Origin of the sequence: Paenibacillus sp. FSL R5-0766, from assembly GCF_037971845.1 — a bacterium.
Classification (GTDB): domain Bacteria; phylum Bacillota; class Bacilli; order Paenibacillales; family Paenibacillaceae; genus Paenibacillus.
In genome coordinates this window covers 2,191,165-2,306,507 of the sequence record NZ_CP150227.1, presented here as the reverse complement: position 1 = coordinate 2,306,507, position 115,343 = coordinate 2,191,165, and the positions used below count along the sequence as shown (strand labels likewise).

The window sequence follows — 115,343 nt, the reverse complement described above, 5'->3', positions numbered from 1 at the left end:
TATTTTTCAGCGCAGTTGCTTCCACGTCGTTAATAAACCGGCGCAGTTTTGCAGCCACATCACGGGTGATTTCACCGTTTTCATACAGTTGTTGCACTGTATTACGCTGTTCCTGAATGGCCACCATCTGCAACTCCAGCTTCTCCTGATTAAACGGATCTTCCGTTTTACCCTGATTCCAGGTGCGCAATTTGGCAATTACACGCTCATACTTGGCAATGACCGACAGTGCGACAACTCGATTCCCATCGTTCATATGGGCACGAATGGCCTTAATGGCTGCTTCAGAGGTACGTAACTTCACCTGACGGAACAGTTCTGCATTTTCAAGCATGAATGGTTGGTTCGGCTTCTCGGACCGGTTGGTGAACAGATGTCCTAACACACGCCCGATCTCGCTGATCGAAGTCATGAACTGAGTATTTGTGCGATTCGCCAGCATCATTTCCTTGCGATCCAGCCAGCTGTCACATTTGAAGGCCGCATCAGAAGCAATTGCATTTTCGTCCAGCATTACTTCAACTTCTTTACGCTCCGCCCGGGTGGCAATCAGGTTAATAGCCGTTTCTTGTTTCTGAATATCTTTGCGTTTATCGGCGGTAAGCTGACCTGCGGCCTGTCTGATGTACTTGGACAAGTCGGAGACAACCGCGAGTGCTGCAGCTTTGTTCTCATCGTTCATTTCGGATTTGACAGCTCGTATTGCCGCATTCAGCATAATGTCATGTGCTTTTCGTTCTGACTTCTGCGGTGTTTCTTCTGTGGATTTCCCATCGTCTTTGGCCAGAACTGGAAGAAACACACTCGCCGCAATTAGAGAGAAGAGGATAACCCCTGCCGCCAGGAAAATAATCAGATCCCGTTCAGGGAAAGGTGATCCATCCTGAAGCACATAAGGAATGGAAAACGCACCCGCCAATGTTACAGCCCCCCGCACCCCAGAGAGGGAAATGATCGTTATATCCTTGAATCTAGGTCTGCCAATTGAGGATTTGGTACGCAGCATTTCATTCCCTTGCCAGAACAGATAGATCCAGAGAAAACGCAGAACCAGCAGTAGCACCGAGATCAAGCCCACATATCCCAACACCTGCAGATTATTAAACGAAACATTTTCAAAAATGGTACTCAACACATTCGGTACCTGTACACCCAAAATAACAAACACCAGACCATTTAGTATAAATAAAATGACTGACCAAGTGCTCGCAGATACCACCTGCATTTTCAACTGAACCGATTCAGCGCGGTCACGCTCAATGGCGTGGATAATACCGCCTGCCACTACCGCAAGAATACCTGATACCCCAATTTCTTCACTTACCAGATAGATGATAAATGGCGTCAGGATTTGCAGCAACATGTGAATGGTCACATCTTCCATGCCCAATCTACGGATCCATACCCCTAGCCTGATTAACAGAAAAGATAACAATGCCCCGACAAGAAGTCCACCAATCGCAATCAGAATAAAACTGAAGGTTGCCTGCGCCAGGGAAAACACACCTGTAACCGTGGCTGCAATCGCGAATTTGAAGGCCACGAGGCCGGATGCATCATTCATTAATGCTTCACCTTCAAGAAGCCTATGTATGCCTTTGGGCAAATGTACTCGCCCTGCCATGGCGCCAACGGCAACAGCGTCTGTCGGCGACAGTATGGCTGCAAGAGCAAAAGCAGCAGGTAACGGAATCGAAGGAATCAGCCAGTGAATGGCATATCCTGCCACAACCACCGTCACGAACACCAGTCCCAGCGCAAGCAGAAGTATAGGTGCACGCAGATTCCATAATTCATTCCTTGGTGTTCGCTTACCATCGTTGTATAACAAAGGTGCGATGAACAGTACAAAGAACAACTCCGGATTCAGCGGCAGATGAACACCTGCAGGAAGCAAAGCTATAGCTACACCAAGCACAATTTGAATGAGCGGAATGGGAATAAAGGGTACAAACCGGTTTAAAATATTGGATAAACCAATCAGTACCAGTAACACAAGTACGGCAATAAATATTTCCATGATGACAAATCCCTTTCCGCTATAGAAGTGGTGAAACCTTTGTTGTATAGGTTTATTTTAACATAATCCAGACTTTGTTATAAAAATATTGTCATATTCATATACCCATTTAACTGCTCTCAGACTAGTTTATATAATTGAAACTAATCATTTACACGACAACGGAGAGGACAGAAAAAACCTGAAAAAGCGAAGCGTTCGCCTTTATCCCCGGATTTTCCCCTTTGGAAAAGGAAATCAAAAAAATCTGGGGATAACAGCGATTGGAAGGTTATTCTGTCATCGTAGTGTCAGTGTAAATAATCTTTAGTTAACTTATATAGATTGAAGAATTCTGATGGATTCTGTATATAAGATGTTACAATATGCTCAGGACAATACCCGTTTGGAAAGGAACTTGCATCTATGGCATTTGGAATTAAACGACAGGAGCTTGCTGCGTGGAAGGAACAAGTGGCTCGTGGTGAGATTGCGTACCTCACTCATTTCTGGATTGACAACCGATTCCCCGGTATCACCAGTGTCACCAAAGTTGGCTGTGCAAATCTGGAACGTCTCGAGCGTTGGTGCAACGATCATGGGCTGGACCCGCGATACATTCATCGGCGGCAGCCATTTCCCCACTTTGACCTGATGGGCAGCAAACAAAAAGAAGTTTTGATCCAGGAAGGCTTTACGGATCATGTGGCTCGCTTTCATTTGTAAATCAACTCAAAAACGCCAGTCTTCAAGATTCATCCCCCCGCAATTAGGGACGAACTCATGAGGACTGACGTCTTCAAGGATCAAGTCATATCTGGACTATCGGTGGATCTGCTCAAACGACTTCATGTTCTCCAGCAGTTTCAGCTCAATTTTCTTCAGCATGCCAAACATCTGCTGTTGCTCCTCTTCGGAAAGTGCTTGCAACAATTCCCACGTCATTCGGCCGCGATTCGCATTAAGTGTCTTGGCGAGCTGCACGCCTTCATCCGTTAAGGACAGCCACACAATTCTCCGATCTTCTTCACTGCGCACCCGCTGGATCAACCCTTCCGTCTCCAGTTGATTCAGTACAATAGTGGTCGCGCCGGAAGACAAACTGAGTTGTCTGGCCACATCAACCGCCATGCAACGTTTTTCACGTAAAATCATGCCCAATATATGACTTTTTGTCGGATTCAGTTTACAGTTGGTTTCGGTCTTCTGCTGCTGATCCAATACTTTGTTTTTATATCTGAAGAAGGCCTCCAACAATTGATCTACATTTGCCAATTGAGAGTTTCGCTCCGTATCCGGGCTCATAAACGTTCCTCCGCCTTTCATCATAACCTACCTTATATTGTAACATATTTACACTATGATGTTTGTGAAAAATGCGCTTGTATCCGACACCCTATCGTTGACTGCATGACTCTTGTTTTATTTTGGGTTTCACCTATTGCATTATAGCAACGGGTTTGTTTATAATAACCTATATCTTTAAAGTTACTTTTAGTTACTTAATGATTTTAATAAATCTGTTGTTATAAAGTAAATAAAGCGTCACCATTATATTGCAAGGGACTTATGCACATGAATCAGAATACACAATCTCAACTTAAAACAGATGTTTGCATCGTCGGCGCTGGACCTGGCGGTGCTTTGCTTTCTTATTTACTGAACCAAAATGGAATCTCCACGATGCTCATTGAACGGCAGTCCCACCTGCACAAGTCGTTTCGCGGGGAGTTGCTCAATATGGACGGCGAAGCCATTTTAAATAAACACAGCCTCTATTCCCTCATCCAGGAACGCGGAGCACTGCTCTTGGAACAGATTCAGTATTGGGAAAATGGGCAGATTATTCATACGGTATCACCGGGCAATGGAGAATCTCATGTTGGTATTCATGTACCCCAAGATCATCTCCTGGAAGCCATCGTGTCGCATGCTCGGCAGCACAGTTCATATGAACAAGTACTTTTCAATACGATTATGACCGGTTTGTTACGAGACAAGAACGGCCAGGTCGTGGGTATTAACATTCGGAAGAACGGCGTTCCTGCCTCCATTGAGGCATCTGTTATTGTGGGTGCTGATGGCAGATACTCTGCTGTACGCAAACATTCCGGTATGACCCCGGAGATTCGCAAGCACGGGTATGATCTGCTCTGGGCACGCATTCCGGCACCCGTAGGCTGGGAACCCGCTGTTCGAATGGCCAGCATGGATGGTCAACAGCTCGCACTGTTCTCACAGTTCGGCGGTTATGTTCAGATTGGATGGAACATTCCCGAGGGAGCATACTCCAAGCTGCGAGAGCAGCCGATTGCTCCTTTTGTAGATAAACTTGTATCTGCTTTTCCTTGCCTGTCTGATTCTGTAGCTGCCAACATTCAGAGCTGGAGTGATTTTGTTCTGTTATCTGTCGAAAGCAGCTATTGCCCGTCGTGGGCACAGGACAATGTTGTACTCATCGGTGATGCCGCTCATACCATGACACCAACCGGTGCGTTTGGACTTAATGCCGCGCTCGAAGATGCGGATGTGCTCTCCGAATTACTTGTCCAAATGGCTGCAGATCAATTCAGTTCCACTGCACAACTTCAGGAACTTCAGACGATTCGCGGGGCAAAGGTACAGCAACAACTTGCTCGGCAAGTGGAGATGGAATCCTCTTTCCAACAGCGTTATGAATCCTTTCTCTAAACCCAGTTAATACGGATTAAATGCCTATATGCCCAAACAGCCGATCACTTCCTTATAGAGAAGAATCGGCTGTTTGGTTTGTTGGTTTATCTTTTTTATGTAATTCCGTATCCTTCTTCATTTTCGTTTGCGTGGAGCAAACGTGTCTTCTCTGGGTGCTCCTTCTTGTACAGTATCAACGTCCTTCGGATAGGATGAGATGTTATCTTTTTCATATACTGCTTTCTCCAGATTGCTTAAGCGGCGCAATACTTGTTTGCTTTTACGAACGATATATACGATACCAATAATCAGCAGGATCAACATCAGAATGAATATAACCATCTCCGGGTAAAAGACAAATGACATGAATCCACCTCCTTTGAAAACGATTTCTTTATCATTCTAACCCGAATGTGCCAAGATGGGAACCCGATTGGAAGTTTCGCTTGTGGAATAAGGACAAAACCATCTGACACAACGACAGGAACTCACCCTGCTGCAAAAAGTAAAAAAGGTGGCATCCCTGATCAGGATTACCACCTTGAACCTCGAATAAGATTCGAAGTCTGTGATTATTATTTTATCCTTCTCTGCCGTTCATGGCACTAACTCGAAGTTCTGTCAGTGGCAGAGACGTTTGCTCTGGGTGAAGTAGTCTCACTGTTCGGCTCTCACCGGGGAGCAGATCGAAATAATTGTCACTGAATCGGACACGCCCAAGGGGAAGCTCCAGCTTCACCAATCGTGCAATCGCACCACTGGCCGTAACCGTAACAGACTGCTCCTCCTCGTTCACATGTACGCTCAATTGCGACTCTGGCAACGTCACATCCTTAGGATCGCGCAAGAAGTAACGATTACTCGGTGCCGCAAATCCTTCGGATACCAACTCAACCATTACTTCCTCCGCGCGTCTACCCTGTAATACCTCTACTTCAGTTGATTCAGCAATACACCGTGAGGATTGGGATGTTACCTCAACAGCATGTGAGCTGGAGTAGATCTTCTCTCCATTCAATGCATAGACATTGAGTCGAAGCTCCCCCTTCAAGACGTCACGTGTATCGTTCACAACCCACAACGCAAGCGGCTCCCCCGGCTCATGCTCCAGTGACAACAGGACAGGATGAAAGAATATTTTCCCATAATAAAAGGATGCCTTCGGCAGCAGTTCATAATCAATCATGGACCAGCTTGTCCCTGGCCAACTGTCATTCAATTGCCACACAAGCGCACCGCTGTTACGGTGATTAATACGTCGGAAATGTTCAATTCCATAGCGCAATCCTTCTGCTTGAGTCAGCATGGAATAGTTCATGTATTCCTCTATATTTTGCGGAATCCCTGTATAACCCTCCATTAGCAAAATGCCTTTCTGGTGATTGGTATCCTTGTTACGATAGGCCATCTCCGGACTCCCCCAGTAAAACTGCCCTGCAGGCATATTTTTCTCCAGCGTGTAACGGTTGGCCGAGGCATGCATACCAAATTCACTGCTGAACAACGCATGATCGTTTTTGTAATTTTTGAACGTTACACCTTCAATACTGTAGTCCAGCAGCGGCGGCTCTCCATGCTTCCTTGGATAGACCGAACCATGCCATACCTGCCAGTTGTGACGATCCCCCACATCCGGGTCATTCGCATCCTGACCGTTGCTGTCCCCGAACGGCGAAGAAGGCCAGTATGGACGAGACAGATCCAATCGCTCCAGCACTTCAGGGATCAGCTCATGATAGATAAGTTCACCGTAGAACGGGCTGGTAATATCTCCACTCGCCGACTTCATATCATAGAGCCAGTCAATCTCATTATTCCCACACCAGATGGCAAGCGAAGCACGGTTACGCAGGCGCAAGACATTGTTTTCTACCTCTTGCCGCACATTATCCATGAAATCACGATTGAAATCCGGGAACAACGCGTTCGCGAATGCAAAATCCTGCCACACCAGCACCCCTTGCCGATCACACTCATCGTAGAAGACATCCTTCTCATATATACCACCAGCCCAGACACGCAGCATGTTCATATGACCTTCCACCGACAGCTCCACAAGCTCACGATACCGGGAGGTTGGGATGGCACCAATCAGATGATCAGCCGGAATCCAGTTGGCACCCTTGGCGTATACTTTGACTCCGTTCAGAATAAAAGTAAATGCATCCTCACCCTGTTCATTGTGAAGAGCGAGCTCAATTGTTCGTAACCCATAAGGCTCGTTATAACGATCCACCTCAACGCCATCGGCGTATAATGTAACCTCCAGCGTATACAGATACGGCTCACCCAGATCATGAGTCCACCATAACTGAGGTGACGTAACGTTTAATGTGATATCTGCCTTACCACCTTCTACAGGTAATTCAGTGGCACCTGCCACATCGTTTCCGCTGCGATCCAGCAGACGAATATTACAGGTCGCAACCACAGCCTGCTCACGTTTCTGTCTGCTACGGTAAGACAAGACCGACTTCACATCCGCCGTGACATGTAATACAGCAAGCTCTATACTGACTGATTCCGTTCGGGCATACACACTTTCCAGCTTGGCGATTGTTCGTTTTTCCAGCCGTACAGCACCCCAGATCCCCACCGTAACCATACGCGGACCCCAGTCCCAGCCAAAGTTCATCGCTGCTTTGCGCAACCACGGTCGTTCCTTCGTATACGAGGACCAGTCGAAGGTTTCTTTGTCCCGGTGATGCAGGTGAAGCGGATCAAACTTGACAGCAATCGCATTCCAGCCGCTGCGTACCAGAGACGTTACATTAAACGTATGTGACATAAGCATATTGGCCGTTTTCCCAACTTCATGGCCATTGACATATACCGTTGCAAACGTATCCAATCCTTCGAACACCAATTCAAAGTGCTCCTCGGTCTCTGCATCTTTCACCAGATTGAAGGTTGTGCGGTACCACCATTCCTTTTGCTCAATCCAGCGACTTTTGGCATCATTATGTCCGTAATAGGGCGGATCAATGATACTGCGTTCAACCAGTGCAGCGTGTACATCGCCAGGCACTTCAGCCCCAATCCAGAAACGGTCATCCAGTGTAGCAGCTGCCACATCCATTGCCCGCTTCTCTCCAACTTCAAAATGCTGTATCTTCCATTGTCCCGATAAATCCTGACTTGAACTATGGGTCTTCATCAGTATGCCCTCACTCTCCAATATCTCTGAGTAATACCATATCGAAAACGTTTGCAGAAATGCAAGACATGTTTCCCAATCTCCTCATTTCTAACTTCCCGAAGGCTTAAACGACATTGCCTCCTCGCGATATTCACTCGGGGTTTTGCCGGTATGTTTTTTGAACAGTCTGCTAAAATATTTCACGTCCTCGTAGCCGCTGATGGCAGCGACTTCACTAACCTTAGCTGGAGACACCGCGAGCATATCCATCGCTCTTCGTATACGCATATCGGTGACAAAATCTCCGAAGGTCACACCCATTTCTTTTTTAAACAGTTCACTGAGGTGACCCGGATGCAAATGAACATGTCCAGCTACCTGCTGCAGATTAATATCCTGCGCCAATGAAGATTCAATATAACCGATAGCCCTCTGCACATGGGCAGCCTGTCCCTGACCCATTCGGCTATGATAGACATGCATCAGACCATACAGATGATGGAACAGCATATCCCCGAGGTCACCAGCTTCAGCATCCGGTTCCGGCAACCAGGGCTCGAGCCTTGCGGGTTCTTCATGCCCTGTGGCTCGCATTGTGCGAGTTAGCCAGCGATGACCTGCAATGACGGCTGAGTGCAAACAAGCACTGAACGATTCTGGTGTGACCTCCGGTTCCGTAACAAGATTAGCCACAAGTTCCCGCGTCCATGTCGTTAACGTGACTGAATCATTATCCAGCAATATTGTACCAAGTCTGGTCTCCTCTTCGTGCGTAAGTACAGTTTTACCGCCTTGGCGATCCTGAACGTGCTCATAATGCCATACTTTGTAATTCATCAAACCCCGATATCGGAATGCAGCTGAAGCAGTTCTGTAGCTTTCGTGCAGATCTGCATATCCACGCACAGGCAGACCTACGGCTGCGCGCAGGGTGCACTTCAGTAATTGCTCCACCCGACGTAATGCACTCTCCAGCCTGAACGTAGTTTCATGTTCCACAGGCGGCCATGAAACTACACAAATAATTTGCTGTTTCTCTACATGAGCAATGGCACCAGGTAACATATCCTCCAGAGTATTCTGCACCGCAAATCGTAATAGCGCATCCGAGGATCGATCCCAACCCTCCGCTCGAAGAATAATGACTTGTCTGAGAATCTGTTCATCATCAAGGCCAACAACCCCTGCCTCTTTTCCAGCATCAGTTCGCAAGAATGAAGGAAAATGACCCGAAGCGGTGTCACCATCAATGATCCATCCAGCAAATAACCGCTCCCGATTCTCCCGCATAAGTTGGCCCTCTCTGGACTTCTCTGCCCAACGTTCCGTGATTCGCTGTTTGGCCTGTAATACGGTCTTGATAATCTCCTCCGGCTTACTTGTTTTGAGCAGATAATCTGTAACACCTTGGCGAATCGCTTGTTGGGCATAAGAAAAGTCATCGTATCCAGACAAAATAATGACCTCCAGCTCAGGTAACAATCGCAGACCCTCTTCTGCCAGTTCCAGTCCCGATCTGCCTGTCATCCGAATATCCGTCATCAGGATATGTGGACGTTCCTCAGCCAAGCGTGTTAACGCCTCCTCTGCCGAGGCAGCAGGTTGAAGAAGTTCAATTCCGAGGTCATGCCAAGCGATAACGCTGGCAAGCCCTGTACGGATAATCACTTCATCATCAACAATTAATAGTCTCATGGCGAACCCTCCAAGATTGGAATGGAAAACGAAATCCGGGTACCTCCCCCAACCCTGCTGTCTACTTCAAGCTGTGCATCCGCTCCATAATGGAGCAGCAGTCTCTCATTTACATTGCAGAGCCCATAACCGCCTTGGTTTAGCTGTTTTTCCGGCTGTTTTCCCTTCCATTCCCTAATACTTATCCTTAATTGCTCCAGTCTGTCCGGCTCCATGCCAACACCATCATCCAGCACGAGCACATTCATCTGTTCATTATCCGGGTCCTTACGAATCATTATGGTGATGGTGCCTACGCCTGCTTTGGGCTGAATGCCATGAATCATGGCGTTCTCAACGAGCGGTTGCAGCAATAGCTTCAGCATCACTCGCTTCTCAAGCGCTGGATCTACGATATAATGCAACACAAATTGATCAGGGAAACGAATCGACTGCACACGCACATAATGGCGAATATGAGCAATCTCCTGTTCCACAGGGCAATAATCCTGACCATTGTTTAAACTGATGCGTAGAAAGTCACTCAAGCCCTCAACCATATCCGCGATCCGCTTCTCTTCAGACATCAAGGCAATCCAATGAATTGAAGAGAGTGTGTTATACAGAAAGTGCGGGTTAATCTGCGCCTGAAGCACCCGAAGATCCGCTTCTTTTTTGCGAGCTTCACCTCGAATAACCTCTTCCTTCAATAACTGAATATGTGCACCGAGCAGATTGTAACTCTCCCCAAGCCTGCCAATCTCGTCATCACTTTCTGATCGAAACAAAGGAAGCGGGCGTTCCGGATCAATTCGAGACAGATGCCGGGTGAGTACACGAAGCGGCCTCGTCACACGCCGCACCGTAAACCAGACCAATCCAGCACTGATCACAGCAGACATGGCAACGGCGCAGCCAGTTAGAATAAGAATGTACCGATTCTCCGACTTGTACTGGTCATAAGGAACCGTTCCAACCAACGTCCACCCCGTCAGTTCTTCCGGATAATAGAGCAACGTCCGTTTATCGTCACCACTGCCATACGTGGTGGTTCCGCTACCGCCATCCTGAATCAACGTTGTAATCCCTGGTTCGACACCTTCCAGCTTAAGCCCAAGCCGGGATTTGTCCATCGAAGACAGAATCTCTCCAGAACTGCCGATGAGTTCCAGTCTGCCTTGCCCTCTGCCTAATCCCAGAGCGGCCCATCCCTTGGATATGGCCTTCTCATCCAGACTAATGGCTAACCAGCCGATGGGTCGATAATCATGGATACTGCGAATCGGCCGAACCAATGTGATCACATTTTGAATACCCGCGTAATTCTGAACTGGGTATACTCCCGTCCATTGTTTGACTGCTTCACCACTGGGAACAGAGGGATACGAAAGGTTGGATTCATTGGATTCATACCAGGTAGCGGTTGACAATGTGGCATCAAAACGTCCCGGATATATGGCGATGTTGGCGATATATTTCTTGGAAGCCGCCAGATTGGTCATTCTGCCCAGAATATCCACCCGGTCCAGCTCATGATCTTCATTGTGGCTAAGATACTGCTGGATGTCCCGTTCTCCAATCAGGAAAATGGAGAGATTCTCGGCATCCTGCAACATATAACGAAGATTTGCTTCTACCTGTTTCAGCGTATCCATGCCGGACAGCTTTGTTTTTTGCTCTGTGATGCTGGAAGAGATCAGAAAGGCGAACAGGCCCAAGGCCAGCAAAGGCACAATCATTGAAGCCGTCACAACGACGGATAGCTTCCTTTGTAATGAAGATGTGAGCCAGCGTGCCAAACGTTTCTCCTCCTCTGGATGCGCTTTCGCTTACCCTTTGACAGCTCCTGCGGTCATGCCTTTCATAACCTGTTCCTGGAATATAAGATACAGAATAATGGTTGGAATGACCGACAGGGTCATGGCAGCAAGCGTTAATCCGTAATCCGTCTGATATCCATCCGCAAAGTTCGCAATGGCCAGCGGTAACGTTTTCAATCCGGTTTTGTTGATGAACACAAGCGCAAATGAAAAGTCATTCCACGCATGCAGGAAACTCAGGATCGTAACCGTGGACAACGCAGGGACGGACATCGGCAGCATAATTCGGGTAAATAGCCCCCACAGGCCTGTTCCATCAATAAAAGCCGCCTCTTCAATGTCACGTGGAACACTTGTCAGATAAGCCGTAAGCACAAAAATTGCCGTAGGCAGTGCAAAAGCCGTATAAGGTAAGATTAAGGCCCAGTACGTATTCAACAATGACATCTGTTTCATCAGAATGAATAAAGGGACAAGTGTACTATGGATCGGAATGAGCATCCCCACAACAAAGAAGGTCATGATTAACCCTTTCCAGAGAAACTGGAAACGAGCCAGGATGAATGAAGCCAGCGCTGCAATAAACAGCGTCAGAATAAGTGACCCCACCGATACGATTAGTGAATTGCCAAAAGCGGTCCCCAGCCTGGAGCTTTCCCATGCATTGCTGAAATTGGCAACATTCCAGTTTTCCGGCAGTCCAAAGGGCCTGCTATAGAAATCTTCATTTGTTTTGAATGCACTAATCACGAGCCAGTAGAACGGATACAATGTTAAAATACCATAGACCGTCAGCAGCGTCCAAACAATTCCGCTACGTAGGCGGCGAATCGGATGGCCCGAGCTGCTTCGTGGTGATGGCATGGATACAGGTGTCACTTGCATGATAACTCCTCCTCTCTATTGATTCTCTTTTCGTTTGCGACTGGTTAGCCACTGGCTTGTTCCGATCAGCAGCAGCGAGATCAGTACGATGGTTGTTGAGATCGCACTACCAAAACCATATCGGTATGTTGTAAAGGTTGAATTGTACATATACGTTGCAAGCAGTTCCGTCGCATGTGCCGGACCACCCTTGGTCATGATGTAAACCAGATCGAATGATTTCAGACTACCCGAAATACATAGAATGATTGCAACCTGAACCGTACCCCAGATTATGGGCAAAGAGACCGATACCAGCTTCCGGATTCCTGAAGCACCGTCTATTTTGGCAGCATCATGAATCTCGCCTGGAATATTCTGCAACGCCGAGATGAAGATAATTAGATACAACCCAACAAAGCTCCAGAGCAGCGGCGGTACCAAAGAGAAAATGGCAATCTTGTCATCGGAAAGCCATTGCAGCTTCCAACTTTCCAGCCCCAGAGCGTCCAGCAGAAAATTCAATATCCCGATCTGCGGATGATAGATATACTGCCAGATCATACCGATAACGACAGTGGATAACACCATCGGCAGAAATACGGCTGAGCGCAGAAACCGCTGTAATGGATTGCTTTTGTGTAAGATGACCGCCAACATCAGCGCTAACGGAATTTGTCCAAAGACCGATGCCAACACAAAGATAACGTTATTTTTCAGTGCCCGCCAAAATACAGGATCATGCCAGATCTCTACGTAATTATCCATACCAATATATTTGGATGCGCCGATGCCGGACCAGTTGAAGAAACCGTAGTATGCCGACCATACGACCGGTACAAATACAAACAATGCATAAATGATGACTGCCGGGGCCAGCCCCAGCATAATAAAACGCCGACTTCGCAGTGCGTTCATCTGTTCACTTCCTCTCCTTGAATGAATGCCTTTCTCAACTTGCAACTGACTATCTCGTCCAGACTCAAAACCCCTCCCCTGCCGGGAAGGGGTTCTAACGAATGATTACTGACTAACTGCATTGGCTTGAGCCGCCTGAATTTTGGCTGCGATGTCTTCCGCCTTGCCGCCCATTAGTAGCTCTTGCAATGCATTATTAATAACCTCAACCGTTGCCGATCCCAGCTTGGAATCGTATACTGGCGTGATTTTCACTTCCTGCATCAGATCATATAATTCAACGAACAATGGATGTGCCTTGGTTTTGTCCAGATCAATCTTGTAACTCACCAATGTGCTGCTATCCAACGTGGCCTTCTGACCATCAGGTCCTGCCAGCGCGTAGAACAGCTCCATCGCTGCCTCTTTTTGTGCGCCGCTCAGCTTTTTACTTACACCCAACCCGGTTCCTACAACACCGGATGTTGTTCTTGGTTCACCCTGACCTCCGTCCACTGGAGGAAGAATCGTAATATGTGTGTTGTTCAACACCTCTTCAGGTGCATTGTTCACCAGATTAGCCAAGGCCCATCCGCCGTTCATGACCATCGCTGCCTTACCTTGGAAATAAAGCTGCATCATCTGTGTCTCATCGATACTATTGAATCCATCCTGGAATGCCTTGGTGTTGCCAAGCTCCTGCATCTTGTTCAAGGCTTCAATAAATTGCGGATCGGTAAAACTTGCACCATCTTGTGCTGCCGCTTTCAGGAACCAGTCCGTACCGGTAATCCGATCAGCCAGTGTACTGAATATCGTTGATTGAGCTACCCAGTTGGCCTTGTTGCCAAGTGCCATGGGAATGACTTTATTTTGATTAAAAGTAGCAATCGCTTGTTCCAGTTCCGCCCATGTCTCAGGCACTTTTACGTTGTACTGTTTGAAAAGAGCTTCATTGTAATAAATGAAGGAACTTGGCGCCAGATTCATCGGCACGGAGTAGATATTCCCGTCTACGGTGTATCCGTCCAGTGCATTCGGGATAAAGTTATCTTTCCACTCCGGCTTTGCGTCCAGCTCTGCATTAATGGGCTGTAACAGATCCCCTTTGACAAATTCCTTCGTCATGGCATCCGGCCACATCACGAACAGGTCTGGCATCTCGTTGGCAGCTGCCACCGTACGAAGCCGGGTTTTGAGACCATCTGTTGGCAAGCCTTCATCCACAACTTCGATATCTGGATGCGCCGCGCGGAAATCTTCAATAATTTTGCGCATCGCAACCGCCTTTGCGTCCTGTCCGGTCCAGTTGTGCCAGAGTGTGACGGTTACTTTGTCGTTGCCGCTGCCTCCTTCTGAAGTGTCCCCGCCAGCACAGCCAGCCAGAATAATGGAGAACAATGTTATTGCCAGGAAACCCGAAAGCCATTTTTTCAACATCTCTATAATCCCCCTCGGCGATTTGAATACACTTATTGTAAATGGTAACGCTATCATACCGTAAGGTGACGATCCACGGATGCAGGGGTGAAAAATATCGGTTCCCCTGTTTGGAACTTACTTTGCTGACTTATTGTTCATAACATATAAAAAGAGCCCTCACAATGAGAGCTCTTTCTTGTTGCAGCCGTCGGTAGCTTCACCCAGGCTATATATAATGAATAAGTGCTAAATCGTATTAAATATGGATTGCTTATTATTGGATACTGTTCTTCACCAGTTCTGCAAAAGCTTCGGACCCTTGCGTAGTGAGATGTACGCCATCTTTTTCAAAATATTCGTCATGTCCCTCACTTGCACTGTTCCAGTCAATCAACGAGACATTGCTATATTTGGATGCAGCCTCATTTAACGCCCTGTTCACCGTTCGTTCCCACGGACGAGGTACGCGCACAGTAACCAGATATACCCGATCCTCATCCTTCAGATAATCAAGCACAGCATTCAAGTTTTTGGAGTTAAAGGAACCATTCGTCCCGAGCTCCAGCACCACTTTGCTGCCCATTTGATTGTTTTGCTTCAGACCTTCCAATACATCGCCTGCCTGCCACATCTGACGACCGACATGTCCGTCCACATACACTCCCGATATACTTTGCTCCAGATACGGTTTTGCATCCAAAATCACCGAATCTCCAATGACGGTATAATGAACCTTGCCATCCTGGGCGGGAGGAGCCGTTTCTTCATTGTCCTGAGATGAATCAGGTGCATCATCCGTATGATCCGTATCATCGGATTGATTCGCTCCGGCGTCATCCGGTATATCATTCTCGTTCGTCACGGATTCATCAGCCGGCTTATCTTCAGACTGACCGTCTTTGCCAGGATTCACTGAATTGTCTTGTTCGTCAGGTTTTGAATCTGGTGCAGGCTCTCCTGTCGGCTTCTCATTTTTCCCCGGATCATCTTTCGTTCCTGCTTCCGGTTTATGGGTATGAGCATCGTTCTTTTGGCCAGAGCCTGACGTTGCTGTAATAGCTGGCAACACATCCTGTCCCTGTTCCTCCGCTACGGAATTCTCTCCATTCAATGTGTTGGACATCGATACCGAATGGGAGTCGGAGTTCGCTGCATGTGAGACCATCATCTGAGATACCGTATAGGACAACAGCAGAATCGTCATCAACAGACCTGCACGCTTCCACAATACATTACGTATACCGATCGATGACCGCCCTCTTCCCCATAATCGGGACCAAGAATCACGGAATCCATTGTACCGAATCGGATTTTCAATATATTTAAGGGACAATGAGGCCAGTACAACCGTTGCAGCAACCTGTAAAATGATTCGTACAGGATGTGCTCCTCCCGTATCCACCGCGGGATTAGTTAGCATAATAACAGGATAATGCCACAGATATAATCCGTAGGATCGCTCTCCGATCCAGCGTAATGGCTTCGCGCCAATGATACGTGCCAGGAAAGACGATGGGTGAGCCAACACCGCTACCAGCAACGTTGTTGCAATAGCCTGAAGCACCATGCCCCCTTGATACAGAAACGGATCATATTCACTGCTGTTCAGCATCATGTAGATTAACAAAGCAAGCGCAGCAAGTCCCGACACATCGAGCACAAGCCGGTTCATGCCAGACAGAGAGCTCGATAGCTTGCGACTAGGCCACACCACGGCAAGAGCAGCACCAGCAAGCAGTGCAAATGCCCGCGTGTCTGTTCCATAATATACACGGCTCGGGTCCAAATCCGGATTATACATGATGGCCATTGCGCCAGCAGATAATTCAGCTGCGACGACAATGAAAACGACCAGCCATCCCTTTCTTTTGAACACTACGATTGCTGCGATCAGTAGAAGAGGCCATATAAGATAAAATTGCTCTTCCACAGCCAGCGACCAGAAATGTCCAAACGGTGATGGAGGGCCAAAACTTTCGAAATAGGAAACGTTGTGAAAGATATACCACCAATTGCTTATGTATAATACACCCGAAACGATATCACCACGAAGCGCAGCAAGTCGGGATGGGTCTGTACAAGCTAACCAGATCATCACCACAGCTGTCATGGTCAGCATGCCTGGAAGCAAACGCCTTACCCGTCTTACCCAGAAATCACCGAGTGAAATGCGTCCATGTTCCTGCCACTGTGACACGAGAATATCTGTAATTAAATATCCCGAGAGAACAAAGAATATGCCTACACCGAGCAGTCCGCCCGGAATAAAATCCAAATTCAGATGATACGCGATTACCGCAAGTACAGCGATGGCTCGCAAGCCGTCAAGTCCGTTCATATGTCTCTTACGATTTAACGATTGTGACATGCATGCCCCTCCTTGTTACTGTGAGTCAACAACATCGGTGTTGGGGGCATAAAGGAACTCCTGATCGTTCTGGTTGTCATTAACATACGTATTGCACCTTCCATCTTTCATTTACAACATAAGAAAAGCCTCTGTTTGAAGCACGATCCGATGATGCTACATTCTGTGTGAATTCTATAATCTTAAAGAAGACGATTGCCTGTCCATTAAGTTTAATTATTAAAATATTCTTTATATTCATTCGTGAGTTCACGTTTAGCATTATACGCCCGAAATAAGCCTCATACTTTACAGGAATAGTTACAAACGATTAAACCGATGTAACCTTTCCTGCCAGCTCATATAGCTGTAAAATCATACTCTAATTTTGTCGTTAAATATAGTACTTTTCATCGAGTGGCTGAAATTACCTGTCCTGCTTGCGCAAACCAGCATACCCACGCACACATCGATTGAAACAATTGAATTCATAACAAAAGGCCGCCGACTTGCTCAGCAGCCAATATCCATTATAAACCTATGTCAGACCGGATTGAAAGTTTTGCTCATAATTGCTTCTTCTTGCCTAGGACCCTAGAGGTGGAACGGGTGAATCTTTTCTTCTGTCCTCGCATCCATGATCCGGTATGCTGAACGCCCTGTGTACATTGGGATTTGCAACTTCTCCAGATCAACCATTCCATTCTCCAGAAAGTACTTCTGATCCTGATATCGCTGCAACACTTCCCCTGCAATCCATTCATGGTCACCATATGTCGTAATATCCATAACCTTGCATTCATAGGCAAAATAAGCGTCTGTCAAAATCGGTACACTTACCTTGATTCCTTCCTCATACGGAATGCCGAATCTTGTGAATTTATTCGTATCTCTTCCACTGAACGTTCCTGCAGCTTGAATCCACTCCGATCGATGACCTGGCAGGAAATGAACACCGAATACGCCACTCTTCTCAATGAGTGCATAGGAGTATGTTTCCTTACGAAGGGAGATGCCATATACGCCTGGTGATGATCCGATGTATGTATGCCATCCGGACGCCATCACATTCTGAACTCTCTCATGACGTGAAGTCACCACCGCTACCATTCCAGGATAAGAATAAAATATGGGTTCTTCTATCGGCTGACGCATCTAATCCCCTCTCTTCTTCGTTATAAAGACAACTTTAATTATAAAGTAAAGATGCTGGTTGAAAAAGCGCTTTGCAGAGGATTTCGCTATAAGCAACACATTCACTATCATGTTATACTGAGATGGTCAATTTCTAAAAATACGATACTGGGAATGTGATAGGATATGGTCAAATCAGTCAAATATACCTCCTAAATGAAGACATTATTCAAAATTTAGGAGGTTATAACTTATGTTTAATTCAATCGTGTTAGATCAGTGGGATCGAAAGCCATACTTTGACCACTACTTGAATCAGGTCAGATGTACCTACAGCATAACTGCTAATCTGGATATCACGCTATTGATCACCGAACTCAAGCTTAAAGGATTGAAGTTCTATCCCGCTCTTATTCATATGATCTCTACGGTCGTCAATGCACACAGGGAATTTCGAACCTGTTTTGATGCCGAGGGGAAATTGGGCTACTGGGACGAAATGTCTCCGAGTTATACGATTTTTCATGAGGACAACAAAAGTTTCTCAACAATCTGGACAGCATTCCATGAAGATTTCGAGACGTTCCACAATCGACATCTGGAAGATATGAAGAATTACAAAGATCACAAACAATTTGTTGCCAAACCCAATGAACAGCCAAACACATTTCCCGTTTCCAGCATTCCATGGGTGAACTTTACGGGATTTAATCTGAATATTTACAATGAGGGAACCTACTTGTTGCCTATCTTCACGATGGGAAAATATGTTCAACAAAACGATAACGTCTATCTTCCCTTATCCGTTCAGTTACATCACGCCGTGTGTGACGGCTACCATGCTGGCGTTTTATTTAATGAATTGCAATCACTTGCAGATCGATGCCAGGATTGGTGTTAGTTAGCTAAATGACAAAAAGGCATTCCTGACTTCATGATGAAGTCAGGAGTGCCTTTTCTTTTTCACTTTTTCCAAATGCTATTTAATTGCACTTACTGTACCCACAGTTGCTGCATGTTTTGCATCCTTCCACATTCATCAGGGATGCCGAGCCGCATGAAGGGCATAAATCTCTTGATTCGATAAAGGTTTTCTGATCCTCCACTTTTGGATACGTGCTCTCCACTTGATTCTGTTCTTGTAATGCTCCAGTTTCGTTCTCCTGCACATTGCTCTGTACATGACTTTCCAATGCTTTGGCGACTGCATCAGCAATCGATTCAACCCGGTTGGCTCCGAAGCCAATCGCGCCCGAACCACCGATTCCCTTGAGATGTTTGATCAACAGTTCAACCTTGTGCCCATGATCTCCGTATCGAAGGAACAGAGAGCATACTCGACCGAGTGCTTCAGCCATCGCAAACACGTCCGAGCCCGCTTTGCCCACGTTCAGGAAAATCTCACCCGGCGTTCCCTCCAGATCATTGATCGTAATGTAAGCCATACCGAATGGCGTATTGATTTTGTATGTCGCACCGCGCAGTACTTGAGGACGGCTTCTGTATTGTTTATCCAGCACTGTAGAAGAGGAAGGGGCTTGATCGGAAGAATGCGTTCTAACACCATCCTGGCTATTGGAAGTTCCATCACTTGCCTGCACTTCAGCATTATTTGTCAGTTCACTAACTGACACATCAGGAACCGTCTCCAAGTTAGTATTTAATGTCAAATCTACATCTTCGGTCTTGTTCTCTTCCTTCTTCGACGTGGACAACACCTGCACATCCCTGCTGCCGTCGCGATATATCGTTACTCCCTTGCAGCCTAGGTCGAAGGCCAGTTCGTACAGCTCAGCCGTGTCCTCCACTGTAAAATCAGCCGGACAATTGGCCGTCTTCGAGATCGAACTATCCACCCATTGCTGAATGGCAGCCTGCACCCGGATGTGATTCTCAGCCGACAGATCCATTGCTGTCACATAATAATCTGGTAAGGCTTCACCCGGATGTTCATCCAGCCAATCTTGTGCAATCGGTACGAACTGTTCATCATAACCCAGACGGCTTTGACGGAAATACTTGAAGGCGAAATACGGCTCAATACCTGTTGATGTGCCCACCATCGTACCTGTACTTCCCGTTGGCGCTTGTGTGATCAGTGTGACATTTCGAATGCCCTGTTTACGAATGGCCTCTCCCACTTCAGGGTACGTCGCCACCATATTTTTCATGAATCCACTCTTTAAATACGGTTCAGCTTCGAAAGCTGGGAAAGCTCCCTTCTCTGCTGCAATCTCTGCCGATGCCAGATAGGCCTCCTTCGCCATGAATCCATACAGTTTATCCAGAAAAACAAGAGATTCAGGACTGCCGTATCGAATACGCAGCTTAATCATCAGCTCTGCCAGTCCCATCGTGCCAAGCCCAACCCGGCGTTCACGCTGCTGATTCAGTCTATTTTCCTCAAAATGATATGGTGTTGCATCGATGACATTGTCCAAAAATCTAGCCGAGATACGAGTGGTTTCCGCCAGTTCATCCCATGCCACATCATGATTTGTTTCATCGTAGAATTTGGACAGATTAATGGCAGACAGATTACATACACCCCAGCCAGGCAGGCCTTGTTCTGCGCAAGGATTAGTACAGATGATCGGATTGAAGTACCAGCTGTTGGACATCTGGTTATAGTACTCCATGAATACCACACCAGGCTCTGCCGATTTCCAGGCTGATTCAATAATGGTATGCCAGATTTCGCGCGCCTTCAGTGTACGATAGTGCACCACCGAATGACCTGCTGCTTTCCATTGATGCATATCCCCGTTCCACTCGGTGTCGTAGTCCGGATCGTTTGTATCGGGGAAAACCAAATCCCAATCTCCATCCTGCTTGACAGCCTCCATAAATGTGTTGCTCACACATACAGACAGATTGGCATTGGTCACCTGCCCCATCGTTTGTTTCACGGTAATAAAATCAAGCACATCCGGATGCCAGTCATTCATCATGAGCATAAGCGCACCTCGGCGGCTTCCGCCCTGTTCAATCAGTCCAGTCGTATAACTGAACAATCCGCCCCACGATACGGAACCGCTGGATGATCCGTTGACACCTTTCACCACCGCTCGGCGAGGACGCAAAGAGGACAAATTAATGCCAACACCTCCCCCACGTGCCATAATCTCCGTCATCTCGGTCAAAGTCTTCATGATGCCACCCCGACTGTCTTGCGGAGACGGAATGACATAACAATTGAAGAGTGTCAGCTCATCGCTTGCCCCCGCGCCCGCAGCAATGCGTCCTCCGGGTACTAACTTCCAATCTTCCAACACAGAGCGGAACTTGGACTCCCACGTTGCCCGCTGATCGGCTGTGGATTCGACAGAAGCCATCGCTTTGGCGAGGCGGTCCCACATCTCTTCCGGTGTTTTTTCTATGTTGAGTGTCAGTTTCTCCACATTTGTCTCGATCATCTCTCCGCTTCGAGTCCTTACCTGTACAAGCTGACCCTGACGTTCTATGATTTCGCCCACTTCCTTGGTTGGGAACTTGGGATCATCCTTCGTTAATACCAATACCACATCTCCGACCTTGGCATGATTCGAATCGGCGTCCTTCCAGGCGTATCGGTCCAGAAATATTTTTTCGCTGAGTCCTTCTAATGGGTACGATCGTTGGTTCGATTTCATCGCTACGTTCAACCTCCCGAAATAAATCTCCATTTTCACTATAAGAGTAAATTATGATAAAACACCACATATAGTGATATAAAACCAGTATATTACACCATATATTGATTTTCCATAAGACTTTTATCATAGACTTTATTCTATAGACTCCCCTGCTCGGACAAACTTCTTCATACACCCTCATACGCATGAATACGATATCTGTGAATTTTTTTGGGACAGAAAAAACCTGTGCCTTTACTAAATTTCTGGGTTCAATATAAGTTAAACTAATCATTTGCACGTCAACGGAGAGGACAGAAAAAACCTGAAAAAGCGAAGCGTTCGCCTTTATCCCCGGATTTCCCCCTCCAGAAAAGGGAATCAAAGAAATCTGGGGATAACAGCGATTGGAAGGTTGTTCTGTCATCATAGTGTTCGTGCAAATAAACTGTAGTTCAACTTACATAGTTATGAACTGACTCTCATTCGTCCATACTATTACCTACGAATAAAACGTCATCACGTATGGCAGGGGAGGAAACACCATGAACCGGAAAAACCCGCACCACACCAATCAACCTGTAGCCGAGCTGCCCGTTCCGCTGGAATTTGATCGAAGCTGGATTAATCAATTGGAATCACGACTGGATAAAGGAGGTCCTTGGGGGGATTATCGACTCTTCCAACTGGGCATTCAAGCCGAAGAAACCAATCTGATTCCCAATTTTGACGAGATCCAGTGTTTGAAGCATCTACAAGGCCTTACTCCACTTCCTCATCAGATGGACACTGCACGCAGAGTATTATTTGAAATGTCAGGCCGTGCCATTCTCGCCGATGAGGTGGGTCTTGGCAAAACCATTGAAGCCGGTCTCATTCTGAAAGAATATATGGTTCGAGGTCTCGTATCCAAGGTACTCATTCTCGTGCCAGCGTCTCTTGTGCTGCAATGGGTACGGGAGTTGAATTCGAAATTTGGCATCCCTGCTATTGCCCAGAAAAAGGCCTATTCCTGGCAGAATGAAGTGGTTGTTGCTTCCATGGATACAGCCAAACGTGACCCGCATAAAGATATGCTGCTGAATACCGATTACGACATGATTATTATTGACGAGGCTCATAAGCTCAAAAACAAGAAAACAACCAACTATCAATTCATGCTGAAATTGCGCAAAAAGTATTGTCTTCTGCTCACAGCTACACCTGTGCAGAACGATATGAGTGAATTGTTCAATCTGATCAACCTGCTGAAGCCCGGTCAACTGGGTCGTCAGGGTGACTTTGCGGCCAACTTTGTTGTAGACAAGCGGGTTCCGAAAAATCAGGAACAGCTTAAGAACGAGTTATCCAAAGTCATGATTCGTAACCGCCGCGGCGAAGGCCCCGTTCAATTTACCAAACGGAACGTCTCCAACGTGAATCTGCAATTATCGCCCGAAGAACAAGCGCTTTATGATGGTGTGACTTCCTTTGTCAAAGACCAGTACCAGGAAGCTGGCGGCAATCTGAGCAGCATGCTCTCCCTTGTTACATTGCAGCGTGAAGTGTGCAGCAGTCGGGATGCTGTATTCGTGACGCTGGTTAATCTGTCGAAGAAACTTCCGCTGGACTCTCCCCTTCGGGACAAGATTTGGGAACTCGTTGCCCATATTAAAGCGATCAAGGAAAATACCAAAGCCGAGAAAACAATGGAACTGATTCGGAACATGAATGAAAAAGTAATCATCTTCACCGAATACCGGGCCACACAGGAGTATCTGCTAAACTATTTCCGCAACAATGGGCTTACGGCTGTACCCTATCGGGGTGGTATGAATCGTGGCAAAAAAGACTGGATGATGGATCTCTTCCGCGGGCGTGTGCAGGCCATGATTGCAACCGAAGCGGGTGGTGAAGGCATCAATTTGCAATTTTGCCATCATATGATCAACTTTGATCTGCCTTGGAACCCTATGCGGGTAGAGCAGCGGATCGGCCGGGTACACCGGCTTGGGCAGCAAAATGACGTGAACATCTTCAATTTATCTACGACCGGAACCATTGAGGAACATATTCTGAGTCTGCTGCATGAGAAGATCAATATGTTTGAAATGGTGATCGGCGGGCTGGATGTTATTCTGGAACGGCTGGAGAAAAAGGAGTCTATTGAGAAAAGTTTGTACAAAATCATATTGGAATCACAAACTGATGAAGATATTCGCCGTAAAATGGACTCACTTGGACAATCGCTGAACTCCATTCAACGTGAGGTTGCCGATGAAGGCCCTGACGTATCCGGGTTGTTAGATCTTCGCAAGGGAGGTAGCTAACTCATGACCATGTCTCCCCATGAAGTGCAGGCATATGTTCTCACCTATCTGGAAGCACTCGATTGTCAGATTATGGAACGTTCCCCTGCCCATGTTACAGTGAAACTCTCGCCTGAGGCGGACAAAGCGTTGACCAATCGCCCCTATTATTGGGGGTTCGTGGAACGAACCGGAGCACCGGCTGAGACGATGTCCTTTACATTTATATTTGATCCTGACAGTTATCAGCAGGCCATTGAAGCAGCAGAAGCCAAAGCTGCGCAAGCATCACCTCCTGTTGTGCCTAACCCTGCTGAAACGAATGGCATAACCAACGGCAGTCCTCAAGGCGAGCCACCAAAAGAAACTATTCTAGGCCGTTACTTCGGTATTACGCCATCACTGCCACAGCTGGGGCCAGGACGAATATTACGTGAAGAAGTGGTGTACGGCAGTCGCAGACTCCAGCAGATTTTCGGCGCTGCCCGTGAAGGCGGTGCCTTCGTGAACCTGTTCGAACAGGCTGCCAAACGGCAATTGCGGGCTACAGCGCCAGCCGTATATGAGCCTTGGCTTGGTGTCTGTTTCAAGGTGGAATTCGCCTGTGATTTGAAACGGGAGGAATTGCATTTTCTCGGCATCTCCCTTCGCTCGGGCGAAATTATAGAAAAATTCGGCACCAAGCTAAACCGACGTGACCTCAGTCCGAGACTTGCGGAGAACATGCATGTGCAGACAGCCAAAGTTTCGATTTTTGACGCCGGAGCTGCTCTGGAATCTCATTTGACAAACCGCTTGCTGGAACTCGATTATAGCTGGGCCGAGAAAGCCCAAGAGCGGCTTGATCTGGAGCTGGACGTGTTGGACACCTACTATGAAGCGGTACTCCGAGAAGATACGCCTGAGGTAGAATCATCAGGTAAGATAACCTCAGACACGGAGAATGTCCATTCTAACCGCACGCCACCTGTAAAACTGAAAAAAGTTCTAGATATAACTAACGCTAAACCCATTGAAGCAGATGTAGAACTGGCGGCAGAAGTCGCAGTACCGATCGACTCCGAGGCAGATGCCGAAGAAGAGAAAACAAAACAGGCGGTAATAGATCGTGAAGCTATGAAATTGCAGTATGAGACACGCCGTACCGAGATGATCTGGCAATATGAACCCAAAGTGAAAGTGACTGCCATTAGCAGCGGCATGTTTCACTTAAGATAGACGAAGACACTACTTTTCCTGCAAATGCTGGCAAAAGTAGTGTTTATTCATGATCGGCTGCCCGACAGGTTGCGGCAACCTTTGCATAGCCTGTCCCCTAGAATGAAACTAGGACCCGCTCAGGTAACGGATAAATGAAAAGTAGGTGTAAATTTGAAACGATTCTTTCATATGTGTTGGAACAACGCTCGGAAAACAACCTGTATAACCTTGGGCTTGCTCAGTTGTCTTGCCCTATTCTCTTTTTGGTCGATAGCCCATGCAGAGGAACAAGAAACGTCTTCACTAGCTCCTGCATCACCAACAGAGTATAGTCCCAAACATCTTGCCGTTGAGAATGACAAATTAGCTCCCGCTGCAGTACAACGGTTTGCAGAGCAACAAGCTGTTTTACTTGGCTCAGTTGATACCGAAGCGCATTGGAAGAACGCCGACCTGAACTTCTACCCTCTGGGTCCGGGTACACATAGTTGGCTCGTTCAAGCTGAGTTTGAAGGCAAACCGATCGGATATATGATTATTACAGTCACAGAGCAGGGTCAGATGATGCTTAGTGAGTATGGTCATGGAGAACAGTCACCATACAACAATGAACTTCTTGGACAAGCCTTGGATCGACAACATGTGAACCTTGAGGCATTACTTGCTGGCGGAGGAGAGCTTCATCTTGGTTATGCTCTTCCCCTGCTGGCTTATTGGAAAGTGGAACAACCTAACCATCCTGCACTTTATATTGATGCTACGAACGGAGATGTACTACCGTCAGAGTTCCTGAACCTGCTGGAGGCTGATTCCAAACAGACCTCTGTCAGCATAACTGATTTATCCACAACACCATCTTCATCAGTCGACCCACTTCATCTCCGACCCGTCTTCAATCCGACTGACAATCTGTTGTGGATTACCTCCAAGCCTGTTGATGCCGACCGGGCAAAAGATGTGATACAACACGGGGAGAATCAAGAGATTGTTTTCTCAGCGGGTGATCGTAACGTTGTATATGGCGGTCCTCTACCTGTTAGCGGTTATCAGCTGTGGCATACTGATCAGGAAGCAGAGTCTATTCTATATGTAGCGCTAGGTGGAAAATCATCCATTCAACGATTTGTCCCTTTGAGCACATTGCAGCAAGATGGCCATTTTTACATCGTAAATCCTTAATCATCAGCAAATTCTTAAGATACAGTCAGATAACCTGTAAAATAACAAATAAGACGCCTTCCCATTATATTAAGGGATTGCGTCTTTTGGTTTTACATTAGTGAAATAGGTAAGCTATGGTCACCCTTCGCCCGAAGAACTTCGTTTATGAGACTTTGTATCGAATTCTTTTTCCTTTTTCCCCACCCACAGGGATACAGCGAAAGGGATCATACCAAACCACTTCATCGCCCACGGCTCTTTCCTTTTGGTGCGACCTTTCCGCTCATCCTTCGGTGTATCGATATAATGAACAACACGCTGCGTAATGTATTTTACCAACTCATCACTTTTGGCCATAATTCTGCCTCCTTCGCTCCTGCACATTTGCGGAGCTTACGATAGTTCTATTGTGTGCAGGATGTGGACTGGTTAAACATTTTTTATTGAAAGAAGTATGAAAACCCTCAGAATGCACAGTCTAATGCCAAAGGTATCCATCGAGTCACTAATCTGAAATTCGATACCTATTCCATGAAGGAGTGTGTATTCCCATGTATAAGCTGCTGACCGCTTCGGTAGCCTTGCTAATCAGCTTCCATTGCCTTCTCATGCTGCCCCATGTGGCTTATGGAAAAGCAGGCCCGTCCCAGAACAGTCCATCCATGCTACCAGTGACCGATGGAGATGCATATCGCTCAAGTCATCATGCCTTTGCAGCACCGGTTATCCTGCTCGATGTAGGCCATGGCGGTATTGACGGTGGTACGTCAGCCCAAGGTGTGCTGGAAAAAGATATCAACCTGGCCATTAGCCAAAAGGTCTATCTGCTGCTTCGCAGCAAAGGTTATGCCGTTATCATCAATCGACTTGGTGATTATGCACTTAGTGATGAGAACCGCTGGCTGAACAGCCGCTCCCGTCATACCAGAGATCTTGCCCAACGTAAAAGCCTTAGCGAAGAAGTAAGTACAGATATCGTGGTCAGCATTCATGCGAACTGGAGTCCCCGATCAAATGTACACGGCCCGGTGGTACTGCACCAGAAGGAAGGCAGGAGTTATTTGCTGGCCCAATCCATTCAGGATGCCATGAACAAGTTGTACGGAACAGAGCACGGGGTCGTATGGGGCAAGCCCTTTTATATATTGAATTACGTGAAACAACCTGCCGTCATCGTCGAAACCGGATTTTTGAGCAATGCGACAGATCGAGCCAGAATGAATGACCCCGCTGAGCAAAAACGAATCGCCCAGTCCATTGCCAATGGCATTATTTATTATCTGTCGGTAGTGTAGGAGCAGAATGCCATTGCCACACTTCTCGAACCAGATCACCGATTCCTACAAATTGAACCTGATTTTGCAGATGGGAGACGGATTCACGAATTACTGCGGATGTGTTCATCCCCGAATGACCGACATGACCAATGACAACACAGATGTTCTTATCGATCGCACGCTGAGCAGCCAGATCCAGTTGTTTGCGAATGTGTTGCTTGGAGTTTTGATCATCCAGGAAAATGTCATTACCTACAGGTGGCATATTTTTGGATACGGCCAGTTCCCCCACTACGGAGCGAAAGTTCGTACGGCTGTCTACAAAGAAGAGGCCCCACTCCTTGCATACATCGAGCACAATGGACATGATGCGTTTATCCGAAGTAATTTTGGAACCCATATGATTGTTCATGCCAATGGCGTGGGGCACATCATCAATCGCTTTCTCCACGCGTGAGCGGACTTCTTCATCTGTTAGATTGGATGTGATTGCACCCGGGCCCAGCCATTCAGGTCGTCCTTTCTTGGGTTCCATGGGCATGTGCACAATCACATCCATCCCCTTTTCATGTGCAGCTATCGCATCTTTCTTCGTTGTTGGCAAAAAAGGCATGACCGCTACCGTTAGTTTAACTGGCATCGCCAGGATCTCTGCCGTACCCTTCATGTCATTACCAACATCATCGATGATAATCGCTAACCGTTTGTGATTCGATGTGGACTCTGAAGCTGCCGCTGTATGCCCTCCTGCCGATATGCCTGCGTAAAACATAATGAAAAATGCCATGGTACCTGCAATGAATCGATAATTCTTTCTCTTTTCCTTCATCATGATTCCCTCCCCGTAACTTCTGTGATCTCATTGTTTGATAATGAAGGGAGGAATATGTAAGCCAAAGCCTTCCTTTATAATAATATCCCCGCCATTGGAGACCTCTATCTCAAACGAAGATCCCCATCATGCCAGTTTTTCTCCTTTGCATTCAGACAGGAACTGTCATTGAACAGTTAGAGAATAGAGATTAATTAGAAAAAATACTGTAATTTGTCAGGTTTTCAGTTTAGGAATTATTTAGTAGAATCAACAAATGAAAGAGGTTATGTGCTTCATTTCATTCCTATGATTTATGGAAGGAGGTTTTGAAAGGGTTTACATAAAATAAATGCCAGAAAATCCGATTTTTGTTTGTTATCCCTGGTCGCGGTTTCTCTATGTAACCATTTACCATTATCGAGGAGGATGAAAGTAGTGAAATTCAAACTAAAAAAGACGATTAATGTTCTTTTGGCCTGTTTAACAGCCCTGCCTTTGATGTTAACCCCGACACATGTGTCAGCAGCCAGCGATGCCAACATTAATTTGTCCTCGGAAAAACAGCTGATCAAGGGCTTTGGGGGCATTAACCTTCCTGCCTGGATTGGTGATCTGACTCCCGCTCAACGTGAAACTGCTTTTGGTAATGATCAGAATCAGTTAGGCTTCTCAATTCTCAGGATCTACGTCGATCCAGATTCTAATAACTGGTATCGTGAAGTTGCCACAGCCAAACGGGCTATCGAAAAGGGTGCTATTGTATTTGCATCCCCATGGAATCCTCCAAGCAGCATGGTTGAAACGTTCAACCACAATGGGGACACAAATGCCAAACGTCTGAAATACGACAAATATGCCGCCTATGCGCAACATCTGAACGACTTTGTAACCTACATGAAAAATAACGGCGTAGATTTATATTCCATTTCTGTGCAGAATGAACCGGATTATGCTCATGACTGGACCTGGTGGACTCCACAGGAGATCCTTCGATTCATGAAAGAAAATGCCGGGTCCATTCAAGGTACCAAAGTCATGGCGCCTGAATCCTTCCAGTACTTAAAGAACATATCCGACCCAATCCTGAATGATCCGCAGGCACTTGCCAACATGGACATTCTGGGAGCACATACGTATGGAACCCAGATTTCGAATTTTGCCTACCCTCTCTTTAAGCAAAAAGGAGCCGGTAAAGAACTGTGGATGACTGAGGTGTATGTTCCGAACAGTGATAACAACTCAGCAGACCGCTGGCCTGAAGCACTGGACGTTTCCTATCACATGCACAATGCCATGGTAGAAGGTGATTTCCAGGCCTATGTGTGGTGGTACATCCGCAGACAGTATGGTCCGATGAAAGAGGACGGTACCATAAGCAAACGCGGGTATAATATGGCTCATTTCTCTAAATTCGTTCGTCCAGGCTACCTGCGAGTTGATGCAACGAAAAATCCAGATACAAACACATTTGTCTCAGCCTATAAAGGTGATAACAAAGTCGTCGTTGTGGCAATTAACCGCGGAACTTCAGTTACAAGCCAAAAATTCGTTCTGCAGAATGGTAATGCCTCCACTGTGTCCTCATGGATTACGGACAGCAGTCGAAACCTGGCAAGCGGAACCCCGCTTACCGTATCCAATGGAGCCTTCACGGCACAGCTCCCGCCTCAGAGCGTAACAACGTTTGTTGCCAACGTTACTGGCGGAAATAGCGGCGGGAATACAGGCAGTGGCACTACGTATGAAGCCGAGACCGGAACGTCACTTACGGAAGCTGGCATTGAAACAATCTACCCCGGTTATACTGGCTCCGGGTATGTTAACTTCAATGCGATGACTGGTTCGGCCATTCAATGGAACGGCATTAATAACACGACAACAGGTACCAAAAACGTAAAGTTTCGTTATGCGCTGGAAAGCGGCACTCGGAACCTCGACATTTTTGTTAACGGAACCAAAGTCATCAGCAACGAGCCCTTTCCAGCTACGGGAAGCTGGTCCACTTGGGTTGAAAAAACAATTCAGGTCCCCATGAACACGGGGACCAATACATTGAAAGTGGTCACCACTGGATCGGAAGGACCGAATATTGACAGCGTTAATGTTACCGCAGCGCAATAAACGTTCCATATGGCTGATGGAAGACCATTTGCTGTACGTGCAGCTAAGCACTAACCTCTTGGATACTCAAATCTAAAGTTAGTGTTAGATCAAAAAATGCAAAAAAAGACTCCTTAAGCGTTAGCTTAAGGAGTCTTTTTTTAGATGCGGTCGAGAGGACTCGAACCTCCACGGGGGGTTAGCCCACACGGACCTGAACCGTGCGCGTCTGCCAATTCCGCCACGACCGCATATTGTATCTCCGTGATCAATATCGGCGACAAGAGATAATATATCATGTGGAATCTATCATGTCAACACTGAAAATAATAACAATAAAGCCCGAAACAGACGTCCATGTCGATTCGGGCTTTACCTTTAACTACAAATTACAGCTTGGAAGGCCAGTTGCCATACCATGCATAACCGCCTCTTCTTTCTTTATCAATATCACTTAGTTTGTATTTAACGACCCCGTCACGACCAATAAAGATCGGTTTATCCGTTCCCACTTCGTAGAAACGAGCCCAGATTGGCGCAGCTTTGGAATCAGCGATAATTTTACTATCTCCATTAGCTCTTTCATACTTGTAACCTGTAATTTTCACCTTGTTAAACCAAGCCTCCGCTCCTTTAATGGATGCGGTAATTTTAGCGTTAGCAGGTCTGGTTTTCAGAAATTTAACAATCGTTACACTCTCTCCAGCTGTCAGCGATGGCACTTCATAGATTCTTGCGCTCGCCGGTTTAAGGGAACTGGAATCATGTTGTTGTCCCCATGCTGTCAGCTTACCCCCTGAAACGACCTGTGTATTCAGAATCGCCTCCACACCTTTGGCAACTGAGTTTTTACTGCGGTTAGCAAGTGTGCTGTCGATAAACGAGAAATCACCTTTGCGTGCCGCTACTTCATCCAGCATGATCATTACATTAATCATGGCATCATCATTGTAAGTGATGTGCTTGTGATATCCGGAGCTTTGGTAGACTTGTGGCCATCCGCCGTTTGAATACTGCATGTTGATCAAAAAGTTAATTCCTTTGATTGCAGCTGTGGAGTATCGCGGATCATTCGTCTTTTTAAATTCCTTCGCCAATCTTCTAATTTCTGAGTATGTAGCCTTGTTGTCTATCGTGGACTTTGCCCACTCTCCACTTGTCTGTTTATAATCTTTTCTCCAACCTCCATCGGGCAGCTGGTTCTTCAAAATATCAGAAATACTCGCTGTCGTACCCGATGCATCCGCAGCAGATACCGTCCCTACAGGGAGAACTGCCATTCCAACTGCTGAGAACACCATCGTACATGCCAGGACAAAAGTAATTATTTTCTTCGCTTTCAATTGTAACACTCTCCTATGTTCGTTTTTATAAATCTTCCACTTCTACTTTACTTATGATACGCGTCCCTGAACCTCCTTTATTTGTATTTATCGCATAATAAAATCAATTTTAATCCAATATGTGGATTGGATAATCAGATAATATGCAAAAAATCGATTTTTGTCAATATATGCAACTTAATGAATATAATCTCTCTAATTCTACATAACGGGATAGTTCTTTTAACTCATGACAAACCTATTTATTTATCCAAATTCGTCTTAAACGAATCAATAATGACGTTTTTGTCATGAATGATACCCAAACTTGATCCCTTCTTTCATATAAAAACCTTAATTCCGCTAACATTGAGGTATTACGAAGGGTTTTAAATAGGTTTGACAATTACGCATTTATGCAATATAGTTTCAAATAGTTACAAAAACTTAATTATTCATTGCCGAGTTTCATGTTTGAAAACGGGGGAACCAATTTGGGTGAATTATTCTTATACATAGGAAATATAGGGAACCTTCTACCGAACCCTTAGCTAACTCCGTAGGCATCGAAGGGAGAACATTGATTTTGAAAAAACTGATTATCTCCATTTTTGGAGCAGCTGTATTATTTACATCCGGGGCAACAAGCACAGAGGCAAGCAGTATCAACTCCGTAGTGAACAACATGACAGGTATTCCTTACAAATGGGGTGGCACAACTGTAGCCGGCTTCGACTGTTCTGGTTTTATGAGATATCTTTTCAACAAATACAGCATTGAATTGCCACGTACTTCTCAGCAGCAAGCCAAAGCAGGTACTCCGGTATCCAAGAGCAATGTTCGGACAGGTGATCTGGTGTTCTTTAATACAACAGGCAAAGGCATTTCACATACAGGTGTATATATCGGCGGCGGACAATTCGCTCATGCCTCCAGCAGTAAAGGTGTAAGCATCACAAAGTTATCGAATCCATACTTTAATGACCGCTATGTAACAGCACGTCGGGTAACTGGACAGTTTATGTATGATAAAATGTTAGGTAAAATGTAATTCACATACAAAAAGGCATCGGTTATTAACCGGATGCCTTTTTTGCACTTAAAAATGTATGTTGCATTGCTTACTAATGCAGCGCCTTCTGCACTCGCATCGCACCCTGAGACAGGGCATGTCCTCCTCCAACAGCTCCGGCCACCGCAACGGTCTCCATAATCTCCTGATCTGTTGCTCCCTTGGCACGGGCTTCTTCTACATGGTAGAAGGTACATACCTCATTGTTGGCGAATAATCCAATACCGAGTGCAATTAGCTGTTTTGTCTTCGCATCAATCACGCCAGGTTGGAAACATTCTCCGGTAAACTCATGATACGACTTCACCACACCTGGCAGCACATCGCTTAATGCTCCAATCTGATCCTTGTAGGCATGAACTTTATCATTCATCAATGTCATGGCTTGTAGCACACCCTCTCGGCTATAGTTACAGATCTTCCTCACTGTACCTATCTTCTCTCCCGAGTGAGCCATTTATGCCAAGAAATCATGGTAATTCCAAACATTTAACGCGCATGGCTCTGCCATAATTATAAGCTGTTACTCACTAAGTGGACTCTGGCGCGGCTCGCTGAACAGCTGATAGCTGTAACCTCGGTCCAGCTTAACGACACGTCGATTCTGACGACGGATAAGTACCTGCTCGCCATCCCAGGCAACCACAATCCCCTTCACGTCGTTCGATTCCAGCTCGTCCCGTACGACTCTAACTTTCTCACCTGACAGACGCAGGGCGTCCAATTCTGTATCACTAATCATATTCATGGCTCCTATATTTCAAATTTATTTACAAAAAGAGACCTAAATGAAAAGTCATTTAGGTCTCACGTGACTGTATTGGACTGTCATGTCATTCGAAATTATGTCCCGACTGAAAGTTACCGCTGCGCGTGCTCTTTGCTGTCGTTCTTCTCAAACCAAAAATCAAGCACTTTGGCGGACATCACACGTTCTTCAAGGTACTCCACTTGATGCGGTGTAAATTGTTCTTTCCAAGAGAAGGACAACTCTTCGCACAAGCCTACAATCGTCAGTAATTCTGACCAGGCAACATAGCGTTTGTACCAGAAAAATTGAGGATGTTCAATCATATAGGGATAAAGGTCATCGAATTCCGTATGTTTACAATCCAGGGCACGTTCAAAATGAACTTTCGATTCCGCCAGCTTATCATTAAAAAATTGTTCTGTTGCCAGTTGGTTCCCCATGGTGTTGCCTCCTCTCCCTAACATAACCCCATTATAAATGAAATCTGCGGTCATGCAAAGGCATAGTTCAAAAAATAGGCCCTATTCCTTTAAAATGTCACATTTCGTTATCGTCAAATTGTACCGTACCATCGTTCAGGGAACGAATGCGTACCAAGGCTTCCACCGGAATACCCTGTTCACGAATCGTGCGTGCCCCTGCTTGGAAACTTTTCTCGACCACAACGCCGAATCCGACAAGTTCCGCACCGGAACGCTCGATAATTTTGATGACGCCACGAGCGGCATCTCCATTGGCAATAATATCATCAATGAACAAAATGCGGTCATTCTCATGAATGAACTCGCGGGATACCATAATATCAGTTACAATTCCTTTGGTAAAGGACGGTACACGTTCACAGTAAGCATCAGGATCAGCCAGAAGTGTTTTTTTGCGACGGGCGAATACAAGGGGCACCCCAAGTTCATAGGCTGCGGCAAACGCAACCGGAATCCCTGAGGATTCTACCGTGATTACTCGAGTTACTCCACTTTCACGAAAACGGGCAGCAAACTCACGTCCCATCTCCATCGTTAATGCAGGATCAATCTGGTGGTTCAACAGACCATCCAGCTTTAATACATGATCCGAGATAACCACACCTTCTTGTAATATTCGTTGTTTCAATAATTCCATGATTTGACCTCCCAAGCCTATCCTATGAGGTAAAAGTATCATATATCTATCTATAAGTTCAAGCGAAATTGCCTGCGCGCTGTCCTTGGGACGCATTTCAAGCCTAAGCTCATTATCGATTGTCATGACTTTCGTGGGTCAAGCATACCTTGTACCATGGTACCCGCATGTCCAAACTATACAGGGGCCTGAGAGGGGAAACACATGAAACAGGCATTTCGGGTGCTGCAGATCGCATTTACATACATCGGAACGGTTGTTGGAGCCGGCTTCGCTACAGGGCAGGAAATTTTGCAGTTTTTTACCCAGTATGGCAAATGGGCCACCATCACCATAGGCTTATCCACCATGCTCTTTGTCTGGTTAGGTACCAAAATGATGCTGATCGCTCACGATACCGGGTCTCGCTCTTATGAGGATCTGAACAAACATTTATTCGGCCACAAGGCGGGCAAATGGATTACCTGGGTGACCCTTCTCATTCTCATTGGCGTGAACAGTGTCATGCTTGCCGGAGCAGGTTCCGTTTTTGTCGAACATCTGGGTTTGCATTATCAGACAGGTCTGATCGTCACACTTGTAGGGTCATATCTGCTTCTGGGTCGAGGCATTCAGGCCATCCTACAAATGAATAGCATTGTCGTGCCCATGATGCTCCTGTTATCTCTGCTCATGATCACCAGTACCATCCATCATCCAGGTGCTTCCCGATTCATCACACTGACGACAGATTCAAACCCTATTCAAGTGTGGCTGTCTCCACTGTTGTATACTTCATTCAATCTGGTGTTGGCTCAAGCTGTTCTTGTGCCAGTAGGTAACCAGATCCGTAGTCGGAATGTGCTGAAGTGGGGTGGAGTATTGGGTGGAATTGGCGTAGGTTTCATGCTGATGGCAGCTCATTTTGCCATGTCAGCCCAGATGCCCGGCATCATTCAATTCGAAATCCCGATGGGCAGCATTGCCTTTCAACTTGGATGGGCAGTGCAATCTGTATATGTATCCCTTATTTTCATGGAAATATTCAGTACCTTTGTAGCCGATATCTATGGAATGACCTTGCAACTCAGGCAACATATACGTGTTCATCCCCGTTTCATTACATTAACCATTATGCTGTTGTGTTACTCACTCAGTCAGTTTGGATTCAGTTCCCTGCTGTCCATCCTTTACCCTATCTTCGGAAGTATGGCACTGTTTTGGGCTGCCAAATTGGTACTGAACCGCTGGGGCGCCTTTCGTAAACGCAACAATATATAAATCTCACAGTTATGTACTTCATGAATATGAGCATCCGTTTGCTCATAACCCCAAGTCATTGTGGGTATTCTTTCCTTAAACATGACAAAAAGCCGCTGTTTAGCACAGCGGCTCGCACTTTTTGCTCTACATTTTAGGCTTTGCCAGGAAACTGTAGATACATCTTTTTCAACTCATTGACCGATCTGCCGAGCGAGTAATGTGTTTTGGCTTTTTCACACGCTGAACGGGCAAGTTCATAACGATAAGCCGGGTCCAGCATCACCTTTTCAAGCGCTTCAGCCAACGCAGAAGGATCTTCTGCCGGTACAAGCAACCCATTGCTACCGTTTTCGATCTGTTCCGGTATACCACCTACATCTGTACCCACAAGGGCAAGACAACTCAGCGCCGCTTCAGCGAAGACGGAACCAAATGCTTCTGCCCGTGAAGGAAGTACAAAAATATCAAAGAATGGCATGAATTCCTCAGGGTGCAGTGTGTAACCATAGAAAATGGTCTCATTATAGATCCCTAATCGTTGCGCCAATTCTTCCAGATCAGGACGAATCGGTCCATCTCCAATAATATGTAACACATAATCATGACCTCGGCCCTTCAGTTCCGCACAAGCTTTGAAAAGAATATCCAACCCCTTCGCCGGAACAAGCCGACATACCGTGACCAGTTGTGGTATCGCATTATCATGAGGAATCGGCTTAAACCGCTTCTCATCAAATCCATTGGGAATCACACCGATGACATCAGGTTCCTTCACGTAGGGAGCCAGATAACGACGGAACGAATCCGACACCGTCAAGAGACGCTCTGCCTGGTGTTCCAGCTCACCATATATCGCAAGCAGGAATCGATGCTCGGGACCATCCGTTTCAATGCGTCCATTAAGGATTAATTCTCGTTCATAACTGGAGTGAATCGTCTGAATGAGGGGTGTATCCGGGAAAACCGTTTTCATCGCAAGTCCAGCAATTGGGTGGTGGGCATGGATCAGATCATAGGGCTTCTGAATACGCAGTTTGGTCCACCATAGATAATCACGATAAGTTTGAATATATTTTTGGACAACAGGACTATCCTGATATTCCGTCCAGTCAAACGTTTCGAACTGAACTTCCTCTCTGCCCTTGTTGCGAATTCGCTTTGGCAACGAGAACAGATCCATTTCCCACCTCGGGGTTGTAAATCTCTCTTGCATATACGGAATCATAGAGGATACACCTCCGGGCTGCTCCGGAGGAAAGAAAAGCGCCTGCAGCAATTTCACCGTTAGTTTCCCCCTTTCTAACTTACGTACTGCTCTACTATCCATTATGACATAGGGAAGCCGGAACATCTATATTACGATAACTCGTATATACAACATATTCATGAAACGTTCCCCTCAGAAGCAAAAGCTTTAATTCAGCAGTCCATCGCTTGCGGTTGTCGTCAACATATTCATTGGATAACCAGAATTTCAGCTCCGTAGCTCCACGGGCTTCTCATATGTACTGTAACCATCGGTCTCTCCCAAAAAAGTATACCCGTTCCGCGCGTAAAAGGCGTTCAACGTAGCATTGCTCGCTCCGCAATCTAACCGAACAGTATGTTTGCCTTCAAAATGTATGCCGCTGCTGGACCATTGCAAAATGGACCGTCCGAGACCGCTCTGAGCATATTTTCTTCGAATCGCTAGCCGATGCAGATAAATTGCACCATCCTCGGCATGAGCTTTTAAACCCCAAAGATGAATATCCCAAGGGCTTGGCTGAACCAAAAGGATGACCATCCCCGCTACGTCCGCTCCTTTTTTAAATACAAACACATCCCCACGCCGGATTGCCCCTGCCGTATCATGTGAATCTTCACCTTTAAGCAAAGCGTTCCATTGGGAAGAACCTTGGCTCTGTAACCACTCGGCTGTCTCCACCAGCAGCGACATCACATCCTCCGTATCTTCCGGCTTCGCCTGAACCGCTTGAAAACCATCGTTAATATATTCGCTACTGATCCTGAATGAGTGCATCATTGTTCTCCTTCCGCTTCCTGATCTCTGTTAAACTAATGGTACTATACCGGGAAATGAATTTTTCGTCAAAATGAGAATAAAAAAAGGTAAAAGGCGGTTGCCCTTTACCCATCTATTCTGGCTTCATCGATAATCTGATTTCGATACAACATCGTCAGGTGCAAGGTATCAAACTCCATTTCCTTGTCCAACTCCTGCATCAACACTTCGACCAGGCTCTTTCGCTGAATGCTGGTACCAGGAACCTCGTAATCAATGTATCCCGTCAGATCGGAATGAGAAGTATCTATTGTTGCTGTTCCCACAGGCAATCCACCTCGTTCCTGAAGAAAAAGCTCATATACCCGGAACTCCCGATCCTTACGCTTCAGCATGACATAACATGTTTCTTCAGCAGCTTCCAGCTCATCCAGATCCGATTCATCGGTATCCTCAAAATCCTCGGAGAAATCGCGATGTACCCACTCTAACGTCTCGAGTTCGTTGCCCTGATGCCACATGCGGATCGTAATCGTATCGATGATATCTTCATCCAGCTCTCTGACCAGCAACTCTGCCGCAGCTTCCAATTGATTCTCTTCCGGCTCGTCATACCAGTGTATTTCACCTTGTACATCAGCGCCATATTGTTTTAAGGAAGCTTCTGCAAGTTCCTGCCCTTCGACATCATTGAATATATACGTCGATATGCTGCGTCCCGCGCTTACCATTTCCATCTCCAGAACCTGATCCCGATCTTCATATGTAAACGATTCGGCTTGTGAAACAGGAATTACCTTACTTCCACTGCTCTCTATATCGTCATAGCTGCCTTCGTCATGATTCATATCTTCAGACGGCCACACGGTCTCTGACTCAGGCTTATGCAGAACCGAATGTAATGAGCCACAACTAACCAGCACTTCATAATATGCAGCTTCCAACGCGTCTGCAAGAGATCGGACATAGGCATGCACTTTATCCACGATACGTTCCTCTGTACCATCTGGCAGAGACTCCTGCTCGATCTGAAGACTACCAGATAAACGATCTCCTTCTCTGTACACAAGGAAAAGTGAGCCTGCATATTGTCCATTGACCATCACGTCCTGTACTTCTCCACCTGATGTCCGCAGGTCTGCAACCAATTCCACATCGTATTTCATCACGTGTCCTCCTCTATTCCTAACGTTATTCTCTTAGGATGCCCCTAAGGACGGTAGAATATGAGGGAAGCATGCATTTCAAATATAAGATGTAGGTTAGATGGATAACACATATTTTTGGATTGCGTGTGCCACACCCTGCTCGTTATTGGAGAGTGTAACCTCGTCCGCAGCAGCTTTCACCTCGTCGGGTGAGTTATCCATGGCAATGCCTTTACCCGCAAAGGTCAGCATCGTAATATCATTGAAGTAGTTACCAATCGCCATAATCTCCGAAGGCATGATTCCCTTCGATTCGGCAAGCCTTTTCAGCGCAGCGCCTTTGGACGCTTCGGGATGCATCAGATCAATAAAAAAGTCACCACTCCGTGTCATATAATAAGGCAGATTCCAAGTTGACCATTCCTGAAGTACTGCATCCATCTGTTCAATCGGACCAAATGCAGTGAATTTCGCCAGCGGTTCTGTCATGTCAACCCACTTGGGTAACTTCAGTGGCTCTGCCATAAAGTTGTAATACATCTCACGCACCTGCAAACCCAAACCTTCTGGTTGATCCACATACAGACCAAATGCTGTATTGATGTCAAAATGTACTCCATTGGTTCGACAGTAGGATATGATTGGCTCCAGTCCTTGTCCATCTAATGCAAAATGATGAACCACCTCACGGGTATCCACTTGCGCGGTAACGGCGCCATTATGTGTAATCACATATCCATCCAGTCCCATCTGCTCCATAAAAGGAATCGTGTTGGCCGGACCTCTACCCGAACACAGAACGATCTCCGCTCCCTGACGGGAAGCTTGGATCAAGGTCTCCTGAGTCCATTCGGTAAGTTCATGATGATCATTCAGCAGTGTTCCATCTACATCAAGTGCAATTAATTTATAAGTCATTCTGGCTTCATCCTCATCTGTTAGTAGTCGCACCCACCCAAACCCTCCCTTCCGAGGGAGGGCCCCAGAGGGCTCTGCCCTCTGGACTCCCGTCCTGCTCACCGGTGTTAGGTCGGGTCTTGCTATGTCACGGTTGTCGTAGGAACGCTTGTTGCCGGGCACACCGCTGGTCAGCGGCGGTCCCGCCCAAGCTTAACCGGGACCATTACGGGCAGGGCTTCGCTTTCTGCCCGGCTCCCTGCTTCACTTCGTGAAGATCGGGAGCTTTTTCACCTTCGGCGTTAGTATCAGGGCTTCGCTTCCCTCCACAACTCCCTGCTCCGCTTCGCGAAGGACGGGAGCTTTTACTTCCGCAGAAGGCTCAACTCATCTGCGGTTAGTTCACGATAGCTTCCGATAGCAAGATCGGAAGCTAGTTCCAGCTCACCCATGGCCACGCGTTTCAGATAGATCACACGCTTGCCTACCGCCTGAAACATACGTTTCACCTGATGAAACTTCCCTTCATGAATAATAAGCGAGATCGACGAGATCGTGCCTTCTTCCGTTTCTTCCTGACCAAGTATAGTCAGTTCGGCAGGCAACGTCTCGTACCCGTCATCCAATTGAATCCCCGCCTTGAAACGTTGCACATCCGCTTCATCCACGTTTCCCAGAACACGGGCTTCATAGGTTTTGGGCACATGCTTGCGTGGAGATAACAGATCATGGGCAAGTGGACCGTCATTCGTGAGAATGAGCAGTCCCTCCGTATCCTTATCCAGTCGTCCCACAGGAAAAGGATTGAATACCCGATCCTCTTTCCGCAGCAAATCCAGTACTGTCTTATCTCTGTTATCCTCGGTAGCAGACACGACACCCGGAGGTTTATGCAACATCAGATAGATCATCTCCCGATACACAATTCGCTCCCCATCAGCTTCAATGACGTTGACCTCGGGATTCACCTGTACACCACTGTCTTTCACCGCTTTGCCGTCCACATGGATTCTGCCTTGTTTCACCATCTTTTTGAGTTCACTTCGTGTCCCCACACCCATATGGCTTAATATTTTGTCCAGACGCAGCGTTTGTTTGCCTTTTCCACTCATACCGATGTCCACCTCCAGCCTGCCGGATATTCATTCTTCAGTACACCATCCAGCCATTTCCCCCAGCCAGCGGCATAACCATCTACACATACAAGAACGTACCCTTTGGCAAACGTATCCGCCTTGAGCACCACTCGTTCTTCTTCAATATTTAACGTTTCACCCTTGAGGTATCTCACGGCTTCGCCATCAGCGGATGACAGATTTACGCTTCGCCGTGCTTCAGGTGCATTCAGAGCACACGCAAGCGGGTGGGACGGAACAAATCGCCCATTCTTGATCGTGCCCATAAACCAGCCTGGACGAATGACTTTCAGTCCCTCCAGCCGTGCTGCACCAACCGATGATTGATACACCCGATCTCCGTAACATACCATCTCTCCAATTAACTCAATCTCCAATTGTTCTTTCATAAACTGACTGTAGATCGCAACCGGATCAATACTTGCCGAATCAGCTCCGCGTCCATGACCCCGTTCCGATTTACGTCCACCGTGATCTTTACCTTTTTTGCCCTGTTTACCCGAATTCTTGCCGCCCCCAGCCTGTCTGTCATGGGACTCTCGGGATTCTATTCGCAATAAACGTTCCTTTTTACGATCAGCCTTGGTCATAGCAATTGAAGAAGCAGCAATAGAGTGATCCTTGTTCCCCTCTGCTTCAATCCTGGACACATCCACGACCTGTCCATACTCCATTGCTCCTTCTTTAACTACTCCAGGTTGATCTGTTTCTAACTCTTGCCCTGCACGATGCTGCAACACAGCGACATAATGTCCCTCTCCTTCCAAAAGGTGAGGCCACAATCTTGCGGTGCCACGCGTTTGATCCAGTACAGCTTCCGTCTCCTCTGCCTTCTCTGGCATCATCTGACGTACCCATTCCGGACGTCCTGGAGCGAATCCTTTTTCTTCAGGAATGTCCCTGACAACGAAATCATGGTTTACATTCAGGAACTCCGCAATCATTGCTTCGTTTTCCTCCGGCGCAAAGGTACAAGTCGAGTACACGATGGTTCCTCCCGGGGCCAGCAATCGTGCCGCAGTCTCCAAGATATCCCGCTGCATGAGCACACATTTTTCCACCGAATGATGTTCCCACGATTTCACCATGTCTTCATCCTTGCGGAACATGCCTTCACCTGAGCAAGGCGCATCAATTAATACTTTGTCAAAATAATGAGGAAATGCATTTGCGATCCGCTCTGGCGACTCATTCAAAACAACGGCGTTACGCACCCCGTACAATTCCACGTTCTTGGCCAGCGCTTTGGTGCGTTCAGCATGGATATCGTTCGTGACAAGTACACCCTTGCCTTGCAGCTTTGCAGCAATCTGAGTTGTTTTCCCTCCCGGAGCAGCACACAGATCAAGCACGCGATCTCCAGGCTCCACCTGCAATAATTCAACAGGAGCCATTGCACTTGGTTCCTGTATATAATACAGGCCTGCATGATAATAAGGGTGCAGCCCCGGTTTAACACCATGAGGTACATAGAATCCTGTCTCACACCACGGAATAGGTCTTAGATCAAACGGAGCAATCTCATCGAATTGTTCCATCGATATTTTTAGCGTATTCACTCTCAGTCCCGCATGAGGAGACTGTTCATAAGATTTCATAAATTGTTCAAACTCTTCACCCAGCAAACTTTTCATTCGCTCAGCAAATATCAAAGGTAACTTTACACCCATATTCCCACTCATCCTGTCTTGGTAAGATTGCAATATCGTTTTATTTTATCATATCCAAGCTTTGCTTTCCTATCATATCGTATCTATTCCACTACAGCGTGTAATGTAGTATAATGGCAAGTAGATTGATTCCTGAGCAAAAATTCGGGTGTTTATGTATATTATTCCAACCTTTATTTTTGCCCAAACTAAATTTCGATATGATCGATGGGGGATGTCCAATGAAATCCAAGAAGAAAAAGAAAAGTGCTGCGATCCTTATATTCCTGGGTATTTTAATCATTATGATTGCAGCACTGGTTGTCGTAGACCAGCAATCCAAGAAACAGATGGATTCAGTGGAAAATGCTTATGGCATCGCTGCATCCAAGCTTAATCCAGCTACACGGGAGCTACTTAGTGATCCCAATTATCAACAAATTATTGTTCCCACTGATCTCAAAGCCAAAATCGATAACAAAGACAGCTTTTTTGTTTATTTCTTTGCTTCCGACTGCTCGCACTGCCGCGCCACAACACCTCAGTTGATGCCACTGGTTGACAGTGAAGGTATTGAGCTTCCACAGTTCAATCTGCGTGAATTCGAAGCAGGATGGACCGATTACAATATCGAGTTCACACCTACACTCGTCTATTATGAGGCTGGTGTCGAGAAAGACCGTATGGTTGGCGGACTGCAAGAGAATGGCAGTGACCAGGGCTACACGCTGGATGATTACAAACAATTTTTCCAAAAATATAAAGGCAGCGCTACTCCTTCGGCAAGCTAACTGATAGATCCGTTTCCACAAGTATCTACAATCAGGCACTTGTATCACCAGACACTGTTCTGTTGAAGGACAGGCTGTGCCACCTGCAATCATCTGAATATGACGCAACATTCAAAAACACCCCGATCGTTCCCTTTACAGGGATCGTCGGGGTGTTTCGTAACCATGGAACTTCATATATCCATGGGATGCTCATTTGAATGTTAGCGTGATTACGGTTCAACTTTTACTCTGATCCATCGCCTTCATCTTCTCTTCGTATATTCGCCCTCTGGTAGGACTCCGGCGCTGCGGAATATTAGGTTTTAGCTCAAGCGATCTTCTAGATATCTCTTGTTCTAAGACCTCATCAACAATTCGTATGGACAAATCCCTATACGTCACAGACTGAGCGTCAGGCTCAGACAGTTGCTTCACGATTGCCTTTACTTCCTGTACCAAAATCCCAAGCTCAATGCCCAGAGTCGTAGCAGGATAAGGTTCCAGAAGATCAAGTGAGCTCTGTAACATCATCGTTCCTCCACGGAGATTGCCATTCCTGAAGTGGTATAAACCAACTGCAATTTGCAACAACCCTTTATAGAGAGAATCCCGGTTACGTTCAAGCCACAATTCTTCCAGCACCTCATGGCACTCGAAATAATCCTGATCCCGATTGAAGTAGATTAAGTAGTCAATGTACAGTGGCTCATAGATGCTCATCCGGGTTTTCGCCCTTTCTGGCGTTGTTCAGAAGTTTCTTCACGTCATCCAGCAAGTCTTTGAGCCCTTCCATATCATGCCGTTCCCAGTAATCGTTAAATCGCTTCTGTGCTTCAATTGCTTCACTGACAAGATGGTAGAAGTATAATTGATGAATGATATTTAATGTTCTTGACACGATATTGGAATCATCCTCAAATGCCTTCTGCGCCTCCAGAATCTGTAGACGAATTGCAGACATCTCGTTGTCCAGTATAAACGCGGCCTCAGCCGTTTTTTTCAGCCTGGTTCTCATCTCATCAGGTAACCCTTCCCGAAACTTGTAACTCAGCGAATGTTCAATGGTAGCCCAGAAGTTCATGGCAAGCGTCCGGATCTGTATCTCGGCCAAAACTTTCTTTTGTCCCAGAGCCGTCTGAACGGGATACTCAATAATCATATGGAAGCTGCGATAGCCGCTCTCTTTGAAATTCGTAATGTAATCTTTCTCAATGAGTACCGTGAGATCCTTGCGGCCTCGAATATACTCGGCAACCCGACGGATATCATCCACGAACTGGCACATAATGCGGATACCTGCAATATCCTCAATGCCTGTTTCCACGTCATCAAGCGACACATTCAGTCGTCTGGATTTCTCCAGAATACTGGATATTTTTTTGACACGACCGGTAACGAATTCAATCGGGGCATACTCTTCCCGTTTTTTCAGCTCCGCCCGCATTGTCTTAAACTTGACTTTTAATTCCTCTACCGCTTGTTCATAAGGAAGTAAAAATGTACCCCAGTCTCTACCGTCCATGCTTATGCCTCCTGTCTCTATAGCGTCCCCTGTTCTATTCCATTATACATGATGTTTGGTGGGGGGAAGAGTCCCGAACCATTTTACGCTCTTCCATGCTTCTGTATCTTCATTCCGGGGATCCACATTCCTTCTTAACGATGCTCCGCACCAACCGCTTCAGAGATATGACGATAACCGTCCTTGCGCAATAACTCACGCAGTCCGGCATGAATACGCCGATTCACCTCAGGTCCTTCGTAGATCAATGCTGTATATATTTCGACCAGACTTGCTCCGGCTTTAATTTTCTCGTATGCATCTTCACTTGTGAAAATACCACCTGAACCGATGATCGGAAGTTTGCCTTCGGTCTGACGATAGATCTGGCGAATAATCTCCGTAGAACGCTCACGCAGAGGTTTACCGCTCAGACCGCCAGTTTCCTTTGCATGTTGGTGAGAAAGTCCTGTACGACTAATGGTTGTGTTCGTTGCAATAATGCCAGCAACACCGCTGTCTGCAATTGTGCGAACCATATATTCAAGTTCCTGATCATTCACATCCGGTGCGATCTTCACCAGAACGGATTTGGTTGCTCCGCCCGCTCGTGCATGCTGCACGTTCATCTCATTCATAACCGCAGCGAGCAGTTCCTTCAATTCATTCCCATGTTGCAGATTACGCAAATCCGGTGTATTTGGTGAACTAATATTAACCACGAACAGATCAGCATAATCGTATAGTGCCTGAATGCACTTCGAATAGTCCAGGTGAGCTTCCTCATTAGACGTTGCTTTATTCTTGCCGATGTTAACAGCCACTGGAATTCGCCGATCCTGTAGACGCGCCAATTCACCTGCCATGGCTTCCGCACCAAGATTGTTGAAGCCCATTCGGTTCACCAACGCCTCATCTGGAGGCAAACGGAACAGCCGTGGTTGATCGTTACCTGGTTGTGCAAGTGGTGTCACGGTTCCCACTTCCATGAATCCAAATCCTATGGAAGAAAAGCCCGTTACGGCCTGCCCGTTTTTGTCCAGACCCGCAGCCAGACCAACAGGTGTAGGGAAATGACACCCAAACATGTCAACAGCCAGATCAGACGTTTCACGAACGCCGTACATCACACGCAGTCCGGAAGGAACCGGACGGATGCTACCCACGCCACTAAGGCCGCCAATAATCAGATGATGGGCCTGTTCAGGGTCCATTTTGAACAACAAAGGTTTAGCAAGACTTCTGTATAACAAATCACTCACTCCGTTCTGGTCCGGTACGCCAAAAAGCCGTTGTCCGTCTTTTCATATGTAAAAAAACACTCTACTCACAAGTTTATCTGTTTCTTATTAAAAAGGAAAGTAGTTTGCGCATAGACAGCACAAATCGAATAATACAAAATGCTCACAAGAAATCCACCCGCCCACTGGTAATGACGAGTTGAATTCTTTACAATGAGAGCATGGTTACTCTACACCAGTTCTATTCCAAATAAGGAGGAATAACTCATGGCTCCCAAACGTAAACCACCTGCATTACAGCAAAAGAAAGAAGAAGTGAATCGCAAAGCCATTGCATGGACTGCAGCCAGTGTAGGCGGCTTGATCATCATCATTGGTGCTCTTATCATTATTGCCAACATGTAGATGATTCAGGCTGAATCCATCTGATTCTACATATCAAGCAGATCAATTCAGCCAGTGATACGTTTTGTTCGGATTATTCTGCTTTGGAACAAGTGTATGCTGATAACGCTGCTTTGCTTCTGGAACAAGCGTCAGATCTGGCAGTACATCTTCTCCAATGCGTACCGGAGTGCCTTGCGGAGCAAGAGCGAATAACTCTTCTACATCTCCCGTGCGCATTCTCACACATCCAAGGGACTCATCCAGTCCGATACTGTCTGGCTCGTTGGTCCCATGGATGGCATAATTCGTATTCGAGAGCTGCATACCTCTGCTTCCAAACTCACCGTTCGAGCGCCCATTCGGATTGACCACTTTATCCGTGATGACAAATGAACCCTCCGGTGTTCGATCACCGCCAAGTCCCACATCATACATACGAACAATGGTATCCCCACTGATTAATGCAAGTTTATGTTTATCCTTATCAATGACAATCTCCAGCGGTTCCTGCAAAAAAGGCTGACCTCCCAGCGTATCTGCAAAAGCGGCATTTTTGCCTTGAGACGAATTCAAAGATGTTGAACCGTTCTCTTTACCATTTGAATCGCTCTTTCCTTCTTGTGCCTTTCCTTGATGCAGAGCTAACAGCTTCGGAAACATCTCGGTCATCCCTGGCGCAGTCTCTCCCAGAATATTGTTCGGAAATGGCTGGGCCAATTGCGTTACACTCTTGGGCCAAACATCATTTTTTTTGCGATAGGCCACGATTGCACTTGATAAGGATGCTGCGGCTTCCTGCTTGGCGGTCCACGCCAAGGCCATCTTTTTGATTTTCGGTGTAACTTCAGGAGGTTCACAGTTGCATTGCTTGGCATCATAACTCTGTGCAGTTAATTTACCGCTTGTATTGGTTTGTACTATGTATTTCACAGGCATATTTCGTTTCCATAAAGACCAGTCATCCGAGGTTTGCATCCCCAGTACAGCAGAGGTCTCTACTTTTGGACCAGACCCGGACCAGGCAGCTGCGAGCGCAATTTCACCATGGTTGCCTCCACCAAATGCCGCAGCGGTGAACACATTGCTTGGCGCAATGGATGCAGTCCCAGCCTGTTGATCCACTTCTACAGGCGCTGCGATGTCCTCTGTGGATTCCAGTGCTGCTGACAGTGCGTCGGCCGCTTCACGACTGAAACCCGGAGCGTCCGCAGGTGGCAGACCTGCCAGCACAAGCAGCATTAACAATGTAAGCCACATTTTGTGTCTACGTTGTTTTTTCTCTTTTTGCTCAGACATTTCCACCAGTTTATCCTGATAGTCTACCCAGATGTCCGCAGGAGCTTTACTGCGTTCAAATGCCTCATAAACCTCGCCCGCTTGCTGAAAGCAATAGTTGGCTTTGGCCTCCTGTCCTTCGCCCAAATACTCCTTTCCAAGCAAGTACCAGGCCATTTTATTGTCGGGATGTTTCTTAACATATGTTCTTAGATGAGTATTTTGCATCCGATCCTCCACTATTTCGCCTTTTTCCGTATATCATTATATATCGGCATAACCAGGCGTTGAATCCATAGGACTTGAGTACCCGGTGGAACAAAGGGGGTTCGACAATGCTCGTCCTTGATCCATAGTCAGATAATCACAGTTAAATGAATGCAAAAAAAGCACCCTCCTTTGTCGTTAAGACAAAAGAAAGTGCTCTATGTTCATGTGAGAAATACTTAGCCTTCTTTATTGAAAGGCTCGTCCGCTACTTTGATTGAATCTGTAGGGCAGCCATCGCATGCATCCTGCATATCGTCAAACAAGTCGTCTGGAATAGCTTTGACACCATGGTTAGCATCGCCGTCAAAGATAACTTCAGCCAAACCTTCATCATCATAATCGTAGATGTCTGGAGCTGTTGCTCCACAAGCGCCACATGCGATGCATGTGTCTTTTTCAACCCAAGTATATTTACTCATTTACATTCTCTCCTCCTAAAATTCAAAACGTACAGTGTTTTTATCTAGAAACATATTAATACAAAGTAAGGATAATTACAAACATTTTGCAACCACAAGTCTCTATTATCCCTTATTTAATCAAGACTTTGCAAGTTATCTTTTTGCAGGGAAGTACCGCGCACTTTATGATTACGAAGCAGCACGGAAGGATCGTCTCCAAGCATGCCTGCGGTCACAACAGCATTCTCACCAAATTTATTACGTAACTGATCCATAATCCGAATCAGATTGTCCTTCTTGGGCTTCTGCTCATATTCGAACAAGTCCATCTGCACAGCGGATTCTTCTCTTGGAATCAGGTTCTGAAGTGTCACACCCAGCATGCGTACAGGCTTGCCACTACCCCAATGCTTCTCAAATAGTTTACAGGCCTCACGGTAAATGACCGTTGCATCCTCCGTAGGAACTTCCATTAGACGTGATCGGGTGATTGTCTTCATATCCGGTGTCCGGATTGTAATCTGAATACCCTGACTGAACATTTCGTGCTTGCGCAACCTTCTGGCTACCTGGTCACTTATATTGAGGAACACCCGATGAATCTCATTCATATCCGATACATCCGCCGGTAAAGTGGTTGTATGCCCAATGGATTTATTGGCCTCACGTTCCGCGTGAACTGCGGAATGGTTAATGCCATTCGCGGAATTTTTGAGCCATGCTCCATTAACTCCGAATAGTTCGGTCAACATGTTCTCATCCGACTTTGCCAATTGACCAATCGTTTCAATGCCCAGTTTTTTCAGCTTTTCAGCCGTTTTTTTGCCAATGCCAAACATCTCGTTACATGGTCTGTGCCAAAGAATCCGGGGTACGTCCCTCATGCGTAAAATGGAGATACCATTCGGTTTTTTCAGATCCGAAGCCATTTTCGCCAATAATTTGTTGGGTGCAATGCCAATGGAACATGGCAGCCCCAATTCATCCTTGATTCTACGCTGAATGCTCTCCGCAATCTCCATTGGATTCCCGAATTGCCTTGAACCTGTAATATCAAGATAACATTCATCAATGGATGTCGCCTCAAGTTGAGGCGTATAACTATACGCAATCTGCATGAACGCTCTTGAATATTGACGATATAAATGAAAATCAGGACGAATCACAATGAGATCAGGGCACTTTTTCATGGCTTGGTGCACAACCATACCTGTTGAGATGCCTCGATTACGAGCGGCATATGAGCAGGTTACAATTACACCCTTTCGCAGTTCACTGCTGCCTGCAACGGCCGTTGCTTTTCCTCTATATAAATCTGGTTCCTCGGCTTCATGTACAGAGCAGTAGAAAGCATTCATATCGACATGCAGAATCACCCGTCCGGCTGCTGGGTAATATTGATCCACATTTGCTGGAGGATTGCCGTCTGAAGACATCATGAACCCCCGCCCTTTCATGCACAGTAATTAATGAAAACTAAATTACTTTCTTCTATAGTATATCAAACCCGTTATGTTAATTCAGTCACGAACATTTATTTTCTGCGAGATCTGATCAGAGACCGAATAATTAACCATCCTGCACTCACAAAAAATATCAAAGTGATCAGGGCAATAACCGTATTTTCCCATAAAAAAGTCAAAATCACCCCTCCTTTTCTTCCATATATTCCAATTAAAACTCAATAATAGATTATAACATACATCCGGATTATGATTAACATCCTTCTTTTTGCTCTAAAATCCGTTAATTGTTACATGAAACTGCGATTTCTATGTAGCATTTGGCTATAATGGTGCTATAATAATTAATTATACAAATTGACGACTTTAGGACAAATCAGCGCATCGAGTTTAACACAGTGTAGCGTTGCCGAATCGAAGGATTCGTCCACTAACGTACTTAACAGCTTTTCCTAACTTACAATCCAAACTTTTAAAAGAGCGCTTTATCTCAAAGGAGGATCTTCATGTCAAAGGCCATTTCCATCTTCGATACGACTTTACGTGACGGCACACAAGGAGAGGGTGTCAGCTTATCGGCAGACGACAAACTCAAAATTGCCAAGAAGCTTGATGACCTGGGTGTCCATTATATTGAAGGCGGAATTCCCGGCAGCAATACCAAGGACATTGAGTTTTTCAAAAGAGTCAAGGAATTAAACCTGAACGCAAAGGTTGTTGCTTTTGGCAGTACCCGCCGTAAAGGCAGTATTGCAAGTGAAGACGCCAACCTGAAGCGCATGATCGAATCTGGTGCACAGGCTGCTACCTTGGTAGGTAAATCATGGGACTTCCATGTGCATACCGCTTTGCAGACTACATTGGAAGAAAACTTGTCCATGATCTATGATTCCATCGCCTATCTGAAACAGAATGGTATGGAAGTAATCTTTGATGCAGAACATTTCTTTGACGGATTCAAACATAACCCGGAATATGCTCAAGCGGTCTTGACCAAGGCTCACGAAGCTGGAGCGGACTGGCTCGTTATGTGTGATACCAATGGCGGGACGATGCCAAACGAGGTACACGAGATCGTATCCACACTGCATAGAAGCCTGCCTCACGCACATCTCGGCATCCATACACATAACGATTGTGAACTGGCTGTGGCCAACACACTCAGCGCTGTACAAGCCGGAGCCCGTCAGGTGCAAGGAACAATGAACGGTTATGGAGAGCGCTGCGGTAACGCCAATCTCGCATCCATTATCCCGAACCTGCAACTGAAACTCGGCTATGAATGTGTTACTGAGGATTCCATGAGACAACTTACAAACGTGGCTCGTTATGTTAGCGAGATTGCCAATGTGAATATGCCGATTAATCAACCTTATGTCGGCAATGCTGCTTTTGCTCACAAAGGTGGGATTCACGTCTCTGCCATCCTGCGGGATTCACGTACCTATGAACACATCGTGCCCGAACTGGTCGGTAACAAGCAACGTGTGCTGGTCTCGGAACTTGCCGGACAAAGTAACATTGTATCCAAAGCACAGGAATTGGGTCTTGAGTTCGATCCAAGCAGTGCCAATTCACGTCAGATTATTGAGAAGATCAAAGATCTGGAACATCAGGGTTACCAGTTCGAAGGCGCAGATGCTTCGCTTGAATTGTTGATTCGTGAAGCAAACGGCGATATGAAAGAATTGTTCACTTTTGAATCATTCAAAATGCTTGTGGAGAAAACGGCAGGCAAATCCGTTGTTTCTGAAGCTTTTGTCAAAGTGAATATCGCTGGAACAAGCGCTTATACCGCTGCTGAGGGCAATGGTCCGGTTAACGCACTCGATAACGCCCTTCGGAAAGCGCTGGTGCAATACTTCCCTTCACTCGCCAACATGCATCTGTCAGACTACAAAGTGCGTGTACTGGATGAGAAAGATGCCACAGCCGCCAAAGTTCGTGTATTGATCGAATCCAAAAATACGGAGAACACATGGAACACTGTTGGTGTATCCGAGAACGTAATTGAAGCAAGTTGGGAAGCACTTGTGCACAGTTTCCGCTATGCTTTGCTTCAAGAAAAATTGCAGGATGAGCCGGGCACACTCCCTATTCCTGCTCATGGGATAAGCAACCACTAATACCCCATATTTCCCGGAAAATAAAAAGGAAGCCTCTGTACCCATGATTCATGGATACAAAGGCTTCTTTCTTTGCAGAAAATTAATTCGCAATTAACTTTTTAATCTTACGCTCCAACTCTTTCTCGGGCAATATGCCCAGAACAATCTCCTGTATAACTCCTCTGGAGTCAATCAGAACATTCGTTGGAAAAGCCACCCCATTGTATTGAGCATACACAGTCCCCTTCTCATCCAAGGGAATAGGGAAATTCAGTTGGTACTCATCCACAAAAGCTTTGGCATCTTTGAGTTTATCGTATGATGTTACATTAACACCGTAGAGGTCAAGCTTATCCTTGTATTTTGCAGCCATTCTATTCAGCTCTGGAGCTTCCTGCTTACACGGCTCACACCAGGAGGCCCAGAAACTGACGAACGTGGCCTTATCTTTGGCACCGCCCACACTGTACGTCTTCCCATCCATTGCTGTCAGAGAAAAGGCAGGCGCCAGAAGACCCGCACGTGGTCCCGTCTCTGTAGGCATCGGTTCTTCCTGCTTAAAGACGGCTGCAATGCCGTCACCCTTATTCTGCGCCAGTGCAATACCAACCAGCAAGACAACACCAAGGAGTATGTATATGTTTCGTTTCATAACCCGCCACCCTTTTATATAATTAGCATATTGAAACTGAAACCGTAATTTCTGCACATGCTAAGTGTTTATCACGCTCTATGACAGTTCACCAGAACATGATTCCCCAATGTTCTCTTTATTATTGTACCCTTTTCCTTTAAAATTTTACAATCCGCATCACAGAAAATAAAATGAAAAAGGACTCCTGCCATAGCAGGAGCCAAAGAGAGAGGGGTGAATACAAATGGCAGCACTTCACGGGCAGCAAAACGCCTTCTACATCCCTTCTTCCGTAGAACAAGAGATGTCAAAGCACATGTTCCTTTCGCTGCCGCAAGAAGCCTGCGGGGTTATGCTGGGTGAAACCGCAGCGGGCGGTATACGAATCAGTCGGTTTCAGCCCATTCGTAACGTAGCACCTGACCCGCTGCACCATTTTACTCTGGACGATGCCGAATGGATTCGGTGCGTATTCTCCGAGCCTAAGCTCGTTGGCATCTTCCATTCTCATCCGCAGACAAGGCCTGTTCCTTCCCTAGAGGACATGCAAGCTCTTCCGGCCTTCGCCGGTTTGATTCAGATATACCTCATCGGCTCACCTGACCTAACAAGTGGGTCGCGATCTCATATGCATCTGAACGGTTATCTGATTGAATCTTCGAAGGAATCGCAGGATTCGGCACAACACGTTGTGCCTTCATACAATCTGCTTCCCGTTCCGTTATGCGTGACTTAGCTGGGTATACAGATCACCCAAGGTCTCCACATTTTTACGAGTCATATCCTCCAAGTAGCAGGACCATAACTGTGCAGTCATTTTTGAATCTTCCAGTGCATGGTGACGTCCATAGATCGGAATCCCTCTGGATTCCAGCAATTCATCCAGACCATACCCCGGCCTGCTTGGTTCAAGCCAGCGGGCCAACATCATCGTATCGATTAAACGATGCGTCAGCCTTACCTTTGAAGTCCGCCACAGAGCAGCATTCAGAAAGGCTCGATCATGCGCACTTGCGTGTGCAATCAGAACATTTCCACCTACAAAAGACATGAAATCATGCAGCCCTTCCAGCAAAGTCGGTGCGTCCATCGTCATCTCCTGTGTAATACCTGTAAGTTCAGTAATATGTTCCGGAACCGCAGTCTTGGACTGCACCACCGTATAGAACTGCTCCCCTTCCAGTACCACACCACCATGGATACGGACCGCACCAAATGAGATAATCTCATCCCCATGCTGGGGCGAAAAACCCGTCGTTTCCAGATCAAATACAACTGCGTCCAGCTCATTTAGAGGCGTATGCAGAACCTCAGGTCTGCGCTGTTCTCTCATCATGGAGCGGATAAACGCCATGTGTTGCGCCGTAGGGGCTCCCATAATGGAAGCGATGGCGGAAGGAACCCCTCCCTGACGCAGCGAATTCCAGAATCCTGTATTGCCCCTTGCCGGCTCTCTCATGGACGTCTCCTTTCTGCAAAACGCAACTGTCTTTGCAAAGCACGATGCACTCGTCGTACCAACCCGAGCGTATCCCTGAGCTCATAATGAATCTGTTTTTGTTTCATCTGTTTCTCATCCAGGAACCCGCTGCTATGTTGCAAATCCCCCTGGATGACAACCGGCGTACTTCGGCGAAACTTCAAAGCGGCTATGAAGGCCCGCTGACATGCATCCAGTAATGTAAATGGAACAGCTTCAAGTGAAGTCAGTCTCTCCATTCTTTTTAACGTAGATGCCTCCTTGATCCCATGTTGCAAAGCCAAATAACGGGCACTGTTCACCAGCGGAATGTACAAACCATACTTGACATCAAATCCGCCTGCATGTTCACCAAATCGTTCTGTGACCACACGTCCAAGTACATTTAATGTAGCTTTATGTTTAACCGTATTGCGAAGAACTGCATCCGAAAGTTCAGGAACCAGTCTGAACTGTTCATAAAAACTCGTGATCCATTCCTCCGACAGACTTTGCTCACCTGCAACAAAACGCATGTCTGAAGCAATAATCAGATTACGAACGGGCTCCCAATTCAGATCCGAGCTCCAATCTGCTAATTGTTGCTTCCATGACGCCAGTGTTTTTCTCCAGAGCGGCTCAGAGCACATGACTTTGCCTTCGCATTTGGCGTAACCAATTTCTTCCAACATATCCGTCATTCGCTGTCCGAGCTGAGCAAAATATTCCTCTTTACCTTCATGCGGAGTATCGCTAATGATCATGCCATTATCCTGATCACTCCATAACGTTGCCTCTTCCCTGCCGGAACTGCCAAATACGATAAAGGCATAGGGGACGGGAGGTTGGCCGAAGCCTTCCTCAACCATCCCCTGAATGCATAACTCTACTGCTTTCCGTGCAATCCGGTCATGCAGTTCATTTACCGTATGGTACCACTCGATCGGCGACAAGGAAGCGGACAACAATTCCTGGAGCTCGGTCTGTAATATCACACGTGCCTGGCGCAGCTCTTGAGAAGACACCGCACCATCGATTCCCTGATAAGACCAGGAATAGTTTGTATACGAGATGGGTTCCATCATGTCCAGCCTCCTTGAAGCATGATTCAGCATCATTCACTTCAGGAGCTGAACGTACCACCATTGGATTTAGAATCTGCATTTTTCATTTGTTCTGGGTATCCGTAAGTACCGTGCTCACTGATATCCAGACCCATTGTTTCTTCTTCTTCAGTAACACGGATGCCCATGATTGCTTTCATACCGCCCAGAATAATGAAGGACATTACCAGTACGAAGGCAAAAGCACCTGCCAGACCTAAAAGTTGTACACCCAATTGGTGGAATCCACCGCCATAGAACAGACCCGCTTGACCTACACCGGCATTCTCGGCAAGTTCAGGAGTAGCGAACAAACCCGTGGAGATCGCACCCCACATTCCAGCAATACCATGCACGGAGAAAGCGTAGATTGGATCGTCAATTCCTTTACGATCGAAGTACTGTGCTGTGAAGAATGTGATGATACCCGCCAGAGCACCGATAACCAGCGCTGCCCAAGGTTCAACGAATGCACATGCTCCTGTAATCGCAACGAGTGCCGCAAGCACACCGTTTAACATGCTAGGAATATCAGACTTACCAAGTACTGCCCATGAGATCAACAGCGCAGCAACACCACCGGCTGCAGCAGCTACGTTAGTAGTCAATGCAACATAACCGAAGAATCCATCCCCCATGGCAGACAATGTACTACCTGGGTTGAATCCGAACCAACCGATCCAGAGGATAATAACCCCGAGTACGGAATACACTTGGTTGTGACCTGGAATGATGTTAGGTTTGCCGTCTTTGTTATATTTACCAATACGTGGTTTCAACAAGATGGTCGCTACCAATGCTGCAGTCGCACCAGTCAAGTGAACAACTGTCGATCCTGCAAAGTCTTGCATACCCAGCTCAGCCAACCAGCCGCCGCCCCATACCCAGTGAGCAACAACCGGATACATGATAATGGTATACAGTGTACCGAAAACAATATATACGCTCATCTTTGCACGTTCAGCCATACCACCGCAGGCAATGGCCAGAGATACCGCCGCAAAGGCGAGGTGGAATACGAATTTAATGGTCAGCGGAACATCCGAGAAAGCCAGTGATTCAAAGGAAGCCGCCATACTGTCTCCACTTAGGAAGAATCCGGTAGTTCCAAAAAATCCATTACCATTACCAAAGCCTAGACCAAAACCCAGTCCCCAGAAGGCAATAACTGAAATCCCCAATGTCAGGATGGTCTTACCCGCAATGTGTCCTGCATTCTTCATCCGTGTTGAACCCGCTTCGAGTAAAGCAAATCCCCCTTGCATCAAGAACACGAGTACCACAGCCAGAAACGTAAAGGCTGAGTTCAAACCACTTTGAAGTTCAATGTTAGTCGGACCCTCCGCAGCCGCAAATGCGCTGACCGGAAAAGCGAACAAAGTAAGCATTACTAACACGGAAACCAACCATTTCTTTCTCATATACCCCACTCCCTCTTATGTTAAGTTTCTTCACATAACGTGAAACTCTTAATGTCATTATAAGCAGAAGAGAGGAAAGTTGACAAGAGTATTTTCATCAAAACTGAAAATTATTTCTGGGAATAAAGTCATACGTCTTTTTCTTGCACTTAAGTACATAATCACATTCTATGAGCACATAGATATAGAAATGCAGTATGGTGATTGCCAAAGCATAACGTTTGACTGTACGGTTAAAGATCATGTATCATACTCATTAGTAAGAAAAATTGGGCGTAGTCTAGAAATTCACAAGTGGAAACTACAATTCCCTACATTTGAACTTGCAAGCGAGGTGAATATCATTGGGGATATGAAACTTTTTCGGATTGGCGAACTTGCCAAGACCGCTGGTGTTAGTGAACGGACGATTGATTATTACACAAAGCTTGGACTAATCTCTCCCGAAGAACGTACACAAAAAAATTATCGTCTCTATAGTAATGAAACTTTAACGAGGCTTGAACGTATTGTACAGATGAAACAAGAGAAGTATAGTCTCGACGAGATTAAGCAATCTCTTGAGAAGTGGCGTCTGGTTAGTACAGAAGAACAGGTTGCCAGCAAATTGACAACATTGGAGCTTCATGTACAACAACTTGAGCGAGAGGTTAACGAGCTCAAACCGCTACTTGGAGAGATGAAACCTGTACAAGCACGTAAAATGATGGCAGGACTCCTCACCAAAAGTGCCGGTACAATGGAGGCACTAAAAATTTTGCTTGAGAACACCATGATGTAGCTTATTCTTAGAAAGCGGAGGAATGAATATGAGTTTTAATAACGGTATGTTCGTATTGATCATTATCGCCTTTTTGCTCTCTTTATGGGCGCAATTTCGCGTTAAAGGTACGTTTAGACGTTGGTCGGAGGTACCGAACCAGAACGGAATGACTGGTTACGATGCCGCTCGCCAGATGCTTGATGCTAACGGTCTGCATGATGTTCCAATTGAACCCGTACGCGGCACACTCTCTGATCACTACGATCCGATCAATCGGGTTGTACGTTTATCAGAACCAGTATATTACGAAAACTCTATCTCAGCTGTTTCGGTAGCGTGTCACGAAGTTGGCCACGCCATTCAGCATAAAGAAAGTTATCCAATGCTGGCACTGCGTCACCGGATTTTCCCCATTGTGAACTTTGCATCCGGATTAGCTCCATTCTTGTTGATTGCAGGATTCATCTTCAATGCCATGAACCTTGTAGGTATCGGTATCATCTTCTTCTCCGTAACTGTAGCATTCCAACTCATCACTTTACCGGTTGAGTTCAATGCAAGTAATCGCGCTAGAGAGATTATGGTATCCGAAGGGTACATCCGTAATGAAGAAGAAAAAGGGGTTGCAAAGGTTCTGAATGCCGCAGCCTTGACTTACGTTGCTGCCGCGTTGATCTCACTGCTTGAGTTGATTCGTTACATCGGAATCTTCAACAGCCGCGATTAATTGGGTACCTAATAAAACAAAAAACAATACCCCACCGTTAATCGGATGGGGTATTGTTTTGTTGTAAACCGAAATAATCAAGCAAGAATGAACGAAAGGACTGAGCAACCAGCGGCAGTTTATCATGAGCACGATGAATTAACCCGATAGTTCGCGTTACTTTTGGATGGGAGATGGCCACATGTGCCGGTTGTAACGGATTCGTCTGGAATAACGCCATCTCAGGCAGCAGACTGACCCCCATGCCCGCAGCGACCAATCCGCGGATGGTGTCGGTCTCTTCCCCTTCAAAAGCGATCTTGGGTGTAAAACCAGCTTCCAGACAGGCATGCCACACAATAGGACGAAGAGAATAACCTTTGCTGAATAATACGAACTTATCATCCTTGAGCTGTTCAAGTGCAATTGTCTCTTCACCAGCTAACGGGTGATTAGGAGGAAGGATGGCATGTAATTCTTCCGTGAGTACAATATCGCCATCTACTTGATCATGCTTCTCTGGAAAAGGAGAAATGAATGCCAAGTCTACCTCACCCGATAACACATCACGAATCAGTGTAGGGAACATCCCCTGCTTGAATCTGAATTTCACGTTGGGGTAACGCTGACGGAAAGCAGCCACCACGGAAGGAATAAGATGAATCCCCAGGCTATGCGGAAATCCAATTCGAATCTCTCCATGCTCCGGGTCCAGAAACTCATGAACTTCCCCGACTGCCTTGTCCAAATCTTTTAATATACCTTCAATTCGTTTGCAAAAAAGCTGCCCCACTGCAGTCAACTGCAGATTTCGCCCCTTTTGCATAAAAAGATCCACGCCCAGTTCTTCTTCCAGCTGATGAATCTGACGACTCACCGCCGACTGTGCCACATGCAACTCTTCAGCAGCCTGTGTTACATGTTCTTTCTGTGCCACTTTCAAAAAGTAATGCAACTGTCTTAATTCCACTCGCCTGATCGCTCCAATCTGTTATACCCTACTTATCCTTGATTGCATTCCATCTTGAGAACGTTCTGACTACCGCTTTAAGCTGCGGGGTTTCCACAATCTAATCAACAGTCCGTAAATAAAGAATCCACCCAACAATCCCCCAAGGTGTGCCATCCAATTGATGCCCGACATGGCGAAGGAGAATATGATTCCGAACAAAAGCAACGTGTACATCGTTTTGCGCGAAGCCTCGTCCATCATTGTTCGCTGGAACAGTGCTACATACAGGAATGCACCATAGACGGCATAGATCGCTCCTGAAGCCCCTACCGAGATGGTAATACTCCCAACCGAGTTGTACCACGCAACAGCAAGAATATTACCCAATACACCTCCACCCAGGTACAATACACCATACCTTACCGACCCAAGCAACCGCTCCATCGGTGGTGCAAATACGATTAACGCAAAGCTGTTAAACAATAAATGACTGAAGCCCGCATGCAGGAACATGGATGTAATGTAACGCCACCATTCATGTGCGAACAGTTCATGATTCGTAAGTGCCCCGAATTTCAGCAGCACCATATTGTTCGTTGATCCACCGTTCACCGTTAACACAATAAACATGACTACATTGGCAATTAAAAAAAGCGACGTCAAAGGGAAATACTTCAAATAACCTTTCCAGTTCTCATAGCGAATAAATATCATAAATTTCTTCTTTCACTCCACCCTGTTCAGATCGGACTTACATCTCTGATCCATCGTAATGGTACATGCCCGAATTGGACAATGCCTTTCATAAAAGATTATAATGGATTTTGGCACGGATCACCAATTTATAAGGAGGAACATTATTATGACACAAGAACGTACAGGCGCAGCCACATTTAAAGGCAACCCTATTACATTGATCGGACCCGAACTGAAAGTGGGCGATCAAGCACCTGATTTTACACTGAGCAAGAACCTGGTTGAGGATGCTTCCCTGAAAGACTTCGCAGGCAAAATCAAATTAATCAGCGTTGTTCCTTCCCTGGATACTGGCGTATGCGATGCGCAAACTCGTCGTTTCAACGTGGAAGCTGGAGAACTCGGAGACAATGTTGTTGTCTTGACAGTAAGCGTTGACCTTCCGTTCGCTCAGGCTCGTTGGTGTGGAGCAGCTGGTGTTGACCGCGTAGTTACATTGTCAGACTACAAAACACGTTCTTTCGGTGAAGACTACGGCGTTCTGATCAAAGAATTCCAACTCGACATGCGCTCCATTTTTGTTTTGGATGCCGAAGACCGGATTACATATGTGGAGTATTTGCCTGAAATGACAGACTCCCCTAACTTCGAACAAGCGATTGCTGCTGTAAAAGCTTTGCTGTAGAAGTTATCATACGTTCAGAACAAAAGCGAGGAAGGTTAACCTTCACTCGCTTTTTGTTATTTATCATCTATTTCAATCATTTGCTTTATACTTGCTTAGCTTTTTATCCAGTACAGAGAATAAGTTCATAATCGTGCGATAATTGGAACCCAAGTCTCCAAGTGAACCACGTGAAGCTGAATACATATCCACCGCACTGCGAACAGGACTTACTGAGATAATGGAAACTGTAATATCCATCGTCCGTCCAAAGGTAGTCCGCTTCTCCAGAATAACTTCTCCAACAGAAGGCACTTCATGCAGCACTTTATAACCCGGAATCTTTTTGAGTGTCGAAGAGACCTCTTCCCAGGCTCTGTCTTTGGATAAGTTATAATACCGTGTTTTTAATTTGGGATCCTTGGCTCGATCGCTGGTCCCCTCCATGCTGCGGATGATACCGACGAGCGTTCTCTTTAAGGTCAAGACCCTTCCTCCTTTGAATGTAACCGTTCCATTTATGTATCTTAGTGTAACATTGTTCAAGTAGTAACAAAAGGGCAAGCATCATATTTATCGTAAAACCAATCAAAAACATTCATTACAACTTAAAAACACCCTGAAATTCCTTCTGAAGAGGAAAAGTCAGGGTGCTGTACATAAGATTTAGGAACCCGCCTATGCCGTCCGGCTACATTGTCTTATGAACCTGCTTGGCAGGTGGGTGACCGCAAAAATGCTTTTTGAAGTCCCCATGTCGTATAGACAGGGCTTTTCAGCAACATTCTGTGTTGATCTCCCGAAGACATCATCATTGGTTCAAAACAACGAATAACCGAAACGTACATCGCAGGATGTACAATTATTATATCCCTAACTGTGTAAAAAGTAAATGCCGATCCATCATGTTTTATTTTTGCAATGTAATGTTTTTGTCGTCTGATGGCTCAGATGTTTCACCATTCTCTGCTGATTGTTCAGCCAGCGCAGCAGCTTCCTCTTCTTCCTTCTTGAGTTGCATCTTCTCCATCTGCTCCTGCATCTTGTTGAAGGTTGCGTAGAAGTTAAAGAAAGCGAACCAAGCAATGATGCTGATAATGAAGAAAACAAACAAGACCGGATAACGGAAACCGATGTAGAACAGCAATCCACTTCCCAGCAATGTGGAAAATACACGGAATGGTCTGATCAGCGTAAGCAATACCGCGTTTTTGATAATGAGTCCGATGGACATATGATAGTGAACAACCATCGAGAAAAAGTTAAAGAGTGATACAAATAACAAGAGAAGCAGTACTAACATGATGATTCCCACGAGCTGCATATTGCGGAACTGCGTCATGTACACGGTATAATCCAGATACATAATCGCGAACAGCAGTGTGTAAAAAATGCCCCCAATTAAACTTTGCTTGTAGTTTTCCTTGTAACCTACAAAGAAAGTACGGAAGATCGGTACATCCGTATCGCCCATATTCCATTTACGAACAACCGTAAACAGCGCCGAAGTCGCCGGGAACAGTGTAAGCGGTGCCACAATAGCTATAGCCCAGTTCATTTGCAATGATTCATTTGCGAGGTTCTGCTGCATCACGAGCAGTTTCATAATCAAGAAAAACAAGAACGGAGACGAACAAATAGCCCACAACAGATTGGTTGCGGCCAGTCTCGTAATCCACTCTGTAAGCCGGTAGATCCCACCCATAGCTCCTTTAAATTCCAAACATTTCTCCTCCTCTGCAGCCTTGCGAATTACCTGAAGTCTAATATTAATATACCTTATTATAGATAGGAAAAGCCAGTACTTCCCGAAAAGAGATCTTCATTGTCCTTGGCTAGCGCTTCTGGCCGCTTCTGGCAGTGAAATAAAATGATACAGTCACTTTGAAAATAAAAAAATGGAGCAGTTGCCCGCTCCATTTTTTCAGATCATACGTTTATATTACTCGAAAGAAGAATCTTTCGCAGGACGACGTCCTTCGTTGCTGCTTGGGCGCGGTTTGCGGTCACGGTTGTAACCACCTTCTCTGCTTCCACCGCCAGTGCTGCTGCCGCTGTTACGATCACGGTTGTAACCGCCACGTCCGCCACCACTGCTGTTGCGATCGCGGTTGTAACCTCCACCACTGCCGCCGCTACCACTTGTGCGGTTACCGCTGTAACCTGATGGTTTACGTCCGCCAGAGCGAACATCCGGTTTACGACGTTTTGCACGGATTGGATCTTCAGGAGTCAGATCAACTTGAGCATCTTTCTTGTCACCTGTCAGGAGCTTCAGTGCAGCCGACAACAGTTGAACAGAATCATATTGCTCAAGCATTTGAATCGCGATACCTTTGTATTCGTTCAGTTCACCTGATTGTACGATTTCCAGCAAACGTTCTGCTGTCAAACGTTGTTTACCTTCAACCGCTTCTGCCATTGTTGGCAGTGGTTTACGCGGAATACGGTGACGTGTTACACGCTCGATGAAGTGCAAGTGATCAATCTCACGCGGTGTAACGAAGGACCAAGCAGCACCCTCTTTACCCGCACGACCTGTACGACCGATACGGTGAACATAGCTCTCCGGATCTTGCGGAAGGTCAAAGTTAACAACGTGAGTTACGCCAGATACGTCGAGACCACGTGCAGCCACGTCTGTTGCAACGAGTACGTCAATGCTGCCGTCACGGAACTTACGCATTACCGCATCACGTTGATTCTGGGACAAGTCACCATGAAGACCGTCTGCAGAATATCCACGTTTTTGCAAAGCTTCAGCCAATTCGTCAACACGACGTTTTGTACGTCCGAATACGATCGCCAGTTCAGGAGATTCCATATCCAACAAACGGCTCAATGCTTCGAATTTTTGACGCTCAGGTACTTCGATATAGGATTGGTCAATCAATGGTGCACTAACATGTTTCGGAATCACAGAAATGTGTTCAGGATTGTTCAAGAATTGTTGTGCCAATTTTTGAATGTTAGGAGGCATTGTTGCTGAGAACAGCATGGTTTGGCGCTCGTCTGGAACTTGTTTCAGGATGGATTGGATATCCTCCATGAAACCCATGTCGAGCATTTCATCTGCTTCATCCAGTACAACAGTTTGTACATCATCTAGTTTGATTGTTTTGCGGTTGATGTGGTCAAGGAGACGTCCAGGTGTACCAATGATGATCTGTGGTTTTCTTTTCAGTGCACGGATTTGACGCACGATATCTTGTCCGCCGTAGATTGGCAGGGAGCGAAGACCTTTGAAGCGAGTAAGTTTTTCGATCTCTTCAGCAACTTGAATTGCAAGTTCACGTGTAGGTGCCATAATAAGGGCGCGGATTTTCTCGTCACTTTTTGAGATTTTGCTGATCAACGGAATACCGAATGCAGCTGTTTTACCCGTACCTGTTTGAGCTTGACCAATCAAATCTCTGCCTTCGAGTGCCAAAGGAATCGCTTTGGATTGGATCGGTGTTGCTTCTTCAAACCCGAGCTCAGTGATGGCTTGCAGCACCAGTGGTTCAAGATTGAAATCTGTAAAGTTTAAATTTGTCAAAATTATTCATGCTCCTTTTATATGGTGGACATGGTGGACAATCCACTTTGTTGTCTGTATTCTTAAGTAGCGTTAATATTTATAGGGTATCCCAACGGGACGAATTATTTTCACTAACGAATATAATTCCATGAATGGGTCCCCAACATAAGACTAAAACTACATACATGTGTTTGAAACATTTCAAAATTTTATTGCTCCATTTAGGAAAAGTTTCCTACTCAAGAATATCCACAAATTATTATATCACAAAACAATTCAAGATTACCAGCAATCTGGTTTTAAATATAAATGAGGTGATTAAATTGCCCAAAATAATTTGGCACTCTTTAGTGATCATTTTGGGTGCTGCAGCTATTGCCTGCGGCTTTAACTGGTTTTTGGTCCCCCATCAGCTTTTAAGCGGCGGGGTATCCGGTATTTCAATGCTTCTGGGTTATTTTACGACTTTGAATCTTAGTATAATGTATTTTGTTCTTAACATTCCCCTGCTCATTGCAGGTTGGTTTATTCTTGGACGACGCTTCATTACATTAAGTATTCTTTCGGTAGCAGCCACTTCCTGGTTCATTGCGCTTCTGCCTGTTTTTGCTGTGGCTACAGACCCTTTACTTAGTTCTGTATTTGGCGGTGTGCTTATTGGAATGGGCACAGGCGTTTCCTTCCGAGTCGGCGGCTCCACAGGAGGACTCGACATTGTTGGGTCCATTTTCACGCGTAAACGTGACTTTCCGATTGGTACAGTCATGGCCGGCATGAATGGTTCGATCATTATGCTTGCCGGTTACCTGAGTGACAATTGGAATACAGCCTTGGCTTCCATGGTATCCATTTATATTACAGGCAAAGTGCTTGATCTGATCCATATCAGTCACGTCAAAGTAACACTGTACATCATTACTAACGAAACCGAAGCCATGTTAAAAAAATTACTTGTTCGGCCTCGTGGAGTTACCAAAATTAAGACTCAGGGAGCATACACGGATATTGAAAAGGACATGCTCATGACCGTAACCACCCGCTACGAGTTGGTTGAAATTAAACGTATTATCAAGGAGACTGATCCAAACGCTTTTGTTAACATTGTGGAAACGGTTGGTGTTATGGGCTCATTCCGCAGAAGTTGAGACACCTGTACGGTTAACAATTCACAACATTGTGGTATAATAACGGTGTACGGCTCCTAAATATGTTGTATAGCAGGTTCAACCCTTCAATTTCACAGGCCATATGCTTTCCCGAATCGCGCCGAATGACTTACCATTTTGGAATTCGAGTAGGAAAGGGTGATTATTGTGGATATGGAAACGGTAAAACTGTTTGAGATCGTCAACAGATGGTGCCCGGAAATGCTCCCTTTCTTGAAACCGAATGAACTCGACTCACTGATTGTCCTCCGGGATGGGCTGGGCATCCTGGAACAGGGAGACGCAATGGAAATCATTCAGTACAGTATTTGTGAGCATCAAAATGAGATTTACATTCAATAATTTTTTTCAGATTGATCACGCCGCTTCTTGCAGGGGATTTCCTCAGCAGGAAGCGGTTTTCATTTTTCCCATGTGTTTCATTACTTGATTAATATGGTTAAAAGCCCAGAGGCTTTAATGTATAATTCATACATGGAATGCACACATAAGGGAGTGGAAATGAATGAACATGTTTTGGGCTTTACTGGCTATGGCCTTTGGAGGCTTTGGTGTTGCTCCGGCAGTGGCAGATCAGGGAAATCCTCAATTCCAATCGTTAACCAACAGTTTTAACACCGCAATTATCCAATCTCAAAAAGATCAGGTTGTTATTGATGCCGATAATCCACCTGCTAAAACCGACCCACAACCTGATGCCCCCGTGGTCAAAGGTATCTATGTAACGGCATACAGTGCCGGCGGCGCACGCATGAAAGAATTGCTGGAGCTGACAGACAGTACAGAACTGAATGCCATGGTCATTGATATCAAAGACGATCTTGGATACATAACTTATCCCACAGAAAACAAAGCGCTCCAGAAAATGGGTAAATCCCAACCTTTTATTCGGGATATCGATGCCTTGATGAAACGATTGCAAAAACACGAGGTCTACCCGATTGCACGTGTCGTTGTATTCAAAGACACAATTCTTGCGAAAAAGAACCCAGAGCTTTCTTTCCGCAACAAGGATGGATCGGTTTGGGCAAATGGCAAAGGCGACAGCTTCGTGAATCCGTACAGCAAGGAAGTATGGGACTATAATATCGAAATCGCCAAGGAAGCGGCCAAGCTTGGATTCAAAGAGATTCAATTTGACTACGTTCGTTTCCCGGAAGGTTTTGAAACTCGTGCTGATGTACTCAAATACACCAAATCTGACAAGTCCCGGGTCGATGTTGTAGCTGAATTCGTGCAATATGCACGCAAAGAGCTGGCACCGTTAGGTGTGCGTGTCTCGGTTGATATTTTCGGTTATGCAGCTTCCGTACCTGCGGCTGAAGGCATTGGACAGGATTTTGTTAAAATATCCGAAAATGTGGATGTCATCTCACCGATGGTATACCCTAGTCACTATTCAACTGGTTGGTATGGGGTCAAGGACCCTGATAAAGATCCTTACACAACCATTAAGGGCTCCATGGAAGACACGCATAAGAAACTGGACCCTACTAAGGAGCTTAAACCCGTCATACGCCCGTGGATCCAGGATTTCACAGCAAGCTGGCTGGGCAGTGGACATTATATCAAGTATGGCAAGAAACAAGTGGAAGACCAGATTAGAGCGATGAAAGACATGGATGTGCATGAATATCTGCTCTGGAATGCCTCCAACCGTTATACATCAGATGTACAATATAAGTAATCCGCACTCTTTCATACTTCTTATTTCATCCAACCTCGTTCTGCTTGAAGCGGAGCGAGGTTTTTTGGTGTTCATTTTTCTCGGTGCGCCTCTCCTCTGTATCTGTCCCTATCCAAAACGGACAAAATCCACTACAATGTATAGCTGTCCAGACATGACACTTGGATGACATCTCTTTAGAATAGCGAGGCACTGCCAGTGAACATGAACACAACAAGTTTTTCCCAAAAAGTGAAGCAATTCCTGATTATATTTTTGCCCATCTTCACCACTCAAATCGCCCTCTCTGCCATGTCGTTCTTTGACACCAATATGTCAGGCAAGTTTTCTCCGGCCGACCTTGCAGGAGTTGCGATTGGCACAAGTCTGTGGATGCCCGTTCAAACTGGACTAAGCGGGATTCTAATCGGTATTACACCTGTTGTTTCCCATCTGCTGGGTTCCAAACGTAATGATCAGATCGGGTATAACGTCATCCAGGCGCTGTATCTTGGAATTGCGGTCAGTCTCGTCGTAATCGGAGCCGGGGCGTTGTTACTTGGCCCTATACTAAACGGAATGCCTTTGGAACCTCGGGTTGCCCAAGTTGCCTTCTATTTTTTGTGCGCACTTGCTTTTGGCATTATCCCACTCTTCGGATATACGGTGCTGCGCAGCTTCATGGATGCACTTGGTCAGACACGGACTACGATGTTCATTACGTTGGTCTCCCTGCCCGTTAACATCTTACTAAATTATCTGCTGATATTCGGCCGCTGGGGTTTCCCCCAATTGGGCGGTGTTGGTGCCGGTGTGGCTACAGCATGTACATACTGGCTGATCTTTCTTATTAGTCTCTTTTTTGTCCATCGGGTCGAACCATTTGCCCAATACGGCATTTTCCGTCAGTGGACGCGTGTTTCCTTGGCCAAGTGGAAAGAGTTACTCAAAATCGGGGTACCCATCGGATTCGCGACTTTTTTCGAAACGTCCATCTTTGCTGCTGTGACTTTAATGATGAGCCGTTTCGATACCACAACAATTGCTGCCCACCAGGCGGCGCTGAATTTCGCTTCTACGCTCTACATGTTACCTGTGAGCATATGTATGGCTCTTACCATCCTTGTGGGCTTCGAGGCAGGTGCCGGGCGTCTGAGAGACGCCAAACAATACAGCCTGCTTGGAATAGGTGGGGCCATTGGGCTATCACTGCTGACAGCCATCGTGTTGATTGTGTTCGGTGAACAGATTGCAGGCGTGTATTCAAACGATCGAGAGGTCATTGCACTTACGCAGCATTTCCTTATCTACGCCATCTTCTTTCAGATCTCGGATGCAATTGCCACACCGACTCAAGGAGCATTACGTGGCTACAAAGATGTTAATCCGGCTTTGATCATTACGTTTGTAGCATATTGGATCATTGGTCTGCCTGTAGGTTACCTAACAGCTACGTATACTTCACTCGGCGCCTTTGGATACTGGATCGGCCTCATTGCCGGTCTTGCTGCAGGAGCAACAGCGCTTCTCTGGAGACTCTTTCGGGTACAAAAACAAGCGGCACTCCGTAACGCGTAACATCGGAACACTCACTTACTTTGGAAAACAACAAAAAGAGCACAATCCTCGTCAATGCGGGATTGTGCTCTTTGTTTTTGAATCGAATTATTATTGGGACAAACGTTGTGCAAGCTGGTACGTTTCCATATCGAAATCTTTTTTTGTGTTAACCACTTTATCAATATCTGTCAGGGTAAGTTCACCCTTGATAATGCCACAACCTTTGTCTGTCTCGCCTGCAATCAGACTGCGAACAGCGAAGTCGCCCAGACGGCTTGCCAGGTTACGGTCGAAAGGTGTTGGCGTACCCCCACGCTGAATGTGACCCAGAACGGTTACACGTGGCTCATACGTTGGGCAACGTTCCATCAGTTCTTTTGCTACATCTTCACCCTTGCCCACGCCTTCAGCAACGATAATAATACTGTGGCGTTTGCCATGTGCAAAGTTAGCTTTCATACGGTCAGCCACTTCGTCCATGTCAAACGGAACTTCCGGTACAAGAATCGTTTCAGCACCCGAAGCAAGTCCGGCATGCAGAGCGATATCCCCACAGTGACGACCCATAACTTCCACGATGGAAGAACGTTCGTGTGAAGACATCGTATCACGTAATTTGTTTACTGCATCAACTACTATGCTTACAGCTGTATCAAATCCGATGGTATAGTCGGTGAATGAAACATCGTTATCAATCGTTCCTGGCAGACCCATGGTGTTAATGCCCAGCTTGCTCAGTTTGTTTGCTCCGTTGTAAGAACCATCCCCACCGATAACAACCAGACCGTCAATGCCACGTGCACGCAGAATGTCCGCACCTTTTTGCTGACCTTCAGCGGTATAGAACTCCTTGCAACGTGCTGATTGAAGAACCGTTCCCCCACGTTGGATGATATCCCCTACACTCCGCAAATCCATTGGGAAAATGTCATTATTCAAAAGACCCTGGTATCCACGTTGAACTCCATATACTTCGAGACCGTGAAACAGTCCGCTGCGAACAACCGCACGAACAGCCGCGTTCATCCCCTGTGAATCACCACCGCTCGTTAATACTGCGATTTTCTTTACTGCTGTCATGATGTTTCTTCCTCCTCTAGTTTCACTTCAGGCTCCGCAATATCACACCTGACTTACATATTTTTTCGTATCCAGCGACTGAAAATGAAGAAAAATATTCTTGTGATCGGACTATTTTTCAGCAGACGTTTGGATACGACGCGAACTTCCTGTTGTTCGCTGACTTTGGGATCAGACAGGTAAATGGCTATCAGTCCTTCGATGATCATCCGGTGAAAGGAGCTTCCCGGAATCTTCTGTACATCACTGCGTGCCATCTCGACAATAAAAGCAATTCGGTCCAGCATTGTCTCCACATTCTCATAATAGTTGCAGAAGTTGAGATCTCCCCCGATGCGGTCCTCATCCTGATCAATTAAATAATCAAGCATAATGTGCAGTGCGCATACATGTGGGAAATAGGCCGTGTGGATCGAGGCCGCTTGCTCTTCAGTCAACTGATCGTCACTCGCAGCCAGAAACAGCATGAAAACGCCCAGTGTAGAGCCAGTCGCAGCAGCGAATTCGTTCCAACGAAACTGAGGTGTGCGATGACGATGCTCCGACCACCATTCGAGCAGTGCCGTTTCTCTCAGTTCCGGCTTGATATGCTTATATACCTGCAGGTCCGTGTATAGGCCTGCCAGATCCTGAATTTGGGGCTTGGCGGACGTATAGCCTGGTAACTGACGGGTCAGTTCCTGACATGTGGTCACCAGATTCCGCAGATATCCACCATCATCCTGCTCCTCACGGAGGGCATAATAATTGACGGGAATTGCTTCGGGATCTACCGCATCAAGCATGGATTGATGGAGAAGACGAAAGTCATCCGGGTCCATCGAGGTGCTGCGGTCGCACAGATTGTCCAAATAATCACTAATAGTTTGATAAGAAACGATCAGCGGAATGAGAATGTGTCTGTTGGGCAAATCAGCTAAAGCGTAGACGGTTCCGCCTTCACAGTGAAACTGTTTATCCTTCAGACTGGCAAGTGCCTGTGTACGCAATTCCTCATTCGGAATCGCCTCAGCTTGAGCACGCCATCCATTCAGTGCCTTCCGTGTTTCCGGAATGGTGTATTTGTACACCCCTCTCATCAATGCCAGCGGTCCACGCGGATATTGATGACGTTTTCGATTTGATTGGCTCAAAATAAATGTGCCTCCACTTGGTTGAATACGTATTAGAGCGATTTTTAACCATTCCTATTATAATATGATCCCCTTAATTGTACAAATGATCTACCGCATATTCCGCATAAAAAATCGCATCGGCGTTCAAAGCTTTGTGATATACTATCCATATTTCATCCATCAAAGGAGTCGTTGACATGTCGTCAAGTGAATCACTTTCGTGGAGACGGTTATTTTCTTTTTTTGTGCCACTCGGCATTTCCGCCTCTCTCGTCACCATTTCTCACGTCATCATAAACAGCACATTAGCACGTTCCGCTCATCCCGAGACGGTTATTGCCAGCTATGCCATCGCCGGTAGCTTGTTAACCCTCACGGAACGCCCCTCCACCCTGCTGCGGCAAACCTGTTCCGCACTGGTTCGCGATCGCCTTTCCTTTCAGGCCCTCACGTTTGTGACCAAAATATTTCTTGCCTGTGTGCTTCTCATTGGGTTTCTCATCGTATACTCTCCCGTTGGTACCGGGGTGTTCAAATACCTGTTTGGTGTAAGTCCGGATCTGCTGACCAAAGTCATCGACGTATATGAAATTCTCATGTATGTGAGCATCTTTTCAGTGATCCGCAACATCTATCAGGGGATCATCATTACGAATAACCGCACCAAGTGGTTAACCATTGGGATGGTATTCCGTTTAGCTGGAATGTACGGCCTTTCCCTCTATTTCATATACACAGACAGCATTGACAGTGGACGTGTAGGCGCTATCATTTTTGCTGCTGGCATGATGATTGAAGCGCTCGTCAGCTTTCTGGAGGGAAACAGCATCAAGCGCAAAATGCCAGCCAAGCTTGAGGATCATCCCGTCGAGAGCAAGGGAGACGTATTTCGTTTTTATAAGCCGCTGCTGTTATCCAGCTTTGTAGCGCTGTTCATAGGACCGGTTATTAACATCGTACTGGGCAAAACGACCGGGATCGCACTAGCCATTTCATCCTTTGCCATAGCAAGCAGTCTGATGCAGTTGATGCTAAGCTTCTTTACATACATCCATCAGATCGTGCTGAATTTCTACCTTGTGGACGCCAAACTGGTACGAAAATTCGCACTTGTCACCGGATTTATTCCGTTTGCGATGATGGTGTCGATTGCCTATACCCCCTTGGGACCATGGGTACTCGAAAATGTCATGAGCGTTCAGGGCGAACTGTTGAGACAAAGTCTGTGGACGCTGCGTGCGTTTGTCTTATTTCCGCTGATCTTCCCTTTTCTGGATTTCAGCAATGGCCTCATTCTGCTTCGCGGTCAGACAAAAACGATGTTTCGTTCGCAAACGGCGAATGCAATCTGCACGGTAATTGTGCTGCTTATACTGGTTAGTATTTTCCCAGCGTGGAACGGCATGATTGGCGCTGTGGCCCAATCCCTTGGCCTGCTCGCCGAACTTGTCATTGTCTGGCTTGTCATCCGGCGCACGAAGCAAGAACCTACGATGTTCGTGCCTAAAGCCCGTAAATCAACATCCCTGAAAGGGTAATAAAATCATTGAATTGTTATCAGGATTGGAGTCTCTCATCATGAAATTAAGTCACAACGCCCGCCCGGACCAGAACTGGCTGCGGGCTCTCATGTTCACCATCTTTGGTTCCACCGTTCTGGTGGTATCCTACTTCCAGCTTTACTTCAGTCATCTGGGCTTCAGTCGGGCTGAGATTGGATATCTCTACGGAATTGGCCCCCTCATCTCCGTGTTCTCCAATATGTTCTGGAGCATGGCCAGCGACCGCTACCAAACAGTACGCAAAGTGATGATCATTCTGCTTGGTGGTCAATTGATCACAGGGATCATGCTTGCCAACGCAACAACTTTTGGACAGGTATTTGTACTCGTGACCTTGTTTTACTTTTTCTATTATCCGGTCTATCCCCTCTCCGATACGATGGCTATTACAACCGCCAGCAAGTATGGTCGAAATTTCACTTCCATTCGAGTCTTCGGATCGATCGGTTATGCGTTCTTTGCATTAAGTATCGGGTATTTCCTTGGATCTTTCGGTCCAGGATGGACGATATGGCTTTGCGTCGGTCTTGCTGCCACTACATTATTGATCAGTTTTCAATTGAAGGATCAACCTTCGGGGAGCAGTAGCAAAATGGACCTATCGGGGTTATGGGCTATTCTGAAACGCAGAGATGTGCTCACCTTTTTTGGCTGTGTATTTTTGCTTGCCATGGGACATCGGATGAACGAAGCTTTTCTTACCATCACACTGAAAGAACTGGGTGCCAGTGAGGGACTGATCGGTTGGTCTTTGCTGATCTCTTCCGTAAGTGAAATCCCCATATTTCTACTACTCAGCAAGTATGGAAACCGTTATAAAGAACTGCCGCTAATCGCTTTTGCTGCTCTGATGTATACAGTTCGTTTGCTTCTTATGTCCATATCCGATACACCAGCAGCTGTCGTTGCGATTCAGACGATGCACAGTGTTACCTTTGGTATTTTCTACGTTACGGCGGTCCGTTATATTATTCGTCTAGTTCCGGACGGTTACAGAGCTACGGGTATGGCTTTGTTCACCATTGTCTGGTCCAGTGCTTCGGGACTTCTTAGTGGAACGTTGGGCGGACTGTTGCTGGAACATGCAGGCAGACAAACTTTCTATCTTACCGCTATGGCTTTCTCCCTGGCTGCACTGATTGGTTTCGGATTAAAGTTATGGTCCAGCATGACCAATCGTGTATCCTGAACACATAGGGAACATACATCATATTCAACCGTTATTTACACTGAAAATTTTAGAATCAAAAAAAGCACAGCCTCCCTTGGGGGACTGTGCTTAGGTTCTAATATTCAGCTATAAATTTATAATATATAAGAAGTCCGTTAGCCGGATAAATTCTTACAGTTTGTTTACGTTAGCTGCTTGAGGACCACGGTTTCCATCAGTGATTTCGAATTCTACCGCTTGACCTTCTTCCAATGTTTTGAAGCCATCTCCTTGGATTGCGGAGAAATGTACGAATACGTCCTCGCCGCCTTCAACTGAAATAAAGCCATAGCCTTTTTCTGCGTTAAACCATTTAACTGTACCTTTCAAATGAAAAACCTCCTAAAAATATCGCCATCTATGGCGAATACCCTTATTATACTTTATGGCCTTCCATTTTGCAATTTATCTTTCCATAAATGTCGAAAAAATTTGCTTTGAATCGTAGGGTACGGTATCATTTTACCAAAACCGTTAGTTTGGAGACTACCTATGATAAAAAAACATGAAATATACAAAACAGACAAGTGGAATATGATGACCGTAGAAGTTCAAGGCAAATATCTCGTACTGCGAGAAATTTCGGAAGAGTGGGGCGAAGAATGCCATACTTTCCTTAGCCGTCCTGCATTAATGCACTGGGCTGAACGCCGTTTCCCAAAAGCAGATTTTGAGAACCGTGAGGATGAATGGCGTCAATTGATGGCTGCCTTCAAAGGGGTCTAACCCATGCAGCTTGACTCAAGCAATGTCGTCATCTTTATTATCCTCGCCTTCTCCCTTGGTATTGTGCTTATTCTGGGACGCAATTCCATCCCGGATCGACTGAGACGGGGAATGGCGCTTATTGCTACCCTGCTCATTTGTTTCGCCTTTTTCCTGATCGTTTATTTTCTGTATAACATGGGAACCTAATCACGGGGACCCAGATATTCAAATATTTCAACGCGCCTAAGGTCATACTATACGAGATTATTCGTATCGTAAGGAGGAAGGCCGTTGAAATACCAGAAATCGCTATCTGTTATCCTGGTACTTAGTCTGATTCCTTCGTCTCTCTCCGCACAAGCAAGCGAGACGAAGGCAGCTTCGTCCATACATTCATCAGATCATCAAAGGAGGATTTCCATGAGTCAATTATTGAAACGTTCCGAGGTGCCTGCTGAGCATAGCTGGAAACTGGAAGATTTATTTGCCGATCAGAAAGCCTGGGATCAGGAATATGAAGAAGTATCGTCTTTGACCAAGAAGGCCTCCGAATTCCAAGGCAAACTGAATCAACCCGATGTACTCAAATCTTGCTTCGAATTTGAAGATGAGATCAGCCTCAAAATAGAACGTCTTTTTGTGTACGCACGTATGCATCAAGATGAAGACACAGCGAATCCTACATATCAAAACCTGTCCCAAAAAGCCCAGAAATTAGGCGTACGGGTTGGTGAAGCACTTTCTTTTGTCACACCGGAGATTCTCTCCCTGCCGGATGATCAGTTGGACGCATTTATTGCGAACGAAAAACTTTCTGCTTATACATTTACCCTGGAAGAGATGAAACGCGAAAAAGCCCACGTTCTTAGCCAAGCAGAAGAGGCTTTGCTTGCACAGGTAGGCAACCTTTCACAAGCACCACAGACAATCTTCAGCATGCTGAATAACGCTGACCTCAAGTTCCCAAGAATCAAGGATGAACATGGTAACGAAGTTGAGCTGACACACGGCAGCTACATTCAGTTCCTGGAGAACCCTAACCGTGAAGTTCGCGAACGTGCCTTCAAAGCGGTATACGAAACGTATGCCAAACAAAAGAACACAATTGCAGCTGCCTTGAATGCAAATGTAACCAAAAATATGTTCTATGCTAATGTTCGGAAGTATCCTTCCGTGATGGAAATGTCCCTATATGGAGATAACATCCCAACGGATGTGTATACCAATCTGGTAGAAACCATTCATGAGAGCCTTCCGTTATTACATCGTTATATGGACCTGCGCAAAAAGTTGCTGGGTGTGGATCAATTGCACATGTACGATCTGTTCGCTCCACTCGTAGACGAATACAAAATGGATATTACCTATGAGGAAGCGAAACAAACGGTTAAAGACGGTCTGAAACCACTCGGCAAGGACTATGCTGACGCATTGCAGACTGGATATGATAACCGCTGGATCGATATATATGAGAATGAAAATAAACGTTCAGGCGCATATGCCTGGGGCGCTTACGGCACTCACCCGTATGTCTTGTTGAATCACAAAGATAACCTGAACAGCATGTTCACACTCGCACATGAAATGGGTCACGCTCTGCATTCACATTACTCGGATACAACACTTCCGTATCGTGATGCCCAGTACACCATCTTCCTGGCTGAGGTTGCATCCACAACCAACGAAGCGTTACTGATGGATTATCTGCTTAACAAATCAACAGATCCAAAGGAAAAATTGTATCTGTTGACCTATTATGCCGACCAATTCCGTACAACGGTATTCCGTCAGACCATGTTTGCTGAATTCGAGAAAATTATTCATGAACGTGCGGAACAAGGTGACGCATTAACACCACAATTGTTATCCGAGATCTATTATGATCTGAACGTTAAATATCACGGAAAAGACATGGCTGTTGACAAAGAAATTGAAATGGAATGGGCTCGTATTCCCCACTTCTATAACAGCTTCTACGTTTACAAATATGCTACAGGCTTCTCCGCAGCAACAAGCTTTTCCAAGCAAATCCTGGAAGAAGGCCAACCGGCTGTTGACCGATATCTTGGCTTCCTGAAGAGTGGTGGCAGTGATTACTCCATCAACATTCTGAAAAAAGCAGGTGTGGATATGTCTACACCACAGCCAATTCGTGAAGCTATGAGTGTGTTCAAGGAACTGATTGAACAGATGGAGCAACTAACCAAATAAGGTTATCTTTCCATGTGACCTGCATCCCTTGCCCGTTCGGGCAGGGGATTTTATCATCATTGCAAGATGCAACATACCCGAATATGGGTAATGCATATCTAGTTCTCAATTGTTCAACAAGGAGGCAACACCATGAAAATGCAATGGGCACTCATAGCAGGTCTTGTTTTTGCACTGCTCACGGGAATCTTTGCGGTTATTAATGTGGATTCCGTACAAGTCAACCTGTTATTTAACACGGTACAAATCCCGCTGATCTTGCTCATTCTCGGCTGTACCCTGATCGGTGGAATTATTGTAGGGTCATATGGCATCTATCGCCAATACAGACTGCAACGTGAAAATAAACAACTGAAATTGCGTGTATCTGAATTGGAAAGTTCCGCGACAAGCAAATCTTCATTGGATTCTTTCAATTCGATGGATTCGCTTGACTCAAATAAATCCGATAGCCTATTGGAGAAGGATTCGATCCAGAGTCAGCGCAAAGGAAACCCTACGGGAACACTGTAACCAATCAGAGACAGCCTGCTGGCGAGTCAGGAATGGTAGTATCACATTCTCTCCCCCAGACAGGCTGTATTTTGTTTCACACCATACCCACGATCCGAGGAGGAAATTACACAATGAGTTTTACAATTGATGATTCATACGTTCTGTCTTTTCTGAAAAAATTGCTGGACACACCAAGTCCAAGTGGTTACACACATCATATTATCGAGATGATCGGGAAGGAAGCAGCAGCACTTGGCATCGCCTGTGAGCTGAATAACAAGGGCGGTGCGGTGCTTACATTGCCCGGACAGGACTCTTCCAAGACAATTGCTTTAAGCGCTCACGTGGATACGCTAGGGGCCATGGTACGCTCGGTTACATCCTATGGCACATTGAAGCTTACCTCTGTCGGTGGCTTTTCCATGCAAAGTATTGAAAACGAATATTGCAGCATCCATACTCGGGATGGAAAGACATACACAGGCACCATTCTCTCCCTTCATCCATCTGTCCACGTTTATCCGGATGCACGTACCTTTGAACGGTCCGAGAGCCATATGGAAGTTCGAATCGATGAGGTCGTCTCCTCCAAGGAAGATGTGTTGAAACTCGGGATCTCTGTCGGCGACTTTATCTCCTTTGATGCTCGCGCAGTCATCACGCCGAGTGGTTATATCAAATCACGTCATCTGGACGACAAAGCCAGCGTGGCTGCCCTCTTTGGCATCCTTGAGTCTGCACATCGTGAAGGCTGGAAACCATTACATAACGTCTCTCTGCTTATCTCGAACTATGAAGAAGTTGGACATGGCGCATCATATATCCCTGCGGAAATCAGTGAAATGATCGCTGTAGACATGGGAGCTATGGGTGATGACCTGAGCTGTAAAGAAACCGACGTTTCCATATGTGCCAAAGATTCTTCTGGCCCGTATGATTACGATATGACCAGCCGTCTCATTGAACTGGCCAAACAAGATGGAATGGATTACGTCGTCGACATTTATCCCCACTATGGCTCAGATGGCAGTGCAGCATTGCGCGGAGGAAACAATATCCGTGCAGCACTGATCGGTCCTGGAGTTCACGCATCTCATTCCATGGAGCGTACACATAAGGATGCTGTCCTGAATACCGCACGATTGCTCGCAGCCTACATTACAACCAAGTAAAACAGAATCATTTTTCTACGAAATCATCATGGTGACATCCACATGTTCGTCTAAGCAGAAGGCCCCTTCCAAGCACAGCTATTCGGTGTGCTTGGAAGGGGCCTTTGTTGTCATATCTTTTAATCTGCCTGTTCCACATATGCATGATATTTACGATCCAATATCTCTAACTCTGCCTTATGGTCACGCATTTCATTTCTTAACACATGCATGGTTTTCTGAACCGCGCTCAGTCCATCCTTCACCTGACGTTCGGCTTTGCGAATTTTGTCCTGAACCATCCAATCTACGAAGAGGTTATCGAAGAAATAGTCTGCGAATGAAAGCAGACCTCCCAGATGCAGATCCGCGTGTACAGCCATCTCTACATCCTCCAATTCCTTCTGGAAACGTCGTAGACGCTTACCTGCATCCATGATGGCGACCTGAGCGTCATCCATTCGTCCTCGCTTGATATGTGTGGAGATGACCCCACCGCCCATCATGTCATATACACCCCAATTACCTGCCGAAGCCAAGGCCTTCTCCGCACGTTCAAGAGCATCAACCAGATACTCCCCCTCCCGGAAAGCTTCATCCAGTTCCTGTAGCTCGCTCGCCAGATGTTCTCGATTCTCAGCCATCTGTTGCAATTCCGTATCCTGGTCCAGCAGTCGACCTTCCTTCTTCCCCCACAGCGCGTTGTAATCGCCTTGCCAGTACTGATACTGCCGTTGACCCTCCAACTCCTGCTCCACATGAATTCGTTGCTCCTGTACGTCTTGTAACATGCGACAAGCGGTGTCGTATGCAGCCTTGCTCTCCATGAGTTCCAGCTCTTCCTTCTCCAGACGTTCTGTCTTCTTGCCAATCAGTTGATAGAAAAATGCTGACAATGTCATACTGTTCAGTCGATCAACGTCCTTCTGCTCCTTCTGAAGATGCTCCAGACGACGTTTTACCTTTGCTTCCCATTCAGTTTCCTCCGTTTGAAGCTTCTCCAGACGTTTGGTCCATTTCTCGTAAATTCTCCCCTTTTCCTTGAGCACTGCCAACTGTTGATTAATTTCCTTATACATAAGTGTGGTGTTCTCTCCCTTCTATGGAATTCTTTACTTATAAAACGTAATGAACATACAGAACGTTTCACTTTAATACGCAAATTCACAGACAAAAAAATCGCCCTTTTCTCCAATGCGACCTAAAGTCACTATAGAAGAAAGGGCGATGTTTAGTTATAAATCAAGACTTGCTCTGTTCAATCTGTTCTGCAAGTTCATTCAGAACGGTCCAGCGTTCCATCAATTCATCCAGATGACGTTCAGCCTCAACCTGCTCCGCCATCAACTCCTGCAGACGGGCAGAATCACTAAATGACTCTTCCATCTCTTTGTTAATCCGGACAAGATTGGCTTCAGCCTTCTCAATATTTTCATCAATCTGGTCGTATTCACGTTGCTCCTTGAAGCTGAATTTCAACTTCGGTTTGGCCGCTGACACAGCAGGCGTCGGTTTCTCCGATGACTGCTTCACCTTCGCCGCTCCTGTGTCACTCTCTTGATTAGCTCCGGGTGCATTTTTCATCATCCATTCCGCATATTCACTGTAGTCGCCGACGTGTACACGTACAGCACCGTTGCCCTCAAAAGACAGCACTTTATCCACAGTACGATCAAGGAAATAGCGATCATGGGATACCACAAAAACAACACCCGGAAAATCATCCAGATAGTCTTCAAGTACAGCGAGTGTCTGGATGTCCAGATCATTCGTCGGCTCATCCAGCAGCAATACATTCGGAGCAGCCATCAGCACACGCAGCAGATACAGACGACGCTTCTCTCCACCAGAAAGACGGGAGATTGGCGTCCACTGGGATGCCGGAGTAAACAGGAACCGCTCCAGCATCTGGGATGCTGTAATCAGAGAGCCATCCGCTGTTTTCACATTCTCGGCCACTTCCTTGATGTACTCAATCACACGAAGAGATTCGTCCATCTCCTGATGTTCCTGTGTGAAATAACCCAGATTGACCGTAGGACCAACGTCAACCACACCTGCATCAGGTTCCAGCTTGCCAGATATCATCTGAAGCAACGTGGACTTACCACTACCGTTCGGTCCGACAATCCCTACCCGATCTCCAGGTACGGCAATATAACTCAGATCTTCGATCAGCGTGCGGCCACCCACGGATTTGGAAAGATGCTCGATCTCCAGAATCTTTTTACCCAAACGAGTGGAGCCAACCGATACTTCCAATGAACCCGAGCGCTGGACTCCTTGTTGGTCTTTGAGTTGTTCGAAGCGATCAATTCTCGCTTTTTGTTTCGTCGTCCGTGCCTTGGCACCACGACGAATCCATGCAAGCTCCGTCCGAAGCAAGTTCTTACGCTTCTGTTCGGAAGAAGCTTCTCGTTCTTCGCGCTCCGCCTTCAGTTCCAGAAAACGTGTATAGTTCGCTTCGTATCGGAACAAACGTCCATGATCCAATTCCAGCATGACATTCGCCACACGATCCAGGAAATACCGATCATGCGTAATCATAAGCAGTGCGCCGCGGCGCTTCTGCAAGTACTGCTCCAACCAAACGACCGAATCATTATCAATATGGTTCGTCGGCTCATCCAGAATGAGCAGTTCACAAGGGTGAATCAGCGCAGCAGCGAGTGCTACCCTTTTGCGTTGTCCACCAGACAATGTGCCCATCAGTGCATCGAATTGACGAATACCCAGTTTGGACAAAATGCTCTTCGCTTCACTCTCCATCTGCCAGAGCTGAAGCTGCTCCATTTGCTGATTCAAACGTAATAACCGCTCTTGCAACGCTGGATCGGACGAATTCAGTTCCAATAATTCCATCGTTTCCGTATATTCACGCACGGTTTTCATTTCCATGCTGTCACCTTCGAATACTTGTTGCAGTACCGTTTTATCCGGATTGAAGTCCGGATTTTGCGCCAGGAACTGAATACGTACGTCATTACCGATCGAGATCTGTCCCGCGTCTGCAGGTTCCATACCAGATATCACACGCAAAAACGTGGATTTCCCGGTGCCATTTACCCCAACGACACCAATCTTATCCTGATCAGCCATACCAAATGAAGCATCCTTGAACAATATTTTTTCGCCATAACTTTTTGCAATTTGCTCTACCGTCATTATGTTCATTGCTCGTACCCACTTCTCTGTAAATTAAAATTCAATTATCACGTACATCCGTGCACTCACTTTACACTTGTAAAAAAGAACGGCATCCATCCAGAAACAACGCTGCTGCAAAAGCAATTCGTTTGTTCAGATGTTCCTCATTGAACTCCGGATTCAACATGATATCCATCTTCAGCCGGTCCAGAATTCCGATATAGGCTTCAGCGAGCAATACAGGCTCAGGTACACTTGCACTCTCCAGTACCTCACACACCATACTCATGTATTGATTCATGAATGCCTTCATGAATTTCATCAGATCCGGATCATTATTGGGTGCCATAAAGAAGAGTTTAGTATGATTGCGACGCTCATAATAATACGTAAGGTGGGTCTTGGCTATTGCTCCAAGTTTATCACCTGTGTTCTCATGCGAGTTCAAAGCATATTCAAGACGGCTGATAAAGCTGTTACAGTCCCGCTTGGATACTGCGATAAATAATTGTTCCTTGCTTTTGAAATATAAATAAATGGTGCCTTTTGCGATGCCGGCTTCGTCTGCAATATCAGACATTTTGGTCTCATAAAAACCTTTCGAGCCAAAAATTCCATAGGCCGCATCCAAAATAGCCTCCGATTTGTCTCCCTGTACAGTGCTCAAATGTACTCCCCCCTACAACGCCAAAATGTTACCTAAACCAATCGCTACACATCCGCCGATCACCGAGCTAAGCACGTTCACCAGGTCATTACTCATCCATGCCCAGCCACGAGCCCGAACCGTTGGATGCCCGCAATGTTCATGTACCTCAACTTCACGGCCACACACAGTACAACGATACATCATCTGCACCGTTGCGCCCAGATAGGAATCGGCAAAAGCCCCTGCCAACCCGCCTGCAAGGCCGACAAAAGTCCAGCTAAACAGACCAAGCCCCTCTATCCCGGCGATCCAGGAAAACAAGAATGCTCCCGCACCAATTAGAGCCCCGCCTGCGGCTGCAGCCACGGTGCCAAGAAGTGAGACACCTCCTGAAGCACCTGGCGTAAGTACCTTCCACGTGAGAACAGAGCGCGGCGGCTTGCGACTGAGACTCCCAATCTCGGTTGCCCATGTATCTGATGTAACGGTAGCCATTACACCAATGAAAGCATACACCCATGCCGGATGTGGAAATATCCAGTATCCCAGACATAGGAACATGCCCATTCCACCATTAGCCATCACTTGTCCGGCATCCCGATTTCCTGACTTGGCATAGGATTTCTCCAGCTCCTGCTTCCGATCTTTACGAAACCTGGAGAGCAACGTTGAAGTAATGAAAAACAACAATAACGTGCCAAACCAGAACAGGTTACCCGCTCCGTAATATATCGTTCCCATCATGATGGCTGCCAGACAGCCAGACAGGGTTAGCGACTTTTTCGCATAGGCAGCACCTGCCACCATAGAAGCGCATACGGCGCCAATAATCCAATCCATAATGTCTCCTGCATGCAGCGTATGTACAGCCCGCATGACGTTTATTGTATTTTTGAAATTCAATTATACCACGGTTTGATCCCAATGCCGAAACTCCTAACGCCAGCACACAAAAAACCTGTTTTGGCCTCATGTAGAAGTGCCAAAACAGGTTTTCGATCAAACGTTAAAATATGATTCTTCAAAATGCTCGGAAATACTAAATTTCTTTTTTACAGACGAACTTCCCTGCCATTCATATCGCTGATAGGTTGAAATTACTTATCCTGTTTTAAGTTTCACTTCAGGTTTCCCGTTTACACTATTCTCAGATCGAAACATCTACAACTACATCAACGACAAGCTACGATTCAGTTCGTACTCAACTACAGAAATGAGGATTATCCATATGAATATGAAAAGAGTCATTATTATAGGCACAATGATTGTCACCATGTCCTTTGCCGGAACAGCATGGGGCCAATCCGCCATCTCTCCCATACCTACTGCTAAATGGTCCATCGTTGACTTGGACACTCGTGAGGGAAGCAGCGACGAGCTGCTCAGCGCTCTGAATCAGGCTTCAGAAGTGGATCTGTACCAGGAACTGTACAACGGCAAATCACTGAGGACGATTACGGAAGAAAACAACGGGAATTTGGATGAGGTCATTGCTATACAAGTAAGGCAGCTCAGGGAGCAGTTGGATGAACGGCTCGCAAGTGGAAGTATCAGTTCGGAGCAACATGCTGCACAACAAGCTGAACTGGAAGAGTTGGTCACACAGAGTGCAAATACAGCATACAGCTTGGCGTAAATTAGTAGCGTATCCGTACAATGAAGGTATAAACCTATATCCACGATAACACAGCAAAAAGGAGCGTATTCACGCCCCTTTCTTGTACCCTATTCATCTCAAGCAGGTATGATGTGTAATCCTTACTGTGCTGCCCCAATCGTGCAGGCACCCAAGGATTCGCCGTCCCATGCCAGTTCGAGCACATCTCCTGCTTGTGTTGGTCCAACACCTTCCGGTGTTCCTGTAAAAATGACATCGCCCGGCCCCAGGCCGTAATGGTGACCTACATAATCCACAATATCCTGTAAACTGAAGATCATGTTACAAATGTTACCACGCTGGACTTCCTCACCATTTTTGGTCAATGTAAAGTCTTTCTCCAGTAATGCTGCCGCACCCGGAAATGCCTTAAATGTAGTAACCGGAGCGGAATTTCTGAACCCTTTGGCCGCTGTCCACGGGTGGCCTTTTTTCTTAATCACGGTCTGTACGTCACGTAACGTAAAATCAATACCAAACGCATACGCATCCACCAGTTCATCTACCGCCATACCTGGCTCATAACTCCGGCCGATTTGCACGACCAACTCAGCTTCATAGTGAACTTCACCCTTGGTAGCAGGCAATTCAAGCGTTTCACCATTCAGGGGCACGACTGCATGGGAAGGTTTCATAAAGATCATTGGCTCATCCGGAACCGCGTTACCCAATTCTTCCGCATGAAGTTTATAGTTGCGTCCTACACAGTATACATTGCGAATGTTAGTCAACATGGGTATATTACCACCTTTATCGGATTCATTAGTGCATATAGGAAAGTTAGGGTCTGAAAAATCGGCTGCTCGTCTCCTGAAATGCTAACTCCCATACGTCAGGACGGTTCGTACATAACATGAGTTCTGGATCAACTGCCGCCAGTTTCTTCATAATGGTCTTGTCATCCACTGTCCAAGCCATCACCCGAATGCCTGCACTCCGCATCTCGTTCATTAAGGATTTGTCTACATTGGTGTATCCAATCGATAGGAATGTACAATTCATCTGCCGCAACGCGGTTAACAGATCACCTGGTCGTGCATCGATAATTAGCCCCGTCTGGATCTCCGGTGCAAGTTTCTTCACTTCGATCAGAGCGGCTGGTTCAAATGAGGTGATCACAACATCATTTTGCATATGTCTTTTTCTCACTTCATGTATAACAGCCGCAGGCAGGCCCGGGTACATGTCTCCCTGCGTTTTCAGTTCAATGTTCAAACGCACTCTGCCGCACGAGCGATCTAACAATTCACTTAGCTCCGGAATCCGTTCGCCTTTGTAAGACTTGTTTTTCCATGCTCCAGCATCCAGACGTTGCAGATCAGCCCAATCGGTTTCCCGAACCAGGCCCTTGCCATTTGTCGTGCGATCCACTGTAAAATCATGAATAACCACGGGCACACCATCACGCGACAACTGCACATCCAGCTCCATCCACTGAACTTCAGGCCGCTCCATGGCCATCAGGAATGCAGCCATCGTATTCTCTGGTGCAATAGAAGAAAATCCACGGTGCGCTACACAAAGGTTGTTCATTCGATTCCCTCCTCAAAAGGTTTTTAATTAGGTGAAGCGACCCCATTACCATCATATCGAATACCCGGGGAGAGCTTTGCCATCTGTTCCAACAGCAGTTTGTTCGCCTCATCAATCATTGGAATGGCCTGACCTAACCCGGCCTCATAAGGGATAACTTTCATGCTGCAAGCTGCATCTTGACTACAGCGAGCCTGAAATACCGCCGTTTTCCACGTCTCTTCGGTTGTTGATCTGGAGAAAATGAAATTTCCCGTACTGTATGCAATCCACTTCCCCTTATAGTACTCCAACCCTTGCAACACATGAGGATGACCACCTATGACCAGATCAGCGCCAGCATCTACAAACTCATGAGCCAATCGGGTCTGGTCACTATTTGGAGTACTTACACGTTCTTCTCCCCAATGTGCAACCACGATCACCAGATCAGCCTTCTTACGGGCCTCCTGGATCGCTTTGACTGCTCCTGTGGAATCATAGGCTTCAGCCACGCCAGCCCGATTGCCTTCAGCCTTCCAACTCGTTTCCGGTACAACTCGGGAGAACCCAAGCAATGCAATCTTCATGCCTTTGCGTTCCAGATATGCTGGTGCATAGGCCTCATCCCTGCTCATACCTGCCCCGGTGTGAGCTATGCCATATTCCTTAAGATAAGTTAACGTATCCACCAATCCCTCTACGCCCTGATCCAGAATATGATTATTGGCCAAATTGACAGCATCAAAACCGGCTGAAGCCATTGCCGCCAATGCTTTGGGCGATGATTTGTAGACATAGGTTTTATCAGCTGCACTGGTACCACCATGAGTTATTGGTGTCTCCAGGTTACCGATGGTAAGATCATCATCCTTGAATAATCTGCCGAGTTTGGCAAAGGGATAATCATAACCGTTCTTATCCAGCAGTTCAGCAACTTTGCCCGAAAATTGAATATCACCAACAAAGTTAATCGTGACATCTTTCGCTGAATTGGAAGGTTTCGACGTCCCTGATTGCTGATCCACACCTGCATTTCCCTTTGTGCCAGACGGTGTCGAATCTGCCGTAGGTTTTTTCGTTCCGGATTCTGCTTTCTCACTATTGGTATTGCTTGAAGTGTCAGGTGTCGCTACTCCAGATGTCTTATCTGCATCCGCTGTTGTCTCTTCATCCGTAGCTTCGGGTTCTTCTTCCGAAGTCTCATCAGATTCCGAGTCTGGAGAAGTTACTTGATCGCCGCCTTTGGCATCGTCTCCAATGGAAGGCTGATCCTGATCGACGATTTCTTGTTTCACTGGCTGGTCTGCCTGTTGCTGACGTGTATTAATAACATAAAAAATGCCTATCAGACCAATTGCCATGATCAATACAAGATTAACTGTCCAGATGATTCTATCGCGGGTGCGCTTTCTTTTTTTTCTCTCTACACTTCGATCTGATCTTGGGGGATACATAAGCAACTCCTCTTCTTCACAGCCATACATACCATTATATCAGGCATATTCTGGATTTCCATCATTCCTTGGAACTGTATCGATTGAAAGGGTATGAACTCAGTTAGCTTCCAGATCTTCATATAAAAAAAGCCATCTCTCCAGTAGATAATTCTACGTTTGAGACAGCTTTCTTGCTGTACTTAATCTGCTACAAGCTCTTGTGTAGCCTGAACAGACATTTCCTTCGCTTGTCTGATGCAATCAGGCAAGCCTACACCCTCATAACCTGCACCTGCAATGTACACACCCGGTAATTTGCTGCCAAGCTCCTCACGGAGAGCGGAAATATGTTGGAGGTGTCCCACCGGATACTGTGGCATGGATTTACGTAGCCTTGTAATCTCGGAGAAGATCGGTACTGCTTCAATACCCATCGTCTCTCTCAGATCCTTGAGAACGAGATTCGTCAGCGCTTCATCCGGAAGCTCTACGTTCTGTTCGTCACCGGAGCGACCAACATAACAGCGAAGCAGCACCTTATCATCCGGGCTCGTATGCAGCCATTTCGTCGATGTCCACGTGCAAGCCGTAATATTACGGCCCTCTTTCCGCGGAACGAGGAAACCCGATCCGTCGAATACATGCTCCACCTCTTTTTTCTCAAAAGCGAGCACTACATTGGCTACAGACACATAGTTAATCGCATCCAGTGCCGCTGTATCGACGTGAGGCTTCAGCAGCTCCGACGCAACATATGTTGGCACAGTAACCACTACATCATCCGCTTCTAGCTGTTCACCATTCTCCAGTTCAACACGGTATCTGGTCTCCGCTTCGTCAAGACGTTGCAACGACTTCACTGCGGTGTTCAGACGTTGATCCACATCCTGCAGTTCATGTACGAGGGCGTGAACAAGGCTCTGCAACCCCTGGCGAAAGTTCAAAAAAGCGCTCCGTTTTGTTCCGGTATGCGTCTCAGCCGGTTTGCGACCCGTCATCATGCCCCGGATCAAGCTTCCGTAATCGCGCTCTACTTCTCCGAACTGCGGGAAGGTAGCCTGGAGGCTCAATCGCCGCATATCACCTGCATAGATTCCCGCGAGCAGGGGTTCCGTCAAGTTCTCCAGCACTTCTGCTCCAAGACGGCGTTCAATCATATAACCGAGCGATTCATCCTCTGTTGTACGTCGCGGCGGGATGACAAAATCCATCAACGCCCGCAGTTTGCCTGCCGGAGAGACCAGACCACTTCTCAAGAATGGTCTTAGTTCTGTCGGAATACCGAGAACAAGTCCTGCTGGCATAGGATGAAGCTTGCCACGCTGCATGATATACGTTTTCTTCGACTCCGGATTCTGACTGACCAGTTCATGATCGATCTCCAATTCTTTAGCGAGGTCAATCATTGCTGTTTTGCGAGCCAGGAAAGAATCAGGCCCTTTTTCAATCACAAATCCATCCCGGTGCAGTGTCTCAATCATGCCTCCCATGGACGAGCTTTTCTCGACCAAAGTAATCACGGGTTCAACTCCTGCTTCCCGGTAATGCTTGCGGATATAAAATGCCGCGCTGAGGCCGGTAAGGCCACCGCCGACAACAACAACACGGCGTTTCTTATCACCCATTACTCATCCGACCCTTGCTGCCATTGGCTTATAATAACGTCGCTCAGCGTCTCCATGTACAGAGGATCGCTATTGAGAGAGTCAATACGCATCAGGCGCATGTCGATCTCTTTGGCAATCGATTTGGCCTCAATATCGAGATCATAGAGCACTTCAAGATGATCCGAGACAAACCCGATTGGTGCCACAAGTACATCCTCTACCTGTTCACGAGAAAGCTCCTGTAACGTATCCAGAATATCCGGTCCAAGCCAAGGCTCAGCTGTTCGCCCGGCACTCTGCCACGTAAATTGCCAATTGGTTATTCCTACACGTGAGGCAATCACTTCCGAAGTCTCCAGCAATTGTTGCGGGTATGGATCACCCATCTCCACAATACGTGCCGGCAAGCTGTGCGCACTAAACAACACCTTCACATCTCCGCGTTTTGCTCCAGCTTCTTCGAACGCATCCAACTTGGCACTGACACGTGTGGACAACGCCTGAATTAACTTTGGATGCAGATGATAACTCTCAATAAAGGACATATGAACGCCCAGCTCTTCTGCTTTTTCACGCGCACGTTTGATATAACTGCCTACACTCATCGTGGAAAAATGAGGAGCCAGTACAATACCAATCGCTGTCTGAATTCCATCCTTCGCCATCTGCTCCACGCCATCCTCAATAAACGGATAGGCATGCTTCAGTCCTTGATAACAACGGAATTCCACATCAGTGCCACGCTCATCGCGGTTTAATGTCTCTTGAAGGGCCTTGACCTGATTGTCTGTGTTCTCCCGAAGTGGGAAAACACCGCCAACAATGGCTTCATAACGATCCGTCAGTTCTTTCAATTGCTCCGGTTCAGGCGGACGTCCTCTGCGGATATGTGTGTAATACGCTTCAACACTCTCCATATTTTCCGGTGTGCCATACGACATCACCAGTACACCTACAGTATTAGTCATTGGTTACCGTCACCCCACTCTTCATTGCTTCGGCAGAATATTCATGAATATACGCCGTTAGTTCTCTGAGCTTTTCTAGCGATGCTTCAGGAAATAATCCGTGTCCGAGGTTGAATATATAACCCGGCTCCTTGATTCCTTCGTCAATAATCACTTTGGCTTGCTCTTTAATCAGTTCCATCGGGGCAGTCAGCAAATATGGGTCCAGGTTACCCTGTACTGCAAACTTGCCACCAAGACGTTGACGCCCTTCCGAAATGGATACTCTCCAGTCCAATCCAATCACATTGGCTTGCAGATTATGCAGCGTTGGCAACAACTCACCGGATGCAACACCAGGGAAATAAATCTTCGGTACATTCAAATCCGATAATTCGGTAAAGATACGGGTAATCGTAGGCAACACATATGTTCTGAAGTCTTTGGTAGAAAGTGCTCCAACCCAGCTGTCAAACAACTGGAATGCCTTACCGCCATTCGCAATATGCGCACGGATATATGTAATTACCATATCACCAAGCTTCTGCATCAGCTTGTGCCATACTTCAGGTTCGCTGTACATCATCGTTTTGGTGCGGATGTAACCTTTCGAAGGTTGTCCTTCGATCAGATAACTCGCAATCGTGAAAGGTGCGCCCGCAAACGTAATAAGAGGCACATCAAGCTCCTTATCCAGAATTCGAATGGTTTCCAGAATATGTGACAGATCTCCTTCTACGTCGATGGGACGCAAACGATCCACATCTGCAGCGGATCGAATAGGATTATCGATAACTGGACCAATATTTTTTACAATGTCAAAATCAATGCCCAGAGAGGCAACCGGATTCATAATATCGGAATACAAAATAGCCGCATCTACACCAAGTTTACGTACCGGCATGAGTGTAACTTCAGCCGCCAGCTCGGGTTGTTTGCAGATTTCTAACAAGGAGTACTTTTCTTTAATTTTGCGATATTCAGGATCGTAACGCCCAGCTTGACGCATGTACCATACCGGAACACGGTCTACCTGTTGTTTGAAACTTGCCCGAATCAGTCGATCATTATAGCTCATGTAAGAAGCCTCCAATAGTTTTTGGACTCATAATTACCATTATGCCCTTTTTAAACAGCCGTAACAACCACATGCAGATGCGTTCTACGTGACAATACTATGACATTCCTTACACCCATCCCTCATATGCCAATTATGTTATAATGAAAGAATGGTGTTTTTTTGAGAATTACAGAAATATCTTTGAAAGGAAGTGAAAGCACTTTGAAAACGTGGAAAGTAAACCTCATTGTGCTTTGGTTCGGACAATTTTTGGTCAATTCGGGCATGACCATGATTACCCCATTTTTGTCTCTTTATCTCGCAAGAGATCTGGGCGTTGTTGGCGAACATGAAATTGGCATTTGGGCGGGATTTATTTTTGCAGCCAATTTCCTCACCTCATTTTTGTTCCAACCGCTCTGGGGCAAGTTATCGGACAAGTATGGTCGGAAAGTTATGTTGCTGCGCTCGGGATTCGGAATGGCCATCGTGATCGCCCTTATGGGTCTGGCACAGAATCCCTGGCAGCTTCTTTTATTGCGTTTGCTTAACGGTACAATTTCCGGTTTCAATCCTGCAGCTGTTGCGCTGATATCGGGTACCACACCGAAGGACCGCATGGGTTTTGCCATGGGAATCAGTCAGTCCGGACAGGTTGCCGGTACCATCCTGGGTCCACTTATTGGTGGCTTGTTAGCGGATGCGGTAGGCTTCCGCCCCATTTTCTACATTACAGGTGGATTGATCTTTGTTGCTTCCATGCTCGCCATGTTCCTGGTGAGAGAGAAGTTTGACCGTCAAGAAGCAGCCAAACTGCCGGCACAATCCGTATTGTCCGGTCTGAAGGAATTGAACAAGTCACCTCAACTGCCCGCACTGTTTGCTGTGACCTTTCTGTTGCAGTTTGCGATGATAAGCCCCATGTCACTCTTGCCGCTGTATGTGCAAAAATTGCATGCTTCGGATGTAAACGTGGCCTTCTGGGCAGGGCTTGTCGGTGCAGTTACGGGACTATCCAATATGGCGATGTCACCGATTCTAGGGAAGCTAAGTGACCGGATTGGTCCTCACAAGGTGCTGACGTTCTCCCTCATAGGTACAGGACTCATGCTTATTCCTCAGGCATTTGTTCAGACCGTGTGGCAGCTCATTCTTGTTCGTTTCATGATGGGTGTGTTCATGGGTGGCCTGCTTCCAAGCGTTAATGCCCTGATCCGTTCCTATACATCCGATAGCATGATCAGCCGTGCATTCAGTTTTAATACGAGTACTCTGGCGCTGGGCAACATGCTTGGAGCGATCATTGGAGGCTTTATGGCAGGATTCATCGGGATCGAAGGTCTGTTTATCGTCTCTGGCGGACTGCTGCTAATTAATATGGTTTGGGTCCGATTCAAATTGTATAACAAACCTGCTTCTATTCGGGAATCCTGATTCCCTATCCATTTCTTAATTAATACATCTTACTTTTTTATTTGACAAAGCCGCTTCCAGCGCCTAATTGGCCTGAGAGCGGCTTTGTCATTCATATGCCATTTATTTAATTATTTATTTATTAGATTGAATTGTATCGGATAATGTTTCACACCATATACAAAAGCACTTTGTATCGGTTGCAGAGCCGTTCCCGGCACAAGTTGAATGTTTCCCATGTGCTGAAGCAATGTATGAAGAACTACCCTTGCCTCCAAACGAGCGAGTGGTGCACCCAAACAAAAATGAATGCCAAAACCAAAGCCCATATGCCGGTTCGGCTTGCGATCAGAGATGAAATCATCCGGGTTTTCAAATTGGGCACTGTCCCGATTGGCGGCTCCAACCCAGGAAATCACCTGCTCTCCAGCTTGAATCATCTGACCATTCAACTCAACAGTTTCCTTGGCGACCCGCCCAATCGCGACAATTGGCGGATAATATCTCAGCGTCTCTTCAATCGCAGAAATAATCTGTTCAGGATGTTCGCGCAACTCCTGTTGTAGCTCGGGTTGTTCAGACAGAATACGAACCGCATTGGTAATCAGGTTGGTTGTTGTTTCATTACCTGCAGCAAGTAAGAGAATACAGAAACCTACCACTTCATCTGAAGTCAATTTATGATCATCAATCTCCGCAGCAAGCAGTAATGAGATCAGATCATCCTTTGGCTGCAACCGACGTTCTTCCAAAATGCCAGTGAAATAGATATGCAACTCCTGCATATTTCTTTTTTTCTCCTCCAATAACTCCTGGAAGGCCTGCTCACTATCGTCACGCGCGCCTTTCACCAACACATCAGACCAGTCCTTGAACTTTTGACGATCCGCCGCGGGGACTCCGATCAATTCCGCAATGACAATGACGGGCAATGGTGTTGCAAGGTCATCAATAAGTTCCATATATCCTTCTGACAGGTGTGGAACAATTAACTCATCTGTGATTTCCTGAATACGCGGAGCCAACGCTTCAATGGCCTTGGGTGTAAACGCCTGGTTCACCAGATCACGCAGCTGTTTGTGTTTGGGAGGGTCTGTCGTCAACATGCTCGTATTGGCACGATCACGTGCAGAAGAGAACAGCTTCGGATTTTTCAGAACGTACTTCACATCTTCATACCCGAAAACATCCCAACATTCTCGATGTTCATCATATCGGACTGGAGTGTTGTCACGAAGTTCTGCATACACCTTGAAGGGAGATAACCTCTCTTCCAAAGTCTCCAGTTCCCGAATCGGAATGTAATTTGCATACTTTCTCGGTGCCTGTTTCATCGTTTCTCCTCCAATCAATATTATATATTTATTTACATATGTCGATCACCCCTATTATAAACATAATCTGTAACGAAACCAATCTTTAGACCGTAATTGAGCCCCATTACCTAATATGCGTTACTATCATCCTCTTATTCTGTTACCTACTTCTGATATGAGTCCCAATTCGACATTCTTTTATTAAAATGCTTCATTTTATCAGGACAAAAGACTCATTATGTAATTTTAACTAACATTATAAGGGCTTATTTTCCTTTCAAAATACTAAAACCGCTTCTTTTCTATCTCTAATCAAAATGAATAATATTTCATAATTCCTTATAAACAATCATTTTACTCTCATTATCTACGAATGTAACCGATTACTCTCCCCTTATTCATCCTTGTCATATTAATTAACATCAAATACAATCATTTTGAAATGGTATACATATTCTTCTTAACAAACTTAACATCACACTTACTTGAAGGAGAGTGCTATTCATGAGTAAAACATCCAATCTTCGTCCCTGGGCCGTATGGAGTAGCGCAACTTTAACAGCACTAACTATCTCATTGTCCCCCATTGGAACCTACGCTGCGCACGCAGCTACGGTAGAGGTGAAAGGTACAACAGGTGCTGTTCAGACAGCAACCACCACCCCAGCTCGCAATACTTCCATTCCCGCAATACCAGACTCTTCCAAGCAATCTGCACTACCTAATGTATTGGTAATCGGAACTGGCGGAACGATTGCCGGTCAATCCGAGGATGCCACCAGCTTCCAAAATTACAAGGCAGGTACACTTCCGATTGGAGAGATGGTAGACGCTTTACCGGATAAACAGAAGATTGCTGATGTTAGCACGCTCCAATTCGGAAACTCAGGTTCAGGTTCCTATAGCATGGCCGATCTCTATGACTTGTCGCAGACGGTAGACAAAGCTCTGGCAATGTACGACAGTGTTGTCGTTACCACGGGTACAGATACAATGGAGGAAATCGCTTATTTCCTCGATATGACGGTTCAGAGTGACAAACCTGTCGTAATCACAGGCTCCATGCGTCCATGGACCGTCATCGGCTCTGACGCTCAAGCCAATCTGTACAACGCCATCAAACTTGCAGGCAGTGGTCGTACCACTTCATTTGGCACAGTACTCATGTTGAATGACACAATCCAGCTTGCTCGTGGTGTAACCAAGACAAATGATTATCGGACAGATACGTTTGAAACACCGATGCTCGGCGCTGTAGGATATATTGATGAAGAAAACATTCGAATCTACCGCGCTCCTGCACGTGCCTTGAAACCTGAAGGCACAGCAAAGCCCGTATTTGATCTAAGTAAAATCACAAAGGCAGATCTGGCCAAAGTAGAAATTGCGATCTCGTATCAAGAAGCTGGCGGCGGAGCCATTGAAGGATTCGTGAGCAGCGGTGCCAAAGGAATCGTGACTTCCGGTACCGGAGCTGGTGGCATCTCCAGAGCTATGGGACAAGCTCGTATCAAGGCCATTGAAGAAGGTGTCATCTTTGTGACCACCACTCGGACGGGTTCAGGAAGTGTGTACGGCGGCGGCAAAGGTATCATTGCAGGCGACAACCTGAGTCCACAACAAGCTCGTGTATTATTGATGCTGGGTTTGTCCTTCAGTGATGATTTTGACACCATCAAAAAATGGTTTGAAACGTACGGAACACCTGAAGTATAAATAGAACTACTATAACGATATCTGTAAACACAAAGAAAGAGACGACACATTTCCTGTCATTCAAAATGTTGTCATCTCTTTCTTTGTGTGTTTTCAGAAAACTCCGTACAGAATCACGATCCCTCTCACAAACATAAAAGCGTGAGATCGTGTTTCATCGGAGTTTTATCTTTAGGAAATATCCACTTTTACTTCACCCAGGCAAGTACCAGCCCATCGTAATCCGGCAACATCGTCGTCACCAGACGCGGGTCACTTGCCATCTGTTCATTGAAGCGACGAACTGCAAGCACGGCCGGGCCCTGCTTGTCCGGATTCAGCGTACGACCACGCAGGAAACAATTATCCCCTACAATAACAGCACCTGGCCGGGCCAGCTTAATGGCATAATCGAGATATACCGGATAATTCTCCTTATCTGCGTCAATAAAGAAGAAATCAAATGTGCGACCTTCCTGCTCCAATTGCTCCAGGCTGTCTGCCGCCGGGCCAATACGGTACTCTACCTTTTCGCCAAAACCGCCTTCTTCCAGATGACCACGCGCCATTGCCGCATATTCCTCTTTCAGTTCCAGCGAAGTCAGGGTTCCACTCTCACGCAATCCGCGTGCAATGCAGATCCCACTGTAACCGCCCAGCACGCCGATTTCGAGCGCAGCTTCTGCTTTGGATGTCTTGGCTAGAAACGTGAGCAGTCGTCCATACGCCGCAGCAACAGAAACTTCCGGCATACCGTTCGAACGGATAGCCTCTTTCACTTTCAGCAAAAGCTCATCCTCTTGAAATAATTGATTTACATATTCATCAGGGGTCAGATTCACCACTAAAATCCTCCTTGGACACTTGGACTGCTTTCCATATGGATGCCAATGTTCTATAATAAATGTTTGTTATCAACACAGGCGGTTGACTGGTGTATCACTTCGAAAGAGGAGTGCATACGTTCACCGCATTTCTCATTGTAAGTTTTTTCACGGAAAGCGGCAAGGCCGCACCGTTACTATACAGCAGAGAGAAGGATTTCCCTTCTCCAGCTTGAAATGGAGTTGAAATGAATCACATGGCTCAATTGCAATTGATTGCAACCTCGGCGATGGGACTCGAGGCTGTTGTTGCCCGGGAACTGAAGCAACTGGGGTATGAAGATGTTACGATCGACAATGGCCGGGTTTTCTTCACAGGAGATTATATTGATATTTGCCGTTGTAACCTGTGGCTGAGAAGTTCGGATCGCGTATTGGTGAAAATGGGTGAATTCCCTGCCACGACTTTCGACGAATTGTTTGAAGGCACCAAAGCGTTGCCTTGGGAAGAGTGGATTCCAGCCGATGGCGAATTCCCTGTAGAGGGTCGTTCTCAAAAATCCCAGTTAAGCAGTGTGCCTGCATCACAAGGGATCGTGAAAAAAGCAATCGTAGAGAAACTGAAGCTGACTTATGACACAGAGTGGTTCCCAGAGGATGGGTCTCGTTATGTGATTGAGGTCATTCTGCTAAACGATCGCGCCCTGCTTACTTTAGATACGACGGGACCAGGTCTGCATAAACGGGGTTATCGTAAACTCGTTACCGAAGCGCCACTCAAAGAAACACTTGCTGCAGCTCTTATTCAGCTCAGTCGCTGGAATGTATCCCGTCCATTCTATGACCCTTGCTGTGGATCAGGCACAATGCTGATCGAAGCCGCTATGATCGGCTGGAACATTGCACCAGGACTTCGTCGGACCTTCAACTCTGAGGACTGGGCTGTCATTCCTGAAGAATTATGGGAACAGGCGCGCGAAGAAGCATTTGATGCTGTACGTGACGATGTCCCGTTACAGATTTCAGGTAGCGATATTGATCCGGAAGCGATTGAAGTTGCTATGGCAGCGATCAAAAGTGCTGGGTTCGCCAAAGATATTGAAGTCAGCGTCCTGCCCGCTCATCGCGCAAGACCACAGGGTGAATATGGTGTTATCATTACCAATCCCCCATATGGTGAACGTTTGAGTGAAGAAAAAGAAGTTCAGAAGTTGCTCCGCTCATTAGGGCGCAGTTACCTCGACATGCCAACATGGTCCTTTTTTGCAATCACATCGACCAAAGCTTTCGAGGAATATTTCGGTCATAAGGCAGACAAACGTCGCAAGTTGTTCAACGGACGAATTGAAACCCAGTACTATCAGTATTTGGGCCCACTGCCCCCACGAAATAAAGCACCACAATCTTCATAATTATTTCGAATCTAAAGTGCTCCTGCCATCCATGGCCGGGGCGCTTTTTTTGTGCGCTTTTCTGGTCATATGAATTCACCGACTTCGGTCTTCGCTTCCGCAGAAATCAATTCTTCTGAGGCATAGTTGAAAACACATGAGGCCACGCTATAATGGATGGAGCCCTATTTTACATTCCGATTACAAAACAACAAAAGCAAGGAGGACATACATATGGTTGTCACTCGGCCTACGCGCAGCTCCACGCCACGCGGGCTTTTAAATCATCCATTAACGTTATATCTTATTTTTCTTGTGCTCATGCTGCTCAAACTCATGTGGCTCCATCACAATCTTCACGCTTATAACATTACGATGGGACTGCTGGATAAAGTCATTGCCATTGGATCTTTACTACTCTTGTCCTTCTGGGCCTGGTTGCTGCCACGTAGAGGCATGATCGTGTCTCTCGCGGTGCTTAACCTGCTGCTTACCGGACTAATCTATGCCGATATGGTGTATTATCGTTATTTCCAGGATTTCTTGACCATCCCGGTATTGTTGCAGGCGAGACAAGTTGACGCATTGGGTGACAGCATCGCTACATTGATCTACACAAGTGATCTCTGGTTCTTTGCCGACTGGCTTGTCGTCATTCCGTTCGCAGCTATCGTACTGTTCAGCAGACGTTACCGTTCGAAGCACCCCAGTACATCTGTTACGGGTTACGGGAGTTATTCACATAACGATCGCAAGGCACGATTGCGCCGCCGTCTCACGGCTGGCAGCATTGCCCTTGTGCTGGGACTTGGCCTCGCCGTCGGCCCGATTTATTTTTACAGTAAAACATGGGCCAAAGGCCTGTTCGATAACAACTGGTGGAATGTATCCATGTACAATGTGACTGGACTGCTCGCTTTTCACGGTTATGATCTGTACAACTATGCTAAAGACCACATCGGCTCCGGGCCGCAAGCTGAACCCGCTGATGTTGAGCAAGCAAAGGCATTCTTCGCTGAAAGGCAAGGAGCTGCCCCGCAGAATGATGCCTTGTTTGGCAAATATAAAGACAGCAATGTGATCATTGTCCAGGGTGAGGCTTTTATGAACTTCATGATTGGCCAGAGCATTGGCGGTCAGGAGATCACACCCCATTTTAATGAACTGATGAAGGAAAGCCAGTATTATAGTCACTTTTATCACCAGACCGGTCAGGGCAGAACGTCAGATGCCGATTTTGGCGCAAACATATCCCTACATCCACTTCCGGTTGGATCAGCCTTTGTACGATATGCAGACCATACGTATGATTCCCTTCCTTCCATCCTGAAGGATAACGGATATAACACCAATGTATTTCACGCTTATGAGAGTGGCTTCTGGAATCGGTATACGATGTATCAGAACATGAAGTACGACAAGTTTTATAGTAAAAATGATTTTGCACAGGATGACCCGCTTGGCTGGTCCCTGTCTGATGAATCCTTTTTCCGGCAATCCGTTGAGAAAATGAGTAGTGAGGTGACCGAACCGTTCTATTCCTTCCTAATCACTCTTACCAGTCACCATCCGTATACCTTGCCAAAAGAGAAGCAGCAACTGGATGTAGGCGAGTTCCAGGGAACCATGTTTGGTAACTATCTGCAGTCCGTTCATTACGTGGATTCGGCACTGGGTAAGATGGTTGAGGATCTGAAAAATCGGGGCTTATGGGAGAATACCATCTTTATGTTCTACGGGGATCACGACAACTCGATTAAGGAACAATCACAATACGAGCAATTTCTGGGACGTTCATTGAACGAACTCGATATGGCACAGATTATGAACGAGGTCCCCCTGCTCGTGCATTTACCGGACGGAGCAGCTGCTGGAACCATCGACGAACCTTCGGGACAACTGGACATCACGCCATCCGTATTGCATCTGCTCGGCGTGTCTGACCAGTCCTATTATCATATGGGTAACGACGTATATGATAGGTCTGAACGTACGGTTGTGCTGCGTAATGGCGCATTCTCGGATGGTTCTGTATTCTACATTCCAGCGGATGACTATATCTATGAGAATGGCGCTTGTTATGACCTGTCCACACGTGACAAAACAGATATTAACGCCTGCCGCGCCGGTCACGATGAAGCAGCCAAGCGATTACATGTCTCGGACACCGTGATAACCTATGATTTGATTCAGCGCTTTCGAGAGGAAGACAGTGCAGCAGCAACATCGCAATGAGCAATATCGTAATGACAAACTAAACAAATACACGAAATGAATTGAATTTGTATTTGAATTTAAAAAGGGGAACTTGCATTACATGACATTACACACTGAACCACTTAATATGGAACAGAAATTGTTCGATGCAGCCGCAGAATTTGTGAAGCAACGTTATCCTAAGGGATGGGGTGGCGCAGGTGCCGTCTATACTGAAGCCGGTTCCCTGCTGATTAGCGTAGCTCCAGAGGTCATCAACGATGCCACGCATCTGTGCATGGAAACAGGAGCTTATCTGGAAGCCCACAAATTGAACGAACGTGTCACCCACTCCCTCTGTATCGCTCGTGATGACGAGCATTCAGAATTTAAGGTCCTTACACCTTGCGGAGTATGCCAGGAACGATTATTTTACTGGGGCGAAGAAGTCAAAGCTGCCGTATACGACCCTTCTGGTCAACTGGTCTTCAAGAGACTGGATGAGATCCAACCGTACCATTGGTCCAAGGCATATCGGGATAAAAAGTAATCTCCTTGCGAATTATAGAAAGTGGCTTTATAATTGTAACTATATCAGTTTCAACTATATGGATGATGGAGGTTTAACATAATGAATATTGAGATATGGTCTGATTTTCTGTGCCCATTCTGTTATATCGGTAAACGCCGCCTGGAGAATGTACTGGAACAGTTCCCACACCGTGATGAAGTGAAGCTGCAATTCAAAAGCTTCGAGCTGGATCCAAACGCTGCATTGAACCCAGGCAAAACCAATTCGGAATATCTGGCTGCCAAATATAATATGAGCGTGGAACAGGCCAAAGGTATGAATGCCCAGATGAATGCCAATGCTCGTACGGCAGGACTGGAATACAATATCGATGCCATGATCCCTACAAACTCCTTCTCAGCTCACCGCTTGACACACTGGGCAGATACACAAGGCAAAGCGCTTGAACTGAGTGAACGGATATTCCAAGCTGTGTTTATTGAAGGTAAACACTCCGGCGACACTGAAGTGTTGGCTCAGTTAGCAGAAGAAGTCGGCTTGGATCGAGACGCAGCTACGGCAGTGCTGTCCAGTGATCAATTCACCGACAATGTCCGTGCTGACCAAGCAGAAGGAGAGCAACTCGGTATCCGCGGTGTACCGTTCTTCGTATTCGACCGCAAGTTCGCCGTATCGGGCGCTCAACCTGACGAGGTGTTCCTGGATGCCATTCAAAAAGCATGGGACGACCGTTCCCCTTTCACCATGGTTGAATCCAACACAACAGAAACAGACAGCAGTGGCATCTGCACAGATGACGGATGCGAAGTCCCGAAAAAAAATTAAGCCAATTCACAAAAAAAAGTAGCAGGATCAGGGATATTTCCCGATCCTGCTGCTTTTTTTATATGCTTCTTAATTACCCACCAAATCTAAAGATGGATTTATAATTTTCACGATAACGGAGTGGGCAGAAAAAAGCTGGAGAAGCGGAGCGCTCGCATTTATCACCGGATTTTCCCCTTGATACAGGGAATTTCAAAAAAATTCGGGGATAACGGCGATCGAAAGATTGTTCTGCACAAGTAGTGTCTTAGCGTGACCGATTATGCTTACATCTTAGACCACAAAGAACGATTACGTAACCGGAACAACCACAAGTAGTTCATCAAACACTTATATTCAATTAGCGTCTACCCACTTAATCCCAGAATAGTTGATCCGGATGTGGACCCGTCCGCTTATCCGAATCCAGTGCATCAATCTGTCTCAACTCATCCGGTGTCAATTCAAAGTCAAAGATGTCCGCATTCTCACGAATACGTTCTGGAGTTACCGACTTCGGAATCGTCACAATCTGATTCTGAATGTCCCAGCGCAGAATGATCTGTGCTGGCGTTTTCCCATATTTCTGGGCCAGCGCCTTGAGCGTGGACTCTTGGTTCAGCTTGCCTTTCATGATCGGGCTCCAAGCCTCCAGTTGAATTCCCTGCGCCCCGCAGAAATCCTGCAGTTCCTGCTGGATCAGACCTGGATGCAGCTCTACCTGATTTACCGCAGGCACCGTTCCGCCCTCATCTATGATATCTTGCAAATGGTGAACTTGAAAATTACTCACACCAATCGCACGGATGCTCCCTTCGCTATATAGACGTTCGAACGCTCTCCACGTCTCCTTATACTGGTCTCTGCCAGGCCAGTGAATTAAGTAAAGATCAATCACATTCAGTCCAAGTGCTTTCTGACTGGCTTCAAATGCTCTCAACGTTGAATCAAATCCCTGATCCTCATTCCAGAGCTTGGTCGTCACAAACAGTTCGTTACGGGCAACACCACTGCTTGCAATAGCTTGTCCCACTTCTTCTTCATTGCCATAGATGGACGCGGTATCAATACTCCGATATCCAACCTCCAAAGCGGTCTCAACCGCCTGTTGCACTTCCTTACCTTTTGCTTTATATGTTCCAAATCCTAGCCATGGCATCGTTACTCCGTTGTTCAGAATTGTACAATCTGTAATATGTTTTGTCATTCTGTACCTCCCGTATGGAATTTTGCCTGCTCTTGTTCTATTAACCTTCTCACAGAATTTTAAGCGACCATTCGACATACTGTCGGAGTAAACCCATGTATCGAGAGTCTTTGCAAAAGAGATGAAAAACCCGCAAAGCATTGCTGCCCTGCGGGTTCTGATGTGACAGGAACGTTATAAATTCCCTTGACCGTGCTGACTCTGGATTGAATTCAATCTTCTCTTCTCCTCGATGAACATTTCCTCTGCCAACTCAACACCTTGCCCTCCGAGTGAAAGCTCTGCTTGTCGCATCGCCTGCTCCGTGTGTGCCAGACGTCGTTCCGCCTGTACAATGGTCTGTGCCGTCGGATGAGACATGGCCTGAGATACAGCATAATGAAGCTTGTTCACCGCATTTTGCGCCTGAGATACGGTGGTATCGGCTTGCAAACTGGAATCATAACGCTTCGGCATGAGTATTCCTCCTTGGGATTATCATGTTCCTGTTACCCCTTTAGGATGGATAACACAAGCCTTCCTTATTCTTCTTTTGTGTTTTCATCGTAACTTTAATTGATTTCGCTACGTTTATTAGGTAATCATGCCAAATCAGGAGGAATTTATTTGAAGAAAATAGTACTGACACTCTGCATGTTGCCCTTGCTCATTTGGGTACAGGGCTGCGCTCCTGCAACATACGAGATAGAAGGATATACAGCTTCATCCATGAACCCAGACATTCCTGTTCCAACCAATGCAAAGCTTCTTGAGAACATAACTTATTCCGATGATCCCAACCTTAAAAAAGGGGCTAAGTACGAACTGAAACATATTGGGGGTGAGCAAGGACTATACCCGCCAATGGATTATTTTCAGAAGTTAGCGGATACAGGTTGGGTAGAATTGGAGGAAAAACGACTGGGAAATGTACATTTTCTGAAAAAGGATACTACCGTCATTGCCATTGAAATTCAAGAAAACACCTTCCAAATTACTGAAATGATAGAGGATGCCGCATTTTAAAACATCCTTTCACTGCTACCCAAACGCAAAAAGGAGAGGCACGTAGCCCCTCCGTTCTGATGTGTGGACAGCTTTCTCCACTCACCTTGTTATATCCTTTTATTTCACAAACTTTGCGACTTTGGCGAGTACTTCTTCTTCTGTCGGCGCACTGATGTACCGACCATTGATAAAGACAAATGCACGTTTCGCGCAAGGACCGCAATAGGATTTGCACCCAATCTTGATCTCCGTGTCTGGAGCCATTTTTTGCAACTTGGGTACAATCGATTTCAGTCGGACATGATTACACTTTTCGCATACACGGATATCGTTAGCCATGAGTTCCCCTTCTTCGCGCCCTTAGTGGTCGCCGTGATTACCTTGGGACGGATTCGTAATAACAAATCCCTCTTCCGGGAAGTAGAGGTAGTCAATTTTAACACCGTTCAACAAAGGCTGATCATTCGCGAGAATGACATCAATCTCTTTATCGGTAGATACAACTGTATCATTTTCTTTTGGTGTGTCGAGATCAAGCCCGTAGTGAGCATGGTCACCATGTGCATGTGTGATGACAACGCGCAGTTTTTTTCCTTCGTTCTCCGGCTTGTCCAATTCAAGCTTCAATACTTTAGCAGCATTACGCGTAATTTTGCAGTTCATTCTCTTCATCTCCTATATTGTAATTGCTGGTTTCAACAATTTCAGCATTCTTAAACTACAGCATCTATTGTAAAGAAAGTTACCGCTCTTCGCAATAACATTGATGCGAAATCAATGTTAAACCTATCCATTGGGCCGCAAATTAAGAAGGAGCCCCTTCCTGAAGCGCAGGATATTTACGTTCTGCCCGGCTTACAAACCAGTTCATCAGAACCAAAGTGACCCCGATATCATCGATGGGCATAAACGGCATTACGTCAGGAAGTACCCAGTATAACAGCGCCGGAATAATAAACAACAGCTTTTCTCCCAAAGGAATCTGCGGAGCCCGGAGCAGCCGGGGGAGCCTTTTGAAAACTTGTGTCCATCGTTTGAACGACAGCAGTCTTCTCCACTTCATCTGAATCCCTCCGTAACATTATATATGTCGCCGAAACGGCACATCCATCATTACCCGTTCCAAAACCATTCAGAACGAATGACGTAACATGCCATTATAAAAAATAATAAAAACGGAACGTCGCTCATGGCGTCCGTTCCTGTTATACGAATGATCTACTGTTAAGTTTCACACCATCATAATTCGGGGTCTTGCCTCATTGTCCATTAGATAAAAGTTCAGCCAGCAACATTCCCACTTCTATACAGATATCATCAAACTGTTCTACGGGAAGCGGATTAACACCCAATCCAACTTCCACCGTGAAGCCCGGTTTACCGAAATCTTGAATAAACCAGTCCTTGTATCCGGCATCACTGCCACCGAGCTTCACCGCCTTATAGCCGGAAGCTTTGGCGAGTCTCCGCGACAACGGTCCACTCTCTCTAGGTTCAAGATCACGGTAGTTCCAATAGATCTCCTGTCCCTGACTATGCAGGGATACAACCGCATCAAATGTATGTTGCTGCGTCCACTGGGCAAGCGCCTGTGCCTCCGGTTCTGTCAATGGCGCTGTCCCTGCATAATCCCTGGGGCCAGGTAACGTTATACCTCTTCTCGCTGCCTCTTCATCCCAATGGGCTGGAAATTGATCATTCAGATCCACCCCTCTGATGTTGGCCTTCCAATGGGTGAAATGTGATCTGTCCGCATTCCAGGCTAACAACTGCTGTGCATGTGGATGCTGATTGACCACACCTTCCTGAACCAGTTCGACCCCGTCCGGATTAACCATCGGCACGGCCCAGAGTGTCGTCTCTTGCATCCAGCGTTCTGTCTGGTATTGATGCCATGTCTTATGCGCACTATACGCCTCGGCATACTCTTCGATAAACTTCATCAGAACTGCTGTTGTCAACCACTCATTAGCATGAACGGAAGCATTAACATGGATATGTCTCGACCCTTGCCCAATACGCAAATATGGCAGCGACTTCCCCATGACACTTGTTCCAATGGACCCCGTCTCGATAAACGGGTATTGATTCTCCAGCTTGTCTATATCCCTGATTAATTCTCGATAACCATACTCTCCCTGAATCTTCACAATAGTTTTTCCATTCGAAGCCGGAATATGAATACAGCGACCAACCCAGTCGGTTACATTGGTGATTTCGGGATTGGCCTGGCGCAACACCTCTTCGTCCAGACCAAATCTGCCTGCAATCTCCCCTACACTTTCTCCGGGCGGTACAGCGTATCTACGACCTGTGCCGGGGACAATACGCAGCATCTGACCTGCCAGCAAGTATGGCTGGGAAGCCACTTCCGGGTTCAGTGCAGCAAGAAACTCTTTGGTCATATGATGTGCTGACGCAATTCGCGGCAATGTATCTCCCCGCTGAACGATAATCCACTGCAGATCCATGTTGTTCTCCTTTCCACAGGAAAAGACAGGTCTCCTGTCCAGTTCTGACCAATCTCGTGTCTGTAACATATGTATGCAGGTCAGGTTGTCCGTCATGTGACATGAATCATGTTTATCTTCGGTTAATGCATAATGACGACAAAAAATCCCGGAACTTCACAGTTCCGGGATAGTCCACAACCAAAATACATTAATTAAAAGTCTTATTCATGCATATTTTGAATATAACTATGATAATTGCGTAACTTGCCAGACAACAGGGGTCTTGGAGATCTGCTCCCCCAACCATCGACGGGTGATATTCTGGAACATGCGCGGGTCACCCGTGCAGAAAAATTGATGCACCGGAGTCTCATCCCCACTGGCCAGCTTTCGTTTATCATATAAAATTGTACTGATTTCACGTGCCGTTTCATCTGCTGAACTGATTAACTTCACTTCCTGTCCCATAACTTCCTGAATCGTGTCCATGAGAAAGGGATAATGCGTACAGCCCAGAATAAGACAATCTATTGGCTGTTGTTTGATCTCGCCCAATGATTGCTCCACCGTATGTGTCGTGTGCTCGGAACGAAATTCACCTTGTTCCACCAACGGCACCAGCGCTGGACAAGCCTGACTGACCACATCAATATAGGGGGACAACTGTTTGAGTGCCGATGTATAAGCCCCACTACCGATGGTACCCGTGGTACCAATCACACCAATACGTCCTGTACGTGTCGCTGTGATTGCGGCCCGCGCACCCGGATGTATAACACCAATGACAGGCACATTCACCTTGGCACGGATATACTCCAACGCAGCTGCTGTTGCTGTGTTACAGGCGATAACGATAACCTTCGGATCGAATTGGATCAAGAAATCAACGATTTGTTCCGTAAATTGTTTTACTTGTTCGGACGAACGGGGTCCGTACGGTGTCCGGGCAGTATCCCCAAAATAAATGATCTTTTCCCGCGGGAGCTGACGCATCACTTCCTTGGCGACGGTCAATCCCCCCACACCGGAGTCTAATATAGCGATTGCTTGCTGCACGAACACACCGCTTCCTTCTTCATTGAATTGGTTCTCAAAACGATTGTTTCTCAGAGCTTTCTTCCTACCGTATGAACATTCCGGCAAAAAGGTACCTACATCTTACCCGATTTCATCGCGGGGTTCAAATTAAATCCACGCGCTACGTCAACTATGTGTGGACACGCAACAAAGCAGGCTCTCCTCTAAAATAGAGGAAAGCCTGCTTATCAAGCTTTGCTTAGTTGTCGTCCTTGGACTCATCCGAAGGAAGCTTTGCTACGATATCAATTCCGGGTTCATCCACTGTTTTATCGATATCGTCATTATCAACAATGGCTGCCGATATGCGAATTTCTTTCCCTTCAGCGCAATTGCGCCAGGATTGAATATCCTGAATCACGACATCTGCGGTCTCTTTAACTTTGGATACGATCTGCGAACTTTGTTCTCCCACGATACCAGCCAGTTCCTGACCTTTCTCCGATACCTGACGAGCACCTTCTGTAATATCCTGACGAAGTTCACGTCCCGATTTCGGCGCCAGCAATAATGCCGTTACTGAACCAACCACGGAGCCAATAAGAGCTCCCCACAACAAACTTTTGTTAGAATCCTTCACGTCACATCTCTCCCTTTACTATTGTTTAAGTACCGGACTAGAAGCAACGGTCTGTCGCTCAGCCATCCGGGCGAATGCCTACTCTGTTGATGCATTATAAGCAGCACAGGCTTGACTTGACACTCCAGATGTTAAAAATAATCTGAACGCCCTTTTTGAATGGATGCAAATGACTTGGCTTAAACTCCGTTCTGACGAGCCGGCTCGAGATTAGACTCGGCATGCTCATCCCCCGGGTCCAAATCAATCACATATCGTCCAGGTGCAATCAATGCTGCCTGATGTTCACAACGCCAGCGACGTCCACCTGAAGAACCCAGCGTCTGTCCATCTTGCAGAACATCCCCCTGATCAAATATGTAATACGCTGCACCCAGTAAGGTCTGAGCTACCGTATCCGGATCAAGACCGACGAAGTGACACTGGACATCAGGTACACCCAGCGCAGATAATCCCACGGTATCCATGACCAACCCGCGCTGTTCCTCTGTACCTCCGGCTTGATACATTCGAACGTTCATCGCTGCATACAGATGTTCCTCACGTTCCTGAGCTTGCGTATATGCTTCCGGTTCAACCAGCTTGTCACTGCCATACCAATACAGCGCATCACAGGTCAAACTCTCCATGATTGCCAGTACAGTCTTCTGAAACAGCTCCAGGCGTTGCTTACGAGGCATGGCAGCCGTGAACATATCATGTATCCGGATGGAGTACCGCGAAGCTTCTACAACCTGTCCCACTTCCGGCCAATGCCATGCTTGTTGCAGAGCACCGCCAAAGCGAGCACGATCTGCGATTTCATTCACAGGAAGCATGCAAGTCTGCGCAGGGATATCCCCTTCCTGGAAGGATACCTTGTGGTCCAGATGATAGAAGACAAGCATCTCATGCTTTTGCCCTCCGCTCTCTTGTTTCACATCCAGTCGGACTTGTCCTGTATGACGAATCATAGCTTCCTGCAAACGCAGGCGATCCACCTCTGGACGTTCCCGGAACAAGAGTTCCACCATATACACCGGATGGAATCCGGAAGGTGTTTCATTTGTTTCGTTGCTTTCAGTATTTACTTCATTGAATTCTTTTGATTCATTTGTCATGCGATTTCCCTCATTCCTTACGCTGTCCCTCGGCCTGTGCCGTATTGAAAGGACCAAGTTCTTTTTCCACGTAGGCGCTAACCTGAGCAGTAAAATGTTCAAGTATACTCGGCAACTCTACGCTAAGTGGGTGGAGCTCAGACCGCTCCCAGGTGTAATAATCCTGCACCAGTGGCTTGCGTAACGTGACAAGCTGACGCAATATCTCATAGGTCGGATTATCAAAAACCTTTTCTTCATAATTAATCTGAATAATATCATCATAGCTGCTTGCATCTCTCATGATGAAGCCGTCTATCAGGTAACTTCCCACATCGGTAACAATCTCGATCGCCAGGTGAAGACAACGTTCCTGTACCATACCCAGCATGAGACTGCCATCCCAAGCTTCTGCTGCCCCGCGAAGCCCTTCAGCTACTTCCGGTACAGCAGCAAGCCGGCGGGCAATCTGTTCTCTGTTCACATAATACATTCGTTCACTTCCCGTTCAGTGAGTTATCGGTTCCGTTTCCCTCTTCGCTTAAGCCAGAATATCATCACAGGACAAGCGATTAGAAACACAACAAAAATATATAGAAATTCCATAACGTCTCTTAAATCGCTCATGCAGAGTCCCCTTTATCTCAACGTAGTTTGAATGACAGATCAGATTTCGTAGTCCACTGCAATTGACTGTTCTCTGACTTCATTCATGTACTTGATAACTTCCTGATGAAGCGGGTGTACCTGATACGCCTGGAGATCTTCCAGTGACGCAAACTCCGCTGTGAGTGAAATGTCGAACGATCTCTCCGAGCGAAGCACATCAATCCCGATTTCAAGTGAAACCAGGACATCAATTTTACCTTCCAGATTGCGAAGCACCTGAGCTGCAGCTTCAATACTTTCTGCTGAGCGATCTTTCATTTTGAACAGGACAATATGTTTTATCATCTGGGCAAACACCTCATTTAATATAATAGTAGAAATGAATGAATTTTCATGTATCCAAAATATATCATAACGCTCTCTATTACGAAAGGATACTTGGAAACGTTCTCTTGATAAGAAAAACTAATCCGAACCGTTTCCTTTCGATTCGGATTTATTTTGCGATCCATCCTCCGTCTGTTTCGCGTAGTCATCCTGCAAAGTTTGTCCTGTTTCAGCCTGCTGCTTGATGATGTCCGGGGTTTGCTGCGGTTTGGACCATTCACGATTCGTCAGATACTCCTGATCCTCCTGTTTCTTCAACACTGCAATGGCCTGTCTGAGCTTTGCAGGCAATGGAAGACCGATTTTGGCATAATTCTCAGTAATCGAAATGAGTTCATTCACCAGATAGAAATAAATAGCTCCGCCTTTGATAAAATCGGTTCCCATGATCAGATCAATTCGATGAGCAAGCAAAACAACGGTCAGCATGAGCCCTTTGCGAGCAATCCCCCAGAATCCAATGTTGCTATTTAACCCGGCACCTGTTCTTACCGCCGCTGCCAAACCTGTTATATAATCCACAGCCATCGCAACCGCGAGCAGGCTCAGCAATTGATCCCATCCGCCAAAAGCAAAAGTAACAAATGCTCCCGAGATGGCAGCAAAGGTATTCACAGATAGATGCACGTCCCTCACCTCTCCCTTACACTTGAGTATCATACAATATATGTAAAAGTAAGAGATTTGACAGGTCACATGTCATGCTGAACACGCGGATTTATCATTTCAGATTTGTGCACATCCTCTTCGCAGCAGGGGAGAGAAAATCACATGCTTTTGGGGAATTCAGGGAAATAAACCGCATCATATCAACAAAAAACAGATAAAAGTTCTTTAGACCTAATAATAAGTAATTAGAACTATATTATTTTTATTCCTGCCGAATTTCTCCCCTCATTTTTAGTGAAACATTGTAATCTAGGAATATACTAGGATGTGAATTGCGCATGGTCTAGTTCGTAGTTCCCTCTTTATTATGAATTGACGCATTGACGCATTTGTAACCGGTAATCCCGGCACTTGAAAGTACCCCGTTGTTTATTGTAGTATTTGGTTAAAAAAAATCGGAGGAAATATGCCTAATCAACCAGAACAACATTCCATCCAGGCGTGGTCTCTGATCAACCGTAAATACTTGGGAAAAGGCGTCCGTGTTAAACGATTCCGAAAACCGACACGCTGTCAAATCCGCAATCGTGTTCTTCTTGCCGTGCTGATGGCCAATGATATCAAGTTGTCCCAGCTTGCTGAAGACCTCTCCATCTCTTCACGCAGTGTCAGTGCGTGGGTATATGAAGGACGGATACCCGGCAGTACCAATTTGGACAAGACTTGCCAATTACTCGGCTACCCGCGTCATATTCTCTTCAATGAAGAAGTTGTGCGTAATAGCCCTGTCATATGTCAACCCGAGTCATCTCGCTTCATGAAGCGTACGGTGACCCGTTCTCCGGTTAGTAACCGTATTTTGACAGGCTTGTGTATGGTCCATGATCTGTCGGTGACAGATGTCAGCCACTGGATCGGGGTTCATCCCGGCACTTTCCGCAAATGGCTGCATCAGGGAACACTGCCTTCTGCTGCGTTTCAGGAACAAGCGGAGCAATTTTTCCGTATCCCGAAAACTATTTTGTTCGCAGATGTCATCTTGAAAGATCGTCGCAACAACTAAATAAGCGAACAGCCAAAAGGCTCTGATCTTCCCCAAAGGGAGGCCAGAGCCTTTTTAAAATGAAATGCATGCTCTCTCTCGGACTTGAAGCACTGTTCTGGCTATTCCATCAGAAATGTCAGATAACCTACCCTGTTTTGCCTTTTGATCCCAAGGAGAGCCATCAGAGCCCGCTACAAGCTAAGTTTATACATTTCATCATGACCATTCTCTCTAAAAGGTTATCCTAACCTCGTGTTTAATACTTCATTGATATATCTCAATCCGGTATATCGAGGACGAAGCGTATGCGCTGTGTTGAACGCACGTTCCACCATCTCCGGAGTTACACCGAGTTGCTCAGTAGTCACAGGGCCACCTACTTGTTCCAACCATGCGATGAGCTGAGAAGCCTCCGGCAATTGGTCATATATCCCAAATACCGGTTCACCCGATGTCTTTGCAAGCTCTTTATATTTCACCGTAAGCAACGCACAAGCTACGCCAACTTTGGCACCATGCAAAACCGGTCTTTCTCCCGCTTGCATCAGATCCATCTCCAAGATGTGGGAAAGATGATGCTCACCTCCGGATGCCGGACGAGAATGGTCAATGATCAGCATGGAGATACCGGAAACAATTAATGCGTCCATTAATACAGCCACTCCCTCTGCTCGCCCCTCCGCAATCGCTTGTACATGATCTATGCAGGTCTTCAGCGCTTCTTCAGTCATCCGATAAGCAACTGGACAGAACGGTTCTCCGCCCAGTTCACGAGAAACAATCCAGTCTGCAAGCGAAGTATATTTACCAAGCATATCTCCGAATCCGGCAGCTGTCATCACTTGGGGGGCTTGCTCCAGAATATCCAGATCGGCAAAGATAGCCTCCGGCGGAACAGCCTGAAATGTTTGTTTGATGCCGCTTACAATTAAGGGTGCACCCGCAGAGGTAAACCCATCCACTGAAGCCGCTGTCGGTATCGACAGAAAGGGCTTATTCATTTTGGAACAAACAAATCTCACCAGATCATGAATGGTACCTGAACCCACCGCAATTACAGCCTGACTTTCAAGTCTCACACCCAACATGACCTGTACAATAGCTGCTTCATCCGCAATAATATCACCCGTACGATTCTCCGGTAGAGTGATCTCATCCACATGCATTCCCGCTTCGCGAATACTACTCAGCACATCAGATCCAGCGGCCCGAAACGTATGTCGATCATAAACAACCGTCACCTGACGATATCCTTGCTCAGACAAATAACCCGGTAACCTCTGAATGGCCCCAGGTTCCAGATGAATCAGCATATCCACCATCCGGTGTTGATGACCGCAAGCACACTGCTGTGCTTCCTCATTCCATGCTGCAATTCGTTCGTTCATATTCATTCGCTCTTACCCTCCCATATGAGATATCATGCATAATTAACGGGTTAAAACCACAAGATAAAAAAGGAAATAAAATGTGATGATTTTCCTGATCACACTTTACTGCCTGTACCCAATATTTGCAAATCCACATCTCACATTTCCAAGTAGGTGAAGCAATGAAATTAACGAAAGAATTAGGAATTTCGCTCGGATTTCTGGCCGGAACCACTTTTGGCAGCGGTATCGCTTTTTTGTTTCGTCTCCAGTCGGTTGAAGTGGTTGCCAGTGTTACGCTATTTGGTATTGCAGGAGCCATTGCCGGGATCATCATGGCAGTCATTCTGCGCCAGCGGCAACATTAGCATCAGCAAGCATGCCGGTAGCAAAATGTAGGCTGCACACAAATGATCCAAAAAAACAAAGAAAGGTTCGTGAATTGCCCTAGAGCAACTCACGAACCTTTCTTTGGTTAGATGCGGTCGAGAGGACTCGAACCTCCACGGGGGGTTAGCCCACACGGACCTGAACCGTGCGCGTCTGCCAATTCCGCCACGACCGCATAATATGTATCTCCTCATCCATCGATGAAAAGCGTTCCGGTGAAGCAATTCCTTGTTTTACCGTAATTCAGAGTATACATGCTCCAAAATAAAAATGCAACTTCTTTTTTATTCATTCAAGAATAGGACGTATGTCCTTTTTTCTCAACTTCAAACCCCCTATCGTAGCATTAAACAAATATATCATGCATACGAATGCAAAAATGAAGGAGAGATCCACTTTGAAAACAACCCATCTGTGCTTTATCGGTGCCGGGTTTCATGCATCCACGAATATTTACCCTTCTGTTGTTGAAGCTGGAGCGCAGATCCAGGCCATTGCCACACGCAGTATGGAACGCTCTGAAGCAGCTCTGCTGCAATTTGGCAGCAACGGAAAAGCGTATGATAACGCTCAGCTTATGTTACAGCAGGAAATCTGTGACGGAGTCGTTGTGGTCGCCCAGCCTGTAGATCAGACCGCTCTTGTTCTCGAATGCATTCGGGCTGGCAAGAATGTATACGTGGATAAGCCACTCGGATGGAACGTAGCGGAAGCCGCCACTGTAGCAGAAGCTGCCGAGCAGGCTGGCGTCGTACTCATGGTCGGTTTTATGAAACGTTATGCCCCCATATACACGAAGCTGAAGGAGCTAATTGATAGTGGTTCGCTAGGTAAGGTACGTTCATTCCAGATGAAATTTGCTGTAGACAGTACCCCATTTTGCAAGGATGAGGAACAGTTCATGAAGCTCGCTGCCATTCATATGGTCGATCTGATGCGTTACTTATTCGGAGAAGCAATGCGAGTTACAGGCACAACCCTGAAGGATGGGGAACACATTAATCAAAGCATTTCCCTTGTATTTGAGAATAACGTAGTAGGCAGCGCTTATTTTACCGGCATGAATGCTTGGTCACGGGAGAGTGAAAGTGTACTCGTCACCTTCGACAACGGATTTGCGTCAGCTGAAGAGATCCACACACTTACTGTTCATCAATCCCGAAGCTCGACCAACCTTCCCTGGAAATCTCTCGAGGAGCAAGATACCGTATATACACCTTCCGGATCTCCCATGTCAGGAGCTTATCGCGACCTTTATCTACGCGGGTTTGTTGGTGAAATGGTGCACTTTATCGAGTGTTGCCAGAATCAGACCGTCCCACATTCCAGCGCCAGGGATAATATTGCAACGATGGCTCTATGTGACTCCATTCTATCATCACTGAAGTAGCGTATATACGCTCATCATCATATCTTATACAACCAGAGAAGAGCCTGAAACCGGGGCTCTTTTTTATATTATAGACATCAGCACATCTGCCTTCGCCTAGAGTTAGGGTTTATAATCTGCATCATAAGTGATATGCTCTTTCATGTACTATACGTACTTTATGTAATGTAACCACCCAAATAGATACTATAGAAAATCACCGTAAAGTGGAGGTGTACTTATAATGAAAAAGGACGCAACCAAGCTATGTCCCGCGCCATACGGCTGTTCCGTGGAAGTTACCCTTAGTGTGATCGGAGGCAAGTGGAAAGGTGCCATTCTGTATCATTTATTCTCTGGTCCTTTGAGATTTAACGAGATCCGAAAATTGTTTCCTGACATCACCCAGCGTATGCTCACCCTGCAACTTCGAGAGTTGGAAAGCAGCGGAATTGTTCATCGTGAAATATACCCCCAGATCCCACCTAAAGTGGAGTATTCCCTCACACCATTTGGTGAAACGTTAAGGCCGATTATCTTCAGCATGCGAGATTGGGGAGAAACGTATACAAATGAGGTTCTGGCCAGATCCTCACAAGAGGTATAGTACACAAAAGAAGCTGTCCCTAGTTTTTAGGGAACAGCTTCTTTGCTTGCTTATTTAATAACCGATTGGATCGTAACCGTACGGTTACGTCCCTCTTCTTTCGCTTGATACAATGCATTGTCCGCCAGGTGAAACAGTTCTGTCGATGTTGTGGAGTGCTTCGGATATTCAGCAATTCCAGCCGAGATGGTGACGGAACGATCTATAGGCAATATGCTTTCTTCGACCGTTATTCGGATACGTTCAGCAATCTCAAAAGCGAGGTTAGACTCGGAATTTCTTAACAAGACTACAAATTCCTCTCCACCAAACCGGGCGCAGACATCTTCTGGTCGAACAGACAATTGAATGATATTGGCAATGTGTTTTAATACTTCATCCCCAGCATGATGTCCGAATGTATCATTAATGGACTTGAAGCGGTCGATATCCAGAACAATAATGGAGAACGGCACATCATCCTGAATCCATTCCTGGATGACTTCTTCGAAGGTTCTGCGATTGTTCATGCCTGTTAAAACATCGGTTCTGGCATCATAGACAAGCTGGTTTGTCTGTTTCCTAAAGTTCGCCAATGCACCAACAACTGTTCTTGTGAGAAGGTCTGCCTCTCTATTCCAGTGAGGTTTCATCACCGGTAGATCCACTTCTCCCTTATCGACCTGATTCACCAAATCAGCAAGCATAGCAAAAGGACTGGCCAGCTTGCGTGCAACCCGAACCACAATAAGGGTCAGGATCAGGAAAGGCACTGAAGTGTACAGCAACAACATACGGATATGATGATTCAGCTGATCGTACACCGTTTGGGTTGGAGACACGATTACGACGCCCCAATCTGTTGATGGAACTTTGTAATAACCTGCAAGCGAATCTACACCTGCCAGGTTTTTGTATTGTTCTTTACCCTTCTCGTTTACTAACAGCTTTTGTACCACTTCATTTTTACTGACATTTTCACCAATTCGGTTGGTGTTTGGGTGAAATAACAAAGTGCCCTTCTTATCCACAATAAAAAAGTAGGAACCATTACTTGTCTTGAGCTGACTGCCAAAAGACAGACTCAATATATTATTTTCCTGTAAAAAGATATTTCCACCAATCGTTCCTTGGTACTCCCCTGCCAAATCAAAGATCGGTTCACTGACAAATACAATTCTGCGTTTGGTTCTGGGTGTCTGGTACGCTTCGGAGATATACGAAGTCCTCAAACTAACCGCTTCTTTTGCTGCATTGGAGCTAACATGGTGACCTACGCTAGCCTGTGAGTAAGGCGAGGTAGACCTGACTACTCCCGCTTTATCTACCAAAGAAACGGAATTGAAAAAATTACTGCTATTGCGAACCAAATCCAATGTAG

At 46.3% G+C, this 115,343-nt stretch carries 108 protein-coding genes, 2 tRNA genes, 1 other RNA gene, 1 pseudogene and 1 riboswitch (2 of these 113 only partly in view); of the genes and pseudogenes, 40 read left to right on the top strand and 72 right to left on the bottom strand.

The annotated features are described in order from the left end of the window. Positions 1 to 2,020, bottom strand: partial view of a Na+/H+ antiporter gene (locus tag MKY66_RS10490; protein WP_076208986.1) — the 5' portion only. 5 nt of this gene lie to the left of the window's left edge; 2,020 of the gene's 2,025 nt are visible here — the first part of the coding sequence; its start codon is at positions 2,018 to 2,020; the stop codon falls past the left edge of the window. Positions 2,021 to 2,425: 405 nt separating this feature from the next. Between MKY66_RS10490 and MKY66_RS10485 the strand changes: the two genes are divergently transcribed. Then, positions 2,426 to 2,725, top strand: a complete 300-nt coding sequence (locus MKY66_RS10485; RefSeq protein ID WP_076208987.1) for a hypothetical protein — start codon at positions 2,426 to 2,428, stop codon at positions 2,723 to 2,725. 96 nt (positions 2,726 to 2,821) lie between these two features. Here the strand turns inward: MKY66_RS10485 and MKY66_RS10480 are convergent, their stop codons facing one another. Next, positions 2,822 to 3,304, bottom strand: coding sequence for a MarR family transcriptional regulator (locus tag MKY66_RS10480; RefSeq protein WP_076208988.1), 483 nt, complete (start codon positions 3,302 to 3,304; stop codon positions 2,822 to 2,824). A gap of 270 nt (positions 3,305 to 3,574) precedes the next feature. Between MKY66_RS10480 and MKY66_RS10475 the strand changes: the two genes are divergently transcribed. Next, positions 3,575 to 4,690: an FAD-dependent monooxygenase gene (locus MKY66_RS10475; RefSeq protein WP_076208989.1), complete on the top strand. Its 1,116-nt coding sequence runs from the start codon at positions 3,575 to 3,577 to the stop codon at positions 4,688 to 4,690. A 117-nt stretch (positions 4,691 to 4,807) separates the two neighbouring features. Here MKY66_RS10475 and MKY66_RS10470 read toward each other — a convergent pair whose 3' ends face one another. From MKY66_RS10470 to MKY66_RS10430, 9 genes are all read right to left on the bottom strand, one after another. Continuing rightward, a complete protein-coding gene (locus MKY66_RS10470; RefSeq protein ID WP_076208990.1) occupies positions 4,808 to 5,038 on the bottom strand; it encodes a hypothetical protein in 231 nt (76 codons plus the stop codon). A 214-nt stretch (positions 5,039 to 5,252) separates the two neighbouring features. Further along, positions 5,253 to 7,829: a glycoside hydrolase family 2 protein gene (locus tag MKY66_RS10465; RefSeq protein WP_076208991.1), complete on the bottom strand. Its 2,577-nt coding sequence runs from the start codon at positions 7,827 to 7,829 to the stop codon at positions 5,253 to 5,255. A 90-nt stretch (positions 7,830 to 7,919) separates the two neighbouring features. Further along, positions 7,920 to 9,506 (bottom strand): helix-turn-helix domain-containing protein, encoded by a 1,587-nt coding sequence (locus tag MKY66_RS10460; RefSeq protein WP_076208992.1) that lies wholly within the window; start codon positions 9,504 to 9,506, stop codon positions 7,920 to 7,922. After that, positions 9,503 to 11,284 (bottom strand): sensor histidine kinase, encoded by a 1,782-nt coding sequence (locus MKY66_RS10455; protein WP_076208993.1) that lies wholly within the window; start codon positions 11,282 to 11,284, stop codon positions 9,503 to 9,505. Before MKY66_RS10455 ends, MKY66_RS10460 begins: the two co-directional genes overlap by 4 nt. Positions 11,285 to 11,314: 30 nt before the next feature. Further along, positions 11,315 to 12,169 carry a carbohydrate ABC transporter permease gene (locus MKY66_RS10450; protein WP_256704141.1) on the bottom strand — a complete coding sequence of 285 codons (855 nt, stop codon included), beginning with the start codon at positions 12,167 to 12,169 and terminating at the stop codon, positions 11,315 to 11,317. 36 nt (positions 12,170 to 12,205) lie between these two features. Next, entirely contained in the window at positions 12,206 to 13,087 is an 882-nt protein-coding gene (locus MKY66_RS10445; protein ID WP_036609591.1) for a sugar ABC transporter permease, read from the bottom strand. Between the two features lie 105 nt (positions 13,088 to 13,192). After that, on the bottom strand, positions 13,193 to 14,506 hold the full coding sequence (locus MKY66_RS10440; protein ID WP_076208995.1) for an extracellular solute-binding protein: 1,314 nt from the start codon (positions 14,504 to 14,506) through the stop codon (positions 13,193 to 13,195). A gap of 256 nt (positions 14,507 to 14,762) precedes the next feature. After that, entirely contained in the window at positions 14,763 to 16,856 is a 2,094-nt protein-coding gene (locus MKY66_RS10435; RefSeq protein WP_076208996.1) for an acyltransferase family protein, read from the bottom strand. Positions 16,857 to 17,429: 573 nt separating this feature from the next. Next, a complete protein-coding gene (locus tag MKY66_RS10430) occupies positions 17,430 to 17,990 on the bottom strand; it encodes a flavin reductase family protein (protein ID WP_076208997.1) in 561 nt (186 codons plus the stop codon). A gap of 232 nt (positions 17,991 to 18,222) precedes the next feature. On the opposite strand from MKY66_RS10430, the gene catA reads away from it, so the two are divergent. Beyond that, on the top strand, positions 18,223 to 18,870 hold the full coding sequence (gene catA / locus MKY66_RS10425) for a type A chloramphenicol O-acetyltransferase (protein WP_076208998.1): 648 nt from the start codon (positions 18,223 to 18,225) through the stop codon (positions 18,868 to 18,870). Between the two features lie 82 nt (positions 18,871 to 18,952). On the opposite strand, the gene MKY66_RS10420 is transcribed toward catA, so the two are convergent. Further along, positions 18,953 to 21,601 carry an adenosylcobalamin-dependent ribonucleoside-diphosphate reductase gene (locus MKY66_RS10420; RefSeq protein ID WP_076208999.1) on the bottom strand — a complete coding sequence of 883 codons (2,649 nt, stop codon included), beginning with the start codon at positions 21,599 to 21,601 and terminating at the stop codon, positions 18,953 to 18,955. Positions 21,602 to 22,128: 527 nt separating this feature from the next. Between MKY66_RS10420 and MKY66_RS10415 the strand changes: the two genes are divergently transcribed. The 3 genes from MKY66_RS10415 (at position 22,129) to MKY66_RS10405 (ending at position 26,250) form a co-directional block, all read left to right on the top strand. Beyond that, a complete protein-coding gene (locus MKY66_RS10415) occupies positions 22,129 to 23,892 on the top strand; it encodes an SNF2-related protein (RefSeq protein WP_076209000.1) in 1,764 nt (587 codons plus the stop codon). A gap of 3 nt (positions 23,893 to 23,895) precedes the next feature. Continuing rightward, entirely contained in the window at positions 23,896 to 25,089 is a 1,194-nt protein-coding gene (locus tag MKY66_RS10410) for a YqhG family protein (RefSeq protein ID WP_076209001.1), read from the top strand. Between the two features lie 210 nt (positions 25,090 to 25,299). Beyond that, complete coding sequence (locus MKY66_RS10405; RefSeq protein ID WP_339807130.1) at positions 25,300 to 26,250, top strand: hypothetical protein; 951 nt, start codon at positions 25,300 to 25,302, stop codon at positions 26,248 to 26,250. A 120-nt stretch (positions 26,251 to 26,370) separates the two neighbouring features. On the opposite strand, the gene MKY66_RS10400 is transcribed toward MKY66_RS10405, so the two are convergent. Continuing rightward, positions 26,371 to 26,589, bottom strand: coding sequence for a YqzE family protein (locus MKY66_RS10400; RefSeq protein ID WP_076209003.1), 219 nt, complete (start codon positions 26,587 to 26,589; stop codon positions 26,371 to 26,373). A gap of 194 nt (positions 26,590 to 26,783) precedes the next feature. On the opposite strand from MKY66_RS10400, the gene MKY66_RS10395 reads away from it, so the two are divergent. Continuing rightward, on the top strand, positions 26,784 to 27,527 hold the full coding sequence (locus MKY66_RS10395; RefSeq protein ID WP_076209004.1) for an N-acetylmuramoyl-L-alanine amidase: 744 nt from the start codon (positions 26,784 to 26,786) through the stop codon (positions 27,525 to 27,527). Here MKY66_RS10395 and MKY66_RS10390 read toward each other — a convergent pair. Then, on the bottom strand, positions 27,502 to 28,341 hold the full coding sequence (locus tag MKY66_RS10390) for a divergent polysaccharide deacetylase family protein (protein ID WP_256704110.1): 840 nt from the start codon (positions 28,339 to 28,341) through the stop codon (positions 27,502 to 27,504). The genes MKY66_RS10395 and MKY66_RS10390 overlap by 26 nt on opposite strands. A 417-nt stretch (positions 28,342 to 28,758) precedes the next feature. Between MKY66_RS10390 and MKY66_RS10385 the strand changes: the two genes are divergently transcribed. Continuing rightward, a complete protein-coding gene (locus MKY66_RS10385) occupies positions 28,759 to 30,444 on the top strand; it encodes a carbohydrate-binding protein (RefSeq protein WP_143760258.1) in 1,686 nt (561 codons plus the stop codon). Between the two features lie 145 nt (positions 30,445 to 30,589). Here the strand turns inward: MKY66_RS10385 and MKY66_RS10380 are convergent. Together MKY66_RS10380 and pelA are read right to left on the bottom strand one after the other, a co-directional pair. Then, positions 30,590 to 30,674, bottom strand: a tRNA-Leu gene (locus MKY66_RS10380). A 138-nt stretch (positions 30,675 to 30,812) separates the two neighbouring features. Further along, positions 30,813 to 31,775, bottom strand: coding sequence for a pectate lyase (gene pelA / locus MKY66_RS10375; RefSeq protein WP_076209006.1), 963 nt, complete (start codon positions 31,773 to 31,775; stop codon positions 30,813 to 30,815). 419 nt (positions 31,776 to 32,194) lie between these two features. Continuing rightward, a riboswitch (cyclic di-AMP (ydaO/yuaA leader) is annotated at positions 32,195 to 32,326 on the top strand. A gap of 5 nt (positions 32,327 to 32,331) precedes the next feature. On the opposite strand from pelA, the gene MKY66_RS10370 reads away from it, so the two are divergent. Continuing rightward, positions 32,332 to 32,796 carry a C40 family peptidase gene (locus MKY66_RS10370; RefSeq protein ID WP_036609611.1) on the top strand — a complete coding sequence of 155 codons (465 nt, stop codon included), beginning with the start codon at positions 32,332 to 32,334 and terminating at the stop codon, positions 32,794 to 32,796. 73 nt (positions 32,797 to 32,869) lie between these two features. Here the strand turns inward: MKY66_RS10370 and MKY66_RS10365 are convergent, their stop codons facing one another. From MKY66_RS10365 to MKY66_RS10350, 4 genes are all read right to left on the bottom strand, one after another. After that, the gene (locus tag MKY66_RS10365) at positions 32,870 to 33,199 is read right to left on the bottom strand and encodes a carboxymuconolactone decarboxylase family protein (RefSeq protein ID WP_017689352.1); all 330 of its coding nucleotides are present in this window, start codon (positions 33,197 to 33,199) and stop codon (positions 32,870 to 32,872) included. A gap of 141 nt (positions 33,200 to 33,340) precedes the next feature. Beyond that, positions 33,341 to 33,559, bottom strand: a complete 219-nt coding sequence (locus tag MKY66_RS10360; protein WP_036609613.1) for a hypothetical protein — start codon at positions 33,557 to 33,559, stop codon at positions 33,341 to 33,343. A 119-nt stretch (positions 33,560 to 33,678) separates the two neighbouring features. Then, on the bottom strand, positions 33,679 to 34,008 hold the full coding sequence (locus tag MKY66_RS10355) for a hypothetical protein (protein ID WP_074094470.1): 330 nt from the start codon (positions 34,006 to 34,008) through the stop codon (positions 33,679 to 33,681). 97 nt (positions 34,009 to 34,105) lie between these two features. Further along, positions 34,106 to 34,687 (bottom strand): xanthine phosphoribosyltransferase, encoded by a 582-nt coding sequence (locus tag MKY66_RS10350; RefSeq protein WP_076209007.1) that lies wholly within the window; start codon positions 34,685 to 34,687, stop codon positions 34,106 to 34,108. A 204-nt stretch (positions 34,688 to 34,891) separates the two neighbouring features. Between MKY66_RS10350 and MKY66_RS10345 the strand changes: the two genes are divergently transcribed. Further along, positions 34,892 to 35,947: a hypothetical protein gene (locus MKY66_RS10345; protein WP_076209008.1), complete on the top strand. Its 1,056-nt coding sequence runs from the start codon at positions 34,892 to 34,894 to the stop codon at positions 35,945 to 35,947. A gap of 133 nt (positions 35,948 to 36,080) precedes the next feature. Here the strand turns inward: MKY66_RS10345 and MKY66_RS10340 are convergent, their stop codons facing one another. From MKY66_RS10340 to MKY66_RS10315, 6 genes are all read right to left on the bottom strand, one after another. After that, positions 36,081 to 37,211, bottom strand: a complete 1,131-nt coding sequence (locus tag MKY66_RS10340; protein WP_076209009.1) for a glycosyltransferase family 4 protein — start codon at positions 37,209 to 37,211, stop codon at positions 36,081 to 36,083. Between the two features lie 192 nt (positions 37,212 to 37,403). Continuing rightward, the gene (locus MKY66_RS10335; RefSeq protein ID WP_076209010.1) at positions 37,404 to 37,952 is read right to left on the bottom strand and encodes a GNAT family N-acetyltransferase; all 549 of its coding nucleotides are present in this window, start codon (positions 37,950 to 37,952) and stop codon (positions 37,404 to 37,406) included. 107 nt (positions 37,953 to 38,059) lie between these two features. Beyond that, positions 38,060 to 39,100, bottom strand: a complete 1,041-nt coding sequence (locus MKY66_RS10330; protein WP_076209011.1) for a hypothetical protein — start codon at positions 39,098 to 39,100, stop codon at positions 38,060 to 38,062. A gap of 96 nt (positions 39,101 to 39,196) precedes the next feature. Then, complete coding sequence (locus tag MKY66_RS10325) at positions 39,197 to 40,000, bottom strand: Cof-type HAD-IIB family hydrolase (protein WP_076209498.1); 804 nt, start codon at positions 39,998 to 40,000, stop codon at positions 39,197 to 39,199. Positions 40,001 to 40,344: 344 nt separating this feature from the next. Continuing rightward, entirely contained in the window at positions 40,345 to 41,091 is a 747-nt protein-coding gene (locus tag MKY66_RS10320) for a pseudouridine synthase (protein WP_076209012.1), read from the bottom strand. Further along, on the bottom strand, positions 41,088 to 42,785 hold the full coding sequence (locus tag MKY66_RS10315; protein WP_076209013.1) for an RsmB/NOP family class I SAM-dependent RNA methyltransferase: 1,698 nt from the start codon (positions 42,783 to 42,785) through the stop codon (positions 41,088 to 41,090). Before MKY66_RS10315 ends, MKY66_RS10320 begins: the two co-directional genes overlap by 4 nt. Positions 42,786 to 43,006: 221 nt before the next feature. Between MKY66_RS10315 and MKY66_RS10310 the strand changes: the two genes are divergently transcribed. Next, positions 43,007 to 43,555, top strand: a complete 549-nt coding sequence (locus MKY66_RS10310) for a thioredoxin family protein (RefSeq protein ID WP_036670155.1) — start codon at positions 43,007 to 43,009, stop codon at positions 43,553 to 43,555. Positions 43,556 to 43,774: 219 nt separating this feature from the next. On the opposite strand, the gene MKY66_RS10305 is transcribed toward MKY66_RS10310, so the two are convergent. The 3 genes from MKY66_RS10305 to MKY66_RS10295 form a co-directional block, all read right to left on the bottom strand. Further along, positions 43,775 to 44,257, bottom strand: a complete 483-nt coding sequence (locus MKY66_RS10305; protein WP_076209014.1) for a DUF309 domain-containing protein — start codon at positions 44,255 to 44,257, stop codon at positions 43,775 to 43,777. Beyond that, entirely contained in the window at positions 44,244 to 45,059 is an 816-nt protein-coding gene (locus tag MKY66_RS10300; RefSeq protein WP_036609636.1) for a GTP pyrophosphokinase family protein, read from the bottom strand. Before MKY66_RS10300 ends, MKY66_RS10305 begins: the two co-directional genes overlap by 14 nt. A gap of 134 nt (positions 45,060 to 45,193) precedes the next feature. Then, positions 45,194 to 46,291 (bottom strand): quinone-dependent dihydroorotate dehydrogenase, encoded by a 1,098-nt coding sequence (locus MKY66_RS10295; RefSeq protein WP_076209015.1) that lies wholly within the window; start codon positions 46,289 to 46,291, stop codon positions 45,194 to 45,196. A gap of 255 nt (positions 46,292 to 46,546) precedes the next feature. Here MKY66_RS10295 and MKY66_RS10290 point away from each other — a divergent pair, with 255 nt between their 5' ends. Continuing rightward, positions 46,547 to 46,684, top strand: a complete 138-nt coding sequence (locus MKY66_RS10290) for a hypothetical protein (RefSeq protein ID WP_017689367.1) — start codon at positions 46,547 to 46,549, stop codon at positions 46,682 to 46,684. Positions 46,685 to 46,726: 42 nt separating this feature from the next. Here the strand turns inward: MKY66_RS10290 and MKY66_RS10285 are convergent, their stop codons facing one another. The 3 genes from MKY66_RS10285 to MKY66_RS10275 form a co-directional block, all read right to left on the bottom strand. Then, the gene (locus MKY66_RS10285; protein WP_076209016.1) at positions 46,727 to 48,169 is read right to left on the bottom strand and encodes a L,D-transpeptidase family protein; all 1,443 of its coding nucleotides are present in this window, start codon (positions 48,167 to 48,169) and stop codon (positions 46,727 to 46,729) included. 218 nt (positions 48,170 to 48,387) lie between these two features. Then, the gene (locus tag MKY66_RS10280; RefSeq protein ID WP_017689369.1) at positions 48,388 to 48,630 is read right to left on the bottom strand and encodes a ferredoxin; all 243 of its coding nucleotides are present in this window, start codon (positions 48,628 to 48,630) and stop codon (positions 48,388 to 48,390) included. Between the two features lie 116 nt (positions 48,631 to 48,746). Continuing rightward, positions 48,747 to 50,048: a DNA polymerase IV gene (locus MKY66_RS10275; protein WP_076209017.1), complete on the bottom strand. Its 1,302-nt coding sequence runs from the start codon at positions 50,046 to 50,048 to the stop codon at positions 48,747 to 48,749. 533 nt (positions 50,049 to 50,581) lie between these two features. Here MKY66_RS10275 and cimA point away from each other — a divergent pair. Next, on the top strand, positions 50,582 to 52,201 hold the full coding sequence (cimA, locus tag MKY66_RS10270) for a citramalate synthase (protein ID WP_017689371.1): 1,620 nt from the start codon (positions 50,582 to 50,584) through the stop codon (positions 52,199 to 52,201). A gap of 82 nt (positions 52,202 to 52,283) precedes the next feature. On the opposite strand, the gene MKY66_RS10265 is transcribed toward cimA, so the two are convergent. Beyond that, positions 52,284 to 52,835: a TlpA disulfide reductase family protein gene (locus MKY66_RS10265; RefSeq protein WP_076209018.1), complete on the bottom strand. Its 552-nt coding sequence runs from the start codon at positions 52,833 to 52,835 to the stop codon at positions 52,284 to 52,286. Positions 52,836 to 53,061: 226 nt separating this feature from the next. On the opposite strand from MKY66_RS10265, the gene MKY66_RS10260 reads away from it, so the two are divergent. Continuing rightward, positions 53,062 to 53,553 carry a Mov34/MPN/PAD-1 family protein gene (locus MKY66_RS10260; RefSeq protein ID WP_076209019.1) on the top strand — a complete coding sequence of 164 codons (492 nt, stop codon included), beginning with the start codon at positions 53,062 to 53,064 and terminating at the stop codon, positions 53,551 to 53,553. On the opposite strand, the gene MKY66_RS10255 is transcribed toward MKY66_RS10260, so the two are convergent. The 3 genes from MKY66_RS10255 to MKY66_RS10245 are packed head-to-tail and all read right to left on the bottom strand — an operon-like array spanning position 53,539 to position 56,800. Further along, positions 53,539 to 54,276, bottom strand: coding sequence for an exonuclease domain-containing protein (locus MKY66_RS10255; RefSeq protein WP_076209020.1), 738 nt, complete (start codon positions 54,274 to 54,276; stop codon positions 53,539 to 53,541). The genes MKY66_RS10260 and MKY66_RS10255 overlap by 15 nt on opposite strands. Beyond that, a complete protein-coding gene (locus MKY66_RS10250) occupies positions 54,273 to 55,361 on the bottom strand; it encodes a DUF294 nucleotidyltransferase-like domain-containing protein (RefSeq protein WP_143760259.1) in 1,089 nt (362 codons plus the stop codon). The genes MKY66_RS10255 and MKY66_RS10250 overlap by 4 nt, the downstream gene beginning before the upstream one ends. A gap of 38 nt (positions 55,362 to 55,399) precedes the next feature. Continuing rightward, positions 55,400 to 56,800, bottom strand: coding sequence for an ammonium transporter (locus MKY66_RS10245; protein ID WP_076209021.1), 1,401 nt, complete (start codon positions 56,798 to 56,800; stop codon positions 55,400 to 55,402). 352 nt (positions 56,801 to 57,152) lie between these two features. On the opposite strand from MKY66_RS10245, the gene MKY66_RS10240 reads away from it, so the two are divergent. Together MKY66_RS10240 and MKY66_RS10235 are read left to right on the top strand one after the other, a co-directional pair. Then, on the top strand, positions 57,153 to 57,581 hold the full coding sequence (locus MKY66_RS10240) for a MerR family transcriptional regulator (protein ID WP_076209500.1): 429 nt from the start codon (positions 57,153 to 57,155) through the stop codon (positions 57,579 to 57,581). Positions 57,582 to 57,609: 28 nt separating this feature from the next. Next, positions 57,610 to 58,290, top strand: a complete 681-nt coding sequence (locus MKY66_RS10235) for a zinc metallopeptidase (protein WP_036609646.1) — start codon at positions 57,610 to 57,612, stop codon at positions 58,288 to 58,290. 37 nt (positions 58,291 to 58,327) lie between these two features. On the opposite strand, the gene MKY66_RS10230 is transcribed toward MKY66_RS10235, so the two are convergent. Next, positions 58,328 to 59,239 (bottom strand): LysR family transcriptional regulator, encoded by a 912-nt coding sequence (locus MKY66_RS10230; protein WP_036609648.1) that lies wholly within the window; start codon positions 59,237 to 59,239, stop codon positions 58,328 to 58,330. A gap of 69 nt (positions 59,240 to 59,308) precedes the next feature. After that, positions 59,309 to 59,935, bottom strand: a complete 627-nt coding sequence (locus MKY66_RS10225) for a rhomboid family intramembrane serine protease (RefSeq protein ID WP_036609651.1) — start codon at positions 59,933 to 59,935, stop codon at positions 59,309 to 59,311. Positions 59,936 to 60,083: 148 nt separating this feature from the next. On the opposite strand from MKY66_RS10225, the gene tpx reads away from it, so the two are divergent. Next, positions 60,084 to 60,602: a thiol peroxidase gene (gene tpx / locus MKY66_RS10220; RefSeq protein WP_036609653.1), complete on the top strand. Its 519-nt coding sequence runs from the start codon at positions 60,084 to 60,086 to the stop codon at positions 60,600 to 60,602. Between the two features lie 72 nt (positions 60,603 to 60,674). Here the strand turns inward: tpx and MKY66_RS10215 are convergent, their stop codons facing one another. The 4 genes from MKY66_RS10215 to MKY66_RS10200 all read right to left on the bottom strand — a co-directional run bounded on the left by MKY66_RS10215 (position 60,675) and on the right by MKY66_RS10200 (position 64,119). After that, complete coding sequence (locus MKY66_RS10215; protein ID WP_017689382.1) at positions 60,675 to 61,067, bottom strand: DUF1499 domain-containing protein; 393 nt, start codon at positions 61,065 to 61,067, stop codon at positions 60,675 to 60,677. Positions 61,068 to 61,248: 181 nt separating this feature from the next. Beyond that, a non-coding RNA gene (ssrS, locus tag MKY66_RS10210) (6S RNA) lies at positions 61,249 to 61,440 on the bottom strand. Between the two features lie 51 nt (positions 61,441 to 61,491). Continuing rightward, positions 61,492 to 62,304 carry a DUF624 domain-containing protein gene (locus MKY66_RS10205; protein WP_017689383.1) on the bottom strand — a complete coding sequence of 271 codons (813 nt, stop codon included), beginning with the start codon at positions 62,302 to 62,304 and terminating at the stop codon, positions 61,492 to 61,494. A gap of 219 nt (positions 62,305 to 62,523) precedes the next feature. Next, positions 62,524 to 64,119, bottom strand: a complete 1,596-nt coding sequence (locus tag MKY66_RS10200) for a DEAD/DEAH box helicase (protein WP_076209022.1) — start codon at positions 64,117 to 64,119, stop codon at positions 62,524 to 62,526. Between the two features lie 305 nt (positions 64,120 to 64,424). Between MKY66_RS10200 and MKY66_RS10195 the strand changes: the two genes are divergently transcribed. The 4 genes from MKY66_RS10195 to MKY66_RS10180 all read left to right on the top strand — a co-directional run bounded on the left by MKY66_RS10195 (position 64,425) and on the right by MKY66_RS10180 (position 68,511). Then, positions 64,425 to 65,246 (top strand): YitT family protein, encoded by an 822-nt coding sequence (locus MKY66_RS10195; RefSeq protein ID WP_076209023.1) that lies wholly within the window; start codon positions 64,425 to 64,427, stop codon positions 65,244 to 65,246. Between the two features lie 174 nt (positions 65,247 to 65,420). Then, complete coding sequence (locus MKY66_RS10190; RefSeq protein WP_029880762.1) at positions 65,421 to 65,609, top strand: hypothetical protein; 189 nt, start codon at positions 65,421 to 65,423, stop codon at positions 65,607 to 65,609. 163 nt (positions 65,610 to 65,772) lie between these two features. Further along, complete coding sequence (locus MKY66_RS10185; RefSeq protein WP_076209024.1) at positions 65,773 to 66,954, top strand: putative glycoside hydrolase; 1,182 nt, start codon at positions 65,773 to 65,775, stop codon at positions 66,952 to 66,954. Between the two features lie 204 nt (positions 66,955 to 67,158). Next, a complete protein-coding gene (locus MKY66_RS10180; RefSeq protein ID WP_076209501.1) occupies positions 67,159 to 68,511 on the top strand; it encodes an MATE family efflux transporter in 1,353 nt (450 codons plus the stop codon). A 90-nt stretch (positions 68,512 to 68,601) separates the two neighbouring features. Here MKY66_RS10180 and pfkA read toward each other — a convergent pair whose 3' ends face one another. Together pfkA and MKY66_RS10170 are read right to left on the bottom strand one after the other, a co-directional pair. Continuing rightward, the gene (gene pfkA, locus MKY66_RS10175; RefSeq protein ID WP_076209025.1) at positions 68,602 to 69,573 is read right to left on the bottom strand and encodes a 6-phosphofructokinase; all 972 of its coding nucleotides are present in this window, start codon (positions 69,571 to 69,573) and stop codon (positions 68,602 to 68,604) included. A 53-nt stretch (positions 69,574 to 69,626) separates the two neighbouring features. Beyond that, positions 69,627 to 70,706 carry a tetraprenyl-beta-curcumene synthase family protein gene (locus tag MKY66_RS10170; RefSeq protein WP_017689390.1) on the bottom strand — a complete coding sequence of 360 codons (1,080 nt, stop codon included), beginning with the start codon at positions 70,704 to 70,706 and terminating at the stop codon, positions 69,627 to 69,629. Positions 70,707 to 70,885: 179 nt separating this feature from the next. On the opposite strand from MKY66_RS10170, the gene MKY66_RS10165 reads away from it, so the two are divergent. Continuing rightward, complete coding sequence (locus MKY66_RS10165) at positions 70,886 to 72,226, top strand: multi antimicrobial extrusion protein MatE (protein WP_076209026.1); 1,341 nt, start codon at positions 70,886 to 70,888, stop codon at positions 72,224 to 72,226. 40 nt (positions 72,227 to 72,266) lie between these two features. Next, positions 72,267 to 73,439, top strand: a complete 1,173-nt coding sequence (locus MKY66_RS10160; protein ID WP_076209027.1) for an MFS transporter — start codon at positions 72,267 to 72,269, stop codon at positions 73,437 to 73,439. Between the two features lie 153 nt (positions 73,440 to 73,592). Here MKY66_RS10160 and MKY66_RS10155 read toward each other — a convergent pair whose 3' ends face one another. Further along, positions 73,593 to 73,790 carry a cold shock domain-containing protein gene (locus tag MKY66_RS10155; RefSeq protein WP_017689394.1) on the bottom strand — a complete coding sequence of 66 codons (198 nt, stop codon included), beginning with the start codon at positions 73,788 to 73,790 and terminating at the stop codon, positions 73,593 to 73,595. A gap of 162 nt (positions 73,791 to 73,952) precedes the next feature. Here MKY66_RS10155 and MKY66_RS10150 point away from each other — a divergent pair, with 162 nt between their 5' ends. The 5 genes from MKY66_RS10150 to MKY66_RS10130 all read left to right on the top strand — a co-directional run bounded on the left by MKY66_RS10150 (position 73,953) and on the right by MKY66_RS10130 (position 78,046). Continuing rightward, positions 73,953 to 74,186 carry a hypothetical protein gene (locus MKY66_RS10150; protein ID WP_017689395.1) on the top strand — a complete coding sequence of 78 codons (234 nt, stop codon included), beginning with the start codon at positions 73,953 to 73,955 and terminating at the stop codon, positions 74,184 to 74,186. 3 nt (positions 74,187 to 74,189) lie between these two features. After that, entirely contained in the window at positions 74,190 to 74,375 is a 186-nt protein-coding gene (locus MKY66_RS10145) for a hypothetical protein (protein ID WP_047842378.1), read from the top strand. A 213-nt stretch (positions 74,376 to 74,588) separates the two neighbouring features. Further along, entirely contained in the window at positions 74,589 to 76,379 is a 1,791-nt protein-coding gene (gene pepF, locus MKY66_RS10140) for an oligoendopeptidase F (RefSeq protein WP_076209028.1), read from the top strand. Positions 76,380 to 76,511: 132 nt separating this feature from the next. Beyond that, on the top strand, positions 76,512 to 76,892 hold the full coding sequence (locus MKY66_RS10135; protein ID WP_076209029.1) for a lipopolysaccharide assembly protein LapA domain-containing protein: 381 nt from the start codon (positions 76,512 to 76,514) through the stop codon (positions 76,890 to 76,892). Positions 76,893 to 77,005: 113 nt separating this feature from the next. Further along, entirely contained in the window at positions 77,006 to 78,046 is a 1,041-nt protein-coding gene (locus MKY66_RS10130) for a M42 family metallopeptidase (RefSeq protein ID WP_076209030.1), read from the top strand. 119 nt (positions 78,047 to 78,165) lie between these two features. Here MKY66_RS10130 and MKY66_RS10125 read toward each other — a convergent pair whose 3' ends face one another. The 4 genes from MKY66_RS10125 to MKY66_RS10110 all read right to left on the bottom strand — a co-directional run bounded on the left by MKY66_RS10125 (position 78,166) and on the right by MKY66_RS10110 (position 82,661). Beyond that, positions 78,166 to 79,104 carry a hypothetical protein gene (locus MKY66_RS10125; protein WP_076209031.1) on the bottom strand — a complete coding sequence of 313 codons (939 nt, stop codon included), beginning with the start codon at positions 79,102 to 79,104 and terminating at the stop codon, positions 78,166 to 78,168. A 163-nt stretch (positions 79,105 to 79,267) separates the two neighbouring features. Then, positions 79,268 to 81,199 (bottom strand): ABC-F family ATP-binding cassette domain-containing protein, encoded by a 1,932-nt coding sequence (locus MKY66_RS10120; protein ID WP_076209032.1) that lies wholly within the window; start codon positions 81,197 to 81,199, stop codon positions 79,268 to 79,270. Positions 81,200 to 81,260: 61 nt separating this feature from the next. Beyond that, on the bottom strand, positions 81,261 to 81,839 hold the full coding sequence (locus MKY66_RS10115) for a TetR/AcrR family transcriptional regulator (RefSeq protein WP_017689402.1): 579 nt from the start codon (positions 81,837 to 81,839) through the stop codon (positions 81,261 to 81,263). Positions 81,840 to 81,851: 12 nt separating this feature from the next. Then, the gene (locus MKY66_RS10110; RefSeq protein ID WP_076209033.1) at positions 81,852 to 82,661 is read right to left on the bottom strand and encodes a DUF92 domain-containing protein; all 810 of its coding nucleotides are present in this window, start codon (positions 82,659 to 82,661) and stop codon (positions 81,852 to 81,854) included. A gap of 388 nt (positions 82,662 to 83,049) precedes the next feature. On the opposite strand from MKY66_RS10110, the gene MKY66_RS10105 reads away from it, so the two are divergent. Beyond that, entirely contained in the window at positions 83,050 to 83,457 is a 408-nt protein-coding gene (locus MKY66_RS10105) for a hypothetical protein (protein ID WP_076209034.1), read from the top strand. 122 nt (positions 83,458 to 83,579) lie between these two features. On the opposite strand, the gene MKY66_RS10100 is transcribed toward MKY66_RS10105, so the two are convergent. The 6 genes from MKY66_RS10100 to hemE all read right to left on the bottom strand — a co-directional run bounded on the left by MKY66_RS10100 (position 83,580) and on the right by hemE (position 90,061). Continuing rightward, positions 83,580 to 84,212, bottom strand: a complete 633-nt coding sequence (locus MKY66_RS10100; protein WP_076209035.1) for a fumarylacetoacetate hydrolase family protein — start codon at positions 84,210 to 84,212, stop codon at positions 83,580 to 83,582. A 46-nt stretch (positions 84,213 to 84,258) separates the two neighbouring features. Then, positions 84,259 to 85,011, bottom strand: a complete 753-nt coding sequence (locus tag MKY66_RS10095) for a glycerophosphodiester phosphodiesterase family protein (RefSeq protein WP_076209036.1) — start codon at positions 85,009 to 85,011, stop codon at positions 84,259 to 84,261. 23 nt (positions 85,012 to 85,034) lie between these two features. Next, on the bottom strand, positions 85,035 to 86,354 hold the full coding sequence (locus tag MKY66_RS10090; RefSeq protein ID WP_339807129.1) for a CapA family protein: 1,320 nt from the start codon (positions 86,352 to 86,354) through the stop codon (positions 85,035 to 85,037). A gap of 275 nt (positions 86,355 to 86,629) precedes the next feature. Further along, positions 86,630 to 88,054 (bottom strand): protoporphyrinogen oxidase, encoded by a 1,425-nt coding sequence (hemY, locus tag MKY66_RS10085; protein WP_076209038.1) that lies wholly within the window; start codon positions 88,052 to 88,054, stop codon positions 86,630 to 86,632. Continuing rightward, a complete protein-coding gene (gene hemH, locus MKY66_RS10080; RefSeq protein ID WP_036609705.1) occupies positions 88,054 to 89,004 on the bottom strand; it encodes a ferrochelatase in 951 nt (316 codons plus the stop codon). Before hemH ends, hemY begins: the two co-directional genes overlap by 1 nt. Beyond that, positions 88,997 to 90,061: a uroporphyrinogen decarboxylase gene (hemE, locus tag MKY66_RS10075; protein ID WP_076209039.1), complete on the bottom strand. Its 1,065-nt coding sequence runs from the start codon at positions 90,059 to 90,061 to the stop codon at positions 88,997 to 88,999. The genes hemH and hemE overlap by 8 nt, the downstream gene beginning before the upstream one ends. Positions 90,062 to 90,265: 204 nt before the next feature. On the opposite strand from hemE, the gene MKY66_RS10070 reads away from it, so the two are divergent. Next, positions 90,266 to 91,477, top strand: coding sequence for an MFS transporter (locus MKY66_RS10070; protein WP_076209040.1), 1,212 nt, complete (start codon positions 90,266 to 90,268; stop codon positions 91,475 to 91,477). A gap of 110 nt (positions 91,478 to 91,587) precedes the next feature. Here the strand turns inward: MKY66_RS10070 and MKY66_RS10065 are convergent, their stop codons facing one another. Then, entirely contained in the window at positions 91,588 to 92,790 is a 1,203-nt protein-coding gene (locus tag MKY66_RS10065) for a cytochrome P450 (RefSeq protein ID WP_076209041.1), read from the bottom strand. 486 nt (positions 92,791 to 93,276) lie between these two features. Here MKY66_RS10065 and MKY66_RS10060 point away from each other — a divergent pair, with 486 nt between their 5' ends. Continuing rightward, positions 93,277 to 94,488, top strand: coding sequence for an asparaginase (locus tag MKY66_RS10060; RefSeq protein WP_076209042.1), 1,212 nt, complete (start codon positions 93,277 to 93,279; stop codon positions 94,486 to 94,488). 188 nt (positions 94,489 to 94,676) lie between these two features. On the opposite strand, the gene MKY66_RS10055 is transcribed toward MKY66_RS10060, so the two are convergent. Then, the gene (locus tag MKY66_RS10055; protein WP_076209502.1) at positions 94,677 to 95,309 is read right to left on the bottom strand and encodes an O-methyltransferase; all 633 of its coding nucleotides are present in this window, start codon (positions 95,307 to 95,309) and stop codon (positions 94,677 to 94,679) included. Positions 95,310 to 95,548: 239 nt separating this feature from the next. Between MKY66_RS10055 and MKY66_RS10050 the strand changes: the two genes are divergently transcribed. The 4 genes from MKY66_RS10050 to MKY66_RS10035 all read left to right on the top strand — a co-directional run bounded on the left by MKY66_RS10050 (position 95,549) and on the right by MKY66_RS10035 (position 100,235). After that, positions 95,549 to 96,703: a class I SAM-dependent RNA methyltransferase gene (locus MKY66_RS10050; protein ID WP_074094429.1), complete on the top strand. Its 1,155-nt coding sequence runs from the start codon at positions 95,549 to 95,551 to the stop codon at positions 96,701 to 96,703. A 213-nt stretch (positions 96,704 to 96,916) separates the two neighbouring features. Further along, positions 96,917 to 98,917: an LTA synthase family protein gene (locus tag MKY66_RS10045; protein WP_076209043.1), complete on the top strand. Its 2,001-nt coding sequence runs from the start codon at positions 96,917 to 96,919 to the stop codon at positions 98,915 to 98,917. A gap of 82 nt (positions 98,918 to 98,999) precedes the next feature. Further along, the gene (locus MKY66_RS10040) at positions 99,000 to 99,428 is read left to right on the top strand and encodes a cytidine deaminase (protein WP_076209044.1); all 429 of its coding nucleotides are present in this window, start codon (positions 99,000 to 99,002) and stop codon (positions 99,426 to 99,428) included. 81 nt (positions 99,429 to 99,509) lie between these two features. After that, positions 99,510 to 100,235, top strand: coding sequence for a DsbA family oxidoreductase (locus tag MKY66_RS10035; protein ID WP_076209045.1), 726 nt, complete (start codon positions 99,510 to 99,512; stop codon positions 100,233 to 100,235). A gap of 355 nt (positions 100,236 to 100,590) precedes the next feature. Here the strand turns inward: MKY66_RS10035 and MKY66_RS10030 are convergent, their stop codons facing one another. Both MKY66_RS10030 and MKY66_RS10025 read right to left on the bottom strand, forming a co-directional pair. After that, positions 100,591 to 101,421, bottom strand: a complete 831-nt coding sequence (locus tag MKY66_RS10030; RefSeq protein ID WP_036670089.1) for an aldo/keto reductase — start codon at positions 101,419 to 101,421, stop codon at positions 100,591 to 100,593. A 174-nt stretch (positions 101,422 to 101,595) separates the two neighbouring features. Continuing rightward, positions 101,596 to 101,877, bottom strand: a complete 282-nt coding sequence (locus tag MKY66_RS10025; protein WP_076209046.1) for a hypothetical protein — start codon at positions 101,875 to 101,877, stop codon at positions 101,596 to 101,598. A gap of 150 nt (positions 101,878 to 102,027) precedes the next feature. Between MKY66_RS10025 and MKY66_RS10020 the strand changes: the two genes are divergently transcribed. Beyond that, on the top strand, positions 102,028 to 102,426 hold the full coding sequence (locus tag MKY66_RS10020; RefSeq protein ID WP_076209047.1) for a hypothetical protein: 399 nt from the start codon (positions 102,028 to 102,030) through the stop codon (positions 102,424 to 102,426). Positions 102,427 to 102,525: 99 nt separating this feature from the next. Here the strand turns inward: MKY66_RS10020 and MKY66_RS10015 are convergent, their stop codons facing one another. From MKY66_RS10015 to MKY66_RS09970, 10 genes and pseudogenes are all read right to left on the bottom strand, one after another. Further along, positions 102,526 to 102,747, bottom strand: coding sequence for a DUF1450 domain-containing protein (locus MKY66_RS10015; protein WP_017689421.1), 222 nt, complete (start codon positions 102,745 to 102,747; stop codon positions 102,526 to 102,528). A 21-nt stretch (positions 102,748 to 102,768) separates the two neighbouring features. After that, positions 102,769 to 103,071, bottom strand: coding sequence for a heme biosynthesis protein HemY (locus MKY66_RS10010; RefSeq protein ID WP_036670085.1), 303 nt, complete (start codon positions 103,069 to 103,071; stop codon positions 102,769 to 102,771). 142 nt (positions 103,072 to 103,213) lie between these two features. Continuing rightward, on the bottom strand, positions 103,214 to 103,471 hold the full coding sequence (locus MKY66_RS10005) for a hypothetical protein (protein ID WP_076209048.1): 258 nt from the start codon (positions 103,469 to 103,471) through the stop codon (positions 103,214 to 103,216). A 196-nt stretch (positions 103,472 to 103,667) separates the two neighbouring features. Beyond that, complete coding sequence (locus MKY66_RS10000; protein ID WP_076209503.1) at positions 103,668 to 104,873, bottom strand: M14 family metallopeptidase; 1,206 nt, start codon at positions 104,871 to 104,873, stop codon at positions 103,668 to 103,670. A 234-nt stretch (positions 104,874 to 105,107) separates the two neighbouring features. Continuing rightward, positions 105,108 to 105,917 (bottom strand): glutamate racemase, encoded by an 810-nt coding sequence (racE, locus tag MKY66_RS09995; RefSeq protein ID WP_076209504.1) that lies wholly within the window; start codon positions 105,915 to 105,917, stop codon positions 105,108 to 105,110. A 220-nt stretch (positions 105,918 to 106,137) separates the two neighbouring features. Further along, a complete protein-coding gene (locus MKY66_RS09990; protein ID WP_076209049.1) occupies positions 106,138 to 106,518 on the bottom strand; it encodes a YtxH domain-containing protein in 381 nt (126 codons plus the stop codon). A gap of 179 nt (positions 106,519 to 106,697) precedes the next feature. Further along, positions 106,698 to 107,618 carry a DUF4261 domain-containing protein gene (locus MKY66_RS09985; RefSeq protein WP_076209050.1) on the bottom strand — a complete coding sequence of 307 codons (921 nt, stop codon included), beginning with the start codon at positions 107,616 to 107,618 and terminating at the stop codon, positions 106,698 to 106,700. 10 nt (positions 107,619 to 107,628) lie between these two features. Then, entirely contained in the window at positions 107,629 to 108,090 is a 462-nt protein-coding gene (locus MKY66_RS09980; protein ID WP_076209051.1) for a HepT-like ribonuclease domain-containing protein, read from the bottom strand. Between the two features lie 173 nt (positions 108,091 to 108,263). After that, on the bottom strand, positions 108,264 to 108,551 hold the full coding sequence (locus MKY66_RS09975; protein ID WP_017689429.1) for a Dabb family protein: 288 nt from the start codon (positions 108,549 to 108,551) through the stop codon (positions 108,264 to 108,266). Between the two features lie 285 nt (positions 108,552 to 108,836). Beyond that, positions 108,837 to 109,220 (bottom strand): annotated as a pseudogene (locus tag MKY66_RS09970) (phage holin family protein); the annotation flags it as partial. Positions 109,221 to 109,668: 448 nt separating this feature from the next. Here MKY66_RS09970 and MKY66_RS09965 point away from each other — a divergent pair. Next, entirely contained in the window at positions 109,669 to 110,265 is a 597-nt protein-coding gene (locus MKY66_RS09965; protein WP_017689431.1) for a helix-turn-helix transcriptional regulator, read from the top strand. 221 nt (positions 110,266 to 110,486) lie between these two features. Here MKY66_RS09965 and MKY66_RS09960 read toward each other — a convergent pair whose 3' ends face one another. Further along, a complete protein-coding gene (locus MKY66_RS09960) occupies positions 110,487 to 111,641 on the bottom strand; it encodes a sn-glycerol-1-phosphate dehydrogenase (RefSeq protein ID WP_083656921.1) in 1,155 nt (384 codons plus the stop codon). Positions 111,642 to 111,799: 158 nt separating this feature from the next. On the opposite strand from MKY66_RS09960, the gene MKY66_RS09955 reads away from it, so the two are divergent. After that, positions 111,800 to 111,985, top strand: a complete 186-nt coding sequence (locus MKY66_RS09955; RefSeq protein ID WP_076209053.1) for a hypothetical protein — start codon at positions 111,800 to 111,802, stop codon at positions 111,983 to 111,985. Between the two features lie 112 nt (positions 111,986 to 112,097). Here MKY66_RS09955 and MKY66_RS09950 read toward each other — a convergent pair. Next, positions 112,098 to 112,182 (bottom strand) — tRNA-Leu (locus MKY66_RS09950). A gap of 222 nt (positions 112,183 to 112,404) precedes the next feature. Here MKY66_RS09950 and MKY66_RS09945 point away from each other — a divergent pair. After that, complete coding sequence (locus MKY66_RS09945; protein ID WP_076209054.1) at positions 112,405 to 113,397, top strand: Gfo/Idh/MocA family oxidoreductase; 993 nt, start codon at positions 112,405 to 112,407, stop codon at positions 113,395 to 113,397. Between the two features lie 223 nt (positions 113,398 to 113,620). Beyond that, a complete protein-coding gene (locus MKY66_RS09940) occupies positions 113,621 to 113,983 on the top strand; it encodes a helix-turn-helix domain-containing protein (RefSeq protein WP_036609739.1) in 363 nt (120 codons plus the stop codon). 50 nt (positions 113,984 to 114,033) lie between these two features. Here the strand turns inward: MKY66_RS09940 and MKY66_RS09935 are convergent, their stop codons facing one another. Next, positions 114,034 to 115,343 carry the 3' portion of a sensor domain-containing diguanylate cyclase gene (locus tag MKY66_RS09935; protein ID WP_339807128.1) on the bottom strand. It continues 202 nt past the right edge of the window, so only the last 1,310 of its 1,512 coding nucleotides appear in the window; the start codon falls outside the window, past its right edge; its stop codon occupies positions 114,034 to 114,036.

Coding starts and splice junctions, on each gene's coding strand:
- MKY66_RS10485 (WP_076208987.1), top strand. CDS start 2,426: ATGGCATTTGGAATTAAACGACAGGAGCTTGCTGCGTGGAAGGAACAA.
- MKY66_RS10480 (WP_076208988.1), bottom strand. CDS start 3,304: ATGAGCCCGGATACGGAGCGAAACTCTCAATTGGCAAATGTAGATCAA.
- MKY66_RS10475 (WP_076208989.1), top strand. CDS start 3,575: ATGAATCAGAATACACAATCTCAACTTAAAACAGATGTTTGCATCGTC.
- MKY66_RS10470 (WP_076208990.1), bottom strand. CDS start 5,038: ATGTCATTTGTCTTTTACCCGGAGATGGTTATATTCATTCTGATGTTG.
- MKY66_RS10465 (WP_076208991.1), bottom strand. CDS start 7,829: ATGAAGACCCATAGTTCAAGTCAGGATTTATCGGGACAATGGAAGATA.
- MKY66_RS10460 (WP_076208992.1), bottom strand. CDS start 9,506: ATGAGACTATTAATTGTTGATGATGAAGTGATTATCCGTACAGGGCTT.
- MKY66_RS10450 (WP_256704141.1), bottom strand. CDS start 12,169: ATGCCATCACCACGAAGCAGCTCGGGCCATCCGATTCGCCGCCTACGT.
- MKY66_RS10445 (WP_036609591.1), bottom strand. CDS start 13,087: ATGAACGCACTGCGAAGTCGGCGTTTTATTATGCTGGGGCTGGCCCCG.
- MKY66_RS10440 (WP_076208995.1), bottom strand. CDS start 14,506: ATGTTGAAAAAATGGCTTTCGGGTTTCCTGGCAATAACATTGTTCTCC.
- MKY66_RS10435 (WP_076208996.1), bottom strand. CDS start 16,856: ATGTCACAATCGTTAAATCGTAAGAGACATATGAACGGACTTGACGGC.
- MKY66_RS10430 (WP_076208997.1), bottom strand. CDS start 17,990: ATGCGTCAGCCGATAGAAGAACCCATATTTTATTCTTATCCTGGAATG.
- catA (WP_076208998.1), top strand. CDS start 18,223: ATGTTTAATTCAATCGTGTTAGATCAGTGGGATCGAAAGCCATACTTT.
- MKY66_RS10420 (WP_076208999.1), bottom strand. CDS start 21,601: ATGAAATCGAACCAACGATCGTACCCATTAGAAGGACTCAGCGAAAAA.
- MKY66_RS10415 (WP_076209000.1), top strand. CDS start 22,129: ATGAACCGGAAAAACCCGCACCACACCAATCAACCTGTAGCCGAGCTG.
- MKY66_RS10410 (WP_076209001.1), top strand. CDS start 23,896: ATGACCATGTCTCCCCATGAAGTGCAGGCATATGTTCTCACCTATCTG.
- MKY66_RS10400 (WP_076209003.1), bottom strand. CDS start 26,589: ATGGCCAAAAGTGATGAGTTGGTAAAATACATTACGCAGCGTGTTGTT.
- MKY66_RS10395 (WP_076209004.1), top strand. CDS start 26,784: ATGTATAAGCTGCTGACCGCTTCGGTAGCCTTGCTAATCAGCTTCCAT.
- MKY66_RS10390 (WP_256704110.1), bottom strand. CDS start 28,341: ATGATGAAGGAAAAGAGAAAGAATTATCGATTCATTGCAGGTACCATG.
- MKY66_RS10365 (WP_017689352.1), bottom strand. CDS start 33,199: ATGACATTGATGAATGATAAAGTTCATGCCTACAAGGATCAGATTGGA.
- MKY66_RS10360 (WP_036609613.1), bottom strand. CDS start 33,559: ATGATTAGTGATACAGAATTGGACGCCCTGCGTCTGTCAGGTGAGAAA.
- MKY66_RS10355 (WP_074094470.1), bottom strand. CDS start 34,008: ATGGGGAACCAACTGGCAACAGAACAATTTTTTAATGATAAGCTGGCG.
- MKY66_RS10350 (WP_076209007.1), bottom strand. CDS start 34,687: ATGGAATTATTGAAACAACGAATATTACAAGAAGGTGTGGTTATCTCG.
- MKY66_RS10345 (WP_076209008.1), top strand. CDS start 34,892: ATGAAACAGGCATTTCGGGTGCTGCAGATCGCATTTACATACATCGGA.
- MKY66_RS10335 (WP_076209010.1), bottom strand. CDS start 37,952: ATGCACTCATTCAGGATCAGTAGCGAATATATTAACGATGGTTTTCAA.
- MKY66_RS10330 (WP_076209011.1), bottom strand. CDS start 39,100: ATGAAATACGATGTGGAATTGGTTGCAGACCTGCGGACATCAGGTGGA.
- MKY66_RS10325 (WP_076209498.1), bottom strand. CDS start 40,000: ATGACTTATAAATTAATTGCACTTGATGTAGATGGAACACTGCTGAAT.
- MKY66_RS10320 (WP_076209012.1), bottom strand. CDS start 41,091: ATGAGTGGAAAAGGCAAACAAACGCTGCGTCTGGACAAAATATTAAGC.
- MKY66_RS10315 (WP_076209013.1), bottom strand. CDS start 42,785: ATGGGTGTAAAGTTACCTTTGATATTTGCTGAGCGAATGAAAAGTTTG.
- MKY66_RS10310 (WP_036670155.1), top strand. CDS start 43,007: ATGAAATCCAAGAAGAAAAAGAAAAGTGCTGCGATCCTTATATTCCTG.
- MKY66_RS10305 (WP_076209014.1), bottom strand. CDS start 44,257: ATGAGCATCTATGAGCCACTGTACATTGACTACTTAATCTACTTCAAT.
- MKY66_RS10300 (WP_036609636.1), bottom strand. CDS start 45,059: ATGGACGGTAGAGACTGGGGTACATTTTTACTTCCTTATGAACAAGCG.
- MKY66_RS10290 (WP_017689367.1), top strand. CDS start 46,547: ATGGCTCCCAAACGTAAACCACCTGCATTACAGCAAAAGAAAGAAGAA.
- MKY66_RS10285 (WP_076209016.1), bottom strand. CDS start 48,169: ATGCAAAATACTCATCTAAGAACATATGTTAAGAAACATCCCGACAAT.
- MKY66_RS10280 (WP_017689369.1), bottom strand. CDS start 48,630: ATGAGTAAATATACTTGGGTTGAAAAAGACACATGCATCGCATGTGGC.
- MKY66_RS10275 (WP_076209017.1), bottom strand. CDS start 50,048: ATGTCTTCAGACGGCAATCCTCCAGCAAATGTGGATCAATATTACCCA.
- cimA (WP_017689371.1), top strand. CDS start 50,582: ATGTCAAAGGCCATTTCCATCTTCGATACGACTTTACGTGACGGCACA.
- MKY66_RS10265 (WP_076209018.1), bottom strand. CDS start 52,835: ATGAAACGAAACATATACATACTCCTTGGTGTTGTCTTGCTGGTTGGT.
- MKY66_RS10260 (WP_076209019.1), top strand. CDS start 53,062: ATGGCAGCACTTCACGGGCAGCAAAACGCCTTCTACATCCCTTCTTCC.
- MKY66_RS10255 (WP_076209020.1), bottom strand. CDS start 54,276: ATGAGAGAGCCGGCAAGGGGCAATACAGGATTCTGGAATTCGCTGCGT.
- MKY66_RS10250 (WP_143760259.1), bottom strand. CDS start 55,361: ATGATGGAACCCATCTCGTATACAAACTATTCCTGGTCTTATCAGGGA.
- MKY66_RS10245 (WP_076209021.1), bottom strand. CDS start 56,800: ATGAGAAAGAAATGGTTGGTTTCCGTGTTAGTAATGCTTACTTTGTTC.
- MKY66_RS10240 (WP_076209500.1), top strand. CDS start 57,153: ATGAAACTTTTTCGGATTGGCGAACTTGCCAAGACCGCTGGTGTTAGT.
- MKY66_RS10235 (WP_036609646.1), top strand. CDS start 57,610: ATGAGTTTTAATAACGGTATGTTCGTATTGATCATTATCGCCTTTTTG.
- MKY66_RS10225 (WP_036609651.1), bottom strand. CDS start 59,935: ATGATATTTATTCGCTATGAGAACTGGAAAGGTTATTTGAAGTATTTC.
- tpx (WP_036609653.1), top strand. CDS start 60,084: ATGACACAAGAACGTACAGGCGCAGCCACATTTAAAGGCAACCCTATT.
- MKY66_RS10190 (WP_029880762.1), top strand. CDS start 65,421: ATGGAAACGGTAAAACTGTTTGAGATCGTCAACAGATGGTGCCCGGAA.
- MKY66_RS10185 (WP_076209024.1), top strand. CDS start 65,773: ATGAACATGTTTTGGGCTTTACTGGCTATGGCCTTTGGAGGCTTTGGT.
- MKY66_RS10180 (WP_076209501.1), top strand. CDS start 67,159: ATGAACACAACAAGTTTTTCCCAAAAAGTGAAGCAATTCCTGATTATA.
- pfkA (WP_076209025.1), bottom strand. CDS start 69,573: ATGACAGCAGTAAAGAAAATCGCAGTATTAACGAGCGGTGGTGATTCA.
- MKY66_RS10165 (WP_076209026.1), top strand. CDS start 70,886: ATGTCGTCAAGTGAATCACTTTCGTGGAGACGGTTATTTTCTTTTTTT.
- MKY66_RS10160 (WP_076209027.1), top strand. CDS start 72,267: ATGAAATTAAGTCACAACGCCCGCCCGGACCAGAACTGGCTGCGGGCT.
- MKY66_RS10150 (WP_017689395.1), top strand. CDS start 73,953: ATGATAAAAAAACATGAAATATACAAAACAGACAAGTGGAATATGATG.
- MKY66_RS10145 (WP_047842378.1), top strand. CDS start 74,190: ATGCAGCTTGACTCAAGCAATGTCGTCATCTTTATTATCCTCGCCTTC.
- pepF (WP_076209028.1), top strand. CDS start 74,589: ATGAGTCAATTATTGAAACGTTCCGAGGTGCCTGCTGAGCATAGCTGG.
- MKY66_RS10135 (WP_076209029.1), top strand. CDS start 76,512: ATGAAAATGCAATGGGCACTCATAGCAGGTCTTGTTTTTGCACTGCTC.
- MKY66_RS10130 (WP_076209030.1), top strand. CDS start 77,006: ATGAGTTTTACAATTGATGATTCATACGTTCTGTCTTTTCTGAAAAAA.
- MKY66_RS10125 (WP_076209031.1), bottom strand. CDS start 79,104: ATGTATAAGGAAATTAATCAACAGTTGGCAGTGCTCAAGGAAAAGGGG.
- MKY66_RS10120 (WP_076209032.1), bottom strand. CDS start 81,199: ATGAACATAATGACGGTAGAGCAAATTGCAAAAAGTTATGGCGAAAAA.
- MKY66_RS10110 (WP_076209033.1), bottom strand. CDS start 82,661: ATGGATTGGATTATTGGCGCCGTATGCGCTTCTATGGTGGCAGGTGCT.
- MKY66_RS10105 (WP_076209034.1), top strand. CDS start 83,050: ATGAATATGAAAAGAGTCATTATTATAGGCACAATGATTGTCACCATG.
- MKY66_RS10100 (WP_076209035.1), bottom strand. CDS start 84,212: ATGTTGACTAACATTCGCAATGTATACTGTGTAGGACGCAACTATAAA.
- MKY66_RS10095 (WP_076209036.1), bottom strand. CDS start 85,011: ATGAACAACCTTTGTGTAGCGCACCGTGGATTTTCTTCTATTGCACCA.
- MKY66_RS10090 (WP_339807129.1), bottom strand. CDS start 86,354: ATGGCAATTGGTCTGATAGGCATTTTTTATGTTATTAATACACGTCAG.
- hemY (WP_076209038.1), bottom strand. CDS start 88,054: ATGGGTGATAAGAAACGCCGTGTTGTTGTTGTCGGCGGTGGCCTTACC.
- hemH (WP_036609705.1), bottom strand. CDS start 89,004: ATGACTAATACTGTAGGTGTACTGGTGATGTCGTATGGCACACCGGAA.
- hemE (WP_076209039.1), bottom strand. CDS start 90,061: ATGAGCTATAATGATCGACTGATTCGGGCAAGTTTCAAACAACAGGTA.
- MKY66_RS10065 (WP_076209041.1), bottom strand. CDS start 92,790: ATGAAACAGGCACCGAGAAAGTATGCAAATTACATTCCGATTCGGGAA.
- MKY66_RS10060 (WP_076209042.1), top strand. CDS start 93,277: ATGAGTAAAACATCCAATCTTCGTCCCTGGGCCGTATGGAGTAGCGCA.
- MKY66_RS10050 (WP_074094429.1), top strand. CDS start 95,549: ATGGCTCAATTGCAATTGATTGCAACCTCGGCGATGGGACTCGAGGCT.
- MKY66_RS10045 (WP_076209043.1), top strand. CDS start 96,917: ATGGTTGTCACTCGGCCTACGCGCAGCTCCACGCCACGCGGGCTTTTA.
- MKY66_RS10040 (WP_076209044.1), top strand. CDS start 99,000: ATGACATTACACACTGAACCACTTAATATGGAACAGAAATTGTTCGAT.
- MKY66_RS10035 (WP_076209045.1), top strand. CDS start 99,510: ATGAATATTGAGATATGGTCTGATTTTCTGTGCCCATTCTGTTATATC.
- MKY66_RS10030 (WP_036670089.1), bottom strand. CDS start 101,421: ATGACAAAACATATTACAGATTGTACAATTCTGAACAACGGAGTAACG.
- MKY66_RS10025 (WP_076209046.1), bottom strand. CDS start 101,877: ATGCCGAAGCGTTATGATTCCAGTTTGCAAGCCGATACCACCGTATCT.
- MKY66_RS10015 (WP_017689421.1), bottom strand. CDS start 102,747: ATGGCTAACGATATCCGTGTATGCGAAAAGTGTAATCATGTCCGACTG.
- MKY66_RS10010 (WP_036670085.1), bottom strand. CDS start 103,071: ATGAACTGCAAAATTACGCGTAATGCTGCTAAAGTATTGAAGCTTGAA.
- MKY66_RS10005 (WP_076209048.1), bottom strand. CDS start 103,471: ATGAAGTGGAGAAGACTGCTGTCGTTCAAACGATGGACACAAGTTTTC.
- MKY66_RS09985 (WP_076209050.1), bottom strand. CDS start 107,618: ATGACAAATGAATCAAAAGAATTCAATGAAGTAAATACTGAAAGCAAC.
- MKY66_RS09980 (WP_076209051.1), bottom strand. CDS start 108,090: ATGTATTATGTGAACAGAGAACAGATTGCCCGCCGGCTTGCTGCTGTA.
- MKY66_RS09975 (WP_017689429.1), bottom strand. CDS start 108,551: ATGATAAAACATATTGTCCTGTTCAAAATGAAAGATCGCTCAGCAGAA.
- MKY66_RS09965 (WP_017689431.1), top strand. CDS start 109,669: ATGCCTAATCAACCAGAACAACATTCCATCCAGGCGTGGTCTCTGATC.
- MKY66_RS09960 (WP_083656921.1), bottom strand. CDS start 111,641: ATGAATATGAACGAACGAATTGCAGCATGGAATGAGGAAGCACAGCAG.
- MKY66_RS09955 (WP_076209053.1), top strand. CDS start 111,800: ATGAAATTAACGAAAGAATTAGGAATTTCGCTCGGATTTCTGGCCGGA.
- MKY66_RS09940 (WP_036609739.1), top strand. CDS start 113,621: ATGAAAAAGGACGCAACCAAGCTATGTCCCGCGCCATACGGCTGTTCC.